Below are 111589 nucleotides of genomic sequence, written 5' to 3'. Positions count from 1 at the left end.
TATAATGTATAATGTATAATGTATAATGTATAATGTATAATGTATAATGTATAATGTATAATGTATAATGTATAATGTATAATGTATAATGTATAATGTGGTTGTTACATATCAATAGGGGGGGCTTTGGTCAGTTTTCTAAAATGATACTACCATTTAGCCAAACTTAATAAGTAAAGAAGAATAGAAATTGACACAATGTGGATTATTTAAATTCATTTTTCCGGCAAAAAAAATCCATCACGAGGATGGATTTTAAATTCTAGTGAGAATCGTTATTAGGAAGGTTTTTATTTCTTTTCTTGTAAAAATAATATCCAATACCGCCGATCAGGAACAGAGGCCACAACGGAAGGATAAACAGGAAAATAGAGGTGATCACATCCCAACCTGAAGAAATGGCTGCCAGTGATTTTTCTCCGAAATTTTTAGGCGCTTTTTCAGCTTCTGTTTTGTCTGTAAGACTTACTGAAATACTGCAAATAGCATTATCCATATAATTATTTCCTGAAACCTGAATGTTTTTGCTCTCAATATCACCAATATTATTGTTTAAAGCATCCATTAAACCATCAAAATTCTGAATAGGAACTTTGATGTCCATGGTGTATACTTTTTGGTCCTCACGTCTGCGGTCCGCAGATTCTATATAAGAAAGATCTTCACTTTTGATATAACCGTTATTTTTAAGGGCTTCCTCCTTGATGATTTCTTTCACTGTTTCCGCATTGTCTGCTTTGATAGAGATCTGGCCGGATTTTACCATTCTGTTTTTAGGTATGTTCAGTTCGTAACTGTCATTTTTAGGGTTGTCTTTATAAATGACTTTGGTTTCTTTGATCACCTTGGGAGCAGAAACATTCACGATTATTTTTTCAGATTTCTTCGCTGCAGAATCCTTTTTCTCCACCTTAGACTCCAGTTTTGTAGAGGCAATTTTATCAGATAAAGAATCCACAACCTTTGATGTGTTTTCTATTTTCTGCTGGATCTCGTTTTTGGTGTTTTCAAAATCTTTTATTTTGATATTGGCAGAATCAAGAGTTTTGCTGATGGTATGGCTGGCATTGTCTACAGCTTCTGCAGCAACACTGGAAGCACTGTCTGCCGTCTGTATTGTTTTTTCAAGTTGAGATTGTGCAGCTTCTCCTTTTTTACACATAATGAAGGTGCTTGATACAGCCACTAGTAAGATGAACTTTTTCATAACATTAATTTTTGATGAAGTAAAATTAGGAGGAGAGCACCCGAAACACTTGTAAATAGAATGTATTATACTGGTAAAATGATAACTGTTATAGTATCAGTGTTTTGTATTTGTTTTACAAGAGATTTACAAAGCCGTTTTGCAGATCCCATATTGCTTTTGATGGGATTTTACCAGGATATATTTGAATATGTCAGGCTTTATAGCTTAGTATATCTTTATTCACCTGAAGACTGAAGAGATCATGCAGACTTTTTATGAAAATAAATAAGGGAAATAACCTTGTCTTAAAGTAAGACCTTTTTTGGGTTCTTCTTAAATCTTAAGGGAAAAGTATGAATAAAAAAATCCGCAGAGAAAACCTCTGCGGATGTATGTTTTAGCAATTTTGCTTATTAATGATCTTTAAACTCACTGATGAAGTGCAGTTTCACATTCGGGAATTTTTCCTGTGTCATATGAATCGTAAATGAGGAGTCTGCTAAAAATACAAGCTGGTTGTATTTATCTCTGGCAAGGAATCTTTGTTTTAATCTTGCAAATTCTTTAAACTCTTCTGATTTTTCATCAGCTTCTACCCAACATGCTTTGTGCATAGATAGGGGTTCGTAGGTACATTTAGCACCATATTCGTGCTCCAGACGGTACTGGATTACTTCATATTGAAGCGCTCCCACTGTTCCGATAATTTTTCTATTGTTCATTTCCAGGGTGAATAGCTGTGCAACACCTTCATCCATCAACTGATCAATACCTTTTGCCAACTGCTTGGCTTTAAGCGGATCATTATTATTGATATAACGGAAATGTTCCGGAGAGAAACTAGGAACTCCTTTGAAGCTAAGTTTTTCCCCACCGGTCAGGGTATCACCAATTCTGAAATTACCTGTATCGTGAAGGCCTACAATATCACCAGGGAAACTTTCCTCCACGACTTCTTTTTTATCAGCAAAGAAAGCGTTGGGAGAAGAGAACTTCATCTTTTTACCTTCTCTTACCAGTAAATAATTTTCATTCCTTTTAAATGTTCCTGAAACAATCTTGACGAATGCCAGTCTGTCTCTGTGTTTAGGATCCATATTAGCGTGGATCTTGAAAACAAATCCTGTAAAATTGCTTTCCTCAGGTTTCACTATACGAAGGTCGCTTTCCTTAGGCTGTGGCATTGGAGCAATTTCAATAAATGCATTCAGAAGCTCACGTACCCCAAAGTTATTTAAAGCAGAACCGAAGAATACCGGCTGAAGTTCACCGTTCATATATTCTTCACGGCTGAATTCAGGATATACAGATTGGATAAGTTCTAATTCTTCTCTTAATGACTGGGCAGCTTTTGGACCAATTGCCTCATCAATAGAAGGATCGTTGATATTATCGAAAGTGATGGATTCTCCTACTTTTTGTTTTTTCTCTTCCAGGAATAGCTGAATATTGTTTTCCCAGATATTATAAATACCCTGGAAGTCACTTCCCATACCAATGGGAAGAGAAAGAGGAACTACTCTTAATCCAAGTTTTTGTTCCACTTCATCCAGCAGATCAAAAGCATCTTTACCTTCACGGTCAAGTTTATTGATGAAAACAAGCATCGGAATGTTTCTCATTCTACAAACTTTCACCAGCTTTTCTGTCTGTTCCTCAACCCCTTTTGCAACGTCAATGACAACGATTACAGAATCTACAGCAGTTAACGTTCTGTAGGTATCTTCAGCAAAGTCTTTGTGACCCGGAGTATCGAGAATGTTGATTTTATGATCTTTATATTCAAAAGCCAATACGGAAGTCGCTACAGAGATCCCTCTCTGTCTTTCAATTTCCATAAAGTCGGAGGTAGCTCCTTTTTTTATTTTATTGGATTTTACCGCACCCGCTTCCTGGATGGCTCCCCCGAAAAGAAGTAATTTCTCCGTAAGAGTCGTTTTTCCGGCATCCGGGTGGGATATGATCCCAAAAGTCTTTCTTTTTTGTATTTCTTTGATTAAGTCTGACATATTGTATTTTGAAGTTGCAAAAATCGTGATTTTTTACGAGGTTTTCAAATAAAATACAAGAATGTTGGTTGGGAGGTTCAGGTTCCAGCTTTTGAGTGTTTCACGATGGGGGAGATGCGGGATTTCATGTTTTATATTAAATGGAAAATAAATACAGAGAAATAGAGATTCAACCCTCATTTTTGTATCAGGATAACTACCGCGGTGAAAATAAGAATTTCCTTTTTTAGTTGCCTGTGGCATTCAAAAAAATTATCTTTGTTTCCATAAAATTTTACAGAGAAAAGAATGGAAAATAGCAAATATCCAAAGTTTACTTTCACGTGGCTAGGAGGGCTGACTTTGGTCGTTGGACTGTTTGTAGGAACAATGGCTGTTTCTTTATTCAGTACTTTTTGGAAAGTGACTTTCAAAGAAAATCTTGAACTAAAAGACTGGTTTTTAATGGTGGCTAATTCTGTGGGATTTTTAACGGCCATTGCCTTTTTTGATTTTTTCATTGTAAGGCGTACCACCAATAAGAAACTCAACTTCAACCTTTCTTCAGTTAATTTCTATACCTACCTTCTGATTTTTCCAATGATGGCCGGGATGATGTTTATTGCAGAGTTTATTACCTCTTTAATCCCAACCACAGGTCCTGTTTTTGGAGACTTTTATGAATATTTTATTCAACTTATGAGCCAGTTGACAGACGACCCGGTAGTGATGATTATTATGACTGTGATTTTGGCTCCTATTTTTGAGGAAATTATATTCAGAGGAATTATTCAGAAAGGACTGGTCAATAAAGGAATTAAACCGTGGAAAGCTATTGTATATGCTTCCATTATCTTTGGAGTTGTTCATGGAAATCCATGGCAGTTTATCAGTGCAGTGATACTGGGATGTATATTGGGATTGGTGTATCATAAAACGAAAACTTTACTGCTGCCTATACTCTTGCATGCATTCAATAACCTGAGCCTTTCATTGCTGGTTCTTTATGGTAAAGATGAAAGCTTTGCAAAAGTTTTTAATGTTTCAGAGTGGCTTATCCTGGCCGCCGGACTTGTCCTTTTTTCATTATTCTACTATCTGTTTATGAAAAAATATAAAGTCCATTACTCTGAAATTTAATATATACAGCTAAAAATAAAATTGGAAAATGAATAAAGAAATGGAATTATTAGTCGCAACACACAATGAACATAAAAAAGAAGAAATTCAGCAGATCTTAGGAAGTGATTGTATAGTGAAAAGCCTTACGGACTACAATATTCATGAGGAAATTGTGGAAGACGGAGATTCTTTTCATGCCAATGCTTTGATTAAAGCAAAATACTGCTTTGAAAAAACAGGAATTCCAAGCTTGGGTGACGACAGCGGTTTGGCTGTAGAATCTTTAGACGGGAGACCGGGAATATTCTCTGCTCGGTATGCAGGAGATCATGATTTTGCCAAAAATATTGAAAAAGTTTTAGCTGAAATGACAGGGATCGAGAATAGGAAAGCTTATTTTGTTACTGTTTTATGCTATTATGATGAGAATGGAGCTCAGTATTTTGAAGGAAGAGTTCATGGAAATCTACTGACAGAAAATAAAGGATTCAAAGGATTTGGGTATGATCCTATTTTTGTTCCGCAAGGGCACGACAGGACTTTTGCAGAAATGACTCCTGAGGATAAAAATAAAATCAGCCACCGCAGACAGGCATTAGACCTGTTTATGGATTTTTTAAAAGTGACAGATTAGGATATCCAGGCCAGCCTTATGATCCGGGTTTACCTTCTCTTATGGAAGAGAAAAGTCCGGGGTCTTATGCTTTTCCTATTTAAATTGTAAGGTAAAATTTACGTTTTAGATTTTCTGTTGTACATTTGTTATAATAAATTATTGATTTGAGTACTTATTTAACGATATTAGGCTTTAATTCAGCAATACCGACTATCAATACTTCACCCACTGCTCAGCTGCTGGACATGGAAGAAAGACTTTTTCTGATTGATTGTGGTGAAGGGACACAGGTACAGCTGAGAAAGGCCAAAGCAAGATTTTCAAAAATCAACCATATTTTTATTTCTCATCTTCATGGGGATCACTGTTTCGGGCTTCCGGGACTTATTGCGTCCTTCCGCCTTTTAGGAAGAGATAATCCGCTCCATGTATATGGGCCGAAGGGGATCAAGAAGATGCTGGATACTATTTTTGATATTACAGAAACGCACCGTGGTTTTGAAGTGGTGTACCATGAATTGGATAAAAACTATTCAGAAAAAATTTATGAAGATAATAGGGTAGAGGTGTATACTATTCCCTTAGATCACAGGATTTATTGTAATGGTTATCTTTTTAAGGAAAAACCAAAGGACAGGCATCTTAATATGAAAGAAATTGCCAAGTACAGTGAAATTGAAACCTGTGATTATCATCATATTAAAGCAGGAAAAGATTTCGTGTTAAGTGATGGTTACGTCCTTAAAAATGAGATCTTAACTCTTGAACCGGCATCAGCAGTATCTTATGCTTTTTGCAGCGATACCCGTTACCTGGAAAGCGTGCTTCCGATTATTAAAAACGTTACTGTCTTATATCATGAATCCACTTTCCTGCATGATTTGAAGGAAATGGCAGATTATACAGGACACTCCACGGCTTTAGAGGCGGCAACTATTGCCCAGAAAGCTCAGGTCGGGAAACTGATATTGGGACACTTTTCCAATAGATATGGAGATCTAACGGTATTTACTGATGAGGCAAGAAATATTTTCCCCAATACGTTTTTACCTAAAGCGTTGGAGAGTGTAAAAATTTAAATTGAATATGTTGAAGTTTGAAGAATTAAAAAGTTTCCTGGACGAAAAGGCTGACCGGTATAATACTCCAGACTTTATTGAAAATGACCCGATACAGATTCCGCACCGTTTTTCTTTGCAACAGGATATTGAGATTGCAGGGTTTTTGGCGGCAACAATTTCCTGGGGAAACAGAAAGTCAATTATCAGTTCAGCTGAGAAAATGCTCAGCATTATGGGGAATTCTCCTTATGATTTTGTGATGAATTATTCACAGAAGGATTTGGAAGATATTCAGGATAAAAGCATTCACAGGACATTTAATGGTCAGGATTTTGCTTACTTTATCAGGCAGTTCAACAGGATTTATAAAGGAAATGAAAGCCTGGAAAGCTTGTTTGAAGTACGGGAATCAGAAACGAATTTTCTGCATGCTATTGAAAGGTTTAGAAATAACTTTCTGGAAACAGAAAAACACAGAAGTCATAAGCATATCAGCTCTCCCGGTAAAAATTCATCTGCAAAAAGGATCATAATGTTCTTACGATGGATGGTCCGCAAGGATAAACGGGGAGTAGATTTTGGAATTTGGGAAAAGATAGATCATAAATATCTGTCAATCCCACTGGATGTTCATACCGGTAATATTTCGAGAAAGTTAGGTTTGATTTCAAGAACCCAAAACGACTGGAAAACCGTAGAAGAACTCGATATAGCCATTAGAAAGTTTGATGAAAATGATCCCGCAAAATATGATTTTGCACTGTTTGGACTTGGAGTAACTAAAGAACTCTTGTAAAAAAAAATGGATGAAAAAATATAATGAAAAAGCAGAAGTTCTTGAAAAAATAGCAGATAATATCACATCGTGGATAGGCTCTATCCCATCTTTGATAGTACACACCCTGCTTTTTATTACTTCGTTTCTGCTTCCTATTCTGAATATTGTGGAATTTGATAAAATGCTTCTTATTCTTACCACAGTACTTTCTTTAGAGGCAATTTATCTGGCTATATTTATTCAGATGTCTGTCAATAAAAATCACGAGAAAATTGAAGACATTCAGGAAGATATTGAAGATATCCAGGAAGATATTGAAGAGATCAGTGAGGATATTGAGGAGATCAATGAAGATATTGAAGATATTCAGGAGGATCTGGAAGAGATCAGTGAAGATATTGAGGAGATCGCTGAGGATGAAGAAGATGAAGATCATAATGAAAGAGCAAAAAATGTCATATTGAAAAGCAATGTGAATTCCAATAAAAATGAAATAAAAGCTTTAAAGGATATTATTAGCCAATTGCAGGGCGAAATTGATCAGTTGAAAAAGAACTGATTTTCTGATACCTCAGGTGTCTTAAAATAAGGCATAATATTTTATATTGTCATAATACATAAAAACAGATCAGTAAACATTGATCTGTTTTTTTTGATGAATAGCTATTTTTCCTGATTAAAATTATCGCTGGGGATTTATGAAAAATTTAAAAATAAAAAGCATTTGTTGTAAATTCTAATATTGAAATTAGAAGAAAGCTTTGAAAGAGTGAATTTGGTATCTATTTTTTTTATTACATTTGGGCAAATAAAATTAAAATGTTACATTATAGATCTAAAAACTATTTTTTTCTTTTAGTATTTTTATTGACTTCTATTTCTGTTTTCTCTCAGACATCACCTAGAAGAAAACCTTTAAAAGTGAAGCCTTCTGCAGAAAGCTTACGGGCGGGAACATTTGTAGATATAAATGTACCTCCTTATGCAGCCTCCAATTATACTCCCGAATTATTGGTGAAGAATATCCTGATCAACGGGGGGACCAACTGTACTACAGCTAATGTATCCAACGTTACTGTTTCACCCAATCAGGGGTTGGATAATGTAAACAGATTCTGGGGGTATTTCAATAAAGGGACTGCAAATTTTCCTTTTACTGATGGTATTGTACTGACTACAGGTTATGCAAAAGAAGGAGGGAATACTTTCAATAGCCACCTTGGATCATCCCCAGGCTCAGGAAGTGATCCTGATCTTGTAGCAGCTATTAATCCACCTTATAACTTACAGGATGCTGTGGCACTTGAATTTGATTTTGTTCCAAACTCTACTCAGGTAAAGTTTAATTATATATTTGCTTCTGAAGAATATGCTTCCAATTATCCGTGTACTGACTATACAGATGCCTTTGCCCTTTTATTGAAAAAAGTGGGTGATCCTACCTATACAAATCTTGCGGTATTACCCGGTGGAGCAGGACCTGTAAGCGTAACAAATATTGTTCCTGCTGGAAATGGGTTCTCTTGCGGTCCTATCAATGCCACATACTTTGGAGCCATGAATACTCCGCATGTGGGCATTAACTATAACGGTAGAACCACTCCTTTAACAGCTGTTGCGGATGTAATTCCAGGACAGACCTATCATTTTAAAATGGTACTGGCAGATGCCAGGGATCCGGGGTATGATTCGGCAGTTTTTTTAGAAGGAGGGTCTTTTGATATTGGAATTAAAATTGTAGATGGTACAGGAACTGCCTTACCTGGTACCATTAATATGTGTGATAATACGCCACAACAGCTTAAAGCACAGGTGGCTACCATTCCTGGAATGACTTTCCAATGGTATAAAGATGGGGTTTTAATTCCCGGAGCAACCAATGCGATTTATACTGCAACCCAGCCGGGTGTTTATCTTGTAAAAGTAATGATTCCTGGAAATCAGTGTCCGGGAGAAGCTACTATTACTATTATAGGAGGAACCAGCCCAACGGTACAGAATGCAGAAATGAAACTCTGTTCAACACCTACGCTGAGTACTTTCAATTTGGAAAATGCCAAACCTATGATCAGTACTACACCGGGAGCTGTATTCCGTTTTTATACCACTCAGGCTGATGCTCAGGCTCAGAATAATAGCTTCATTACAAATCTTACAAATTATAATGGAACGGATGGCCAGATTTTATATGTGAATGTTTCCAACGGAGCATTCTGTAGTAAAATAGCCACCCTTACTTTAAGAAAAGAAGAGACTCCTGTTGCTTCGCTTAAAGCTTCAAGGTTGAAAATCTGTGTAGGAGAATCTTTACTGCTTACAGCGGAAGGAGGTGTAACCTATCAATGGAATGATAATTCCGGAGCAGGAGCGATCAGAACAGTAAGCCCTACTCAGACCACCACTTATACAGTGTATGCGATAGGAGCTCAGGGATGTAAATCTCTGCAAGCGGCTACGGTGACCGTAGAAGTGGTACCTGCTATTGTTTCATCACTGAAAGGAGGACATATCTGTCAGGGAGATCGGATCCTTTTAGATGCGGGTTCCGGACCTTCTTATACCTACGAATGGAGTACAGGAGAAACAACTCAGGCTATTACCGTGGATACACCGGGTGAATATACAGTGACAATCAGTAATGGAGTATGTTCTAAAGTATTTAAGGCTCAGGTGATCCGTGCAGTAATTCCAGCAATAACAAAAGTGGATTTTAATGAGAACGGTACTTTAATCCTTACTGCAAGCAATCCGAGTAATGGAACTCTGGAATATTCAATAGATAACGGAGTAAGCTGGCAGTCTTCCAATGTATTTGGAAATGTACCAAAGAATAAGCTGATTTCTATTCGGGTGAGAGTTAAATATACAAGTTGTGTAGGATTCCTGGAGTACTTCACCTTTGTTATGAAAAATGTAATTACTCCCAATGGAGATAATATCAATGATGTGATCGACTTCAGAGGAGTGAGCAGCTATAATGGATTTAGTGGTTTTGTTTTTGACCGCTATGGAAGAGAAGTCTATAAAGCTGAAAAAATAAGACCTTACTGGGATGGTTATTTCCAGGGTAAAAAATTATCTACAGGTACTTATTGGTATCAGATAACCTACGAAGATCCCGCCAGTAAACAGCCTACTGTAAAAACAGGCTGGATATTGCTTAAAAATATAGAGTAATTTTGAATTATCATTGAAAGACTGACTATTTTGTCAGTCTTTTTTTTATTATTTTGAAATAAATAAAGTTGATATCCTATAATAAATAAACTTGCGTTAGTAATAATGTAAATTGCATTAAACTGAATTTTAATCAAAAAAAATAGTATTTTTGTTTAAAATAATATAAAATGTTAAATAGGAGGAAAGGAAGTTTATTTTTTGCGTTATTTTTTATTTTTATGGGAATCTTTGTATCTTCTCAAAACAGAGATAGAACAGAGATGGCCGTAAAACGAAGCTCTGCTTCAATGAGAGCCGGAGCTTTTATTAACGTAAATACACCAAACTATCCTGAATCAGGCTATAATATTACACAGCTGGTGAAGGATGTTTTGATATCCGGAGGCGGATGTACTACCTCTACCGTAAATAATGTAACGGTATCTCCTAATCTGGCTCCGGGGAATTCGGAACGAAGCTGGGGATATTTTAATAAAGCAACTACCAATTTTCCTTTTAGTAAAGGGATTATTCTTTCAACAGGGTATGCAAACAAGGCAGGAAATGATTTTCAGTCAACACTGAGTGATGCACTGCCTTCCGGTGGAGATAATGATCTGGCTACTGTATTGAATATTCCTAATAATCAATTGTTTGATGCTACCTCTATAGAATTTGATTTTGTGGCTTCCTCCACCGAAATTTCATTCAGGTATTTATTTGCATCCAAAGAATATCAACAAAATTTTCCCTGTACCATTACCGATGGATTTGCGCTTTTATTAAAAAAAGTGGGTGATCCTACTTATACCAATCTGGCTGTGCTTCCAGCTGGTGCAGGACCGGTAAGTGTAAAAAATATTCACCCTGCTTATCCCAATTGCGGGCCTATCAACGAAGCTTATTATGGTGGAACGAATACTGCTCAAATCGAGACTAATTTTAACGGACGTACCATTCCTTTAACAGCAAAAGCAACTGTTGTTCCGGGACAGACTTATCATTTTAAAATGGTGCTTGCCGATTTCCAGGACCGTAACTTTGATACTGCTGTTTTTCTGGAAGCAGGATCATTTGATATTGGAGTAAAGATTCTGGATCCTGCAGGAGTACAGCTTCCTGCCTCTGTGAATATGTGTGATAATTCTCCACAGACTTTTACGGCCTCTGTTCAGGGAGCTAATGTTACGTATCAATGGTTTCTAGGTCCTAATGCTATTGCAGGAGCTACCGGAGCCAGTTATACAGCTACCCAACCTGGAGTATATTCTGTGAAGGTTTATATCCAGGGAAATACATGTCCGGGAGAAGCCAGTATTACTGTAGTAGGAGGGACATCTCCTACAGTGCAGAATGCCAGTTTAACAGCTTGTTACACTGCTGGAAATGCTATTTTTAATTTACCGTCTGCACAAACATCAATAAGTACGACTCCGGGCGCTACTTTCCAATATTATACTACTCTGGCTGATGCCAATGCAGGAAATGCAAATACAATTCCTAATCCTACAACCTATCCAAGTGCTGGAGGTCAAACAGTTTATGTTCTGGTTAAAAACGGTTTCTGTTCCAAAGTGGCTCAGCTGCAGTTGATAAAAGCACCGCAGATGACAGGGACTATCGCTCCTCCGGTGGTATTAACCTGTGTTAACTCACAGACCACACTGGATGCTTCTGCATCTGTTTATCCTGCAGGAGCAACATTTAACTGGACTACAACGGGAGGTAATATTGTTTCCGGAGGTAATACACTGACTCCTGTTGTCAATGCAGCAGGTACTTATACTTTAACAATATCTAATACCTTTCAGCCTGGAAATGTTATTTGTACGGCTACGGCTACAGTTACCGTGACAGGAGACAGTGCTCCGCCGGCAACAGGGCTTACAGCAACTAAACTGAATATCTGTAACGGAGATTCTGTAGTATTGACTGCTTCCGGAGGTGCTACCTATAACTGGGTAGGTCTTCCCGGAACAGGAAATACACAAACAGTATCACCTACCACCACTACCACATATTCGGTAACGGCGGTAGGAGCGAATGGTTGTGTATCTCAGAATCCTGCAACCATAACCATAGTGGTCTCTCAGCCGTTTACAGCACAAAATGCAACACTCCATAAATGTTATGAACCCGGATTAACCTATGATCTTACACAAGCACAGACTCAGATTACCACGGCGGCAGGAGTTACGTTTGTTTATTATGTCAATCAGGCTGATGCCAATGCGGGAAATGCTAATTTTATTGCAACTCCAACGGCATATTCACCACCGGGAAATCAAACGATATACGTTTTGGTAAGTAACGGAGGATGTAGCTACGTAGTTTCCCTGCAATTATTAAGAACGGCAGTAACAACTCTTACTATAGCACAGCCACAAACGGTTACCTGTACAACTCCTCAGGTTACTTTAAATGCTTCGGCTTCAGTAGTACCTCCAGGCTCTACCATAGCATGGACAACAGCAGGAGGAACTATAGTATCGGGAGCTAATACTCTTACCCCTGTAGTAAGTGCAGGCGGTACCTATACATTGACTGTTACGAACGTATCTCAGCCTGGAAATTTAAGCTGTACGTACACTTCAAATGTGACAGTATCTCAGGACACCACATTGCCAACCGCAGGCCTTACTTCCTCTCAACCCCGTATATGTTTGGGAGAATCTGTAACACTGACGGCTACCGGTGGTGCTACGTATAACTGGACAGGTCTTCCCGGAAACGGAAGTACACAAGTAGTTTCTCCGGGAACAACAACCGTATACACGGTTTATGCAGTAGGGGCTAACGGATGTGTTTCTGCAACTCCTGCTACAGTTACCGTTGAGGTGGGTCCTCCTATTGCGGGAATATCAGCTTCAAAGTCAAAAATCTGTGAAGGCGAATCTGTTACATTAACAGCTACGGGAGGAATTACTTATAATTGGGTAGGTCTTCCCGGAAATGGAAATACTCAGGTAGTTACTCCTCCAGTAGGTACTACTGAGTATTCTGTTTATGCACTGGGAGGAAATGGATGTAGCTCAGTAAATCCTGCTACCGTAAAAATAGAAGTAGTACCTGCTATTAAGTCTACCTTAAAAGATGTGTATGTTTGTGCTGGAGATAGCGGTATTTTAGATGCCGGGGCAGGAACTAATTATACTTATCTGTGGAGTACAGGTGCAACTACTCAGACCATCTCTGTTAATCTTCCCGGAACGTATAGTGTTACCATAAGTAACGGGACATGTTCCAAAGTGTTTTCAGCTCAGCTGATTAATCCTGATTTACCTCAGTTTACGAATATAACTTATGAAAATCACGTTCTTACCCTTACGGCGAGTAATCCGACAGGAGGTATTTTAGAATACTCTATTGACGGAGGGGCAACGTGGCAGTCTTCTAACATTTTTTATGGTACTTTAAATAATACGAACTACCACTTAATGGTGCGCGTAGTAGGTGCAAAATGTGGTACCTCATTGGATTATTTTACACTGGTTATCAGTAATGCCATTACTCCTAACATGGATGGCTTCAATGATACAATAGACTTTACAGGAATCAGTGGTTATAAAGACTTTGCAGCCTCTATCTTTGACAGGTATGGAGCTGAGGTATTTAAAGCAACAAAAGATAATGCGGTGTGGGTAGGTTCTATGAAAGGGTTAAATCTTCCTACCGGTACGTATTGGTATAGGGTACAATGGGAAAATCCGGCCAGTAAAAAACTGGAGCAGCGTTCAGGTTGGATCTTACTGAAAAATAGAAATTAATACGATTATAAAATAGACAACATAACAAAATCTTCCGGAAATGGAAGATTTTGTTTGTTTTTACAACAGATATTGGAATCAAACTGAATGTTTCTGAAATCATTATCGGGATAATAGATCTACAAGAATTCATGAAAAAAATAATAAGGCAGAGTCTGGGGGCAATGTTATTTTTCAGGGAATTAATTTTTGATTTCATATACTTCATTTGTTAGTGTCTTTAAAGAGAGTTAATAGCTGTTAGGTTATTTTATTCTGAAATAATAGGTATTGTTTGAAATAGCTTGTGATAAGCTTTTATAGGTGTTTTTGTAGTTTTTTTATAAAAAAAAATAAATATGTATGTGGTATATTTAAAAAAAAATTAAATTTGTTGAAACAAAGTATTATGAGAAGAAGATATCTACCGTTTTATTTATTTTTTTTAATTGTTTCCAATTTTTTATACTCACAAATACACGAACCCAGAAAGATCATTAAAAGTGTAAGAACTGAACAATCCAGAAGGGCGGGTGTTTTTATTGATGTAAATGCTCCAAGTTATACTGAAACCAGCTATACCATAGAAAAACTGGTGAAAGATGTCCTGATTTCATCAGGAACCAATACTTGTGTAACTCCCAATGTGACCAACGTAAAGATTACCCCTAATCATGCTGTAGGAGATGCCAACAGATCATGGGGATATTTTAACAAAGCCACGACCAATTTCCCGTTTAAAGATGGTATTATTCTTTCTACAGGATATGCCAATAAAGCAGGGAATAACTTCCAGGATTATCTTAGTGATACCAATGGAGGAGGTACTGATTCCGACTTAGCTCAGGCTACGGGTGCAACAGGAACACTAACTGATGCTGTACTTTTGGAATTTGATTTCGTACCCACTACTTCTCAAATAAAGTTTAATTATATTCTGGCATCTCAGGAATATACTTCTACTTTTCCATGTAACTATGCGGATGCTTTTGCTATATTGCTTAGACCTACATCCGGAGGTCCTTACACCAATATGGCTGTACTTCCCAATGGAGCAGGTCCTGTAAGTATTACCAATATTCGTCCGGCAATTCCTGGAGGAGGAGGTTGTGCTGCTGTCAATGAACAGTATTTTGCAGGATATAACACAGCCCATATTGAAACAAACTTTAATGGAAGAACAATTCCCCTTACGGCTACCGCTACAGTAACCCCAGGGCAGGAATATCACTTTAAAATGGTAATTGCCGATTACGGGCCTTATGGAGCTGACCATTCATATGATTCTGCCGTATTCCTTGAAGGAGGTTCTTTTAATATTGGAGTAGAGCTGTTAGATCCAAGTGGAGCTACACTGCCTTCTGATATCAATGTCTGCGATAATGTACCACAGGTGATTACAGCTTCTGTAAGTGATCCTAATTTACTATATCAGTGGTATCTGAATGGAGTAGCAATTCCTAATGCGACCAGCAATACCATTACTGCCACACAACCGGGAAGTTATACTATTGAGGTAAGTGTTCCAGGAAATCCATGTCCCGGAAAGGCATCTATTCAAATTCACGGTGGAACTACCCCACAGGCACAGGATGCAACATTGCTTCTTTGTACTACCCCGGATATTACCACCTTTGATTTAAGTACCATCATGCCTTCAATCAGTCCAACACCGGGTGCTGTATTCAAATTTTATGTTGATCAGGCAGATGCTATTGCCCAAAACGGCAATAATATCCAGAATATATTGAATTATAATGGTACAGATGGTCAGATTTTATACGTAGTGGTTTCAAACGGAGGTTTCTGTAGTAAAATGATAGAATTGAAATTGCTAAAAGAAGTAACCCCTACGGCAAAATTAAAATCATCCAAGATAAAAATATGTCCGGGAGAATCTGTGACGCTTTCTGCTGAAGGAGGAACAACTTATTTCTGGGATAATTTCCCGGGTACCGGAAGTACACAGACGGTTACATTGCACCAGACTACTGTTTTTACAGTATATGCAATAGGACCAAAAGGATGTAGATCACTGAATCCTGCCACCATAAGAATAGAGGTTACTCCGGAAATTACGACTCCTTTACATGATGTTGAAATGTGTGTGGGTGACAAGGTGACCCTGGATGCAGGAGCAGGCCCTAATTATAAATACCTTTGGAGCACAGGTGCTACGACACGGAAGATTGAAGTAGACCAGTGGGGGATTTATACTGTAGAAATTGATAACGGAATCTGTAAAAAGGTATTCTCTGTTAAAGTGATGGGAGCTGCTACGCCTTATGTTACAGCAATCAACTATGATGGGGCCAAAAAAACCATGGTGGTAACAGCGGAAAATCCTCCAATGAACAATACACCAAGCAAGCTGGAATATTCTATAGATAACGGAATTACATGGCAGGAATCTAATACCTTTACCGGGCTTTTAGATAATACTACCTATACTATTCTGGTAAGAAGAGTAGGAACTCATTGTGTGGGTACTTTAGATTTCTTTACCTTAAAGATCAATAATATTATTACTCCGAATCAGGATGGGATCAATGATGTACTGGATCTTAAAGCGCTTGGAGAATTTAAAAACTTTACAGGTTCTATTTATGACAGATATGGTGTGGAAGTATTCAGGTTCTCAAAAGAAAACCCTGTATGGGATGGAACTGTTGTAGGAAAGAGACTTCCAACCGCTACCTATTGGTATAAGTTTAATTTTGAATACCCTAAGTCAAAAGCTCAGATGAATTCATCAGGATGGATTATGCTGAAAAACAGGGAATAAAAAATAAAAGATAAACAACAAAAAAGCCTTTCAGTACATCTGAAAGGCTTTTTTACTGTAATCAAAATAGATTTAGACAGACTTTGTTGTTTTATACCTGAACTAAAAAATTAATGGAATATAAAACAGTGAGTATACGCTATTGATTTTCTTTCCAAAGCTTGGTGAAGCTTATAAAGTCTGAGACACTAAGCTCTTCCGCTCTTTTGTCTAAGAATTCGTGGGTTTTCAATGCTTCAGGTATATTCAAAACTTTTAATGCATTCGAAAGCTTTTTCCTCCTCTGGTTGAATCCTGCTTTTACAATCTGTTTAAATAAGATCTCATTACCGCTTAAACCTTCCTTCGGATTTCTCGTAAGCCTGATTACTCCGGATTTTACTTTCGGTGGTGGGTTGAAAACATTTTCATGAACTGTAAACAGATACGTTACATCATAATAGGCCTGAATCAGAACGGAAAGAATACCGTAATCTTTAGTTCTGGGTACAGCCGCTGTTCTTTCGGCAACTTCTTTTTGGAACATCCCTACCATTTCAGGGACCAGTCCATAATAATCTACGATCTTGAATAATATCTGTGAAGAAATATTATAAGGGAAATTTCCAATGATAGCAATCTGCTCATCTTTGATAAAATTGAAGTCCTGTTTCAGAAAATCTCCTACAAAAGTATTTTCTGTAATACTGGAATAGTTCTTTTTCAGGTATTCAATAGATTCCGTGTCTATTTCTGCGAGATAAATATTCTGATCTTTTTCTAGAAGATACTTGGTAAGAACTCCCATTCCGGGACCTACTTCCATAATGTTGGTATAGTTCTCAAAACTAAGACCTTCTACTATTTTTCTTGCGATGTTTTCATCTGTCAGAAAGTGCTGACCAAGATGTTTTTTTGCTTTTACACTCAAAGTTTTTTATGATTTTATTAACAGTGATTTTCTCTTTTTCGTCCCAAATTTCGGAAGATTTTTTCTATTTTAGCCAAAAATTTTAATATTAATGGCTAAATCTGTAGATGATTTTAATAAGAAAAGGCTTCGGTCCAGCAATATTACAGTAGTGATAAGTATTGCCTTAGTGTTATTTTTGTTAGGCTTAATGGGGCTTATTCTGATTAATGCCCAGAAGTATTCTGACTATATCAAAGAACAATTGGTAGTGAATGCCTACTTTGATCAAAACTATGACGCTAAAGATTCTGTAAAGATTGCGAAACTGGAGGAAGAAACTTTAAAAAAGGTACAGACCTTAGCTCCTGTAAAAAAAGCTACCTATATCTCAAGAAGTATGGCTGCAAAAGAAGCCAAGAAAAGTATGGGTATCGATAGTGATGCGTTGTTTGAAGAAAACATTTTCCCTTCATCTATCGAAATTGCTTTAAAACCTGAATATGTAGATCCTGCAAAAATTGATGAAGCCATTAAGGCAATCAAATCTGTGCCTGGTATTGTAGATGTTAAAAATGATAGTACATTGATGGTGGATGTTTACAATAACCTGAGCAGAATCTTAAAGTGGATCTTAGGATTTTCAGTTCTGTTCCTGGTGTTAGCTGTTGTATTGATCAACAATTCGATCCGTCTGAAAATATTTTCTAAGAGATTTATCATTAAGACTATGCAGCTGGTGGGGGCCAAAAGAAGATTTATTCTTAAGCCATTCATTATTGAGGCTATTGTCTTAGGAGCTATTGGTGCTCTGATTGGTCTTTTAGCTTTATTTGGAGTTTGGTATTACTTTACCAACCAGATTGGATCAGCATTTGTACAGGATAATCAACAGTATGTATGGCTTGTGCTACTGGTATTCGGAGTAGGAATTTTTATTACTGTCCTAAGTACCATTATTGCAACCTGGAGATTCTTAAGATCAAACGTTGACGACTTATATTACTCTTAACAATGAGCAAAAAAACAAATAAATTTTCCGCTACGGAGTTCGGCCGAGAAGTGGAAGTACCACAGGAAAACTCCTTTTATTTCGGACAGCAGAACTTCAAATGGATGTTGATAGGTCTTGCATTTATCGTAGGTGGTTTTCTACTGATGATGGGCCCGGATGCTAATACAGTAGACGGTAAACTTGACCCCAACTCATGGAACGATGGCATTTTTTCTATTAGAAGGATCAGGATAGCACCTCTGTTTGTAGTCATTGGTTTTGCAATAGAAGTATATGCTATTTTAAAAAGAAAATAGAAATAATTTATATTTAGAGATTAAGAGATTTAGGAATTTAGAATCACGTATTCTAAGCTTCAGAATCTCTTAATCTTTTAATTTTTTGAAAGAATATGGATTTAATTAACGCAATTATTATTGCTATTGTAGAAGGGCTTACGGAATATCTTCCGATTTCTTCTACCGCACATATGGGATTCACTGCAAACCTGATGGGGCTTCCTGAAGATGAATTTTTGAAGATGTTTCAGGTATCTATTCAGTTTGGAGCTATTTTATCTGTAGTAGTGGCTTACTGGAAAAAGTTTTTTGATTTAAAAAATATTCAGTTTTACTTTAAGCTGGGTTTTGCCGTAGTACCTGCATTGGTTTTAGGGTATTTATTTGATGATAAAATTGAGGCCATTCTTGGAAATCAGATTGCTATCTCTTCAGTATTGGTACTGGGAGGTGTTATTTTACTGTTTGCGGATAAATGGTTTAAGAATCCTAAAATTGATGATGAAAAAGGAATTACCATAAGAAATGCAGTGACTATTGGATTCTGGCAATGTCTTGCGATGATGCCGGGAACAAGCCGTAGTGCAGCTTCTATTATTGGAGGAATGGCTCAGGGGCTTACAAGAAAAGCAGCGGCTGAATTCTCTTTCTTCCTTGCGGTTCCTACGATGCTGGCAGTAACAGTATATTCTGTGTTTGTGAAAACATGGGGGAAAGAAACCGGAAATCCACAGAAAGGATACGAAATGATTATGGCTTCACAGGATCACATCATGATCTTTATTGTAGGGAATGTAGTGGCATTTATTGTAGCTCTTATTGCAATTAAGGCATTCATTGGAGTGCTGAATAAATATGGTTTCAAACCTTGGGGTTGGTACCGTATTTTTGTAGGTGTAGCCTTGTTGATTTATTTTTATTTCTTTAAATAAACAAAACATTCATTCATTATTAATTGCTTAGTCGCTACCATTCATGACCGCTGAAGAACTGAAATCAGGATATACCTTTTTATTAGACAAACCCTTGGACTGGACGTCTTTCCAGGCTGTCAATAAAATGAAATATAAACTTAAACGTGAGTTTGACCTTCCCAAGAAATTTAAAATTGGGCATGCCGGAACATTAGATCCCAGAGCAACAGGACTTCTTATCGTATGCTGTGGGAAATTCACAAAGAATATTCCCGAAATCCAGGATGCCCCAAAAGAATACTGGGCAGAAATTAAAATTGGGGTACAGACAGAATCTTATGATACCGAAAAGCCGGAGATTCTTCAGCAGGATATTTCAGCTGTATCAGAAGAACTGGTAAAAGAAGCACTGGAAAAATTTGTAGGAGAAATTGAGCAGAAGCCACCCGTTTATTCTGCCATAAAGATTGATGGTCAAAGAGCTTATAATCTTGCCAGAGCAGGAGAGGAAGTTGAAATGAAATCCAGAAAAACAACCATTCATTACATCAAAGATATCAAGATTGAGTTTCCTTTGGTTAGTTTTATGGTAGGTTGTTCAAAAGGCACCTATATCAGAAGCCTGGCTCATGATATAGGACAGGAGCTTGGAGTAGGAGCCTACCTGACTCAGTTGAGACGTACTAAGATCGGTGATTATAAAATTGAAGATGCTACAGATCAGTTTTTGAACAATGATTTTCGATTTGAAGGAATGTAAAGAAAGAATGGATAAGGTATACTCATTTCAGTGGGCAATAAAAATGATAACGGTTACGGGATAGATTAATGGAAAAAACACGTATTAATAAATATTTATCAGAAGTTGGGTTCTGCTCAAGAAGAGCAGCGGATAAACTTTTGGAAGAAGGAAGAATAACCATTAATGGTAAAATTCCTGAACTGGGAACGAAGGTTTCAGATGAAGATGTAGTAGAAGTAGATGGAAAGCCTATCAGAGAACAGGAGGATAAGCCGGTATATATTGCTTTCAACAAGCCGGTAGGTATTGTCTGCACGACAGACACCAAACGTGAAAAAAATAATATTGTAGATTATATCAATTATCCTAAAAGGATTTTCCCTATCGGAAGATTGGATAAACCCAGTGAAGGGCTTATTCTTTTAACCAGCGATGGTGATATCGTCAATAAAATCCTCAGAGCGAGAAACAACCACGAAAAAGAATACATTGTTCGGGTAGATAAGCCTATCAACCCAAGGTTTCTGGAGAAAATGAGAAATGGGGTCCCTATTTTAGATACAGTGACCAAAAAATGTGAAGTGGAGAAAATTGATGATATGAACTTTAGGATTGTTCTTACACAGGGGCTGAACAGACAGATCCGAAGAATGTGTGAATATCTCGGTTATGAGGTGAAAAAGCTGAAAAGGATCCGTATCATGAACATTAAACTGGATCTCCCTATCGGAAAATGGAGAGATTTGACTGATGAAGAACTTAATACTCTAAACACTTTATTGATAGATTCTAATAAAACGATCGACTAAGATCTATACGTCTATCTTAGCAGTTCCAATTTCTTTTTTTTGATCTTTTTCCTACATTACTTACAAAGTTTTGTAGCATACATATATTTTATTGTATACAAAAACACCTGAGTTTATAGGTGAACTCTTGTTGTTTAATGATTTTCAAAGAGTAGCTTGGTTAAGTCTTATAGATTTCTAAAACCTATAAGGTTGTAAGTTATAAGATTATTTTTTATTCCGGAATCTCAGGTTATTTAATTGTTTTTCACTTAGTGGTGTAATATATTTTACTTTTCATTGAAAATGTGTTATATTTATAATAACAACAACTATAACCTGAAAATCATGAAATTACAATTTAATGTAGCTCTTTTATTTGTTATTTTGATAACACTTACTAATTGTCACAATGATAATCACAGCCCGGATCTTCCCCATGATTCTTTGTTTTATATTGACTACAGAAGTTTACAGGGATTGCCTGATGGGCTTGCTGTCATAGAGCTGGATCCTGAAGCGCCCAATTTTGGAAACATCAGTAGTAAGCTTGAATTGGGCGTGGGGGTACTGCCTCACCACATTTATTATAATCATACTGAACAAAAAATGTTTACCACTGCTTTGGGAGGCAGCTATCTTTATCAGATAAAAACCGAAAGAGATCAAAAGGGGCAGCCCCAATTAATTAATGCGACACCTATTGATACAGGTGAAAATACAGTAGGTGAAAATTTGTTTTTCACCAATGACGGAAGATATTTTATGACCTTTATGGGAGGGGCAGGAGGTCCAAAAGATGGTAGCATAGGCGTTTTTAACGCTGATAACAATAAGCTGATCAAAACTATTAAAGCACCCATTCAAGACAATCCGAATCAATTTATAATGTATCCCCATGGGATCTCCATTAATGAAGAAAAAGGATTAATGATGGTAACGTCAACCATTCACCCGGATCTTAGTACCGGAATGGGGAATACCTGTACGTTACTAGACCTTAATACCTATGAATTAAAGGAGACCTATCAGGTTGCAGACTCTCCAACAGATATGTCCAGTCCTGTTGAGGTTTTATTACTACGCGGAAAATTTCCACAATATGCTCTTGCGACCACCATGCTTGGAGGTGATATCTGGATCGCTCCATATAATACTGTAACCAAAAAATATGATGCTTTTACTAAAGTGTTTGAAGGAAGTACCCAAGGATTAGGCTGGGCGCTCGAAATGTATATTGATGATACAAACAAACTATATGTAAGTTTTGCAGATCCCGGAAAAGTCCTTGTCTTCGACTTAAGCAATCTTCCTCAGCTAAAACTGCTGAAAACTTTTACTGCGGATAAAGGAGCACATCATATGGCTTTCTTCAAAACCAAATCAGGAAAAGAAGTGGTAGCCGTACAGAATAATTTACTAAATATTCCCAACTTAAATTCCGGCACCATTAGTATAATTGATATCAATACCGGAAAAAACTTAGGGACTGTCAACTTACGTACCCGATACGGCATATTACCGGAATCCATTGAGGGAACCAATGGCCCCAGCAATTATATGCATCACTAAAATTGAGAATAGTGTTTTACAGTAAAAATTATCCCAAAATATAGATCTTTTTTGGGATAGTTTTATCGGAGATCAATTGATCTCCCAAAGCCATAAGTAGTTGAAATTCAATTTTCCAGACTTATGTTATTTTACGTATAATTTCATTCTTTCCTCATATTCAGGCTTTAATTTCAGAAACTTCCATATTTTTTTATCATCAGGATAGGTAATGCGGTAGAAGATGATTTTGTCTGCTGAATATTTAAAGTACGGGTGATTCTTAAGCCAGTCTTCGGGAGCTTCTGCTAAAGAATATTTGGGAACAGCAGAGGTATCCAACGGACATATGGAAATCAGCTTCTGAACCAATTCCTTATCAATATTGTAGGTATCCAGAATCTGTTGCTTATTCACGAAACCGCCCAGCTTTTTTCTAAATCCAATGATGGATCCTGCACTTCTTTCATCCAGTCCAAATTCCAAAAGCTGTTTAAAGGTTATCGCGTTGAGGTTCGTTTTTGTAAAATCCGTCTGTTCCTGTTGTTTTATCTTCTCTTTTATCTGGATATAAGGCTTTAATTCCTGAAATTTTTCGGCAGAAATTACAAAACACTTTTGCAGATCTTCCGCTGTTTTAAACCCTTCTTCCAGATTCCGTTTTCGATAATTAACAATAACATTGGCCTGTTTCTCAGAAAATCCCATTGCCATCCAACCTTCTGCATCCAAGGTGTTGGGATCAAAGGGATGATACGATATTTTAGATTTTAGAACGGTATTTCTATGTAGATTCTTAAGGTTTTCAGGAGTTTTTGCCGGTAATAAGAGATAGGGATCCAGTTGAGTATAGTTTTCGGCAGAAATGATAAAACATTCTTTAAACTTCTCTTTGCTGATAAAGCTGCCTCCCAGATAATTTTTATATTTTAAAATAGCTTCAGCCTGTTTTTCACTGAATCCTATTTTTACCCAATCATTGGCAGAAAGCTTATCAGGGTTCAATTTTCCGGAAATAACCATTGCTTTCTTTCCAAAACGATTACTATTTTGAGGGTTGCTTTTTTCGTTTGTTTCGGGAAGTAATATGAAGGATTTTAGTTCACTGAATTTCTCTTCAGAAATAGCATAGCATTTTTCCAACTGATCTTTCGAAACAAATTGGCCTCCCACTATATCTTTGTATTTAAGAATGGTGGATACCTGTTTTTCTGTGAATCCCAGCTGTTGCCACTGTTCTTTACTTAATGTATTGGGATCAAAATCAGATAAACTGACGGGAGCAGAAGACTCCATCATAAATTTCACTTCGGGAAAAGATTTCTTTTCCCTGCTGGTGTATTTCTGGTAGGCGAATAGGATGGTCAACAGCAAAACCATAAACGCCAGTTTCCGATAATAGCTTTTTCTCATCATAAGGTAAACCTATTGATAAAAATAAGACCAGGCAATGGCTGGCTATTAAATGAACTATTTTACCATACAAATTCCTTTTAATAGCTTTTAAAATGCATATAAAAGCCTTAAAATTAGAATTATTTAAAGGTTCATAAGAAGTATAACAACGAAAAAAATCTGTAGCTATACTTTTATGAGGATAAGGATTATTCAGAATCTCTTTCTCCCAAAGATTCTTTCAGCTTGATAAGTTCAGCTTTTACAAATTCAAGCCTGTCAATAAGCGTAATGGTTTCGGAAATTTTGCTGTTGGTAGTCAAAGCAACACGTGCGCCGTCAAGCGTATAGCCTTTTTCTTTTACCAAATGGTAGATCATCTGGAGGTTCTTGATATCTTCAGGAGTGAAATAGCGGTTACCTTTTCTATTCTTTTTAGGTTTGATAATTGGGAATTCCTGTTCCCAATAACGTATTAATGAAGTGTTTACATCGAATGCTTTTGCAACTTCTCCTATAGAATAATACAGTTTGTCAGGTAAATTTATTTTCATTTTACAACTCCTAAACCTCAAAGATAAAAATTTTTTAAAGTTGTAACCAAATATATCTTTAAAGTGTTGGAAGACTTTTACCTTATATAAGGCCATGTGAATAAAGCTGTAAAGGAAAAAATGGATTACTTTATTCATGTTGCTATGAGTTTGAATAGTAAAAAATACAGGTTTTAGCACTATTCATAAAAATATAGATAGTTGGATTGGAGCATTTGGGTTATTCGGATGGATCCGTTATGTATTATGGATGTGGTGTATGTTGTTGGTTGTTAGTTATTTGTGAATAGTGAAGTACCTGTGTAGTATCTGCTTTTTTTCTAATAATTAATATTCTTAATTAAATTTATAAAAAAATCTTAATTAAAAATTTTAAGGCAAACACGCTGTTATAATTTTTTGAATAAACACAAAAATAATGTTATGAAAATAAATTTTTTATTATTATGCCTATTAGCATATACTCATTTTTTTGGGCAAATTGGTAAAGTTGGTATTAATACAGTAACTCCTACCAGGAGTCTGGATGTGAACGGAAATCTTAGAATACGTTCACTTGCTGATAAAAAGGACAGTACAAATGTATATGACCGGGTTTTAGTGGGTAATAGCCAGGGAGATGTAGACTATGTTCCTATAGCAAAATTTGATGTTGAAACGCCAACAATTAAGACAATAAAATTTGTAGCAAAAAAAGTTGAAATTCCCGGCACCTTTAATTATCTTACAGAAGCGGTGGATATAGGAAATATATCAATCAGGTATAGAAATAATTCATCTTGTGGAATTATTTTTGGAATCAATTGCGAAAGGAGAGTCGGTGGAAAACTGGAATTCAAATTTTTTAATACGTCAGGTATAGGCAGTGTTTGGACAGGCAATTCTATGCTGGTAAGGAGATCTAATTTTTTGAGTAGTGATGATACCACACAGCCAGGAGATCAAAGTGGGGAGTTTAGAACGAGGTTTTATTCAGGAACAATAAAGGGAGTTCCTTTTGATGATACAACTTCTCCATATACTGTCCTTAATTTAGAGTATAACCCGGAAACAAGAGACTCCGGTAGTACTGTTTTATCACTGAATTCGGTAGGAGACGTATATAGAATATCTATCGTGTTTAATGGCAATTTACCGGCAGATGCGGGAAATAATATTGCTGCATTACCCCGACAGGCTACTATATTTGTTGAACGTTTGGTAGGAGAATAAAGAATCAATATGCGTCTATTATTCATTGATATTTAGCTGAATATTATGACTCTACCCAGGCATCTTTTGAAAATAGAAACCTTGAATACCATACTGTATCATTGTAAAGAGGATTGTTTCTAAAATAATTCTGTCACTAAATCCAGAAAAAATATTGTAAAAATCGATATTGATTAAAAATTATCCTCTTGATTACTTCAATTAAGACGCGATTTATTCATAATATCGTGAAAAAACTTCAATCAATTAATTTTTTATGTAATTTAGTGATACACAAAAAATTACAATTAAATGAAACATTATTTCTTTATTTTTATACTGTTGATCCCTTTTTCAGGATTTTCACAGTGGACAAGAACTGAGCTGAGAGCTCAGAAAGTAAAAAAATATCAGGAAAAACTGGAGTTTTCCGCTCTGTATCTGTTAGATACTGCTCAGCTTAGACAAACTTTACAAAAAGCACCTGACCGTTTTTCAAATGAAAAAGGAATTGTTATTTCACTTCCTACCGCTAATGGAAAATTAGAAAGATTTCAGGTTTGGGAATTTTCCAATATGGCTCCGGAATTACAGGCAAAGTTTCCGGATATTAAATCATATGTAGGAACAGGAATAGAAGACCCTTCCGTATATCTGAGATTCAGTCTTTCTCCGGTAGGATTCTCATCCATGATTACACGATCCGGAATATCAGAATTTATTGAACCTTATACGGAAGACAGAACAGTATATGCTGTATTTGATTCTAACGCAAGAAGAGGGCAGGATAAAGAACCTTTCGAATGTTCTACCGTAGATGATATGAAGAGGAATTCTGTTGAAAAAAAAAACGGTGTTGCGAATAAAAGAACTGCCGGTTTTAATATATTCAGAATGGCATTATCCTGTACCGGAGAATATGCTGAATATCACTTAACGGCAGCAGGAACTCCGGCGACAGCAACAGATGTCCAGAAAAAAGCTGTGATTATCGCTGCTATGAATGCTAGTTTAACCAGAATGAATGGCGTTTTTGAAAAAGATTTGTCATTACATTTTAATCTGATTGCTAGTAATGATGCTATTGTATTTCTGGATCCGGCAACAGATCCGTTTGACGAAACGGATGCAGATGATACCAATGACTATGATAATGCAGGTGCATATTATGCCATATCTGCTCGTATTCCTGCTGAAGACTATGATATGGGACATTTGGTTGACAAAAGAAATGCAAATGGTGTAGCCTCATTAGGTGTGATATGTGAAGATATAAAAGCCGCAGGCTATACTTCGTGCAATTTCCCAGAAGGTGATACTTTCGATATAGACTACGTTGCTCACGAAATGGGACATCAGTTAGGTGCCGGGCATACATATACTTCCCATACAGGCCAGGCGGACCAAAAAGTAGAACCGGCCAGTGGTACCACTATTATGGCTTATACAGGAATCATAGGAGGAAACTTGGATGTTCAATTTAATTCTAATGATTATTATCATATCAATAGTATTAATCAAATAAAAAGTGTTGTAAATGCAGCTATGTGTGGTACAAATACACCATTTACAAATCCGGCACCTTCAGTAACACTTGGTGGAAATTATACAATCCCGAAGTCAACTCCATTTGTTTTAAAAGGAACAACAACTGATGCTAATACAGCATCCTATACCTACACAGTAGAGCAAACGGATCAGGCAGCTACCGCAGAAATGTCAGCCAATTCCTATGCTTTTCCTACAAAGCCTTCGGGGCCTACTTTCAGATCAAAGACACCAATCACTACTCCAGCAAGATATTTTCCTGATTTTAATACTGTATTGTCCGGTGTGTTAACGACCCGATGGGAATCTGTTTCCAGTGTGGCAAGGCCTCTTAACTTTAATATGTCGGTAAGAGATAATAATCCTCTGCAGCCCCAGATAGGGCAAGCTGTATCTACGGTTACTGTATTTGGAGGTTCTGGTCCTTTTCAGGTGACTGCTCCAACATTTGGACAATCATTATCTTCAGGAGGAGCTTTTGCTGTAACCTGGGATGTTGCTGGTACAAACGCAGCGCCGGTTAATACAGCCAATGTAAATATTAAATTATCTACAGATGGAGGGCAGACCTTTATTACGATTGTTGCCAATACCCCTAATGATGGTAGTGAGGGAGTGACAATACCCGCAGGTTCTACCTCATCCAATGCTTATATTATGATAGAAGCAGTAGGTAATATATATTATGCAATGACTCCAAGTTTTGTCATCGATTATACTGTGACTGGTGAAAATTGTACAACTTATACTTATAGTGGTACTCCGGTAGCAATTACAGATGGACCTGGCGGGGCTAATATTTCATCACCTATTGTAAAAGCTCCTTTAATGGTTAGCAACAATGGAACAATTACCAAAATTAAAGTCACTCCAACTGTTACTCATCCAAACATAAGACATCTTTCTATTGGAATTGAAAGCCCGGTAGGAACTTCTGCTCTTATCTGGAACCGTAGCTGTGCGAATAACTCAGGGATTACTGCTACATTCAGTGATGCAGGGGCCAATGTTGTTTGTGCTTCACCAGTTCAGGGAGAGAATAAATCATATGAATCTTTAGCTATTTTTAAAGGACATAAAGCGCAGGGAACATGGAATTTGTTTGCTTCGGATAATAATCCGGGTAGTGCAGGCAGTGTCACAGGCTGGTCTCTTCAGGTATGTACTCAGGAAACCCAAAATTTAGGAACCAAAGAACTAACGACTTCTTTAGGTGATGATATTAAAATTTATCCTAATCCTAGTGATGGGCATTTCTTTGTGAAGTCCAGAAACTTAAAAGGAGAAGTGAAAGTAAATATGTTTGACTCAAGCGGAAGATTGATTTATTCTTCAGCTTATCAGAGTGGAGGAGATCAAACTAAAGAGTTTAATGTGAATGTGCCTAAAGGAGTGTATGTTATAAGCATCAATTCTTTAAAAGGGACATACAATAGCAAACTGGTCATAAAATAAAAGACTATTGAATGTAAAGAGAAGAAGGATCGGTTATACCGGTCCTTTTTTATTTGAAATTTGCGGCTTATCTTTATTTATACTACTTTTATCAATATTCAATCCGTTTTCTTTTATAAATAGCAGGTGATGAATTCGATTTCAGTTCTTCATATTGATCTTTTTCAAGCTGGCAGAAATGCTTCAGACTTTTATTTTAATACCATGAAAAATCATCTGGTTGTAGGGCATCGGCATATCGAAAAACCACACAGACATGATTTTTATGCAGCGGTTCTTTTTACCGGAGGAACAGGGTTTCATGAAATTGATTTTCAAAAATATGAAGTTTCTGAAGGCAGTCTCTTTTTTCTGTCTCCCGGGCAGATTCATAGCTGGGAGCTTTCTGCAGATATTGAAGGATATATTTTCTTTTGTTCTCAGGAGTTTTACGAAATGCACTATGTGAATCAGAAGCTGAGAAATTTTCCATTTTTCGGATCAGTCTCTTTTCCAAGAAAACTTCAGCTGGATACCCTGGAACTCAAACAAAATATACACTTATTCCAGGAGCTGGAGAAAGAATACCGGGAGAAGAATATTATGAAAGAAGGATTGATGCTTTCATTGATGTCTCAGATCTTTATCAATGCCACACGATTATTTTCAAAAGATTTTGACAGAGTGGATTCCTCGGCGGGGCTTTCTTATTTTAAGCATTATCAGGATTTCGAAAATTTAATTGAAGAACACTTTCCCGATGAAAAATCGATTGCTTATTACGCTTCTTTATTAGGTATTTCACCCAAGCACCTCAATAGAATTGCCCAGACTGTTGTTCAGAAAACAGCTACAGACGTCATCACAGAAAGAGTAGTATTGGAAGCCAAAAGAATGCTGATGTATCTTGATGAAAGCCTTGTTGAAGTTGCTTTCAGATTGGGATATGAAGAATATTCCTACTTTGTAAGAGTATTCCGGAAAAATTCCGGAATGACCCCTACTCAGTTTATTAAGGAATACAAGGTGTAAATTGTATCATATAAAGTTGCCGGTGACGCTCCATCTTCGTATTACTGTCTCTCATCAGTCACCTGCAACCTATAACACCAGCTTAAATGGTCCTTCAAAAGTAGTCTCAAATGAATCTACCATTTTTCCTTTTTCATCAAAAACTCCAATGACCATATTTTGTTTTGAAAACTTAATATCTTCTTCAGGGAAGGTGATATTGATGTTCCCCTTAAGGATTTGATCTCCTTTTAAAATGATTTTTTCAGATCCGAAATAAGTGATTTCTGCATGAGCAGGCGTTATGACTTTAATTGTCAATACTTTTTTATCATTAGACTTATTCAGAAGGGTATAAATAAAAGTATTGGTAATTTTACCGTCTTTAATAAAGAACGTAGATCCCGCCGGTTTGATGAACTTGGCCTCCATGGATCCTCTGTCGTACATTAAAAATCCAAGGAATCCAATGAGTAAAGCCAGAAAAACGGTGGTCGCTTTCATTCTTGAAGTGAATGTAAACTTTTCCCTGTTCTCAATCTCTGCTTCTGTAGCATAACGAACCAGTCCTCTAGGCATACCTACTTTGTCCATCACTTCATCACAGGCATCAATACATGCTGTACAGTTGACACATTCAAGTTGCTGGCCATTTCTGATGTCAATTCCAGTAGGGCAAACCACTACACATTGGTTACAATCAATACAGTCTCCTTTTCCGGCAGCTTTTCGGTCTTCATTATTTCTCCATTTTGAGCGGCCTTCTCCTCTTTTAAAATCATAATATACATTAATAGTCTGCTTATCAATTAAAACCCCCTGGAGTCTTCCGTACGGACAAACCAGTGTGCAAACCTGCTCACGAAGCCATGCAAAAACAAAGTAAAAGGTCATCGTGAAAAAGATCATAGCCGTAAATTTGAGTGAGTTTTCAGCCGGACCTTCACTCATAATACGGAAAACCTCTTCATACCCTACGATATACATGAACATAAAGTGAGAAATAGCCAGCGATATGAAAAGAAATACCGACCATTTTGTCAGCCTTTTTCTTATTTTTTCAGTGTCCCATTCCTGTCTGTCGAGCTTCATCTGCTTATTTCGGTCACCTTCAATCCAGTATTCAATTTTACGGAAAATCATTTCCATAAAAAGAGTTTGGGGACACAGCCAGCCACAGAATATTCTTCCGAAAACCACTGTGAAGAGCATGACAAAAATAACCGACGTTACAGCTCCTAAAGCAAGAATAAAAAAGTCCTGAAGATAAAAAGACTGTCCGAAAATGAAGAATCTCCCGTCAATAACATTAATAAGCAGAAAAGGATTGTTATTGATTTTTACAAAAGGCAACCCAAAAAACAAAGCAAGCAAAACGTAGCTGGTGTAATTCCGGTAATTGGTATATTTTCCTTTGGGCTTTCTCGGGAAGATCCATTTTCTTTTTCCCGTTTCATCCATTGTTCCTACTGAATTTCTAAAATCTTCATTTTCGATTTCTAAAGACTTGATATTGTTGGACTCTGCACTCATTATCGTATGCTATAAAAGTATTAAGGTAATATTGTATCGTAAAATCAATTTTGTTTTTAGGACATTTTTTTTATGAAAAAAGTTATTGATCCTACTACTGCAAAGCTCCGAATTATATCTTCCCACTACTAATATGATCTACTTCAAAAATAGGACAATTGGGACATTTTTATTTGAGTATTATATTAGATCAAAATGATAAAATAACTTTGAATCCTATTATTCAAATTGTAAATTGCAGTTTTAAAAATGAAGTATGAAGAATATCTGTAAAATAGGAATGATTGGTTTGGTTTTCGCATTGATAAATTGTCAATCAGTAAATTATAGTAAAATGTTTTATGAAGGAGTAAAACCTGAAAAGGTTTCAGATAAGTTTAGTTTTACGGAAGGACCGTCGGCAGATCATAAAGGAAATGTTTATTTTACAGATCAGCCTAATGATAAAATCTACTATTGGGACTGGAAAAGTAATCAGGTTATAGAGTTTCTGGATAAAACCGGAAGAGCAAACGGAACCCATTTTGATAAAGACGGTTATCTGATTACCTGTTCTGATGATCACGGAGAGATCTGGAAAATATCAAAAGATAAAAAGGTAGAGGTTATTCTGAAAGGATTTGAAGGAAAAAGACTGAACGGACCCAATGATGTATGGAATGATGCTTTAGGGGGAATGTATTTTACAGACCCTTTGTATGAAAGGGATTACTGGACTGATTTTAAGCAGGAAACAGCACATAAAAGTCTCTACTACAGAAATAAAGAAGGTAAAACAGCCAAGCTGGAAACCTTTACACAACCCAATGGTATTGTAGGAAGTGAGAAGTTAAAGAAATTATACCTCTCAGATATTGATGCCGGAAAAACCTATGTTTATGATATTCTTGGAGAAGGAAAGCTGTCAGAAAGAAAGCTTTTTTGTGAAATGGGTTCAGATGGAATGACTTTGGACAAACACGGAAATCTTTATTTAACAGGAGATGGAGTACATATTTTTAACCGGGACGGTAAGAAAATCTATCATATTTCCATTCCTGAAAAATGGACATCCAATGTAACATTTGGAGGAGAAAATAATGATGTTTTATTTATTACTGCTTCAACTGCTGTTTATACTTTCCCGATGAGAGTGAGAGGAATAAAGTAGTTTTACCCATACTGTTTTTACCACAAAAGTCACTGAAGTATTTATTTCTAAACACTTCAGTGACTTTTATAGTTTGAAAATTAATTAAAAAGATACGGTTCTTAATAACAGGATACCGAATCTTAATAAGCAACCTCCATTTTCACTTTTTTCCCTTTCAGTTTTTCATTCTGAAGTTTTTTCAGGGTAGCACCGACTTTATTTCTGGAAACAGCAACATAGGATGTGGTATCTTTTACCTCAATCAATCCGATGTCTTCTTTTTGGAGTTCCCCCTTTTTTATAAGATAACCCACTACATCTACTTTATTGACTTTATCTTTTTTTCCGGCACTGATATAAATGGTTTGAAATGGTGTTTTCGCCGGAACTTTAGTAAAGCCTGCTACACTTTCTTCAGGTGTGTTATTTTTGATGAATGGGAAATTCTCATCTTCAGTCATGATAAGGTAAGCAAAACCTTTGGCATTCATTCTGGCGGTACGTCCGTTTCTGTGAATAAATGCATCCTCTTTTGGAGGCAGCTGGTAATGTACAATAGATTCCACCTCAGGAACATCAAGTCCGCGGGAAGCCAGATCAGTCGTAATAAGAATTCTTGCAGAGTCATTTCTGAATTTCAGTAAAGCACGCTCTCTTTCATCCTGTTCCATGCCGCCGTGGAAGGTTTCCCTGTCGATACCTTTTTCTCTTAAAAGCTCAGAAATTCTGTCAACAGCTTCACGGTGATTACAGAAGATCAATGTTCTTTTATTGCCGATCTTGCAAATTAAATTGAATAAAGTATCTAACTTTTCCTCAGAAATAGTCATCACTTTTCGTAATTGGATATCCGGCTTTACTTCACTTAATTTTAAAAAATCAATGGTCTTTTCATTCTTTAAGCCTGTAAACTTGGGAATTTCATCCATTGCTGTAGCTGAAGTCAGAATTCTTTGTGAAAGACCTTTTAATGAACCGGAAATAAATTCCATATCCTCATGAAATCCTAATTCTAAGGCTTTATCAAATTCATCCAGTACTAAAGTCTGAATCGTTCTCGGATCGAAATTGTTATTTCTTATATGGTAAGCGACCCTTCCCGGAGTTCCGATTAAAACAGCAGGTGCTTCAATTAAATTATTGACCTCAATTTTTTTATCATGTCCACCATAACACACAGAAACTTTGAAATCTGTTCCCATTGCTTTGAAAACCTGTTCGATCTGTAATGCCAGTTCTCTGGCAGGAACTAATAGTAAAGCCTGAACACCCTGCACATCTTTTTTCAGATTTCTAAGAACCGGAAATAAAAAAGCAAGGGTTTTTCCTGAACCGGTAGGAGAGAGCAGGACGATATCGGTATTGTTTTCAGAGGCAGTGTATGTAGATTTCTGCATTTGATTCATTTCCTGAATCTGCAGTTTTTGATAAATTGATTCTAATTCCATGGTGCAAAGGTAAGAAATTTAGGTGGCAGATGTTAAAGTTCAGTATTCGGGATCAGAGCTATAAGTTTTAATGATAGATATTCTGTCTTTTATTCTAATATTTACAATCTTAAGTCTGTCATCTTAGCTATTGATTCTTGATTCTCTTAATAAATATCCATTGGAAATCAATTGTTTAAACGATGATCTTGTAAAAGAAAACCTCTTGTTTGTTTTAAAAAAAAATCTTATCTTTGCATCCACTTTTTGTGGGAGAGGTTTGATAGGGTAAAATATTAAAAATTAATTACTTCCGTATTTTTTAAATCCACATTTATTCAAACCATTAAAAAAGAAGGAATACAAATTTTATTAGAAAATGTCAAAAGAGACAAATTCAGCAGAGGTTATTTTAAACCAAAACGTAGCACCAGAACAATTTGATTGGGATTCATTCGAATCAGGTCTTGATGCAGATGCGAGAAAAGAAAAAAGCGACTTAGAAGAAATCTACAACGGATCTCTAAACAGCCTAAACGACAATGACGTTTTAGTAGGTAGAGTAGTAAGATTAACTGACAAAGAAGCTATCGTAGACATCAACTTCAAATCAGAAGGTGTTATTTCTCTTAACGAATTCCGTTACAACCAAGGCCTAAGTGTAGGTGATGAGGTAGAAGTAATGGTTGACAAGAGAGAAGACAAAACTGGTCAGTTACAGTTATCTCACAGAAAAGCTAGAACGCTTAAGGCTTGGGATAAAGTAAACGAACTTCACGAAACTGGAGAAATCGTTAACGGTTTTGTTAAGTCTAGAACTAAAGGAGGTATGATCGTTGACGTTCACGGAATCGAAGCATTCTTACCAGGTTCTCAAATTGACGTTAAGCCAATTAAAGATTACGATCAGTTCGTAGGTAAAACTATGGAGTTCAAAGTTGTGAAAATCAACCCTGAGTTCAAAAACGTAGTTGTATCTCACAAAGCATTGATCGAAGCAGATATCGAAGGTCAGAAAAAAGAAATCATCGCTCAGCTTGAAAAAGGACAAGTTCTTGAAGGTACTGTTAAGAACATTACTTCTTACGGTGTGTTTATCGACTTAGGAGGTGTAGACGGATTAATTCACATTACAGATCTTTCTTGGTCTAGAGTGAACCACCCATCTGAAATCCTAGAAGACGGACAAACTGTGAAAGTAGTAATCCTTGATTTCGATGACGAGAAAACAAGAATCCAATTAGGTATGAAGCAATTAGAAGCTCATCCTTGGGATGCTCTTTCTGCTGACATGAAAGTAGGAGACAAAGTAAAAGGAAAAGTAGTAGTTCTTGCTGACTATGGTGCATTCGTAGAGATCGCTCCAGGTGTAGAAGGATTAATCCACGTTTCTGAAATGTCTTGGTCTACTCACTTAAGATCTGCTGGTGACTTTGTGAAAGTAGGTGATGAAGTAGAAGCTGAAGTATTAACTTTAGATAGAGAAGAAAGAAAAATTTCCCTTGGTATCAAGCAATTATCTAAAGATCCATGGGAGAATATCGAGGTTAAGTACCCGGTAGGATCTCAGCATGTAGGAACTGTAAGAAACTTCACTAACTTTGGTGTATTCGTAGAGTTAGAAGAAGGTATCGACGGATTAATCTACATTTCTGATCTTTCTTGGACTAAGAAAATCAAGCACCCATCTGAGTTCTGTGCAGTAGGTGATAAATTAGATGTTGTAGTTCTTGAATTAGATATCCAAGCTAGAAGATTATCTCTAGGTCACAAGCAATTGACTGAAAACCCATGGGATAAATTCGAAACTAAGTATGCTGAAGGAACTATCCACGCTGGTAAAGCTGTAGAAGTTCACGATAAAGGAGCTTCTGTACAATTCGAAGATGCTGAAGTAGAAGCATTCTGCCCTTCAAGATTATTAGAGAAAGAAGATGGATCTAAAATCAAAAAAGGTGAAGATGCTCAATTCAAAGTAATCGAATTCAACAAAGAATTCAAGAGAGTAGTAGTTTCTCACACAGGAATCTTCAGAGATGAGGAAAAGAAAAATGTGAAAGACTCTTCTTCTAGAAATATCTCTTCTTCAAACAACGAAGAAAGATCAACTCTTGGAGATATCGATGCATTAGCAGAATTGAAAAGAAAAATGGAAGAAGGTAAATAATCTTTGAAACCATTTATAATATGGAGCCGCTCATTTGAGCGGCTTTTTTTATGCTTGGTAATGGATACAATCCAGATCACTTACTTTTATTAATTTATGATAACAGATAGGTGTTTTTTATTACTCTTTCATGGTCTAACGTTAATGAATGGTTAATGGTTAAATATTTTATGTTATGGATAATATTAATGTTATTTTTAATTCAACTTAATTTAAAATATTGATTTATGAAAAAAGCATTCTTATTTTTCTTTTTAGCCTGTCTGATGGTGGGAAGTTCTTTAAAGGCACAGACGGACTATATTATCTGTCTTGATAATGGTTCTACCATAAATAACGCACGCTTCCACGAGATGAAGCTTACAGCAGCTAAATTAATTGAACGTATTATGGCATGTCATCCTAAAAACAGATATGCGGTAGTTCATTATGGAACAGGCCTGAATAATGGTCCCAGCTTAGGGCTTACCCCAAGAATATATATAGAGTCAGATTTTACTACACTTACCTTTCCGGAACCTTATCTCAACAGAAGGCTTAGCTATGGTCAGCATTTTAATGAAGCGCTGGGGTTAATAGGGAATGCATTGGATGGCAGTTATAGCCCGGAGATTGTAAGTCCGCAGACTTCATTACATAAAAATGGAAGCTCCAAACTTGCAGTATTGGTGCTTACTGACGGCTCCAGAAATACAGGGGATTTACTTACAGGGTCATATCTTGCGAATTATTATGATACAGCATTAAATACTCCGGGAGTATTTAAAAATGTGACAGACTTTAAAGTAAACCGGGGTGCTAAATTTGTAATGATGCATATGAGTCCTAATGCGCAGTCTTCTGCTACGGGAGCCTCTATTGCGAGTGCCGGAGGATCATATTCTGGGGGAGTTGAAACTAATGTTAATGACCCGGATTACGGAGTTTTACCAAGACTGTATTATCCAAGACCTCAATCTTTTGTATTTGAATCTGTATCAGAGATGCCTAAAGTTGATGAAATAATTAATAGTACTTGTAATACCGGAGTGTGGGGAAGTTTGAAATTCTATTACGAATACAATAGTTGTGGGGTATCTCCAGACTTTAATATTTATGGTGATTATACATTGCCTCCCGGAGCTACAGTGACCCACAGTAAAATGGTGGTTCGGGATATCAGTACAGGAGTGGATTACGGTATTTCCACAACTCCTACCTTCATCAATGGTAATCAGGTGTATTTTCACTTTTATCCTTCGGATATTAATTTTCCTCCGGGATCTACAGCGAAATATAAATTTATCATGACCGTGCAGTATAGTTTTTCCAGTGGAACAATGGATGTAATGAGCTGGAATCATTATCCTATGTTCCCTTACGACCTGGATCTGGGAGTTTCCTGTACAAGAGGAGTTCCTGAAGCTGCAGACAGCTCCATTAAAATTACACCTAACCCTACTGATGGCAAATTCAAGGGAGTTTTGAACAGAGAAATTGGATCGGGAAAGCTTGAAGTATTGGATTTGAATGGGAATGTATTGCTTACCAAAACGGTAGAAGGAAAAACATTTGATGCAGATTTGAAAAATAGACAGCAGGGTGTGTATGTTGTAAAAGTGACATCAGATAAAGGGGAAATAAACGTAGGTAGAATTATAAAAAAATAATTATTAGTAACGAAACTGTCCGTAAGGGCAGTTTTTTTTAATGAGTATTTGGGGTACAAAATGTAAGTGAAGAAAAATAATATGGTAGCTGCATACTGTCTTATACTCATAAAACAGAGTGTGGATTCTCTTTGTTGAGAAATATTCAATAGTATATTTTGTTTTTAAATTTATGTATATTGATTTATTTTAATTAAAAAGCTAATAATTCAGCTTTTGTATTGTGAATTATTTGTAGATTAGCAGCTTTAATAATTGACATGAAAAATAAAACTTTACCTATTTTATTTGCTGTGTTTTCAGCATTTCCAGCTTTTTTGTTTGGACAAGATAATGAAAATTTGATTAAGGATTATATTTCTCAAAACAAAATGAGAGAATATAAAAAATCAGACCTTACTCATTTTACTATAGATAATGTAGATGACTCAAAGTCACTGAATGGGAATGTTGTAAAATTTGTACAGACCTATAATGGCCTACCAGTATACAGTTCTGTAGGAACAGCACTTATTAAGGATCATAAAGTTGTATATTATACAGACAATTTTATTAAAGATTATGTTTCAGCAACATCAAGTGTTGCCGTTATCAATAAAACTACGGCACTTCAAAAGATAGCAGAGGAGCTAAATAATGCAGACATTGCTCATTTTACGATTCTGGAATATCTTGAGAAAAACAAAAAGAAAGGAACAGGATCGGCCAATCAAAGATTAGTATATGCCAATGATGGAAACGGGAATTTACGTCTCGTGTACGAATACAGTTTGATGGAGCCTAAATCTCCAAATCATTGGAATATTTTGGTTGATGCTTATAATGGAAATATCCTTGAGAAAAGTAATTTAACGTTATCATGTAATTTCCTTCCTGACGCATATGGCTCTGAGGCTGGGCATGATCATCATACACATCTTGGAAATTTACTTATAGGCCCTGATAATAAAACAGCTCAAAACAGCGCTTTCGTATTACTTCCGGACAATGCTTCCTATAACGTTTTTCCTATGCCTATTGAATCCCCTACTTTTGGTTCAAGATCAATACTTACCAATCCATGGATTTCTGTTGCATCTCCTGAGGGATGGCACTCTGATGGTGTTAATCATTACACCGTAACGAGAGGAAACAACGTTTTTGCTTATGAAGATGTTGCCGGAACAGCTTTAACGGATCCTGATTATCTACCCGGAACACCGGTAGATGGAGGTGCGGCAAGAAGCTTTGATTTCCCTTTTAGTATCAATGGAACTCCTGTGGCTAACAGAAATGCATCAATTACTAATTTGTTTTACCTGAATAATAGAATTCATGATGTTTTTTATCAGTTTGGATTCACAGAATCTGCTAAAAATTTTCAGCAGAATAACTTTGGAAAAGGTGGGGAAGATGATGATTCTGTATATGCGGAAGCTCAAGATGGTGGTGGTTTAAATAATGCCAACTTTTCTTCTCCGGCAGACGGATTTAACCCTAGAATGCAAATGTATTTATGGAATAGAGTGAATCAGTTGTTTTATTATAATACCCCTGCGGGAGCTGTTATACGTAAACCTAGGGCAGGAACTTCAGAATTTGGTGCTCCTTTAAGCGCTACCGGAATTACGGGTAATGTACAGTTATCTCCAGTGCCGGAAGGATGTACAGCTTTACCTGCAGGATCGCTTACAGGAAAAATAGGCTTGGTAGAAAGAGGAACATGTTCTTTTGTTGTTAAAACAAAAAACCTGCAGGATGCCGGAGCTACAGCTGTAATTATTTATAACAATGCAGTAAATGGAGAATCGATAGGTAATATGTCAGGAACAGATCCTACAGTTACTATTCCTACTGTTCTAGTTGCCAAGTCTGAAGGAGATTATATTAATGGTCAGCTTACTGCTAATGTAACGGTAAATGTTACCCTTAAGGATGATCCGGCTACCAGCGTAACACCGGATGGAAGTTTTGATAATGGTATTGTAACCCATGAGTATGGACACGGTATATCTAATAGACTTACAGGAACGGGTTCTAATTGTTTAAATGCAAACGTCAGTAGAGAACAGATGGGTGAGGGATGGTCAGACTTCTTTGCGTTAATGCTTACCAATAAAGCGGGAGATAATGCATCGGTGCCAAGAGGAATGGGAACTTATGTGGGAGGTCAGCCGATAGATGGAGGAGGTATCAGACCTGCTAAGTATTCTCCGGACCTTACCATCAATAATTATACCTATGGACGTACTAATGGTATGGTATATACTAATGCGAGTGGAGGGCTATCTCTTGATGTCCATTCTATTGGATTTGTTTGGGCCACCATGCTGTGGGATCTTCACTGGAAATATGTTGAAAAATATGGCTATTCATCTGATGTATTGGCAAACTCTACTAACGGAAGCAGCAGGGTATTACAGATCGTGACTGATGCATTGAAACTTCAGGGCTGTAACCCTTCATTCATTGATGGAAGAGATGCTATATTAGCTGCAGACGCAGCATCAAATCTAGGTCAGGATAAATGTATGATCTGGAATGTTTTTGCAAGAAGAGGACTGGGAGTAGGGGCTTCAGCAGGACTTAAAAACAATATCAATGACCAGGTGGAAAATTTCTCGGTACCGGCAGAATGTACGTTGGCTACGAATGAGGTGAAATCTGTAAAAGACAGCAAGATTTCTATTTACCCGAACCCTGCTAAAGATGAGTTTTACATTAACTTCCCAAGCAATGCCCTTGGAAAAGTAAGTGTGGAATTGTATGATACAAGTGGTAAGTTGGTTTCTTCCGAAGATAAAATTTCACCGGATGCTAAAAAAGCCATTTCTACAACTCATTTAGTCAATGGAGTATATATGGTAAAAGTAAAAGGACTTGGTTTTGAATCTACTTCTAAAGTAATCATAAAAAAATAATTAATTTTTATATCATTAGTAATTTCAGAGATCACCACAAGCTTGCTTGTGGTGATCTTATTTTATCTATTAAGATTAAGCTTGCAGGGTAGTTTAATTTATATGTCGTAACTTTGCAGGCTGTAAAAAAAATTATGAAGAAGAAAAATATACTAAAAGGTGTTTTATTTGTAGGAATTGGAGCTAGTATATATGGTATGTTAGCCACTTTTGTGAAAATGGCTTATCATGATGGCTTTACAACCTCAGAAGTTACCACTTCTCAGTTTGTATTGGGACTGCTTGGTTTGCTGATCCTGAATTTTATCCAGACGATTACCTCCAAACAAAAATTATCATTACCGAATTCTAAGGAAGTAAGGATGTTGATCCTTGCGGGAACTTCCCTGGGAGGAACAAGTTTGTTTTATTATATTGCTGTGCAGTATATCAATGTTTCCATTGCTATTGTACTGCTGATGCAGTCGGTTTGGTTCAGTGTGGTAGTAGAAAGCATTCTGGCAAAAAAACTGCCTAATGCAAGAAAAGTAGTTTCTGTAGTGATCGTATTGCTGGGAACAGTGCTGGCTACTAATCTTATTAATATGGAAATAGAACTGGATTGGCATGGAGTGTTCTGGGGATTAATGGCCGCTGCTTCATATACCTTGACGATGTTTACGTCCAATACACTGGCTACCCATCTTCCGGTATTCAGAAAGAGTATTATTATGCTGGCGGGAGGTTCTATAGTGGTTTTCACATTTTTATTCTTTGCGCAGATAGGCCCAATGTATTTTGATGGCTTAAAATCACTGTATTTAAACTTTACGGAAAATACAGAGCATATACACTCCTTTAATTATTCAATATTCTGGACATATGGATTTGTTTTAGCACTGTTTGGTACTATTATTCCACCAATCTTATTTAATATTGGTTTCCCTAATGCAGGTCTGGGACTTGGAAGTATTGTTTCTTCTCTGGAGCTTCCGGTTTCAGTAACGATGGCCTTTGTTTTGCTGGGTGAAAAAGTGTTTTTAATACAATGGGTAGGCATCGTTTTGATTCTTTTTGCCATTGTTTTAATGAATCTGCCTTCCAAAAAAGAAAAGGAAATTTCCGTTGCAGAATTATCTTAAAAATAATATTTAAATAAAAATAACAGTTGAAAACCGCTTCTTTTGAAGCGGTTTTTTTAATTTTAATAACTAAAATAAAGTTCATGAGATATTTCAGAAATATAGTTGCGATGCTGGTGTTAACCGTTAGCCCGGGAGTAGCATTTTCCCAGGTAAAACCGTTAGATGCTGTACTTTCAGAATATAAATACCCTTACGATGTCCATTTTATCAGTTTACAATCTCAGAATAATGATATAAAAATGGCTTATATGGATGTAAAACCCAAAAATCCCAATGGAAAGGCAATTATGCTTCTTCATGGGAAGAATTTTAATGGGGCCTATTGGGAACATACGGCTAAAGATTTGTCTGCTAAGGGGTTCAGGGTAATTATTCCGGACCAGATAGGATTTGGTAAGTCGTCTAAACCTCAGAATTATCAGTTCTCCTTTTCACAGCTGGCAGAAAATACCAAAGCCATATTGGATGAATTGAAGCTTGATAAAGTTATTGTCCTGGGACATTCAATGGGAGGGATGGTAGCCACCAGGTTTACTCTGCTATATCCGGAAAAAGTTCAGAAACTGATCCTTGAAAACCCCATAGGGCTTGAAGATTATAAAACCTTTGCCGGATATCAGACCATAGATAAGGCCTACCAGGCAGAGCTAAAAAATACAGCCGAAACTTATAAAAATTATCAGTTGAAATTTTATTATGACAATAAATGGAAAGATGAATATCAGCCCTGGCTGGATCTGATTGCCGGATGGACGCTTCATAAAGACTATCCTCAGGTAGCATGGGATGCTGCCCTGACTACTGATATGATTTATAACCAGCCGGTTTGCTATGAATTTAAAAATATAAAGACTTCAACCTTGCTGATTATAGGAACCAGGGACAGAACGGCAATAGGAAAGGATAGGGCTCCTAAAGAACTTCAACCTAAAATGGGGCAATACCAGGAATTGGGAAAGAAAACTCAGCGGGAGATTGCCGGTTCAAAACTTGTGGAACTTGAGAATGTAGGACATTTGCCACATATAGAAGTCTATCCTAAATTTTTTAAAGCTTTATATGATTTTATACAATAGGATAGAAACGAAAAGGCTTAGTATTTCAAATATTTTACTGTTTGAAATACTAAGAGCCTGTTTAAATTTCTAAATTTGATTTTTTGTATAACATTCAAATCTTTGTCCCGGTCACATTCTTTAAGGATTTTTTGATTAAAAAGATCAGGTACTGATGATGTGTTTTCCTAATGCAAAGCTTTAGCTTCATTATCCGTATTTTCAGGGAGCAAAGGATAGAACCAACTTCGTTGATTCGTCGAAGCGTATGGATAAGCATACATCCCACTTAAAATAAAGCGGAATTATTCATAAGCCTTGCGTTCATCTTTTTAATCAAAAAATAATTTCAAACTGACCTATCGAGTCTTGTCAACAAAATATATAAGAATTCCCGAATAAAATTTAAACAGGCTCTAAGCTTTTAAGCTGTAAGCAGGTTGATAACAGGGATTTGTTATTTGTATATATTTCTGGTAATCATTATTTTATAATAATATTTCACATTAGATTAATTCTTTTTCTCACTAAATATAAATAGGGCAATGGCCCCGATTCCTGAAAAAATGAGAGAAGAAAGTCCTAAGTTCTGAATATACCCAACGCTTATCAGTCCTGTTCCTATCATACTATAATAGATAAGACCCAGCAGGGCTCCTGCACTTCCTGTTTCATTTTTATACTGTATCAGTGCTGTACTCAGGATATTGGGAATGGCAATACTGAATGCCATGACAATGAAAAAATAAGGGATTAGGAAGTATATTCCTTTACCTGCCAGTATCCATACAAAAGCAGAAGCGATACATGATCCCAGGGTGCTTATTTTAACTAAAGTTTTGGGTGATGTATTTTTTAATAACAGAAACCTGTTAAGTTTTGCCCCTATAAACGTTCCTCCAGCCAGGATAATACTGCTGTATCCAAAAGCATAGGAAGAATAATGATTCTGTTTAAAAATAAAAGGAGCCAGCGCATAGTAAGAAAATAAGAGTACATTAAAACTCATAATTAATAAGCAGCATTTGATTATTTCGCGGTCTTTAAGCATTCGTTTTAATAGATCAGTCAGAGTTCTCCTATTTATTTCTTTTCCCGGATAGTGGGTCTCAGATACCTTTCTTCTGGATAGGATATAAAATAAAACAGCCAGCAGATATAAGGTGATGAAAATACCCTGATGCCCTGTAGTAGAAGCCAATACAGAACCTGTAATCATACCGATAACCGGGCTGATGGATAAACCAATTCCAATCCAGGAAAATACTTTACTGATATTCTCTTTATCATAACTGTCACGCAGAATAGTTTGGGTAACAATGGATCCTACAGAAATTCCAAACGCGGAAATAATCCTGGCAATAAGTAAGATGGTGAAGTTGGGAGCGAAGACAGCAGCCAGCGTTCCTACTCCATAGGTGATAAGCCCATATTCCAATGATTTTTTCCTTCCGATCCTGTCGCACTGAACTCCCCAGAATGCCACTCCCAATGCAAACGCAATGAAATACAGACTGATAGTGAGTGCTGCTGATCCTTCTTTTACTCCAAAATGCTCCTGTACCAATGGTAAAGCAGGGCTATATATAGTCTCTGCAAACTGTGGAAGCATGACCAGCAGTATCATCAGCCAAAGGGGATTTGTCTTTTTCATTTTTTTCTGCAAAGTTTTGAAAAATTGAACGTATATTTATAATGATATAAAAACAAAAAATATCAAAAATAGGACATGGCTATACTGAAACAGGATCAGGAATTTGATGCGGATATCATCCCCGGAAAAGTCATAGGGATTGCTTCGGATATGGTTTTGCATGATTCCGGGTTTCATTTTCATCAAGCTAAAGCCCAGTTGCTGTATGCTCCTTCAGGCTGTATGACGGTTACGACTTCTGACAGACAGTTTGTTCTTCCGCCATTCAGAATGCTATGGATTCCTACCCATGAAATTCATAGGGTAAATTTTCGGAATATGGTGGCGTACAGATCGATCTATTTTGATGAAAGCTACGCTCAAAAATATATGAGCTCAGGACTTAAAGTTTTGCATGTCAATTCTTTATTAAAAGAAATTATTGAAAGGATCTGCTTTTGGGAATGGACAGCTCCTGATCTTAATAAAGAGAATATTCTAAGTGTATTCTGGAACGAAATCATTACTGCACCTGAAGAAAAGCTAACGCTTATCATGCCTCAGGACATGCGGCTAAAAAAAATAGTAGAACAATGGACTTTGCGACTTTCTATACCACCTATGTTGACTCATCTGGCCAAAGAAATTGGCGCTGTTGAAAAAACGATAAGCCGTATTTTTAAGAAAGAAACCGGATTGTCTTATCAGGAATGGAGACAGCAATGGCGTCTCCAGAGATCGATTGAACTTTTAGTGGAAGGAAATTCTATTGGAGAGGTAGCTTATATTCTAGATTTCTCATCAGATAGTGCATTCATAGAGTTTTTCAAAAAACACACAGGGTCTACGCCTTTACAGTATCTGATGAAAAATGAGTAAAACGTACAGCAAACATCTGTATAAGACATACTTGTTTCCGAGTGGCCAGTGGAAGATTTGATAAAGAGGTCAATTTCTTGCCTTATGCAAAGTCTGTTGAAAAATAATTTGCATAAAATTGTATGACAAAACCATATTAAATACTGATTTTATGGAAAGTTACAGTACTATCATTGCAGTGAAAACAACAGCAGATAAGGTGTATGAAGCTCTGACCCATCAGGTTTCTCTCTGGTGGTCTGAAATGTTTAGTGGCTCATCAGCAGGAGTCGGTGCAGTATTCACTATAAGATTCGGGGAAAATATTCACAAAACAATACGGGTGGAAGAGTTGGTTTCCAATTCAAAAATAATCTGGTATGTGGAAGATTCATTGATTGCCCTTCCTGAATTAAAGAATCAGACGGAATGGATAGGTACAACAATAATTTGGGAGATAGAGCAGAAGGAAACAGATGTATTGCTGCATCTTACCCACATGGGATTGCACCCGGCTATTGAATGCTACGACATATGCTCTGAAGGCTGGATACAATTTACCGGGAGCCTGAAACAATTCCTGGAAACCGGAAAAGGAAATCCATATACAGTGTGACGTTACCCATTATTTATCACTTATAAAAAAAGAGACTGTCTACGTATGTAAACAGCCTCTTTTTGTATGTATTGTTGTCTGAATTATTTCTTCTTGTAAGCAGCGTCTTTAATTCTTGCTTTTTTACCTCTAAGGTCTCTGAAGTAGTAAATTCTAGCTCTTCTAACTCTACCTCTTCTATCAACTTCAATTTTTTGAAGTGCAGGTAAGTTAATAGGGAATACTCTCTCTACACCTACATCACCACTCATTTTTCTGATGGTAAAAGTTTTTGTAGATCCAGCACCTCTTAATTGGATAACTGTTCCCTTGAAGAACTGAGTTCTTGTTTTTTGTCCTTCTTTAATTTCGTAATACACAGTGATTGTATCACCTGCTTTGAATTCAGGGAATTCTTTTTTTGTAATGTACTTGTCTTGTACGTACTTTAATAAATCCATTATTAATAAATAAAATGTTAAAGCTAAGCAACTTACACGCTTTTCGTCAGAGGTTGAATAACAGGTTGCAAATGTACAAAATAGTTTTTATATATACCAAACAAATAATGTAGTAAAAACTATAATTTTTTCATTGAGTTTTTGTTAAAAAATTAACATTTTCGTTAAGATTCCATCAGCCACAGTTTATATGGGAAGTCTACTTTTGCCCGAAATAAAAATCAGAATAAAGATTTTTAAACCACTGATTTACAATTTATAACTCTATATGCTATTTTAAAATTAAACTACTATGAAACATTATTTCTTCTTTTTTTGTTTCGCGGTCCAGATGGCATTCGGGCAGGCTTTGTTTCCCTATCTGCAAAACCCTACTCCGAATTCTATGATCATCAATTGGAAAACAGCTTCCAATAACGAAACAACCGTAATTTATGGAAACTCTCCAACGAATCTGAATGTAACTGTAACCGGGACAACCAATATCTTCTCGGATACAGGATATAATAACAATTACTATTATCACACGGCAAAAGTTACCAACTTACAGCCCAATACAAAATACTATTATAAGATAAAAACAGGAACCAGTGAGTCTGCAGTTTATAATTTCAGAACACTTCCTTTACCGGGGCAACCTGTAACGGCTGATGGGAAAATCCGTTTCCTTATCATGGGAGATAATCAGATCAAGGCAGAACCAAGATATGATACCCTTACTTTGAATGCTTTTAAAAAATTAAAGCAAAAGTTTGGTGCCACAGCCGACCCTTCGGATAATATTGCCCTTACTTTTATGGTAGGAGATCAGGTAGATGTAGGAACATTGGATCATTATGAAAATGTTCATTTTAAAAAGAATATCAAATTATCACCTTACCTGCCTATCCAGACAACAGTAGGAAATCATGAAACCTATGGAACTTTAGGAATGAATTCTTATTATGCTCATTTTTATATTGATGAGATTAAATATAAGAATATCACTTCCGGAAATGAGAATTACTATGCTCAACAGGCAGGAAATGTATTGTTTGTAAGTTTGAGCTCTGAGCATACCGGATCTGCACAACAGACCTGGCTGCAGCAGATTTTAAATGAAGCCAACAATGACCCTACGGTAGACTGGATTATCTCTTTAAGCCACAGACCCTATCAGGCAGAACAATATGTAGGAGATATTTCTACATGGGTAAGAAATAATGCGGTACCACTTTTAGTGACTTCTGATAAATACTTAATGCATGTAGGGGCTCACCATCACCTCTACCACAGAGGTCAGCTGAAAAATACACCGAATTATCAGATTATTTCAGGAGGAACTGCCTGGGATCAATATTGGGGAATGTCTAATGAACAGGATTTTGATGATGTTCAGAAAACGCTAACGGACTGGACGTACCAGATCGTAGAAATAGATGTACAAAGCGGAAAAGTAGACGTAGAATGTTACTCTATCGGAGGTGTATATACTAAGAAAAACAACGAATTGGTAGATTCTTTCCACAGGTATAAGAACCAGCCCAAACCAGCGAAACCATCTGTTACCAATACTTTTACCGGTCCAATTACCTTACCTTTGACATTGAATGGAAGTGCATTTTCATCTTCAAACGGGGAACTTTTAAATACCACTCAGTTCCTGATCAGTAAAGCAGCAGATTTTTCTGTCATTGAAAAAGAAGTCTACCGTGATTTTGAAAACTGGTTCGGAAAAGACGGTAACGGAAATCCGGATAAAGCCAAAAACCTTAATGATGGAGTAGATATTACAAAAGTAATGCTGGCAGCCAATTCTATCCCGAACGGTACTTATTATGTGAAAACAAGATACAGAGACAGAAATCTTGAATGGAGTGACTGGAGTGATGTAAAACAATTTGAAATTGTAGGAAGTGTGGTATCCAACCCTACATTTGCTTTAGACAAAACTGAATACACTCAAAGCGAACCTATTGTTGCCACTTTTACAGGAGGTCCCGGAAATCAGCAGGATTGGGTAGGACTTTATAAAAAAGGACAAACACCGGCCACTACAACTTCACAAGGATTTATCTATACCAACGGACAGACTGCAGGAACGGTTACTTTCAATAATGGTTTAGCTGCGAAAGGGCAGTACTTTGCAGGCTTTTTTGCCAACGGTGGATATACGGAAATTACCCCAAGAAAAAACTTCTATGTAGGCCCGAAAGTTCAGCTGCAAACTACTGCTGATGCCTATCCTGTAGGAGGTACTGTGGTGATTAATTTCAGCAACGGACCCAACCTGGTGAAAGACTGGATCGGGATCTATAAAATGGGACAGACTCCTGGAACCACAAATTCTTTAAAATGGAGTTATGTGACAACGGCATCAGGAACTCTTAATTTTACAGGTCTTCCCAAAGGATATTATTATGCTCAGTACCTATTGGAAGATGGCTATACCGGAATTGGGGAGAAAGTATTCTTTAAAGTCGGAGACATTGTTACTGAATTATGGACCAACAAACCTGTTTATACTCTTGGAGAGAGCATCACTGCATCATGGACAGATTCTCCCGGAATTATTAAAGACTGGTTAGGAATTTATCCGCAAAATATTCAGACTCCGGATGATAATTTTGTTTCCTATACTTACTTTGACGGGATTACACAGGGAACAAAAACAATTCAGGGAACGGCAGTACCTGCCACACCGGGCAATTATTATATGGTGATGTTTACCAATGATTCTTATACCGAGGTTTCAAACAGAGTACAGTTTCAGGTGACTTCACCTACTTTAGGAACAGAGGAGACAAGAAGTACCGAGAAAAATGTAGTGTTATATCCAAACCCTACTAAACCGGGAGAACCTACTTTCATTAAGAGTGATTATCCGATTGAGAAAATTGAATTGGTATCCGCATCAGGCGAATTGCTGTATGTATCAAAAAATATCAATAATCAACGTTTCTCTTTAGTGAATGAAAACCTTCCGAAAGGAGTATACTTTGTGAAAGTACATGGTAGAAAATTATTCACTTTAAAACTGATTATTCAGTAAAAAGGAAAATTAACATAAGGGATAAACAGGCTGCCAGAAATGGCAGCCTGTTTTTTTGCAGTAAATAAAAAGGTTTTGCATATCATACCTGACCTTTGTAGGATGCTGACCTTTTATTTTATAAAAAAGCAGCCTCAAAAACTGAAGCTGCTTTTCGTATCATAAAGTGATTGAGATGTTATTCAAAATCTGGGTGTAAATACTCTTCGAGAATAAACGTTTGATTATCCGTAGCAAAAGAATTCTCCCCGGTATCTGCCAGAATCTTAGTATCCTGAAGAAGTTTTCCTTCCGAACTGTAAATTTTTAATAAGATCCATTTTCCATTGCGCTCAAGCTCCCTTGCTCCGCTGGCTAATTTGAATTTGATTTTTCCACTCTGAAGAATGCCGGCTTTTACAGAAGATTTGTTGGCAGGTTTTCCTTTTACATACTGTACAACCTGTGCTGTAAAGCTGTAATCATCGTCTCCATCTTCGCTTAATGGTTGGTTATAGGTATATAAAATTACTCCTTTATCATCATAAACCGTCGCATCATAAGCATCCTGTTTAGAGTTTAATTTCTTTTCGGATTTCAGTTTTTTCTCCTCATAATATACTTTGCTGCTGACTAAAACGGCATCCTTATACTGTTTTTCGGTAAGTCCATCATAGGAAGTCCCGCTAAAAGGCAAATCATCTTTATACGTCAATGTGGACCTTAATTTACCTTCCGGCGAATAGTATTTAATTTCCTGGGTAGAACCGTCCTTTAGCAACGTTTCCGTAGAAAGCTTCCCGTTTTCGTCAAATACTTTATTAAGTGTGACGAGTCCGTTTTTATAAACATCAACGGTTGAAATATAGCTGTAATCATAGCTAAACTGATAGTCATCACCGTCCATAGGGGTATAGGTATCACTTTCTTTATCGTATTGATAAATTAAATGGGCTATTTTTTTTCCGGATTCATCATATGTGGTTTTATAGCCGTCTTTTTTATTTCTTTTCTGTTCCTGCAGAATTTTTCCATTCTTTCCATAGATAACACCTTCTTTTATGCTGCCATCGCTTTTATATTTTTCAATTTTGGAAACCCTCATCGGGTTATAGTAATATTCTACTTGTGTGCTTTCACTACCGGATTCAGAGGTTGCACTGCCAATATACTTACCCTTTTCACCATAATATTTATTTTCATAGCCCCCATTCTTATTGATAATGGATTCAGATCTGATCCCTTTGATATCCTCGTCATAAATAATCGTTTGGGTTGGTGTAGAGTTTTCATATAGAGTGAGAGAGTTGTAGTAATACTCACTTTCCGGGTCTTTATAGCTAAAGGATTTTCCACTGAACGTACCGTCAGCTTTATATACTAAATCTTCTATCAGTTTTCCGCTGGCATCATAGGATTGAGAAGGACCTACCTGTTTTCCGTTGGAGTAGGTGACGAAGTTCATAATCTTGCCTTCAGGAGTATACCAGGTTACTTTGCCTTCGAAAACTTCACTGTTTGGAGTGGTATCAGAAGCAAGACCTTCCATTTGCAGCGTTCCGTTTTTATAGAAATCTTTGATGAGGGTAAGTTTACCTTTGGGAGTAGTCTCGCGGTAATATTCCATATTGGCCTGGGTTGTTTTTTCCCAGTTTTCATCAAAATAAGTTTTTTCCTGTGCATATACGTTGATGCTGAGTACTAGAGCCAGTAACGCTGATGTAAATAATTTTTTCATGCTTTTTTATTAAGTTTATGGTTTATGTGCTGATTAGTGTGTTTTCGTATTGAAAATAGATAAGCCTATAAGGTCGAAAAGGATAGTAGGGCAGAGACAGGGCTGCCGGGAAATAATTTTACATTGAAATTGTGTTTACATAAATTACATCGGAAGTATAGTGTATAATATTTCTGAATTTACAGCTTCAAATATAAATCAATTTGTTGAGAAATACTAAAAAAATGAACAGACTTGTTCGTTTTTAGCAGTAATAATTTGATTTTTATGGCTTTAAATAGTAAAAAAGAACCATTTGGTAAAATGGGGAATTCAGTATCATTTCCCATCATCATATATATGGGAAAATTTATTAAATTTAGCCAACAGAAAAATCTAATATTTCATGATAGATAAAAGAGTAAAAAATGCAAAGGAAGCCATCGACGGAATTAAAGATGGGATGACATTGATGCTTGGAGGGTTTGGGCTTTGCGGTATCCCTGAAAATTCAATCAATGCTTTGGTAGAAAGTGATGTGAAAGAGCTGACTTGTATTTCAAACAATGCAGGAGTAGATGATTTCGGGTTAGGATTATTGCTTCACAAAAGACAGATTAAAAAAATGATCTCTTCTTATGTAGGCGAAAATGCTGAATTTGAAAGACAGATGCTTTCAGGTGAATTGGATGTTGAGCTTACTCCACAGGGAACTTTAGCAGAAAAATGCAGAGCAGCTCAGGCCGGAATTCCAGCTTTTTATACGCCGGCAGGCTATGGTACTGAAGTTGCAGAAGGGAAGGAGGTAAAAGAATTTAACGGAAAACCGCACATCCTGGAACATGCTTACGATGCAGACTTTTCTATTGTGAAAGCATGGAAAGGGGATCATGCCGGAAACCTTATTTTTAAAGGATCTGCCAGAAACTTTAACCACCCTATGGCTGGAGCCGCTAAAATAACCATTGCCGAAGTGGAAGAATTGGTGGAACCGGGAGAACTGGATCCTAATCAGATTCATATTCCGGGAATCATGATCCAGAGGATTTTCCAGGGAGAAAAATTTGAAAAGAGAATAGAGCAGAGAACAGTGAGAACTAAAGAGTAACTCCTGATTACCATAAAAAAATAAAGCGCTGAAAATACATTCAGCGCTTTATTTTTTTTATGCTTGTGAAATAAGCGTTTTCCTTTCTCCGATTTGTTGTCGCCACATGGCATAGTACAACCCTTTTTCGGAAATTAAGTTTTCGTGAGATCCTGTTTCCACGATTTGCCCACGTTCAAGAACATAAATTCTGTCTGCATGCATGATCGTACTTAAACGGTGAGCAATGAGAACGGTAATTTGTTCTTTTTCTTTTGAAATATCTTTTATTGTAGAAGTTATTTCTTCCTCAGTAATACTGTCCAATGCTGAAGTTGCTTCATCAAATATTAATAGATGGGGTTTTCTTAAAAGTGCTCTGGCAATGGCAATTCTTTGCTTTTCACCACCACTCAGTTTCAGTCCTCCTTCTCCAATCACTGTTTCTATACCCTTTTCTGCTCTTTCCAGTAATGCGGTACAGCTGGACTTCTGCAAAGCTGCCGCCAGTTCAGATTCTGTAGCTTTCGGATTGACAAAAAGAAGATTTTCTTTAATGGTTCCTGCAAATAGCTGAGTGTCCTGAGTTACAAAACCAATCTGATTTCTCAGTTCGTCAAAATCAAATTCTTTTCCATTAATGGTATTATAAAAGATATTTCCTTCCTGAGGCCTGTAAAGTCCCACCAGTAATTTGACCAATGTACTTTTTCCAGAACCGCTGGGTCCCACAAAAGCAATGGTTTCTCCATTTTTAACGTCAAAAGAAATATTATTCAGCGCCTTATACTGAGCCGTTTGATGTTTGAAAGAAACATGCTTAAACTCCAATTCCTCAATAGCACCAATCTGCTTGGGATGAAGAGGTTTTTCTTCCACATTTTTTTTCATTAAACTGTCAAAATTGAAGAGAGAAGCCTCGGCTTCACGGTAAGAAATGATGATATTCCCAATTTCCTGCATCGGTCCGAAAATGAAAAAACCATAAAACATCAGAGACAGGTATTGTCCGGGAGTCACAACATTTTTAAAAATTAAAAATAATAAGGTCAGCGTGATCAGCTGTTGAAGAAAATTGACCATCGTTCCCTGAATAAAACTTAAAGAACGGATGCTTTTAACTTTTCTAAGCTCAAGACCCAAAATTTTGTAGGTATTATTGTTCAATCGGATAACTTCCTGATTGGTGAGTCCTAAACTCTTTACAATTTCTATATTTCTTAAACTTTCCGTTGTACTTCCCGCTAAAGCCGTAGTTTCAGAAACAATATTTTTCTGAATGCTTTTTATCCTTTTACTCAGTAAATTGGTGATAAATGCGATCAGAAATATTCCGCAGATATATACCGGCATAATCGACCAATGTAACCGGATAGCATACACAGAAACGAAAATGATACTGACTAAGATTCCAAAGAAAATATTGATGAAATTGGTGATGAATTTTACAGAATCCTCTCTTACTTTCGTTAAAATAGATAATGTTTCACCACTCCTTTGATCTTCAAATTCCTGATAAGGCAGTGCCATGGAGTGCTTTAAGCCGTCTGTGAAGATTTTTGCCCCAAACTTCTGGGTGATAACACTTACCACATAATCCTGAAAAGCTTTGGCAATTCTGCTTACCATTGCTGTTCCGATAAGCAATCCTAAAAAGTAAAAGGCACCATGGTATATTTTGTTTCCGTATAAATAGTCATCCAGATTTCTCGGTAAGAGTTTTTCTTTATCAAAAAAATTAGGATGGGTGACCAACTGGTCCAGGATATTCCCTGTAATTGCCGGAGCAAATAATGAGAAAACCTGATTAATAGTTGCCAATAGCAAAGATATAATGATCAACCATTGGTAAGGTTTAAGGTATCTTAAAAGTATTTTCATTCTAGTAAATAATGTTGCAAAATTACAGATATTATTTTAACTAACACTGTTAATTGTCAAGCGCAACAAAGACCTTTTGTATTCAGTTGAAAATAATTAAATTGCAGTCTAAGTTTTTATTATGCTTACAAAAGAACAAATTGCCAAAAGAATTTCAAAAGAACTGAAAGATCGCTATTATGTAAACCTGGGAATAGGAATTCCTACATTGGTTGCCAACTATGTTCCGGATGGTATTTCCGTAGAATTCCAAAGTGAAAACGGAGTTTTGGGGATGGGACCTTTCCCTTTCGAAGGTGAAGAAGATGCAGATATCATCAATGCCGGAAAACAAACAATCACTATTTTAGAAGGAGGTTCATTCTTTGATTCTGCATTCAGTTTCGGAATGATCCGTGGCCAGAAAGTAGATCTTACCATTCTTGGGGCTATGGAGGTTTCAGAGAACGGAGATATTGCCAACTGGAAAATTCCTGGAAAAATGGTGAAAGGAATGGGAGGTGCTATGGATTTAGTAGCTTCTGCTGAGAATATTATCGTAGCCATGATGCACGTCAACAAAGCAGGAGAAAGTAAAATCCTGAAAAAGTGTACACTTCCACTGACAGGAGTCAACTGTGTAAAAAGAGTGGTTACTGAATTAGCCGTACTGGACGTTACCCCCGAAGGTTTCAAACTAGTGGAAAGAGCTCCCGGTATTTCAGTAGAACATATCATCAATGCTACAGAAGCGGATCTGATCATCGAAGGAGAAATTCCTGAAATGCAATTCTAAATAAAATAAAAAGCCTTGTCACTGACAAGGCTTTTTTATGTGATATAAATTCTTCTAATAGGTTGTAAACACATACCGATCGGCACGAGTTTAGAATTTTCAGAGAACAGAATGTATGGTTAGCAAAGAAATCCGGATCCTGAATTTTTGTTTCAAGACAAATGAAATTTATTTCCCATCCTGCGCCCCAAAAACTTTCTGCAAAATGCTTGTCGTTCTCATTGCCGGAGTGTTTCTGATTCCACTTTCCTTCTGAGCCACCATTTTGAAAACTCCATTGATGGTTTCTGTAGTAACATATTCGTTAAGGTCAGTAGTTACGGCTTGTCCTGTGAAGGTATTGTATTTTGAGATAAGGTTCTTCCATACTGTGTCTGCACCTACTTTCCCAAGAGAAGCTTTTACTTTAGGCTGAAAAGCAGTAAATAGCTGACTTTGGGTTTTGCCCTGAAGATAATTGGTCGCAGCATTATCAGTACTCAACAGAATGTTTTTAGCATCTGTAATCGTCATAGAGGTAATGGCATTGGTAAAGATAGGGGCAGCTTCCGTTACCGCATCTTCTGCAGCTCTGTTTAGTAATTTTACCCCTTCATCAGCAAGACTTCCCATTCCCAGAGAACGTAAGGTCGTATCAATTTTTCTTAATTTTTCAGGCATTAAAATTTTTACAGCTTCATTCTTGAAAAATCCATCGGTTAAAGCCAGTTTCTTCACTCCATCAGTGACTCCAATGTTTAAAGCTTCTTTTAATCCTGATGAGATCTGTGAAGACGTAAGATTACCAAGATTGGCAGTTGAAGTAGCAGATGTCTTCGTAGAAGTAGAAGGAGTGGTCGCTGTTGTTGTGGCTGAACCTTTTGTTTTTACAGGAGCATTAAGATCAACACCTGTTTTATCTTTCACTGTAGATTTTAAAATATCTAAAAGCTGAGCCTGTGTAGAAATTGAAAATAATAATCCGGCTGCTATAAAAATGTTTTTTTTCATCGTATTTTTTTTACAAATTTAAATGTTTATTCTTTGTAGTTGCTTACACTTAGCAAAAAATAAACCACAATTTTTTTTACCCCTGGGATTACTTCAATCTTCTTAAAAAGTTATTCTTAAATGTTTATCGATTTTTCATTATCTGTGAGGCCGGTTGTAGCTTTTACCAGAAATAGTTTTTAATTATCTAAAATGAGTCAATAAGTTTTAGAAAATAATTATCTTAGCTAAAACCTTAATCATACTTAAATGCAACGTTTTCTTTTTTTATTTTCTATTCTTTTCTCAACTGTTTTGGGGGCTCAAAAGAAGCTTAATCTGATTCCTTATCCACAAAATATAACCTTGGAAGATGGAGTGTTTATCATTCCGGAAACATTGATACTGAGTGATCAGCTTCCAAAAGAAGAAACTGACTATTTCAAAAAGCGTCTCGGCTCACGGGTTAAATTTAAGTACAGCAGTAAAAGAGAAGAGGCTCAACTTACCCAAGCGTTGGTTCCACAGCCCAAAATTCCTGTGACTACTGAAGAGGTGAAAGAAAAATATACACTTTCCATTTCATCAAAAGGAATTTTTATCACGTCCCATACAAAACAGGGATATTTTCTGGCACTTCAGACCTTGCTTCAGCTTTTTGAAGAACATAGAGAAGATAGAAAAATTCCAGCATTAAGAATTGAAGATCAGCCCAAATTTGCATGGCGTGGTATGCACCTTGACGTTTGTCGCCACTTTTTTACAGTGGATGAGGTGAAACAGTATATCGATTATTTGGCGATGTATAAATTAAATACTTTTCACTGGCATTTAACCGATGATCAGGGATGGAGAATTGAAATTAAAAAATATCCGAAACTTACGCAGATAGGTTCCAAACGTAAGGAATCTATGATTGGAGCTTATGTTGATAACACTTTTGATGGAAAACCTTATGGGCCTTATTTTTATACCCAGGCACAGATCAAAGATGTGGTGAAATATGCACAGGAAAGACATATAACCGTTGTTCCGGAAATAGAAATGCCGGGACACGCTTTGGCAGCTTTATCAGCATATCCTGAATTGGCATGTACCAAAGGACCTTTTGAAGCCGCTACAAAATGGGGTGTTTTTGATGATGTTTTCTGCCCTAAAGATGAAACTTTTACCTTTTTGGAAAATGTTTTAGATGAGGTGATTAAGCTGTTTCCTTCCCAATATATCCATATTGGTGGTGATGAATGTCCGAAAACAAGATGGAAAGAATGTGCCCACTGCCAGGAATTGATTAAGAAAAATAATTTAAAGGATGAACATGGCCTGCAAAGCTATTTTATTCATAGAATAGAAAAATATGTAAACAGTAAAGGCCGAAAAATCATCGGTTGGGATGAGATTTTGGAAGGAGGATTAGCTCCAAATGCTGCTGTAATGAGCTGGACTGGAGTAAATGGTGGTATTGAAGCCGCAAAATCAAAACATTTTGCAGTAATGACACCGGGTGCATACTGTTATTTTGACCATTATCAGGGAGATCCGCAATCAGAGCCCAATGCTTTTGGGGGCTTTACACCACTTGATAAAGTGTATTCTTATAACCCTATCCCTGCTGAATTGAATGCAGAACAGGCAAAATACATTATGGGAGTTCAGGCGAATTTATGGACGGAATATATTCTGGACTTTAAACAGGTACAGTATATGATATTCCCAAGGTTACTGGCACTTTCTGAAGTAGGATGGGGAACCTCAGATCCTAAAAATTATAAAGAATTTGAAAACAGAGTGATCAGCCAGTTCAGAGTTTTGGATAAAATGAAGGTGAATTATGCCAAGAGTATTTACAATATCTCAGGAAAGGTAATTCCGGCCAATAATGGTATTGCTTACGAACTATCCACTTCACAAAATTCAGATGGGATCAGATATACAGTAGACGGAACAGCTCCCACCATCAATTCTAATACCTATCAAAAACCTGTTTCAATCCCAGGTTCTTTAACAATTCAATCCGCATATTTTGAGAATGGTCAGCTGAAAAGTGCTGTTTCATCTCAGGAATTTAGCATTTCGAAAACGACAGGGAAAAAAATCACTCTTGAGCAACAACCGAGCGAAAACTATTCCTTTGGAGGTGCTTTTACTTTAGTAGACGGTATTATAGGTAATGTAAAACAGCTTGGTAAAACGTGGCTGGGATTTCAGGGAAAAGATGTGGTGGCAACCATAGATTTTGGGCAGAAAACAGGTTTCTCAGAAGTTTACTTTAATACCCTGGAAAATAAAGGAAGCTGGATTCATCTTGCTAAGTCGGCCAAAATTTTTGTTTCTGACGATAATAAGAATTTTAAACTTATAAAAGAGATCGGAAAAGAAGAGATTCAAAATACCAAAGGGAAAATAAAATTGAATGCAGGTTCTCAAAATGCAAAATACCTGAAGGTGATCATAGAAAATGCAGGAATTATTCCGGCAGGAAATCCTGGAGCTGATTCAAAAGCGTGGTTGTTTGTTGATGAAATTGGTGTACTTTAGCCAAAATTGAAATAAAATGCAGGACAGCGTACTTTATTCAGAATTCTCATCATCACCGGATCTTGTAGAAAAACTGTACCGGGTGGGAGTAACGAAAAATTACAGTGAAGGAGATATTATTTTAGACGAAAATGCTTCTATACGTTCTATTCCTATTGTAATGAAGGGAATGATCAAGGTGATCAGAACGGAAGAAGATGGCCGGGAAATCCTGTTGTATTATATTAAATCCGGGGAAAGCTGTATCATGTCCTTCCTTGGTGGAATGCACAATGAGAAAAGTATCGTTAAAGCTGAGGTAGAAGAAGATGCGGAGATTCTTTTTCTTCCGGTAGATCAGGTTTCCCTTTTTATCAAAGAACATCCGGAATGGCTGGATTATATTTTCAGGCTTTACCATAAACGTTTTGAGGATTTACTGGATATCATCAATGCTATTGCTTTTAAAAAAGTAGATGAAAGATTATTGAAGCTGCTCTATAAAAAATCTGAAATTACCGACTCTGAAACGATCAGTACCACCCATGAACAGCTTGCCAATGAACTGGGAACAGCCAGGGTAGTGGTATCAAGGCTTCTTAAACAACTGGAAGAGGAAGGAAGACTAAAACTGGGCAGAAACAAAATCGTTCTCCTGAAAAAAGACAATGGGTAGCAAAACCCCAGGTTAATAATAAGCCTCATATTTCCCTCCATCGGAGAGGGGGCAAATCAAAGATTTGACGGGGTGGTTATATTATATCCTTTAATCTCTTCACAATATTCTTAGGTTGCAAAATCTTCCACTATGATAATAATGGTGTAATTTGTGTTTAGCTTCTTCGCTATGTAACAAAAGTAGCTGTGGCTGTTCTTAAACATTTCCATTTTTGCATTATAATTATTTGAACAAATGGAAATCATAGGTTATACAGCCGCAATTTTAATAGGAATTTCTCTTGGGTTGATTGGTGGCGGCGGAAGTATTCTGACAGTTCCTGTATTGGTTTATCTTTTTAGGCTAGACACTTTTCTGGCAACAGAATATTCTCTTTTTATAGTAGGAATAAGCAGTGCGGTAGGCTCTTTGTCATATTTCAAAAAAGGATTGATCAATAGTAAAATGGCGTTGATCTTTGGATTACCTTCCATTATTTCAATTTTTCTCACCAGAAGCTACCTGCTGCCTTTAATTCCTGAAGAAGTTGCCAGAATAGATACTTTTATAGTCACCAAAAATATTTTTCTCCTCCTGATTTTCGCAGGCTTAATGATTCTGGCCTCCTATAAAATGATAGGAAATAATTCTCCTCTGAACACTTTAGAGACCCGATCAGAAAGCCGTAAAACTTTGTTGGCCGCCGGACAGGGCGTAATGGTGGGCATATTGACCGGATTTGTTGGAGCAGGAGGTGGTTTTATGATCATTCCGGCATTGGTAAATCTGTTGAGAATTCCTATGAAAACAGCAATAGGGACTTCTTTGGTTATTATTTCTCTAAACTCTCTGATCGGTTTCTTCTCTTCCGTGCACAATACAAAAATAGACTGGAATTTACTGGTATCTGTTACAGCTATTGCTGTCATAGGAATTATAATAGGCTCGCAATTGTCAAAAAAAATAGATGGCAAAAAGTTGAAGCCGATATTTGGATGGTTTATTCTGGTGATGGGTATTTACATTATTACCAGGGAAATATTTCTATAAGTATTTATGTAGTGGAAAGAGTACTTAATTTTTATGAAAACCATAGATTTTCATCTTCTGTGAACTTGTTATGCAACAGTTTCTAAACTTTCTTAAGTGAACTAAAGTGTTAAAGAAATCTTTTGTGCCTTTTGTGGTTAGAAAAGGTAGATATCTGTTTCAAAATTCTGCTATGTAACAAAAGTAACTGTAGGAGAAAACAGAAAAAGGGAACTTTGTATAAGAAAACAAAATCAAAAATAAATAAAATGAAAATAGAACAAATTTATACAGGATGTTTGGCCCAGGGAGCATATTATATTACTTCAGCCGGAGAGGCGGCAATTATTGATCCACTTAGGGAAGTGCATCCTTATCTGGAAAGATTGGAAAAAGATAAAGTTCAATTGAAATTCATCTTTGAGACTCATTTTCATGCCGATTTTGTCAGCGGACATGTTGATTTAAGTAATAAGACAAAAGCCCGGATTGTATACGGGCCCACTGCTCAGACTGAGTTTCAGGCTATAATAGCTGAAGACAATCAGATATTTGAAGTGGGAAATATTAAGATTAAAGTTCTTCATACACCCGGGCACACAATGGAAAGCTCTTGTTACCTGCTGATTGATGAAAATGGAGAGGAAAAAGCCCTGTTTAGTGGTGATACTTTATTTTTGGGAGATGTAGGACGTCCGGATCTCGCTCAGAAAGTAGCAGAGATGACCAAAGAAGAGTTGGCAGGGCTGCTGTACGATAGCTTATATAAGAAAATTTTACCCCTGAAGGATGATATAACGGTATATCCGGCCCATGGAGCAGGCTCTGCCTGTGGAAAAAATATGCAGAAAGAAACCATTGATACATTGGGAAATCAGAAAGAAACCAATTATGCACTCAATCAAAAAGACAAAGAAAGTTTTATTCATGCCGTTACAGATGGGCTTCTGCCTCCACCAGCTTACTTTGGAATGAATGTGCTGATGAATAAAAAAGGATATCATAGCTTTGATGAAGTGCTGTCACAAGGGCTACATGCTCTTGTTCCGGAGCAGTTTGAAGAATTGGCAGAAGCTTCAGGTGCATTAATTTTGGATGTAAGAAGTAACGGTATATTTGCCAAAAGTTTTATCCCTCAATCTGTGAACATAGGATTAGATGGTGATTTTGCTCCGTGGGTAGGAACACTGATTGGAAACGTTAATCAACCTGTTCTGCTGGTAACAGACATCGGAAAGGAAGAAGAAGCTGTAACAAGGTTGAGCAGAGTAGGTTTCGATCATATTTTAGGCTATTTAGAAGGAGGTTTTGAAGCATGGAAGCAAAGCGGAAAAGAAACAGACTCGGTAAAGCGAATTACTGCAGACCGGTTTGAGAAAGAAATAAAAGATAAAGAGGTTCAGATTATTGATGTAAGAAAAGAAAGCGAATACAGTGCTGAACATGTAGATAATGCCTATAACAAGCCGTTAGCCTACATTAACGAATGGATCAACAGGATCAACGCTGAAGAACATTTTTATCTGCATTGTGCCGGGGGGTACAGAAGCATGATGGCTGCCAGTATTCTTCAGGCAAGAGGCTACAGGAATTTTACAGAAATTGAAGGAGGTTTTAAAGCCATAGCTTCTACCGATGTTCCTAAAAGTGATTTTATGTGTCAGAATAAAATTTTAAATAAATTAGATTAAAAAAATAAAGATGTTGGAGATTATAAAAGAACCATGGCCCTGGTATATCGCAGGTCCGCTGATCGGGCTTACCGTTCCCGCTTTACTGATTATGGGAAATAAATCCTTTGGGATAAGCTCCTCGCTGAGGCATATATGTGCTGCTTGTATACCGTCCAATGTGAGCTTTTTCAAGTACGACTGGAGGAAAGAAGCCTGGAATCTATTTTTTGTGCTGGGGATTTTCTTCGGAGGATTTGTCGCAGCTCATTTTATGATTAATCCAGCAGAAATCACTGTTAATCCTCATCTGAAAACAGAATTAGCAGGCTATGGAATTACAGATTACAGCAACCTTGTTCCTGTACAGCTGATGAATTTCCAAAATGTGCTTACCCTGAGAGGGTTTATCATAATGGTGGTAGGTGGATTTTTGGTAGGATTCGGAACCCGATATGCAGGAGGATGTACCAGTGGACATGCTATTATGGGGCTTTCCAATTTACAGTGGCCATCTTTAGTCGCTACCATCTGCTTTATGGCAGGAGGATTTTTAATGGCCAACCTTATTCTGCCGGTCATCCTTTCCTTATAAGTCTAATTTTAAAAACTGAATAAAAAGTAATGATAAAAAAAATAGATCAAAATAATGATACAGTTGATACGGAATATATCGGTATGAACAATAATAAATGGTATCATCACCTGAAGTATCTTATTGCAGGAGTGGTATTCGGAATTATTTTTGTGAAGGCCGAAGTGATCAGTTGGTTCAGGATACAGGAAATGTTTCGCCTGCAATCTTTCCATATGTACGGAATTATCGGAAGTGCTGTTTTAGTGGGAATAATTTCGGTATGGCTGATCAAAAAAATGAATATAAAAACAATTGACGGAGAGCCTATTACACTGGTTCCTAAAAAATTTAATAAAGGCCAGATTTACGGAGGTTTGATTTTTGGTTTTGGATGGGCGCTTACAGGAGCATGCCCCGGGCCGCTCTTTGCTCAGATAGGTACAGGAGCTGTAGCCGTATCCATTACTCTTATAAGTGCTGTTGCAGGAACATGGGTGTACGGATATTTCAGAGATAGACTCCCACATTGATGTCGAATATAGACAACAGCGAACTTTATACATCACCGTTGAAGACGTGATAATGCCTAAAGATTTAATGGGTATTGAATAAAAAAGACTGCTGATTCTATCAGCAGTCTTTTGGTATAAAATTATGAAAATATGAAGTTTCCTGCTCCTAAAGCCATATAGAGGTTGATCCGTTCTATCCTGTACTGAAGTTCCAGATTGATGAGATTCATTTCATTTTTAAGAAGATCCCTCTGTTTTCGAACCAGGATGAAACTATTACTCGAACCCACTTTTATCTGCTTTTGGGTGAGTTCAATATTGTTTTTAAGTTCATCGATGGCACTTTGGTTATAAGAGTGTTGTTTTTCTATAGAACGCAGGTTTGCTAAAGATGATTCTACTTCACTCAAACCATTCAGAACTGTTTTTGAATATTCCTCTACAGCTTGCTTTTGTTGGGAATTTTTTATTTCTACATTTTTTTTCAGCTTTCCATGGTTGAATAACGGGGAAACCAGTCCACTGCCCACTTTTACCAATGGATTGGAAAACAAAGAATTGATAGACTCTGCATTGCTGCTGGCTGTTCCTAAAGAAGTATTAATGCTCAGTGAAGGTAGTCTTGCTGCATTGGCCTGCTGTACTTCATAAAAAGCTTTTTCTATTTGGAAATGACGAGCCTGTATATCCGATCTGTTTTCTAAAAGCTGCAACGGGAAAGAGGATGGGATATCACTTTCTAAAGCAGCAAAAGAATTTTGTGTAGTGAGTTTTCCTTCCGGATATTTCCCCGTCAGTAATTCCAGGGATCTTCTGGATTGGATATTTGCATTTTTAACCTTTTCAAGATATCCCTGTAGCGAAATAATTTCTGCAGATATATTGGATATGTCTAATGCATTAGCTGTCCCCACCTTTTTCTGGATCATATACAGCTTTTCCAGCTCTTTTGATTTTTGAATATAACTTTCAATTTTATACTCCTGGATATTTCCTGCAATATTTAAAAAATAAGCTTTGGCTATCATCGTAGCTATAGATTGATGCAGGAGGATATTTTGATACTTTGCTGAAAAATAATCACTTGTAACCGCCATTTGTGAAGCTTTATTTTTACCCCACAGATCTATTTCCCAGCTGGCTTTGACCGCAAGACGCTGGATTTGCCTTTCACTCACCAAATTATTGGATGTGTTGGCTACGGCACTGATACTTGGATAAAGATCACTTCCTGCAATTTCCATAGCCAATTCAATCTGATTAAGCTTTTCTTTAGCAATGATAATATCTGCATTATACAGCATCCCTTCATGGATCAGTGTATCCAGCTGAGGAGTCTTTATCTCTGTAATCCATTCATAGGAAAGGGATCTTGCATTTGCTTTTCTGTCAAAAATCCAATGATCCGGAATTTGAATGTGAGTGGCAATTTCACTGTTCTCCTTGAGCTGATGCATATTTTCTTCAGTGGGCTCTTTATAGCCGATACAGGAACTTAAGCTTATAGAAAGTACCCCCAGCAAGATTATTTTTTTATACATTTTAATGAAGTTTGGGAATCAGGAAGTTAATTTTACTACTTACACGGACCATTACTTTTCGGATAAGATGCAAAGGTTTGATGTGATCAGAATAGATGACAGCCGTTCCTCTTGCCCCTACAGTGAGCTGTTTCTGGTTTTCTTCCAGTACAAATTTGGCGATAAGCTTTCCGTCGGTTTCCGGTAATTGTCTGGCCGTATCAGGAAGTCCGGCAGTAGAACCGTTTCCTCCCAGCATTCCTCCCGCATTATTCATGATCCCTTGGCTGGTTGCATCGATTACATATTCAAGTCTGGCTTTCACCACCTTTCCCGGTTCTGTTTTAAGAGCCAGCTCCACTTCATCTCCTTTTTTCACCGTTTCCAATTCATTCTGAGCAAAAAAACCGATAATAGACTGCTGCTTTTGAATTAAAACAAAAGCTGATTTAAAAGGTGCCATAATTGCCCCTTCATTAAGCTGAACATTAGGAATGATCCCATCTGTAGGAGCCAAAACAACGGTTTGAGATAAATTCCATTTTGCCTGATCCAGTTTAGCCTGAATTTCAGATACAGAAGAGTTTTCTCCATTGTAGGAAGCGTTGGATTTGGTTTCCAAAGATTGTTGCTGGGATTGGGCGGCACTGATACGGGATTGTAAATCACGTGCATTGGCGACAGCTTGTTCAAGATCAAATCTATTGGCTGCCCCGGCTTCCACCAATTCCTGATACTGGCTCACTCTTTTATTAGCAAGATCCAGCTGTGACTGTAAACCGGAAATATTTTTTTTGGATGCGTAGATATCAGTATCGTAAGAGCTTACAGTAGCTTTCATATTACTGAGTTTGGCTTCCAAAGATTTAATTTCCTGTATGTAAGGTTCTCTGTCAAGTACAAATAAGGTATCTCCTTTCTTCACTTCCTGATTGGTCGTTACATAGACTTTTTTTACCTTTCCCAGAACCTGGGTGGTTATATCTACACTTCTGTTTCCAACTTTAACATCAGAGGTAATAGGACAATAATAGTTAAGGCTTAATATTAAAGCGATACTACCAAAAATAGGAAGTGAATAAACAACCACCTGTGTGGTAAATGTCCAGGGAATAAGTTTAAATTTTTTAATAAGCAGCCAGCAGATTCCGGCATATATGGCAATGAGTAATTCCAGCATACGTGTTAGTTTTCTATCGTTGTAAGTTCTTTTTCAGGAGTGTCTGTTTCTTTTTTTTGATCATCATAATCATAGTTGGCCCAGATTAAAGCAACCGGCCATAATAAGCCTCCAAAAACAAGGGAAAGGAGGCACATACTTTTTATGGCTTTCAATTGAGGGTGATTCTTTTTTTCTGCTACTTTTTCCGGATAAATATGAACTTTCCAGAAAAGGTAAATTCCCGCAATGGGTAGAATAAATAAAATCAACCATGAAGCGGCATTCGCTATATTGTCTTCCATATTGCCCGTTGATGCCTGAACCAAATTGCATGATAACAACAGGCAAAGAAGTAAGGATATTCTTTGCATAAAATAATTGAATAAGGTAATAATGAAAATTAAGTGTAAAACAAGGGTGTAACCTTACCATCAATGCATATCCGGCCGGCCACTTTGAATCTTAGGGAAGATTAAAGATTGTTCAATAGTATACTGTTTTTATGGGTGATATTTTTCTCATACGGCTTACTTGTTTGTGTACTAGTACTTTGAGTAAGCAAAAGTAGGAGGAATAAAATGAGAAAAAATATTCCTAAGTTATTTTTTTCTTTCGTTCCTTTTTTTATGAATCCTTGCGGTCATCCGTGAAAGAGAGTTGGGAGTAATTCCCAGAAAGTTTGCAATATACTTTCTATTGGCATTTTGAGAGGTAAAAGGCCGGTTTTCCAGAAAATCTTCATAACGCGAATGCGGAGAAGTAGAACAGAATTGTTCCGTGCGCACTTTTAATATACTTATAATCTGTTTTAAAGATCTAAGGTACATCGTATAGATGCCTTTGTGCTGAAATGCTATTTCTTCAAATTCATTTTTATTAAACAGAAAAATCTGAGTGTCAATGACCGCTTCAATTGTATATCTTCTGGTACTTCCCTGTGAATAAGATTCTGGACTTTCCATAATGGCAGCTTCTTTTTCTGAAGGTAAAAAAAGATTAGTTTCAACCCCGTTTTCATCATCAAAGAAAAATCTTAATAACCCATGAGAAAGTATAAATAAATGGGTGAAAGTTTGATCAGGCTCTACCAGCTTTTCTTTTTTGTGAAGGAATTTTGGAGTACTGATATTGACCAAAATGGTAATTTCCTCATCAGATAATTCCTGAAAGAATACAATATTCCTGAAAGTTTTGAATAAGTCCATTACGAGGGTAAAGATAAATAAAAATAATAGATGATGCTCCAGTTGCATCATCTCGGGGATTTCATTGAAGTTTTTTTTAGATATTTGCGTTGTATTATATAATTTTGAATACAATGAACAATAACCGAAGAAGTTTTATCAAAAAACTGGGGATCGCAACAGCAGCACTTGCGGTAAATCCTTTAGACTTAATGGCTAGTGAATTACCGGAAAATACCAAAGTGGTAAACAAACCTATAGTCCTTTCTACATGGAATTTCGGGCTAAAAGCCAATGAAGAAGCCTGGACTGTTCTTGGGAAAGGCGGAAAAGCTTTAGATGCGGTTGAAAAGGGAGTTCGTCTTGTAGAGCTTGATCCAAAAGAAAGAAGTGTAGGATATGGTGGACGCCCGGACAGAGATGGAAGGGTAACGCTTGATGCCTGTATTATGGACGAAAATTATAATATAGGTTCAGTAGCCTGCCTGGAACATGTTAAAAACCCTATTTCTGTGGCCAGAGCAGTAATGGAAAAGACTCCCCATGTTATGCTCGTAGGAGATGGAGCCCTTCAGTTTGCCCTTTCACAAGGGTTTAAAAAAGAAAATCTTCTTACTCCCGAATCAGAAAAAGAATGGAAAGAATGGCTTAAAACCAGTCAGTATAAACCTATTGCCAATATTGAAAACCATGATACCATAGGAATGATAGCCCTGGATGCACAAGGAAATCTCTCCGGAGCCTGTACTACCAGCGGAATGGCTTTCAAGATGCATGGAAGAGTAGGGGATTCTCCCATTATCGGAGCAGGGTTATTTGTAGATAATGAAGTAGGGGCAGCAACGGCAACCGGCCATGGAGAAGAGGTGATCAGAACAGTAGGAACACACCTTGTGGTTGAGCTGATGAGGCAGGGAAGAAATCCACAGGAAGCCTGTAAAGAAGCTGTAGAGAGAATTGTAAAGATCAATCAGAGAAGAAATAAAAACTTAAAAGATATTCAGGTAGGATTTATTGCCCTTAATAAAAAAGGAGAATACGGATCTTACTGCATTCAGGATGGATTTAATTTTGCGGTATATGACCAGAAAGGAAACCGCCTTGAAACCCCTGAATTTGCTTTAAAATAAATGAATTTGGAATATGCAAAGACACAAAAATTTTAAAATAGTAAGCTGCATTTAAGTAGTAAGAGAAAGTCGAATATTTTCAGCAAGAGGTATATTTTCTCTACTAAACACTCATCAATTTTATCGGAGATAAAATCCTTGCGCCTTATAAACATACAAATGAACAAGCTTTTGCGTCTTTTTGTATTCCAACAAATAAGTCATAGGTATATTGGCTTTAGCCAAGACAAAATATAGATCAAACAAAATATGAAAAGAACGATTATCGCTTTCTTATTTTTAATTATAGGCTGTAAGGAAGAAAAAAAGGAGATCACAGCACAAACCGAACCTAAGGTGAAAGAAGAGGTCGTCCAGGAAGCAAAACCTCAGGTTAATGAATCCGGAGAAGCTCAAAAATGGTTGGAAAAAAGTATCGAAGATTATTTTAAAGCTGATATTGGGAATGAAGAAAAGGCGATGCGGAAAATAACCACTAAAGACTATTTCGACTACAAAACAGATGCAATGAATGTTGATATGGATGTTGATGGCAGTCTTACCGAAAAAGAGTTTGAAGATAAATGGAAAACTAAGTTTAATACAAAACAGGCCGGAATTGGAGTTGGATTCTTAATATCTGGGCAGGACTGGACTGGAATAAAAGTAGCAAAATGTCAGCTGATTTCTGAAAATGGGAATAGTTTTATGTTTGACGTGATCCTTTCAGATAAAGAAACTAAGGCTGAATATCCAATTAAGGTTAAAGTGAGTAAAGAGAATGTTTCCTTTTTGATTGCAGATGTACTGCAGGAAATTCCAAAGTTTAATTAGTATATAAAAAGTAAAAATGTCAAAAATAGAAATAGCATGTTTCAATCCGGAATCCGCAGTAATTGCCTTTGAAAATGGAGCGGATAGAATAGAATTATGCGACGGATTAAGTGAAGGAGGGACTACACCGGGGGTTGAAGTAACCCAGGAACTCAGAGAAAAAATAAACATTCCGATTTTTGTGATGATCCGCCCAAGAGGAGGTGATTTTACCTATTCAGAAGCAGAATTTGAACAAATGAAAAATGATTTGATTCAGCTGAAATCTTTAAAGGTTGACGGTTTTGTTTTTGGAATTCTGAATGAAAATGATGAGGTGAATACTGAGCAGAACAAAGCGTTGGTAAAACTGGCAACACCACTTCCATGTACTTTTCACCGCGCTTTTGATAGAGCGAAAGGCCTGGAAGAATCTTTGGAAAAAGTAATAGAATGCGGATTTACAACCATTCTTACGTCAGGTCAGAAACCTAATGTGTCAGAAGGAAAAGAAAACCTTAAAAAATTGGTTGAACTTTCCAATGGAAGAATAGAAATCCTTGTAGGTGGTGGACTTCGTTCCACAAATATTGAAGAAATACGTGCGCTGACCCATGCCGGCTATTTTCATTCTTCTGCAATTACAGATGGCGGTGCTTTTGCTAATGCCGGTGAGGTTGTTGCCTTGAAGACTAAGTAATTATGGTAATATAAAGTTCGTTTTGTCATTCTGAAGGTACAGGGAAATCCCAACCTACATTATTGAGATTCCTTCGTTCCTCGGAATGACAAAACTACTATACACCTCTTAATGTAAATAAACTTATTAATGAATAAAACGATCTTTTTTGCTCTCTTTTTCATTCAGAATATTCTTTTTGCACAATCTTCAGCAAGAGATTTGTCCTCTGAAAACTGGCAATTTAAAAACTCAAAAGATAAAAACTGGCTTCCTGCCAAGATACCGGGAACGGTTCATCTGGATTTAATGAGTAACAAAATCATTCAGGATCCTTTCAAAGATGAGAATGAAAAAAAAGCACAGTGGATCGAGAACGAAGATTGGGATTATCAAACCACTTTTACAGTTTCCTCGAAAGAGCTGGACTATCATAATATCGACTTGGTTTTTAATGGACTGGATACATTTTCTGAAATTTATCTTAATGGGAAACTGTTGAAAAAAACAGATAATATGTTCAGGAAATGGGAAATTCCGGTGAAACAGGATTTGAAAAGTGGTGAGAATATATTGCAAGTCAAATTTAAATCAGCAGTTGCAACAGGAAAAGTTTTGGCTCAAAAAGTTCCTTTTACAATGCCGGAATCACCAAGAAGTTTTGTGAGAAAAGCACAGTATCAGTTTGGATGGGATTGGGGACCAAGGCTTGTCACGGCAGGAATTTGGAAAGATGTAAAGCTTAGATTCTGGAATACAGCCAGATTGGAAAATGTAAAGGTTGAGCAGAAAAATATATCAGATAAAAATGCAGATCTCAGTATTCATACTTTAGTATTTGCTGATAAAGAGGGACAATATACGGTAAACATTAATCAGGAAGCTAACAGTATACATTTAAAAAAAGGACAGAATAAGATCAGTATTCCTTACCATATTCAAAATCCCAGACTTTGGCAGCCTAATGGATGGGGAGAACCTTACTTATACAACATAAAGATTGTGTTGCAGAAAGACTCAAAACTCTTGTCTGATGAAACACTGAAGATTGGTCTGAAAACAGTAGAACTGGTACAGGAAAAGGATGGAAAAGGGAAGTCTTTCTATTTTAAAGTTAATGGAAATCCACTCTATATCAAAGGGACAAACTGGATTCCTGCAGACAGTTTCTCTCCAAGGATTACCAAAGAAAAATATCAAAAACTCATCAGAGATTCCAAAGAAGCTCATATGAATATGATCCGTATCTGGGGAGGTGGAATTTATGAGGATGATGAATTTTACAAAGCTTGTGATGAGAACGGAATTTTAGTGTGGCAGGACTTTATGTTTGCGGGAAGTTTTTATCCGGCAGATGCCGCATTTTTAAATAATGTAAAAGAAGAAGTAAAAGATCAGGTCAACAGGCTTCAGAACCATCCGTCTATAGCTTTATGGTGTGGAAATAATGAAATTGATGAAGCGATTGTCAACTGGAGATATCAGAAGCAGTTTAAATATTCCAAAAACGATTCCGTACAGGTTTGGAAAGACTATAAAAAACTTTTCCATGACCTTATTCCGAATACATTAAAAGAAAACCTTACAGCAGATAAGAATATCTATTGGCCAAGTTCTCCGTCAATCGGATGGGGGCATAAGGAAAGCCTTACAGAAGGAGATTCCCATTATTGGGGCGTTTGGTGGGGCGAACAGCCTTTTGAAATTTATAATGAAAAAGTAGGACGTTTTATGTCTGAATATGGATTTCAGGGAATGCCTACTTTAGAAACTACAAAATCTATATTTAGTGGAACTCCGGATTTGAATCTGCAGAACCCAGCAATTAAAGCTCATGAAAAACATGGCCGGGGTTGGGAGATTATCAATGCATATATGCAACGCGATTATAAAATTCCGACTGATTTTGTACAGTATAATTATGTTTCTCAATTGCTGCAGGCCAGAGGAATGCAGATTGCTATTGAAGCCCATCGCCGGGCCAGACCTTATAATATGGGAACTTTATACTGGCAGCTTAACGACTGTTGGCCGGTAGTTTCATGGTCTTCCATTGATTATCTTGGGAACTGGAAAGCATTTCATTATCAGGCAAAAAGAAGTTTTGAACCTATATTAATATCTGCTTCTGAAACAAAGGAAGCATTTGATATGTATTTTGTTAATGATCTGCTTAATGATTTAGAAATCAGTTCAGGAGCTGAACTGATTGATTTTGAAGGTAAGGTTCTTTGGTCAATGGAAGCTAAGGATAAGCTACTGGCCAATTCAAGTGCAAAGCATATGGAAGTAAAAAAAGATAACTTCTCAAAATTTGATTTATCAAAATCTGTATTAAGAGTGTATGTTGCAAACGGTTCAGTACAACAGGAGAGGCTGTTCTTTTTTAATAAACCTAAAGACCTAAAGCTTCTGAAACCCACTATTAGTATTAAGAAAATTTCACCTACAGAAATTGAATTGTCTACTGATGTTTTGGCAAAAGATGTTTATTTAATTGGAGATGCTTATTTTAGCGATAACTTTTTTGATCTGTTACCTAAGACCTCAAAGAGAATTATCCTTTCAAAACCTTTGGATAACATTGAAGTATTGAGCCTTTGGGAGACGATGAAAAATTAAAAGATATAGGACGTGAAAGGTAAGTAAAAAGGATTGGCAAATGGCCGGTCCTTTTTTTGTTGCCTCCTATCCGGTGATGAGTGGTTACGGGAACCCGTAAAAATTCCCTGAGGCTTTTTTATAACATTGTAAAAAATTACTAATACCTATAGTATGTATAACGAAAAATTGGAGAGACTCATTGAATTGGCATTGACTGATGGAGAATTAACAGAGAAAGAAAAACAGGTGCTTTTTAAAAATGCAGAAGCTGAAGGAATCGATCTGGATGAATTTGAAATCGTGCTGGAAGCCAGGCTTTTTGAAAAAACAAATGATAAAAATTCGCAATCAGCAGCCCCTCACTCTGACAAATTGGGAGATGTAAGAAAATGCCCAGCCTGTGGAGCGATTGCAGAATCATTCTCAACATGTTGCAGTGATTGTGGATTTAATTTTAATAATGTGGAGGCCAATGTATCTATTCAAAAGTTGTTTCATATGATCAATGAATTAGAATCTAGGAGAAATGAGGAAAGCAACAATCCTTTAAGGCTCTTGGGAAATGCGATCATATCAAAATCTTTTAGAATAGGGATTGGAGACCGTATTAATCACCAAAAAAAAGAGTTAATCTCTAATTTCCCTATAGCTAATACCAAGAATGATATATTAGAGTTCCTTTCTCTGGCTTTACCGAAGGCTAAAAAGGCTGGAAATTTTTTTACCTCAGGATCATTTAATACTGCAGCCAATGAACGAAATAGAATTCACAATGAATTTGTTCCGGTTTGGAGAGCAAAATGCGAACAGATTATTATGAAAGCAAGATTTTCTATGAAAGAAGATAGAAGAACTTTAGAGGAAGTTGAAAATTATGCAAGCCAATTAAAAATAAAGTAGAATAACGATATGAAACTATTTGGAAATAAAAGAGAAGGTGGGTTAATGGATGTGATCCGTTGTGACGAACAGGAATATCTGGTTTGGAAATGGAGACCCTCCGGTTCTGCCAATTCTACAAATAAAGAAAACAGTATCCGCTATGGAAGCAGTTTACGCGTGAAGGAGGGAGAGCTTGCCGTGTTTTTTTACAAACAAAATGACGGAAGCATGCAGGATTTTATCCAGGGACCTCACGATCAGACCATTCATTCGGCAAACTTCCCGGTTCTCACCAATATGGTGGGTGCGGCATTCGGAGGCGGTTCTCCGTTTCAGGCAGAGATTTACTTTATTAACCTTTCCGGAAATATACAGATCAGATTTGGAATTCCTTATTTTGATATGTATGATCCGAGGTTTATGGATCTTGGGGTACCCTGTGCCGTTCGTGGAACACTCACTTTTAACCTTACCGATTATAAAAATTTCATTAAACTAAACCGGTTAATCAATTTTAACCTTGATGATTTTAAGGCGCAGATCAAAGATTTTTTTCAAAGGAAAATCAAATCTGTCCTTATCAGCGCACCCCAGGACTATACTATTCCTGTGATGCAGATTGAAAGAAAAATAGATGAGGTAAGTGATATCATACAAAGCAGATTAAAAGGAGAATTGGAAGACTGTTTCGGGGTCAATTTAAAACGTCTGGATATCGGAAGCATTGAGCTAGACAAGCAACATCCTCATTACATACAGCTTAAAAGGGCAACTGCAGATCAGCAGACGAAATTTACTGAAGCGAAAACAACTATTGAAATTGAAAACCTTTCCGAAATGACCAGAATTCAGCGGAAAGACCTGGAGTTGGGAGTAGAAGGGAAGCACTTTGCCGTTCATCAGTTGAATCAGCATGCGGATGTCCTGAAGACAGCTGCCGCCAGCCTGGGAGGAATGAGCCATGTAGATCTGGGTGGTGGAGATGGTTTAAATGCTGCCGGACTTATGGTAGGAATGGGAGTAGGGGCTTCAATGAGAAATCAGCTTGGAGGTATGATGGATACTATGACCCATACGCCACCGCCCAATATTGCTTCTGATCCAATGTTTCATATTGCTTTGAACGGTCACCAATCCGGCCCTTACAATCTTGAAACCCTTCGACAGCTTGCACGATCCGGGCAGTTTTCCATGAATCATCATGTCTGGAAAGAAGGAATGCAAAATTGGGAACTAGCAGGGAATACCCCTGAAACTGCCAGACTATTTAGTATAACACCACCACCTCCGCCACCAACTATTTAAGACCATGAAATTAGATTTTATTAAAACCATAATTGCCGTTGCTGTAAGCTGCTTGATCGCTTATGGATTCTATACTTTGAACACCGGAGACTATAAAGAATTACTGACTGTCGGAAGTCTGATTTTCCTGATACCGACCTTAGCTTTAACGGTTGGTGTTACATTCCATCTACCCCGTACAACTTCACTGATAAAAACAGTTTCAGCGCTGTTTTTTGGACTGGCGATCATAAGCAATCTTACCTTCTCACTGATAGGTTTCAAGGAACCTGCATTATATATTATTGTATGTGGGATCTTATTTTTAATCTATTCCCTGATCACTTATTCTGTGAGTAAGGCGCAGCAATAGAATTCTTTTTTAACAATCAACCTTATAGGTTTTCTAAGCCTGTAAGGTTGTAAAAAAAATGAGAAATAATACTCTAAAAAATATAAATTTTACCTTTCCAACTCAAAAATCAACCGTAAATTTGTACCATATTTCACTATAGTTATGGTAAATTTTGTTCTGATTGCAGTGTGCATTATTGCAGGAATGGTATTCAAAGCAACAAAATCTATCCACCCTGATGCCCATAAAGGTATCAATACCTGGATTCTTTATCTTGCTCTGCCGGCAGTTTCATTTAAATATCTTCCAAAAGTAAAATGGACGACAGAAATGCTGTTCCCGATTGTAGCGACCTTTTTAATCTCTGTTTTCTGTTTCTTCTTTATGATGTTCTACAGTAAGAGCAGAGGATATTCTAGGCGATCGAGAAGTACTTTAGAACTGGCAAGCGGATACAGCAATACTTCATTTATCGGTTTTCCTTTGATTAGTGCCTTTTATGGAGAAGGGCTGCTTAGTATTGCTATTATCTGTGATCAGACCATGTTTTTTGCCCTTTCAACACTGGGAATTATTGCAGCCGTGAAAGGAGGCAGCAGATCAGGAAAGGTGAGTGCTCAGTTTATTTTAAAACGTTTGGTGACATTTCCACCATTAATAGGCTGTATTTCGGCTTTGGTATTGTCTCAGTTTATAGATTTTACAGCGGCAGAACCCTTCTTTGATAAACTGGCTGCTACAGTAAGTCCTTTAGCTTTGTTTTCAGTAGGATTACAGTTAAAGTTTAACGGATGGAAAAAATTGATCCCTCAGATGTCCATGTCCATGCTTTATAAGCTTATTTTGGCACCGGCAATGGTTTTAGGACTGGCTTTACTGTTGGGAATAAAAGGAGATATTGCCAAAATAACCATATTTGAAGCTGCCATGCCTACATTGGTTACTTCAAGCATTATTGCAGAACAGTTCAGGCTGAATACGAAGTTAACCAATCTGATTATCGGAGTCAGCATTATTGTGGGCTTTTTTACTTCTGCCTTTTGGTATGAGATGACAGAATTGTTTTTTTAGATAGAAGGTGTCAAAATATAGGTTTTGATAAAGAAAACAGTAGTAATGACAAAATTAAAAATTACAATTCCGGTTCTTAACTTCACCGGATCAATTTTTTTAGTGAAATGTGCCCCAAAATAGCCTCCTAAAATGGTTGCGGCCATCATGGTACAGGTTTCCGGCCAATATACTTTTCCGGCCGAAATAAATAAAATAACAGCTGCAGCATTCGCTATTCCTGTAAAAAGAGTTTTATTAGCATTAATCACTTTAATATCTGATAATCCAAATAATGACCATACTGCCATCATCATAATTCCTACAGCTCCTCCAAAATAACCACCGTATATTCCTAAAATAAATTGAGCTCCTAATACCAGCCCAGAGCCAATATGTATTTTCTTTCTAAGCCAATGCCCTATTTGTTTTCCAAAAGCAAAAGCAAGGGACCCCAATAAAAGAAGCCATGGAACAAGTAAGTTAAAACCTGCTGATGGAGTATATAAAAGCAGTAACCCACCTGCACACCCACCTAATAAAGTAAGGATAAGCATTGCCTTTATTGAGATATTAGGAAAAGGTTGAATGTATTCTCTGAATTTCCATGCACTGGCCAGACTGCCGGGAAACAACGCTACTGTGCTTGAAGCATTGGCCTGAATGGGAGGAACTCCCGCATAAATAAAAGCTGGAAAAGTAATGAAAGACCCACCACCTGCCGCTGCATTAAGGGCTCCAGCTATAAGTCCGATTAAAAATAATACAATATAGTTTTCCATGAAAAAGAATAGTAAATAAAGGTAGGACAAAAAAAAGGGAATCATCAATAAAAGATTGCAGTTCTCTGAAGAAAAATTTAATTTTACACTTTAAATATTTCCCTTGCAATACGTCCAAATTGTTTTACCCCTGAATTTAAAAGGATCTTTCACATACAAAGTTCCGGAAGACCTGATGCCGGAAATCCAAATAGGGATGCGTGTTTTGGTTCCTTTTGGAGGTAAGAAAATTTATACGGGAATTGTTTTTGAGCTTCATGATCATGCACCGGAAAACTTCGTAGCAAAAGAAGTGATCAGCCTGCTGGATGATAAACCAATACTTCCGGAAGAACAGATCAGATTCTGGAATTGGCTCTCAGGTTATTATTTATGCAGTTTGGGAGAAATCTACAGGTTAGCATTTCCTTCTTCTTTAAAGCTGGAAAGCGAAACGTATTTAAAATTGAAACCGGGGGCTATAGTAAACTTTGAGAATCTCGATGTTAATGAGATGTATCTTATCCAGGCATTGGAAGTACGTCAGCTTATTAATTTAACAGATATTGAAGCATTTATCCCCAAAAAGGATATTATTAAAACCATCAATTCGCTGATTGATCTGCAGTATATTGAGATTGATGAGAAAATTGCTGAAAAATATAAAGCTAAGGAAGTTGCCTATGTAAGAATCAATCATGATGTTTTAGGCAACCAAAATCTTACAGAAATCCTTTTAAAGCTCAATAAAGCTCCTAAACAGAAAGATCTGTTCCTTCTTATTCTGGAGAAACAGACTGAGCACCCCGACCTTCCTGTTAAGAAGGCTGAGCTGTTTGAAGACGGCTATTTTGGAAGTTCTCATTTCAAAGCCCTGGCAGATAAGGGTCTTGTAGAGGAATATTATATGCAGAAAGACAGGATTGAAAGCTATGAAGGAGAAATAGAAGAGCTGGAAGAACTTTCCGAACAGCAGAAACTGGCAAAATCTGAGATAGATGAAGCTTTTGAAGAAGGGAAAAATGTTTTACTGCATGGGGTTACTTCATCCGGAAAGACCCATATTTATTTAGAGAAAATAGAGGAATGCATCAAAGAGGGACGGAATGTATTATTTCTGCTTCCTGAAATTTCTCTGACTAAACAGATCACTCAAAGATTAGAAAAAAAATACGGTAGACAACTTGGGTTCTACCATCAAAAACTGACTGATTTTGAAAGAGTAGAGGTTTGGAGACGAATCAGGCAAAATGATATCCGGATTCTTATAGGTACCCGGAACGCTTTGTTTTTACCCTACCAGAATTTAGGCTTAATTGTGGTAGATGAAGAGCATGATTCTGCGTACAGACCCAGAGAAGTTACGCCGTATTTCAATGCTAAAGATGCAGCACTGGTGCTTGGTGGTTTCTATGAAGCAGGGGTGATATTAGGCTCTGCTACTCCTTCTGTGGAAAGCTATTACCGAGCCAGAAAAGATAAAATGAAATACATTTTCCTGACTGAAAGGTTTGGAAATGTAGACCTTCCTGAATATGAACTGATCAATTTTAAAGAAGCCCAGGATTCAAAAAAAGTTTCCGGAAATTTTTCTACAAGGCTTATTGATGAGATCAAAAAGACTGTGGATGAAAACAAACAGGCTATTGTTCTTCACAACCGCCGTGGTTATGCTAATGTTGTGGAATGTGAAAGCTGTGGTTATGTGAACTATTGCTCCAACTGTGATGTGGTAATGACTTATCATAAAGCAGCCAATGAAATGAAATGCCATTATTGTGGGCAAAGAGCTTCAAAACCTAAAACCTGTCCGAAATGTAATTCTGAAAATATGAATGAAAGAGGAATAGGGGTAGAGCAGATTCATGAAGAGGTTTCCAAATTATTCCCGGAGAATGAAGTGGACAGGATGGATGTAGATTCCATGCGTAAGAAGTTTGCCTATGAAAAGCTCTATGAAAAAATTGAAGAAGGTGAAACTGATATTGTGGTGGGAACGCAGATGATTTCCAAAGGTCTTGATTTTGATCATATAGAATTGGTGGCGATTCCAAAAGCTGATTCCTTATTATATGTTCAGGATTTCAGAGCCGAAGAAAGAGCTTACCAACTGATCACTCAGGTTTCCGGAAGAGCAGGAAGGGTTTCCGGAAAAGGAAAGATATTGATCCAGACTTACAATCCGGAGCATTCTGTATTTCAGCTGATCAAGATGAACAATCCTGCCAAGATCTATAAATACATCCTCACAGAACGTCAGAAATTCCATTATCCGCCTTTTACCAAGCTGATTATGATAGAGCTGAAACACCGAAGAGATGATAAAGTGGACCGTGCTTCACAGTTTCTGGGATCTATCTTAAGAAAATACCTCCCTGAAGATTGTGTTTTAGGACCGGAAAGAGCACAAATTGCAAGGTTGAATAATTTATATCAATTCCAGATTTTACTGAAACTTCCCCGTGGGAAAAACTATGAAAAGTTCAAGAGTATGGTTTTGATAAGTTTGAAGGAATTTGATGAAATCACTGCATATCAAAGTATTAAAAAAGGTGTTTTTGTTGATTTTTAACAATTTTTAACAAACTTTAGCCTCTTTTATAACGGGGTGATGACCTGTTTTCTGACAATAATTTCTACTTTTGGACGTTGATTAAGTGTTTGGCCGTTTTATTGAATGATATAACTTATCATTTTTTATAGCGTCGAAACTATAGAACAAAAAGAAGATAGATGGTAAATTTCAGAAAATATATTTCAAGCGCAGCGGTATTGGCTTCTGGTTTTTTCCTAGCTCAATCTACCGTTTCTACTGTTCTTTACTCACAAGCCTATGACAATCAGAAAAACAGCTTAAATCTACCCTCACCCGTTAGCTCGGTGGTGGAGAAGACTGTTTTGTCGGCTAAAGAATTAGTAGATATTAATGTAAACACAATGATGGCGGATCCTGTGCTGAAAAATGCAACCTGGGGATTCGTAGTGTATGATCCGAAAACGAAGAAAGTAATCTCTTCGTACAACGAGAATACTCCGTTAGTTCCGGCTTCTACCACGAAGCTGCTGACTACAGAAACAGCTTTAAGCTTACTTGGAGAAAACTATCGCTGGATGACCCAGCTTGAGTATTCAGGAGCTGTAGATGAAAATGGAGTGTTGAATGGTAATCTTTATATCGTAGGAAGTGGTGACCCTTCTTTAGGAACCAATAAGGCAGGAGCCTGGTCTTACAGGGATATTATTTCAGATTTCATTGGCGGTCTTTCACGAGAAGGGATTAGAAAGGTAAATGGTGATATTATTATTCAGACAGCGCTTTTCAAAGGCAATATTTCAATGCTTCCGGAAAATGTTGTATGGCTAGAGAACAATAATTATTATTTGCCTGTAGGAACGACCCGTGGAATAAATCCTGCTAACGAAAAGCTGATCGTCAAAAAAGCTAATTTCTCTCCGGAGAAGAAGTTTTTCTACGTTTCGCCTTACGCCAACCAGATGGTTTATGCCGAAAAATATGATGGAGAAGGGGTTTTGACAACAAAACTTCCTGATGCACCGGCGTATTTGGCCAATTCTTTCAGAACAACTTTAACGAAAAGCGGAATTCCCGTTACCGGAAAAGTGACTCCTAAAATGACGGATGCAGCTCCGGAAAGCAGAAAGATGATTTCAGCGTATAAATCTCCAACTTTAGGGGATATCATTTATTATACCAACCAACATAGTGATAATTCATTAGCTGAAGCCCTGCTGAGAACCGTAGGATTTCAGAAAATGGGGGATCAGACTTCAGATTCAGGAAGAATTGTCGTAACAGGTCATTTAAGAGATGCCGGTTTTGATATGAATGGTCTGAACTATATGGATGGTAGCGGACTTTCAAGAAGTAATAATGTAACTCCTATTTCTCAGGTGAAGTTTTTAACTTCTTTAATGGACGAGAAATACTATAAGTCTTATCTTACTTCACTGCCGGTAGGCGGACAATCCGGAACATTAAAAAGAATGTTTATCGGGGGAGGAAACGGACAGGTATTTGCAAAAACAGGAACTTTAAATAAGGTGAAAACGTTAGCCGGTTATTTGAAGACAAATTCAGGAAAGACTTTAGTTTTTTCTTTAATGGTGAACAATTATGCAGGATCTGTTGATATGGTGAAGAAAAGAATGGAAAAAATTCTGGAACCTGCTCTGGATCTTTAGAAAAATATTTGAATATTATAAAAGCCTTTTAATCAATGATTAAAAGGTTTTTTTTATATTTGAATCTTACAATATTTGTACCTATGAGAAAATTTCACCTCCTGATGTTGGGATTCTTAGTATCTCAACCGTCTTATGGACAAAAGCATCATCAAAGCATTGAGATGAAAGGGCTCATTGAAAAGGAAATGAAATCCTATACCAATAAGATGGCTGCAGGAAATGTCAATCCTAATACCTTGAACTATGACCTCCAGTATCAAAGAATGGATGTTGTTTTAGATCCCGGTATTAACAGTATTGCAGGTTCGGTGACTTCTCATTTTAAACCTAATCAGAGTATGGGAAGCATTTATTTTGATCTATCAAATGTTTTGACAGTTTCTCAGGTACAATATCACGGAACAAACCTTAGCTTCCAGCAACTTCCTACAAAGGAAATAAAGATAAATTTTCCTTCCGCTCTGCCGGCTAATACCCTTGATTCCCTTACCATTCATTATTCCGGAGCTCCGGATCCTGTGTACAGTACTGTTATGTTTGGAACCCATGGGGGAGCGAATACACCCGCTATGTCTACTCTTAATGAGCCTTATGGTGCCCAGGATTGGTTTCCTACAAAGCAGAGTCTGAATGATAAGATTGAACGTTTTGACTTTAAGATCAATACACCCTTACAATATAGTGTAGCTGCCAATGGGAAGCTAATGTCTGAAACTCCTATTTTAAACGGAAGAAAACTTACATTTTGGCGAACCATGTACCCTACACCTGCCTATCTGATAGCATTGGGGATTACCAATTATGTGAAACTGAATGATACTATTGGAAACCCGCCATTCCCTTTCGTGAATTATATATATCCTTCTACCAATGCAGATCCTAACAGTATGTCCGGTATTGAATGGACCAAACAGATTATGAATACCTTTGAAACGTATTTTGGTACCTATCCTTTCCGTAATGAGAAATATGGACATATGGAATATCTCAATGGAGGAGGAATGGAGCATCAGACGATGTCATCCATGAGTGGATGGAGCAAAACTCTGATTGCTCACGAGCTTGCCCATCAGTGGTTTGGTGATAAAGTAACTTGCGGTGCATGGAATGATATCTGGCTGAATGAAGGATTTGCTACTTTTGGAGAACATGTAGCATACGAAAAACTGTTGATGTCGAATCCTGAATTTCTTAATTATTTATCCGGCCAGGTTAATTTCATAACAGGTAATACAGGAGGTAGCGTCAATGTTCCTGATGCGAGCCTTTCCAGTGTAGGAAGAATATTTGACGGAAGACTTAGCTATGCAAAAGGAGGCTATGTATTGAGAATGTTGAAATGGATTTTGGGTGATGCCAATTTTTATCAAGCAATTAAAGACTATCATTCCAGGCCCAATTTAGCTTATAATTATGTAAGAACATCAGATTTTAATGCCTCACTGCTTCAGTCTACAGGAAAAGATTTTACTGAATTTTTTAACGATTGGATCTATGGGGAAGGATATCCTACTTATGCCATTAAATGGAGACAGCTGGGAAATGAGCTTGTGTTTAATATTGGCCAGACTCAAAGCCATTCTTCGGTAAGCTTTTTTGAGATGCCTTTACCTATAAAAGTAACAGGAACGGGAGGGCAGATCGCTTATCTTGTCCTGAACAATACTACTAATAATCAATACCTATCTGAAGCCGTAACCTTTCCGGTAGCAAGTGTGAAGTTTAATTATGAATACCAGATCCTGGAAAGAAACTCTACTGTTACCCAGGATAATACCCTGAGTGTTGCTTCTGTAGACAAAGAAAACTTTGGCTTGTATCCTAATCCTGCAAAAAATGAACTTTATCTGAAAGGGATCACAAAAACAACAGATTTCTCTATTCATGCAATAGATGGGAAATTACTAAGAAAAGGGACTTATCAGCCTGGTAAAGCAATAGGGATTTCAGAATTGGTTCCGGGAGCCTATATCTTTACTGTTCAGGAGAAAAATATTAAATTTATCAAACATTAAAAAGATACAGAACAGGTTATCCTATCGAATAACTTTATGGATACTAAAAACAAAGAAGCTTTCATATTTGAAAGCTTCTTTGTTTTCTGGCAGCTTTTGCTCCTCTTGCCTTAGCAACTTTTACTTTGTAGGTAAACCATTTTTCTTTGAAGAGACTACGCATCATATTATCAAAATTCCTTGTCACAACTAGGTTCTTAAAGCCTCGCCATTTTTCAAGAAGACTGGAAGGTAGTGCCCTTATTGAAACGGAATAGCCTTCGGTATCATATTGTATATAGTGCCACCATCCGGAGGGAATATACAATGTTTCTCCCGGATGTAATACAGCTTCATAACCATTTAAGTAGAGGAGTGCAGGGTATTTTCTGTAATCAGGTTCTTTAATATTGGCCAGGCTGTGAAAATTATAGGGCAGTTTATACATAAAGTCCGACTGCTCCCAGGGGAAAAGCCAAATTCTCTTGATACCCTGGAATTGGGTGATGAAAACGTGAGACATATCTATATCAATATGATTTCTGGTCACAGAGCCTTCACCTCCAAAAAACATAAAAGGCAGCCATTTTAATATCTTGCCTCCGGTGACATCATTGTAAATAATGTCTTCTTTAAGCTCAGGTTTAACGGTCAGTAAATTAAATAGAAAAAGACGGTGTTCCGTTGGCTGGGATTTTATAAGATTCAGGTAGTCTGAAAAGGTAGTCTGTGCAATAGGGCTGCTCGCCACTCTGTCCATAGAATCAAACTCACTTCCATAGATATTAACTTTATTGCTGCCTGCTATTTCCTTAAAATAATCATAGTTCCATTTTTTAAAAGCCGGGCTATCGGGATCTGCGAAATCTTCAAGAATAATGGGAATCCGCGGTTTCATATGCTTGTTGATAAAGATTCTTGAACTTATTTTCTTTGTTTTTTCTACCGGGATCAATCTCATATTCTCTAAATTTTAAACAAATATAAATATTATCCTAGTAAATTAGTAGACTAATACTGTTAAAACTGTTTTTTACCTTATATTTTTAGAATAAAATTTATAAAAGGTTTTATTTTACGGCCTTTTTAGTAAATTAGCACATCTAAAAAATTACTAAAAATGATCTCTGAAAAATACCTTCAACATTTACAGAATGAGCTTCAGAATATTGAAAATGACGGACTTTACAAAAGAGAAAGAATTATCACTTCTCAGCAGAGTGCGGAAATAGAAGCTAATGGGAAAAAGCTTTTAAACTTCTGTGCGAATAATTATTTGGGATTATCCAATGATCCGCAAGTGATGAAAGCTTCACAGGATATGATTGAATCTCATGGCTATGGAATGTCATCTGTACGTTTTATCTGTGGAACTCAGGATATTCACAAAGAATTGGAGAAAAAAATTGCAGATTTCTTAGGTCTTGAAGATACTATCCTTTATGCTGCCGCTTTTGATGCCAATGGAGGTGTTTTTGAACCCTTGTTTACCGATGAGGATGCTATTATTTCTGACGAACTGAACCATGCTTCTATTATCGATGGAGTTCGTCTTTGTAAAGCAGCGAGATACCGTTACAAAAATAACGATATGGCGGATCTTGAAGCTCAGCTGATTGCTGCTTCTGAGAAAAATCACCGTTTCAAAATTATCGTAACAGACGGAGTTTTCTCAATGGACGGTATTGTGGCAGACTTAAAAGGAGTTTGTGACCTTGCTGATAAGTATAATGCTTTGGTAATGGTTGATGATTCTCACGCTACAGGATTTATCGGAAAAACAGGCCGTGGAACTCATGAAGCTAATGAAGTAATGGGTAGAGTAGATATCATTACTTCTACATTAGGAAAAGCCCTTGGAGGTGCTTTAGGTGGATTTACTTCCGGTAAAAAAGAAATCATTGATATGCTGAGACAGCGTTCACGTCCCTATTTATTCTCGAACTCATTAGCGCCAGGAATTGTGGGAGCAGCTTTGAAAGTATTGGATATGATTTCTGATGATACTTCACTTCGTGATAAAGTAATGGAGAATGCAGACTATTTCAGAACGGAAATGAAAGCCAAAGGTTTTGATATTCCTGATGGGGATGCTGCTATTGTTCCGGTAATGCTTTATGATGCTCCGCTTGCTCAAAAAATGGCGGAAAAACTAATGGATGAGGGAATTTATGTTATTGGGTTCTTCTATCCGGTAGTGCCGAAAGGAAAAGCAAGAATAAGAGTTCAGCTATCTGCAGCACATACAAGAGAGCACCTTGATAAAGCAATTGTTGCTTTTGAAAAAGTAGGAAAAGAACTGGGAGTGATCTCTTAATACTGAATTTGACCAGAGTACAGAAAATATAATGTTCGGCTCGGGCAGCTTTGCTGCCCCGAGCCGAACTATTTTTTATATAAATCCATTTTTGGTTATATTTTCCTGATCAAAAGAAAATTATTTTTACCAATTATATAATAAGCTTATCTTTGCTTTTAATTTTTTCTGAATGCTTTATACAATAATCAAAGCGCTGCATATTATTTTTATGGTAAGCTATTTTGCGGGAATTTTTTATCTCGTGAGAATTTTTGTTTACTATAAAGATACTGATGAATTTCCGGAAGAAAAAAAGAAAATTCTCAGAGAGCAGTATACCTTCATGGCCAGAAGGCTGTGGAATATCATTACCGTTCCTGCCGGTATTATTATGGCAGTATGCGGACTGGTAATGATCTTTTTGAATCCCGGGCTTATGAAAATGCCGTGGTTTCATTTAAAACTGACTTTCCTTATCGGTCTTGCGGCTTATCATTTCTGGTGCTGGAAGAAAGTGCTTCAGCTGAAGACGCTGAGTGGAAATACCTTAGAAATCCCGAATATTAAACTGAGACAAGCGAATGAGATTGCTACATTTATTCTGTTTCTGGTTGTATTTACTGTTATTTTAAAATCTATGGTAATTGACTATTGGTGGCAATTAATTACAGGATTTTTCGTTCTTGTATTTCTGATCATGATGACCGTTAAACTCGTTAATAAAAATAAAAAAAACAAATAATTGTGGAGTAGGATGTATGCGTTAATCCATTACTACTTTTTACATTTTACAAAAAAACTATGATTGCAATTTTAAAGAAAGAACTTTGGAGTTACTTTGGAAACTGGAGCGCATGGGTTATTATTGCTGCATTCAGTCTGATAGCGACTCTTTTTCTGTTCTTTTTCGACAACGATTCTAATATTTTTGAGATCGGGATGGCATCCTTACAAAGCTATTTTGTTTTAGTCCCATGGCTGCTGATGTTTATTATTCCGGCACTTTCTATGAGGACTTTTGCAGAAGAGCAGCAAACAGGAACACTGAACTGGCTTTTTTCGCAACCTTTAAAAGTTTCCGACCTGGTAGCCGGGAAATTCCTTTCTGTATGGATTGTTGGGATTTTATGTCTTATCCCATCACTGATCTACCTTTATACGGTCTATGTCTTAGGAGTTCCGGAAGGAAATATTGACCTTGGAATGACTTTCGGAAGTTATATCGGATTGATTATTCTGATTGCCGCATTTTCAGGAGTTGGTATTTTAGCTTCTTCGCTATCACAGAACCAGATTATGGCCTACCTGTTAGGGGTATTTATGTGCTTTATTATGTATTTTGGAATCGAGCAGCTGGCGAGTTATAAATTATTGGGTGGAGCAGATTTTATCCTTCAGAATATAGGCTTTTACCAGCATTTCTTAGGTTTTACCAGAGGTCTTATTGACGGTAAAGATATTGCCTATTTTGTACTGGTTATTGGTGCTTCCTTAGTATTGTCCAATCATTTTATTAACAAGAAGAAGTAAAATTATGAAGAAGTTCAATGCTAAATCTCCACTGGGAATTTTCCTGATCATTATTGTTCCTTTGGTTGTAATCCTGGCGTATTCAGGAATCAGATTAGACTTAACAAAAGAAAAAAGATATACCCTTTCCGATAATACCATTAAAGTACTGGAATCTGTGAAGAAACCTTTAACGGTTGAGGTGTATCTGCAAGGTGATTTTCCGGCAAGCTTTAAACAGCTTCAGGGAGAAACGAAATTTATGCTGGAAGAATTCAGAAAGATCAATCCAAAGATTGACTTTAAGTTTATAGATCCCATCAAAACAAAAATGTCTCAGGATACCCTGATGGCAATGGGAATGCAGCCTTCCATTCTTCCCGATGTTAAAGACGGAAAAATTTCACAGATCACGCTTTTCCCATATGCGGTGATAAAATATGACAAAAATGGGGTGTCTATTCCTTTGGTCGTGCAGCAGGCAGGTATTGATGCAGATCAACAGCTTACAAGATCGATTGAAGGGTTGGAATACAGTCTTGTTTCCAATATTAAAAACATTGCAGCTGCGAAGAGAAAGAAAGTAGGTATTCTGGTCAACCATGACGAGCTGAATCCTGATGAATTTCAGGGATTTGTTCAGTTGGCGATGGAAAACTATGATGCAGGACCTATTATTCCTAAAAATCAGACAGAGCTTACATTGGAAGATGTTCCTTTGCTGAAGCAGATGAGTGCCCTGGTGATTGCAAAACCGCGTAAAGCTTTTACAGATAATGAAAAGGTAATCCTTGACCAATACATCATGAATGGTGGGAAAACACTTTGGATGATCGATGCGGTAAATGCTGAAATGGATACTTTGACAAGATCTAAAAAGGTAATGCCTTTCCCGGTTGATATCAATATGACAGATTTCTTTTTCAACTATGGATTAAGAATTAATCCAGCCCTGGTAAAAGATGTGAAGAAGTTTGCGCTATTAAGATTAGTCACAGGAGAGGTGAGTGGAAATCCTCAGTATACAAGCTTACCGTGGCCATATTATCCGCTGGGAATTGCTGAGAACAACAATCCGATCACTAAAAATATCAATCCTGTAAAATTTGAATTCCCTACTTCCATAGATACGTTGGGAGGCAGAAAGAATATCAAGACAAAGGTTCTTTTTGAATCCAGTGAAAGAACATTGCTGAAGCAGGTTCCGAATTATGTGGATCTGAAGGAGATTGCCAGTGTAGACAGTCTTGGCCAAATGGAAAAGCCAAGCACACCAAAGATTTTTGCGGTAGCACTGGAAGGGAAGTTTAACTCTGCTTATGCTTCAAGAATTGAAAGAAAAGGCTATCCTGGCTTCAAAGCAGGCAGTCCTGAAAATAAAATGATCGTTATTGCTGACGGAGACGTTGGAAGAAATAAAGTGATCAAAGGAAAACCGCTTCCGTTAGGCGTAGATCTATTGACCAATGAACAGTTCGGAAACGAGCAGTTCCTGAGAAATGCTTTAGATTATCTGTTAGATGACAGCAACCTGATGGAACTGAGAAACAGAAATATTGAAGAAAGACTGCTGGACAGACAGAGAATTACTGATGAAAAAACCAATTGGCAGTGGCTGAATTTATTGCTTCCACTGATTATCATCGGCCTTATGGGAGGATTATTCTTCTGGCTGAGGAAGAAGAAATTCGGATAGAAAATAAAAAAGAGAAGCTCATCAGCTTCTCTTTTTTTATGTGAAATTTTTTCTATTTAGACTTTAGCTTTGTATTCTCTTCTTTCAAAGTTTTTACCTGTTCTTCTAATGTCTTAATATAATTTTGTAAATTTTCTACAATAGAATCTGGTATACTATGGAAATGATTAAAATAACTGCCAGCATTGTCATTAAAAGTAGTGTTGTCATGATTGTTATGGACAATAGCTGTTTTTCTTTCCTCTTTTATTTCTTCTACAGGTACATCAAGTGCTTTTGCCAGTTTTTCCCATTCATCATCAAATATTCTTACTTCATCATTCTCTTTTCGGGAATAATTGGATACGTCTGTTGAGATAATTTTAGACATATATTCTTGCGTGTAGCCTCTTTGCTTTCTTAGATTTCGTAGTTTTTCCATAATGACCTATTATCTGTGTCTTTGTACAAATATAGAAAAAATGAGTCAGAATTTTAATGCCTATCTCAGGAATAAAAAAAGAAGCCCTGAAGCTTCTTTTGTTTTTTTACGATTAATCATTTTTCTATTTTGGCTGTTTCCGTTTTGCCAAAAAAATAGTTAGTAGTTATTTTCCAAATGGATAGGGTTGATCTTTGATAATGGAGAAATATACTACTATTTTTGAAATGCTTCCTGAGGAAGTAACTCAGCCGTTTTGTAATAGCTGATATCCATATCAAATTTTGCCTGCAGATCCTGGAAAGTATCATAATCAAAATGTTCCCAGTTCTGCTCATTTTCAGGGTCAGAAGTTTTATCTACTGCAAGCTCCAGTTTTCCGTCTTCCTGGTAGCTGCATTCAATAGCTGCATACTTTTCCCCGTTTTCATCAGTAGTATACCAGCATTTTACAGTTTTTTCAAGTTCCGGTTTCTGGGTTTCATTATTGATGACCTGAGAACAAATAAAATTTTCAGGATCATCATTATTGAAAACAGTTCTTGAAATTAAAGGCTGATCATCTACAGATAATGAATAAAGTTTGTTGGTAGAAATAATGAAACCATCCACAGTGTCCTTTTTTTCAACATCAAAAAAATCGGACTTTTCCTTCAGGTAGTTTAATACCTGGTTTTCATTCTCGTCTTCACTTATGAAATAATTGATGTTATAGATACTGTCTTCACTAATAAACTCAATTTCTTTCAAGACGTCTGAATCCTTCTCGTAATAATAGAGATGATATTCATCTTGCTTCACAGCATTATTTTTGGAAATAACTTCTCCAAAAATGTTTTTGTACACTTTTCTCATTTTTTAGCACGTTAATTAGTTTCATTATTAGTTTAAGCGGGTGTGAAGCAAAGATAAGTTTCTTTTTTTATTTTAATGGTAAGCTTAAAATAGTATTTATTTCGTAAGTATTTCAAATATCCTTTATAAAATCCTCATATTCAAAGTAAAATCTTTCAAATCCGTCCATTTTATCAACGAAAAATTCAAAAATTTCCTGCCATTTATTTTTATTAAAAATTGAAACTCCCTGTATATCAACCCATATGCGGCTTATTACCTTGCCATTTTCCAGTGAAAAATATTCCTCTTTTTGAAAATCACCGATAAAATCTTTAAGAATATCTTCCAAAGACCATATTTTTTCATAATATGCATTTCTGAAGATCTCATCCTTCATTTCGATGTCTAAGGAAACCTCTGCTTTTTTGTTATCTGCAGAAAATTTGAAGGAGAGATCTTTTACTTTAGTATCATATAAGACCCATTTCCTGGGAAAAGATTTCCCGAAAGCAGTCCAAAATTCCTTCTTTAATTGCTGTGCTTCTTGTTTACTGAACATAAAGACAAACTTAATGATTTAATGGCAAAAAGGCAAAATAGGGCAATAGAATACCCCAAATTTGTACACACATTTGTACATACGATAGGCCTTTTTACTTTAGATGATCCATATTAAACAAATTTCGTATTTTTGCTGTAATGCTTTCAAAAAAATCTCAATATGCGTTTAAAGCACTTTCATTTCTTGTAGAAAAAAGAAATGAAGGTCCTATTCTTATTTCCGAAATTGCGGAACATAAAAGGATACCCTTAAAGTTTTTAGAAAATATTCTGCTTGAATTGAAAAAAGCAGATATCCTCGACAGCAAAAAAGGCAAAGGAGGAGGTTACTTTTTGAAAGAAAACCCGGAAAATGTAAAATTGGCCAAGATTATCCGTCTGGTTAATGGTCCTATTGCCATGCTTCCTTGTGTAAGCCTGAACTTCTATGAAAAATGTGAAGACTGTAATGAAGATCACTGCGGTCTCCATGACGTACTGATTGAGGTTCGGGATGCCTCACTGAATATTCTTGAGAAAAAAACTTTAATGGATCTGGTTGATTAACCCGGTCCTTTTTTTTGAATTATTAGTCTACTTGTTTGGTAGGATAATATTTTTATTGGATATTTGCATAACTTCAAATGAATAAACTATGATTTCAAAAGAAGAAGCAGATCTACTGGAGCAGCTTACACCATTAGTTTTTAAAAATTTTGAAACCCCTGGAAACAAGATAAATGCTGTTGAAGTTATAAAGATTTTATAATATGGTGATTTCAAGAAAAATTCAGATCAGACTCAATGTACTTTTTGTAACACTTGCAGTATTATTTACTGCTGGTTTTTTAATGTATGAATGGGGATATCTCGATGAGCTTTTAGCCATTTTGGCTAAAGACCATTACATTTTTTATTGGATGCTTCTGGTAGGTGTTTTTGCTGAAGTTGTGGCTGGCTCTATGGGAATGGGGTATGGTGTCATCTGTACAACCACTCTTATGTTTCTGGGGATACCACCCCATATTGTAAGCGCCAGTATACATTCTGCAGAAAGCTTTACGACAGCTGCCGGAAGTATAAGTCATATTAAACTCAAAAATGTAAGTAAGACTTTGGTGAAAAAATTAGCAATCCCTGCTGTTATCGGAGCGGTCATTGGGGCTGTAAGTTTAACCTATCTTGGAGAATATTATGCTAAGATTACTAAAACACTTATTGCCTTTTATACCCTTTACCTGGGACTGCAGATCCTATCCAATGCCTTTAAAGGAAAACAGAATAAAGCACTTAAAAAGAAGACTAATCTGACAAGACTTGGAGTGATCGGAGGTTTCATAGACTCCTTCGCAGGAGGGGGGTGGGGCCCGCTGGTAACAGGAACATTAATTAAAAATGCTTTCACTCCAAGATTTGCCGTAGGAAGTTCTACGGTTGCAAAATTTATACTGACGATAACAGCTGCAGTTACTTTTTTCTTTACCCTCGGCATCCAGCACTGGAACATTATTTTAGGACTTTTAATAGGCGGGATTATTACAGCTCCTTTTTCTGCCATGCTTACGGCAAAGCTTCCTGTAAAGAAAATGTTTGTGTTCATAGGCTTGCTGGTGATTGTGATGAGTTCTATAACTATTTATAAATCAGTATTCAGTTAAAATTTATGGCCCGGTATTGAAAAATAAAAGGCTCAAAAGTGTATTTGATTTTGAAAATATTTTACTTTTACATCACTAAATAATTAAAAATGAATTTACATATCATTGCACTTTTTAAGTTTAATGAAAATTACCTGATGGATGCTGTAGAGCTGTTTCAGAAGCTTGTAAAAGAAACAAGAAAAGAAGAAGGCTGCCTGCAGTATGATCTTGTGGAAGACAAAGATAACAAAGGAACTTTCTTCCTGATAGAGCTTTGGGAAAGTGTTGATCATCACAACAGGCATATAGGGCAGGACCACCTGTTAGACTTTCGCAGAGACACTTCCAGAATGATGGAAAGTTCAGCAGAAGTATACAAAGGATTTAAAATCTATTAATAATATAAAAGGCGGTTTCAACATTCTGAAACCGCCCTTTTATTAGAAAAAATAGAAAGTATTAAAATAAATTATTTCACGATAAGTTTTTTCGTTTCAGTAGTACCACCATAAGTTATTTTTACGAGGTAATTTCCTGAAGTAAGGTGAGATAAGTTAATGTCTTGTTTATAGAAACCTGTCTGATTGGTCAATTCTGATGAGTAAACCTGTTTTCCGGTAAGATCGTAAACCTCTACGCTTCCTTTGTTGCCGGCTCTTTCTTTGACATCAAAAAGAACAGTAACTTTTTTGTCAGCTGAAGTAGGGTTCGGATAAATTCCAAAAGAAGCCTTTTTTCCTACCTCTGTTATTCCTAAGGTAGCCGTCACTTTTTTGTATTTGAAATACATATCTCCGGTGGTTGCTCCTCCATTGGTTACAAAGTACATTCTGTAATAGTCACTCCCTTTTTTAATGTAATATACCACATCACTCTTCACGGTACTGATCCCTTTCCATGAGTGGCCAATAGTTGTAATATTGGAAGAGAAGCTCGTCGTGGCGGGGATTGTATAGGCAGAAGTCGCCTGACTCTCAGGTTGTACCATTGCCACTTTGATGTTGGGGCTTTGGATAGGTCCGGAAAGAGGATACATCTGAACCCCCATATAGAATGTATAATATTTGGTAAACATCAGATCCCAAGCACTTCTGGATGGTTCCATATTGGGAACTTTAGCCCCTGTGTTAAATGAAAAATAGTTAAAGAAAGCGTCATCTGTTCCATTAGCAAGGGTTCTTGTTTCCGTAGGGCCCCATGCACTTCCGTCCCATTTTGAATATTTAAAAGTATATCCGCCGTAAGCATCTACAATAGCAAATTTGACGTAAGCTCCTGTAGGATATTTTAAAACAAAAATTGCTTTTCCATCGATATGGTGAGTGATACCGTTGTACAGACCCCAGCCTGTTGATATCTGGTTTGGAGTTGTTGGGGTCACAGGCCCCTGTTCAAAAGCTCCCTGGCTTATATCAGTGGTCTGATCCGGGTTATAGAGAGGTTCACCCCACGAAGATTCATTATTCAGGTTAATATTATCCCAGTCGGCTAAATTGGTTGAAACTGCATATACTTGGATGTCAAGAGCATCATTAATTCTTGAACCAAATGCATAGGATGAATTTCTATAAAATGCAATATCCCAAGTATTGGCTGGTTGAGAAATCACGTTTGCATCTGCAAAATCAAAAAATACACGGTTTTGATATTGATTTCCCATCGTCATATTTACCTGAGAGTATCCCAATGCATCAGTTTGTGCCAAAACAGTCTGCTGAACAGAAAGAGCCAATACTGAAGCCAATAATAGTTTTGTTTTCATAACTTATTTTTTATAACGTTATTTAGAATGATTCTACAAAAGTATATAATTATTTTTAATCAGTCTAAATAAAAACATGATTTATATCGTGTTTCCCTATTAATCTTCGGTTGAAACTGATACAATGGAATAAAAAAAGCCGGTGAGAATTATTTCTCACCGGCTTTATAAAGGTAATAGTCTAATAAACCTTATTTTTTTATGAATTTTGATTTGATGGTTTTTCCATCAGCTGTTTCAATGATGGTATAATATACCCCGGTATGAAGCGTACTGATATCAAAACTTTGTCTGTCTAATTTTCCTTCAGCTGCTTTTTGACCTGAAGCAGAGTAGATCTGTATGTTTTTAGGGTCTTTTTTTGCCACAAATTCCAATGCTGTATTATTGGTATTGACAGCGAATCTGATTTCGTCATTGGATTTTGTATTTTCCGTCACAGCAAGCGTTGCATTGTTGTAGATCACATCATCCATCTGAATAGCCGTGTGCATGGCACTTCCGATAATTTTAAAAGCGATATACTGATTGGAAGAAGCCGGTACCGGTAAAGAATACTGCGTATTCGTTGGGTTTAAGCTGATGACAGGCGCTATCGGAGTAAATGATGACATATCAGAAGTACTGTTAACTAGCCCAACTTCTATAGTTCCTGTAGCACCGGATGCTGATCCTGAAGTAAGTGCTGCAATAAAGGTAACTGTTTTTGTTCCATCCGGAGCCACAATCTGTGGAGAGATCAGATAACCCGCCGTATTGGCTGAACTGAAGCTATAATATTGAACTGTCTTATTGGTTGTTCCGGCTGCATATACCCATGGACCATCCGTCGCATTTTGAACTCTATTCCAGTTTTTTTGTGGCCATGCCGCAGCAGGACCTGCAGGACCCGCAACGAAAGTATCGAAGTTTTCATTAATAGTGGCTAACTGAGCATTCGCTGTAGCTGCTGTTAACACTAAAGTTCCTAAAAGTAATTGTAACTTCATAACATTATTTTTATTTAGAATTATTCCACAAAAATATATAATTATTTTTAACTATTCTAAATAAAGCCTTATATTTGTCGAAAATTTTTTGCCTTTATGAAGAAGAAAGTGCTTTCAATACTATCTCTGTCAGCCATTTTTTTGGTGAGTGCACAGCAGCAGGATTCTCTTAAACAGAAAAAAATAGAAGAAGTTGTCGTTACGGGACAATATACACAACAGTCTATTAATAAATCTATATATAAAGTTGAAGTTATTAATGCGGAACAGATTAAGAATATGGCAGCTACCAATGTGGCAGATGTTCTTAACCAAAGTTTGAATGTACTGATTATTTCTGATCGTCAATCAGGAAACTCTACAGCCAATTTAATGGGACTTGGAGGAGAGTACACTAAAGTGCTGATAGACAATATTCCTGTTGTAGGAGACATAGGTCTTGGGAATAATATAGACCTTACCAAGCTTAATGTCAATAATGTTGAAAGAATAGAGGTTGTAAGAGGCTCAATGGGTGTTGATTATGGAAGCAATGCTGTTGCCGGAGTTATTAATATCATCACCAAGAAAAACAGTCAGAAACCCTTAACCCTGAATGCTTCTGTACAGGAAGAAACAGTGGGAAAAGAGTATGACTTCAAGAAAAAAGGAGAAGGAAGACATATCCAGACTTTGAATGTAGGATACAATATCAATGATCACTGGTATGTAGGAGCCAATATCAATCATAATGATTTTCAGGGGTTCAGAGGAACTCAGGAAGGATATAAATATTTTGAACAGGACGGGAAAAGAGGATACCTATGGCAGCCTAAGGACGTTCTGAATGTAGACGGAATTGTTAGATACAGTAAAAATAAAACCTCTATTTTTTACAAATTTGGTTTTGTCAATGAAAAACTAAACTATTATAATCCAACGGTAGGAGAACATTTTTACAGTGTCACCGACAGAACGTACTTCTCTAATGACAGAGATTATCTGACCACCCGATATCTGCACCAACTTAACGTGCAAACCAAACTGGGCGCGGTAAACTATACCGGAGATTTTTCTTACCAAACTCAGGACAGAAAATACAGAGATTTCAAATACGATATTCCTAACAGAAAGGTAATTGGCGACAAAGTGGCCTACCAGTCGTATAATAAAGCAGATGTTTTCTATTCAAGAGGGGTATTCAGTAACTTTTTAGACAGTAAAAAGATTGATTTCCAGTTAGGATATGAGTTGGATCACACTTCCGGATATGCAGGAAATATTGCAGGAACCTTTCAGGGAACGGATAATATAAAAAGAAAGATATTTAACTATGCCAATTTTATGTCCATCGAATGGAATGCAACAGATTGGTTATCATTACGTCCGGGATATCGCCTTGCACTGAGTGACAAGTTTGATGCCCAACATAATTATTCATTGACTGCCAGAGTGAAAGCAACTGAAAATGATAATTTCAGATTGGTCGTAGGAAGTGCCAACCGATTCCCGAATTTTGATGAGCTCTATACCTATATGGTAGACAGTAATCATGATATCAGAGGGAACGAAAACCTTACACCGGAACAGGGAATGACCGTTTCCGTAAACGGAGAAAAAAAGATTGCTACAGATTCAGGCTGGAACTTAGGGGTAGGAGCGAGTGCTACTTATCTTCATGTGAAGGATAGGATAGAGTCTGTAACAGTAAGCAGACAGCCTTTGAAATACCAGTACCTTAACCTGAATAAATATGAATCCTATTTATTTGAAGCCAATTTCAGAGCACAGAAAAATCAGCTTGCTTTAGCTGCCAATGTAGCATACTATGGCATTGCTAAGCAGTTAAAAGACGGAGATGCAGTTTCACCCAACGATTTCTTCTATACACTGGAAGCTAATGCAGTAGTGAATTATACTGTTCCGAATATCAATACTACACTTTCACTATTCTATAAATACACCGGAAAAACTCAGGAGTTTGTATTATCATCTGACCTGAAGAATCCTGAATACAGAATTGGAGAAAGAGATGATTTCCATATGATGAATTTCATTGTTACGCAGCCTTTTTTCAAGAACCAACTGGAACTAAGCCTGGGAGTAAAGAATATTTTTGATGTATCTGCCATAAGGGATACAACACTTCCGGGAAATACACATGAGGCTGCAGATCCGAATATTAATCTTTTCTATGGCAGAAGTTATCTGGCCAGATTAAGCTACAATTTTTAAAATTCTAAAAATGAAAAAAATACTATTTTATCTTATGCTGGGAGTGTCATTTGTATCACAGTCCTGCATCAATGATAACGAAGATCCGGTACCTGTAGTTCCTTCAGAGGGAGTATCTGTAAAACCGGATGTAAGAGGCTCTGCACAGCCGAATCAGGTATGGATAGATTTTAGTGATGTAGATCAGGAAGGACAGCCAAGACAGACGGTAAACAGCCGGACAGACTGGGATCTTGCATTTTATTCAGGGACTGAATTTAAAGTGGTTTTAAATACATCCATCATGATGGCTGCGGCTAAAATTCCCAATGTTGCAGACATCGCATCTGTGAAAGAATCTGACGTAAGCAGTCTAAAAGAGGTAGTACAGGTTGCCAACTTTGATACTGAAAATACCATTTATATTGACGATGTGAAAGGGAACTATCCTTCCAGTCAAACTGCGATAGCAGAAATCGATGCTGATCCTGCTAAAAATGCAGTTTATCTTGTGAATTTGGGGAAAGAAATCTATAAAGGAAGCATTGCTGTGGGATCTACCATTGCAGGAGGAGATGAAAGAGGCTGGATGAAAATACAGGTGACAAGACAGGCTAATGATTACAAAGTACGATACGGAGATATCAATGCTGTTGGCAGCGCAATAAAAGAGGTGATCATCAAGAAAAATAACGCCTATAACTTTACTTTCTTCAATTCAAAAACAGGGAAGGAAGTAGCTGTTCAGCCTGAGAAAAATAAATGGGACATCAGTTTCTCTGTGTTTACCAATATTGTTCAGGGGGCAGGAAGCTATGTGAATTCAGATTTTGTAACCATCAATAATGTTGCTAAGGTAGGAGCTTATGAAGTGAAAATAGCTTCCGGGTCTGCTGTAGACGCTTATAATAAATTTAAAAAAGCTGATGTGGATGATTCAAAGCTGGTGTATAACGAACAAAGAGTAATTGGAGGAAACTGGAGAGAAGTAGGACCTTCCGGATCTAAGGTAAAAGGAGATGTATTTTATATCATTAAAGATGCATCGGGATCTTATTTTAAGCTAAGATTCGTACAGCTTACCGATGACAAAGGAGAAAGAGGACATCCCATGTTCCAGTATAAAGCATTATAAAAAATCAAATAATCATATATCATGAAATTGCCATTAACGAAACTCTCCGGTAAACAAAGGCAGATGAGGATGGTAATTGCATAGACCTAGAAAAAATAAATCTGTACTTATGAAAAAATTCATCCTTGCAGCTTCTGTTCTTGTAGCAGTATATTCTTGCAAAAAAGAAGAAGGAGCTAAAAAAGAAAATACTACGGAAGCTTCATCTGAAGCTCCCAAAAGCAATAATAAAATTGTAACATTAAGCGGTGGAATCACCGAGATCGTAAGTGCTTTAGGGCATGAAAAAGAAATCGTGGGAACTGATGTTACCAGTACTTATCCTGAAAGTTTAAAAGCTACAGCTAAAGACCTGGGGCATGTAAGATCAATGACTATTGAACCGATCATGGCGGTAAATCCCACCTTAATTCTGGCTTCTGATAAAGATATCAATCCGGAATTATTGGGGAAAATCAATTCTTCAGGAATCAAAGCAGAAGTATTCAAGCAGGAGTACACGGTAGACGGTACTAAAAAACTGATCGAAGAAGTGGCAAAAGCAATTGGAAATACAGATTACCAAAAGCTGAATGATAAAATAGATGCAGATCTGAAACAGGTACAGCCTATCGCTAAAAAACCTAAAGTATTATTTATCTACGCAAGAGGAAACATGCTGATGGTGGCCGGTAAAAACACACCAATGGCTTCCCTGATCAACCTTGCAGGAGCTGAAAATGCAGTTACTGAATTTGAAGATTTCAAACCATTAACTCCGGAAGCTGTGGTAAAAGCCAATCCTGATGTATTATTTTTCTTTACAACAGGTTTACAGGGAGCAGGAGGAAACGAAGGTGCACTTAAGATGCCGGGAGTATCCCAAACCAATGCAGGGAAAAATAAAAAGATCATTGCAATGGACGGAGGTTTAGTTTCAGGTTTTGGACCGAGACTAGGAGAAGCAGCAGTTGGATTAAATAAACTTTTAATTGAGAACACAAAGTAAACTATACTTTTATCTTACTATAAGTGCAGTACTGCTTGTTATTATAGCAGTACTGTCACTTAATACAGGAGTCTATGACTTTGGCGGAAATTCCGCATTCAAAGTACTGTGGCAGTTTATAAAAGGAGACCCCAATTTATCTTTAAGTGATAAATATGTGGTCTGGGATGTACGGGCGGCCAGAATTATTATGGCTATTTTAATAGGAAGCATGTTGTCGGTTTCAGGAACAAGCCTGCAGGGGCTGTTTAAGAATCCTCTGGCGACGGGAGATTTAATAGGACTTACATCGGGAGCGACACTATTGGCAGCAATTGCAATTGTTTTAGGAGGGCATTTCAAAGAATATCTTCCTGAGGCTGTACAATTCTCACTGGTAGGAATCTCGGCTTTTATAGGATCTTTTTTATCAATGATGTTGGTGTACAGGATTTCAACAAGCGGAGGAAAAACCAACGTGGTGATGATGCTGTTGACAGGAGTTGCCATTACGGCAATTGGATTCTCCATTACCGGATTCCTGATCTATATTTCAAAAGATGAACAGCTGAGGGATTTGACATTCTGGAACTTAGGAAGTCTGGCGGCAGCTACCTGGACGAAGAATATTATTTTGGGAGTTGTCTTAATCATAGCTTACATTATTCTGCTTCCAAAAGGAAAGGCTTTCAATGCAATGATGCTGGGAGAAAAAGATGCACAGCATTTGGGTATCAATGTAGAAAGGCTGAAAAAGCAGATTATTATTATTGTCGCTTTAATGGTGGGAACATGCGTTGCATTTTCAGGAACCATTGGATTTGTGGGGCTTATTGTCCCTTATATTTTGAGACTTTTATTCAAATCCAATTACGCATTTATTCTGCCATTATCAGCCCTATGTGGAAGTATCCTGCTTTTAACGGCAGATACCTTTAGCAGAAGTATTGTAGCACCTTCAGAACTGCCGATAGGAATCCTTACCGCTTTAATGGGAGGCCCTATTTTTATCGCTATTTTAGTTAAATTTAAAAAAGCACTCTAATGATCAAGGCCCATCAGATTAATTATAAGCATAAAGATTTTCATATCCTGGATGGAGTAGATGTCTCTCTGGAATACGGAGAATTTCTGGCAATTGTAGGTCCAAATGGAGCCGGAAAGTCCAGTTTGCTAAGTGTTTTGGCAGATGAGGTGAGAACCGGAAAACAAAAAGTCTTATTTAAAGACAAACCCATCAGCGAATGGAATGTAAAAGAACTTTCTAAACATAAAGCCAAATTTTCCCAACACAACAGCAATGATATTCCCCTGGAAGTAAAAGATGTTGTGATGATGGGAAGATATCCCTATTTTGATTCCCAACCCGGGAAGGAAGACCTTGAAGCGATGAATAATATGATGTACGAAACAGATGTTTTTCACCTTAAAGACAGGGAATACAATACGCTTTCCGGAGGAGAAAAACAACGGGTGCATCTTTCCCGTGTGATGGCTCAGCTTCAAAATGAAATTGCCCATACACTGATGTTTCTGGATGAACCACTGAATAATTTGGATATAAAACACCAGTATAAAGCGTTGGATATTATCAAAAAATTCACACAAAAAGCCAATAGTGCGATTGTTGTTTTACATGACCTGAACCTTGCTGCACAATTTGCAGATAAGATTTTACTGATGAAATCAGGAAGAGTTTCTGCGTATGGAACACCTCAGGAAGTTTTTACGGCTGAAAATATAAGTGATGCCTATAATTTCCCATGTACCATCTGCGAACATCCCATTACTAATAACCCAATGATCATTTTTGGATAACCATGGAAAAAGAAGAATTAAAAATCCTCGCCCATAACCTTGCCAATCCTCAAGGTGAAAAAGGCATTGAAATCGGTGAAATGATGAATGCTACCAATATAGGGATGACCCTGGAAAGCACTAAAGCACTTGTGATAGAAGATGATGAACATATTCTTGAAATAGGACACGGAAATGCAGCACACCTGAAGACTATTATAAGCTTAGCTCAAAATGTAAGATATACAGGAATAGATATTTCTGAAACAATGCATCAGGAAGCCCGAAGACTCAATGAAGCGTTTGGAAATCAGGCAGATTTTGTTTTGTATGAAGGCAGTATACTTCCTTTTAAAGATGAAACTTTTAATAAAATATTTACAGTCAATACCGTATACTTTTGGGAGAATCCTGTCGCATTTTTAAATGAGATCTACAGAGTTTTAAAAGACGACGGAACCTTTGTTCTTACGTTTGCACAAAAAGATTTCATGGAAAAGTTACCGTTTACGGCTTATGATTTCACGCTCTACAATAATGCAGAGATGGAAGAATTGATATCCCAAAGCCATTTTAAAAGAATGAAAACTTCTGAAAGAGAAGAAGAGATAAAAAGCAAAACAGGAGAAGAAACAATACAGAGAATTTATACAGTTTTAACCATAAAAAAATAAATAAATGAGCACAATAGTTAATGACTTAAAGGAAAAATGGGAGGCTCTGAAAGCAGAAAATCCACATGTAAGAATAAGAAATGCAGCCGCTCAATTGGGAGTAAGTGAGGCAGAATTATTAGCAACCGGTGTAGGTGAAGGAGTAACTGTTTTGAAACCTGAATTTCCAGGTATTCTGACAGAAGCTGGCCAGCTGGGGAAAGTAATGGCTCTTACCCGTAATGATGAATGTGTTCATGAAAGAAAAGGAACTTATCTGAATGGTGATTTCAGCAGCCCGCACGCACAGCTTTTTGTAGGTGAAGATATTGATCTTAGAATTTTCCTGAACCACTGGAAATTTGCTTTTGCAGTAGTGGAAGGAGATAAAAAAAGCCTTCAGTTCTTTGGTAAAGATGGATTGGCATTGCACAAAATCTATTTGACTAAAGACAGTAATGACTCAGCTTTTGAGGCTATTGTTGAAAAATTCAAAGCTGAAGATCAGAATCAGGCTTTTGTATTTGAAGCAGTAGCACCGAAACAGGCAGAAAAAGCTGACGCAGAAATTGATGTGGACGGATTTAAAAAAGCATGGACAGAATTAAAAGATACTCACGATTTCTTTATGATGACAAGAAAATTCGGGGTAAGCAGAACACAGGCTTTACGATTGGCTCCGGAAGGATTTACCAAAAAAATTGATAACGCTAAAGTGGTAAATGTTCTTGAAGATGCTTCTGAAAAAAACACTCCTATCATGGCATTTGTAGGAAACAGAGGAATTATCCAGATCCACACCGGAAATGTGAAGAAAACCCTTTGGCATCAGCAATGGTTCAATGTAATGGACCCTGATTTCAACCTGCACCTTGATGTAACGAAGATTGCAGAAGCATGGATCGTGAAAAAACCAACTGAAGACGGTGAGGTAACAGCAATTGAAGTATTCAATGCAGACGGAGATTTTATCGTTCAGTTCTTTGGAAAAAGAAAACCGGGGATTCCAGAATTACAAGAATGGAAAGACCTTGTTGCAGAATTAGAAAAGTAATAATTAGATGATTTGAATGGGCCGTTTTGTTTTGTAAGATTCAAAGCGGTCTTTTCATTTTGAGTTTTGGCAGCACGAGGAGAATGCAAAATAAGTGGGTTTTCAAATTTACTTTTTTACGATTCTTTCTGCCAAAATATTTGTGTAATTTGTGGTTAAATATATAAAATGAAGAATATTCTTATGGCGATTTTGCTTTCAGGGTTCTGTACACTTAGTGCACAGGATTTTAAAGCATATCAGTTTTATGATAAAAAAGGAAAGGAGGTAAAGACCGATAAAATAGTCAAAGAACTGGCAGATTATGATGTGGTCTTCTTTGGTGAGAACCATAACAGTTCTATCAATCACTGGCTTCAGCTGAAAATTACAGAAGCTCTGTTTGAAAAGAAAAAGGGACAGCTTATTTTAGGTGCTGAAATGTTTGAAAGAGACAACCAATCTCAGCTCAACCAATATTTAAATGGAAAATTTGATGCTAAAACATTCAAAGATTCAGCCCGTTTATGGAATAACTACGCAACAGACTACAAACCTCTGGTTGATTTTGCTAAGAACAAAAAACTGAATTTTGTGGCGACGAATATTCCAAGAAGATATGCTTCCCAGACCGCAAAAGAAGGACTAGAGTCTTTGAATAAACTCAGTGAAAAAGAGAAAACGTATATTGCTCAGTTACCTATCAAAGTAACACTGGATACTCCGGGATATCAGGAGATGAAAGCGATGATGGGCGATCATGCTGAAGGAACCAAAGTGATGAATTTTATTTCGGCACAGGCTACAAAAGATGCTACAATGGCGGAATCTATTCTGAAAAACTTTCAGGCCGGAAAAACCTTTATCCATTATAACGGAAACTATCACAGCAAAGAGTTTGGCGGAATTTATTGGTATATCAAGCAGAAGAACCCGAATCTGAAAATGGCGGTGATTTCAGTATTTGAATCTGAAAATCCGGAGCTTAAAGTTCCCGAAAAAGAGTATGTCCCGACAGATTTTAATCTGATCATTCCAAGTGATATGACGAAGACTTTTTAATTTCTGGTAAATCGTAAGGATTTAATCAGAGTCTTTGTGAATCCAGCTTGAAAAATTAAAACGGGATTTAGATTCCTACGGAATGACACACGTCATGTAAAGTTTTTTAATTTGTAAAACTTATAAAATAGATCAATATAAACGGGCTTTAGCCCGTTTTTTTATATACAGATTCCAATGGCTTTAGCCAAAACTTAAGATTACATTATTTACCTTTGTATCACATTCAATCCATATGAAAAAACTGACCATTTTAGTTGTATTTTGTGTAGGGCTGCTACAGGCACAAACATTATCTCCCAATGAAGTTTCCCTTATCAATCAGGGTGATATCAATGCAGCACTTCCGATCTACCAAACTACAGATGCCCATCAGCATAAAACATTGTTGAGCTTTTCTGCAGAAATCAATCCTACAGATCCTAATACGGCGGTTTTGGTAAAAAGGATGAAAGAATCTCTCCTGTCTACGGATGGCGGAGTAGGAATTGCTGCACCGCAGGTTGGAATTAATAGAAGGATAATCTGGGTACAACGTTTTGATAAAGAAGGAACACCTCTGGAATATTTTATCAATCCGGTGATTGTATGGAGATCTGACCTTCAAAATCTTGGACCTGAAGGAGATTTATCGATTCCTGATTTCAGAGACCAGTTTTACCGAAGCAAGGTTATTCAATTGGAATATGTGGATTTAAAAGGACAGAAATATTCTGAAATAGTAGAAGGATTTACCGCAGTCATTTTCCAGCATGAGATCGACCATCTTTTCGGAATCCTGATTTCAGATAAAAAAGAAAAAGAGAAGAATGATTCTTATAAAAAGGTAGAGGCGTATCAGAAAAGTGATTTGAACAGAAGGTAAGTGATGAGTGCAGCTGCGAGGAAGCTCGTTTAGTCAAATCGAGGAATCGATTCATTTTTGCTCAATTTCTTATCCATTGTATTATTTTTCTTTGCGTTTAAGGAAACACAAATTGCACTAATGAGTACCCTAAGATCACAAATATGGTCTGTTTCAATATTATCTGATTATCTGGCTGCGTTTTAAAAATGTAGAATGATCGATTAGGTTTGATAAAAAATAAAAAGGAGCTGTTTTAGAAATAAAACAGCTCCTTTCGCTATAACTATGCTTAAAAAAAATTGGATTAGTCGTTATTGGTCACTGAAAGCTTAACCTCAATATTGTTTCTGGTAGCATTAGAGTAGGGGCAAATCTGGTGTGCCTTATCCGTTAATGATTGTGCTTCTTCTATAGAAACTCCCGGAATATTAACATCCAGCTCCACAGCAAGTCCAAAACCTCCGTTTTCAATCTGTCCTATGCTTACCTGAGCAGTAACAGTGGTTTCACCGGTTTTTATTTTTGCCAAACTGATCACTCTGTTGAGTGCGCTGTCAAAACATGCAGAGTATCCGGCAGCAAACAGCATTTCAGGATTGGTAAAGTCGTCATTGGCTCCTCCTAAAGCTTTAGGCATTCTTACTTCAAGATCTAAAACTCCATTTTCACTTTGTACGTGGCCATTTCTTCCGCCTTGGGCAGTGACTTTTGTTGTATATAATGTTTTCATTTATTTTTCTATTTTCTTTAATATTTTTAAGACTGTGTCTTTAAGTTCTAACAGCTCTTCAGGCTGTATCCCAATTTTTTCCTGGATTTTCCCCGGAATTGCACAGGCTTTTTGCTGTAATTGTTTGCCAGCTTCAGCTAAAAATACTTCAACTACTCTTTCGTCCTCCTTTTTTCTTTTTCTTGTAATGAACCCCTTAGTCTCAAGTCTTTTGAGAAGAGGAGTTAAAGTACCACTGTCCAGAAATAGCTTTTCTCCGATATGCGTTACGGTAAGTCCGTCACTATCCCACAATACCATCATAACAAGATATTGAGAGTACGTTATGTCCAGCTCATCAAGAAAAGGACGGTAAAGACCGGTAATCTCTTTGGCAATGACATATAGCGGAAAGCAGATCTGGTTTTCTAGTTTAGGTGTTTTTAAATTTTCCATGATTTTCGGGTACGAAAGATTCGATGAAGGTATTACTTTTTTATGATAAACTCATCCATTGGAACACGGACTTTTTTCATAGAAGACAGCCAGTCGTTTGCTTCGTCACGGTATCCAAGGTATAAAAGACTTACACTTTTCAATCCTAATTCTTGTAATCCCAATACTTCATCTACTACCTCATTGCTGAATCCCTCTGCAGGAGTACTGTCGATTTTAAGTTCTGCTGCCTGTGCAAGAGCTATTCCCAAAGCAATATAAGTCTGACGGGCAGTATGTGCAAAATGTTCTTCAGAAGTCTGAGCTCCATACATTTCTTTAATTTTATCTGTATAACTTCCAAAACGTCCTCTTGGAAGATCTCTTACATCCGTATGATGATCATATACTTTATCTATTTTCTCATTAGAATAGCTATCCCATGCTGCAAAAACCAAAACATGAGAAGAATCTCTCATTACCTCAGGGTTTAAAGCTCCGGCTACCATTTTCTCTTTCAATTCCTGGCTTTCCACTACAATAATTCGGAAAGGCTGTAACCCTGACGAAGTAGGAGCCAGTCTTGCTGATTCTAAAATTGTGTTTAAGTCTTGTTCCGATACTTTTTTGGTTGGGTCATATGCTTTTACAGCATGTCTCCAGTTTAAATTTTCTATTAATGACATTTCTTATGTTTTTAAATTAAATACTTACCTGCTATCTGTTCGTTAAATTTTAAATTGAACAAATTAACACTGCAAATATACAACAATTTAAATTGTGTGCAATTTAATTTTGGAAAATTTTATTGTCGTCAATTTTAAATTGAAGGAAACTATGGGATTAATTTGATTTTAAGCAAGATTCGGATTTTTTCAAAGCGGTGATATTCCAATCTTTGTCTTATCATTTTAAACAAAAAACAATGCAGAGATTTAAAAACAAAACAGCTTTAGTTACAGGAGGTACCAATGGAATGGGATTGGCTACAGCCGAAAAATTTATAGAAGAAGGTGGGACGGTAATTATTACCGGGCGAACAGATGAAACTGTAAAGAGTGCCTTGGCTAAGCTAGGAGAGAATGCTTTTGGAATTGTATCCAATGCCGGGAATATGAAGGATCTGATGAATGTACAGCAAGAGGTCCGAAAATATACAGACCATATTGATGTCATTTTTGCCAATGCTGGCTATGGAAAATTTGCTCCTGTTGAATATGTAGATGAAAACCAGTTTGATGAGCTTTTCAATGTATTGGTGAAAGGTCCTTTCTTTACCGTTCAGCAGATATTGCCGTTGATGAAAAGGGGAGGTTCAGTTATTTTTAATACCTCAGTAGCTACAGATATTGCTATGCCCAATTTCTCAGTGTATTCTGCAGCAAAATCTGCAACTCAGTCTTTTATTAAAACATTTGCTGTAGAACTTACAGAACGTGGTATTAGGGTCAACGGAGTAAGCCCGGGACATATCAAAACCAATATTTTTAATAATACAGGATTAACTGCCGGGCAAATAGAAGGAGCCGTCCGGGATATTATTCCTACCATCCCTTTTAAAAGGCAGGGAGAGCCGGCAGAGATTGCCAATGTGGTTTTATTCCTTGCTTCGGAAGAAGCTTCCTATATCCATGGAGCAGAGATCAAGGTAGATGCCGGGATTTCTGTCATAAGATAACCCGTAGATTATTTGACCTCTTTGACCTGTTTGATGATATTCGTATTATTTTCAATACCGATATCAAATGCTTTCCCATTTTTATAGCTCTGATTCAGTTTTTCCATCAGAACTTTGTAATCCGGTGATTTTTTTGAGAGATAAAATACCTGAGCACTTATTCCGATGGCTACACGTACAAGATCGTTCGGCTTGTCCGGATCTTCGGTAATACTTGAAATCGTTGAGTTATTATACCAGGTTAGGTTCTGTGAACTGGCATTACCGGAACAGGATGTAATCATAATAAAAAGTAATAATATATAGGTCCAGGCTTTCATAGCAAAATGTATTAAGTAAAAGCTCCTGCAATGTATGTAAAATAAGTGCAGGAGCTATATAAAAGTTAGTTAGAATCCACAACCTCCTACGTTAGGTGCAGGAGAAGGAGAACATCCTGATAAAGATGAGAATATGTTCAGTACGCAATTGGTATTCACATAATTATTGTCATACAGTAAAGAACCGGATGGGCTTCTGTAATAAACATTTCCTGCAGTATTGGCAAAAGATGAAACAGAAGCAGATCCACAAGACGTATTCGTGCAGGCAGCTCTCCATGCCGTATCAGTTACTGGTCCGCTGGAGAATAAAGAAGGATCTATAATTCTTTTTTCTACCACTCCGGAAGCATTTTTAAAGCTTACAAGGATAGCAACATGGTATACCCATGATACACAGCAGGTACCTGTAGAAGCTCTCAGGTTACCATAGACGAATTGTTTTTCACAATCATAACCTGCATTGATCAGTATTTGTCTCATTTTGTGAGCTCTTGCATAGCAACCGTCTACAGGATATCTGAAAGTGATACAAGGGGAAGAAGCAGTAGAAGTTCCGCATGCCTGATTTTTAATTTGGGCAAATAAACTGTTTAAAGTAGCCAAATTAGGGATGACACTGGTTAATCTCCTTGCTTCTACCTGGACATCTTTCGTTAAAACAGATTTGAAATAACGGACATCTTCTTCTGTTGCTTTATCTACTTTTGCAATTTCATGACTATTAGGCTTTAAAAAGACATGAATTGGAGTTTCATCAGCTACAGCTTTTCTGATCATGGAAATATAGTTTTCATTTTCCTTGCTGTCCTGAATTTCAAAAGGCTGAGCAGTAATGATAAATGATACTTTAAATTTCCCGTTTTCTTTTTGTATCCCTACCGGGACAGTTCTTCCGAAGTCTTTCAGAGCAATTTCTTTAGCCTCTTTCGAACTCATGTTTTCCTGATTTGCGTTCGCATCCGAACAGGAATTGAATGACAGTACTGATACAAATACCATCATTGATAGCAAAAATTTTTTCATAATTCTCATAAATTTGGTGGTTAAAAATTTGTTCTTTATCGTGAAATTAGTTCACTTTAAAGTGATATTAAAAGTAAAAAAAAATAAAACGTCACCAAATTATTTTTGTAAAAATTTCAAAAAAATATAAAATATTTATTTTTAAACCCAAGCATTAAGTTTAAATAGGCGTATATTAATAATCATATAGTTTAAAATATAGATTTTCATGAATTTTAAAATGTGCTATTCTTTTGTTTATTTTCAGAAAAAATCCAGTCTCAATATTTTGAAACTGGATTAGGTTTTCTCCCGTTGCAATGGATAGGGAGTTTATGTTTTTTTAATCGTTATTTATAGATCAATTCAGCTTGAAAAACATCAGCAAAATGTTTTCTAATCTTTGCTTTCAGTTCCTCCACCTCTTCCGGTGTCAGTTCTCTTTCAAGTTCTCTTTTTAGAGAAGTTACCTGCTTATCTTTAATTCCACATGGAATAATGTATTCAAAATACCGCATATCCGTATTGACATTCAAAGCAAAACCATGCAGAGTTACCCATCGGGAAGCTTTCACTCCCATAGCACACATTTTTCTTGCATAAGGTTTTCCTACATCCAGCCATACTCCGGTTTCACCCTGAGAACGTTCTCCTTTAAGGCCATATTCTGCAATAGTTCTGATAATAACCTCTTCCAGGTTTCTCATATATAAGTGAATATCCGTAAAGAAATTTTCAAGATCCAGAACCGGATAACCAACGACCTGCCCGTATCCATGATAGGTAATATCTCCTCCACGGTTTGTTTTCACGTAAGTTGCTTCTATTTCTTTCAGTTTATCAATACCGGCAAGCATGTTTTCCTCATGGCCGCTTTTTCCTAAAGTATACACATGGGGATGTTCTACAAAAAGAAGGTGGTTGGGCGTAGTAATATGCTGCTCTGCAGGAAGATCACGGTTTTTTATCTTGGTATCAATAATACTCTTCATCAGTGTTTCCTGATAATCCCAGGCGGGTTGGTATTCTTTGACCCCTAAATCTTCAAACTCTACTGCTTTATTTTGATTTGTATTCATTTCAATTTTTAGACATACAAATTTAGTGAATTTTAGTCTTTTATGGAATGGATAAAATCTATAGCTTTTTTCGTCCAGTCTTTATGCTGTAATAATATATTCACAAAGGCTGTTCCAATGATCCCGCCATCTGCTTTTTCAGTCACATTTTTAAAATCTTCCTTTGACTTGATTCCGAAGCCGATCATAACAGGATTTGTAAGAGGAAGGGAAGCTAATCTTGCCAGATAATTATCATTCTTTACAACAGCATTTTCATTTCCGGTCGTAGAGGAAGAACTTACCGCATACAGGAATCCTGAACTTAAAGAATCTAAATAGAGAATTCTCTCATCAGACGTTTCCGGGGTAACCAGAAAGGTGAAATTGAGATGGTATTTTTCTAAAATATGCTGATAGTTTTTTTCAAATTCAATAGGAGGAAGATCTGGCAGAATAAGTCCTGAGACCCCACTTTCTGAACACTCTTTACAGAATTTTTCAAATCCAAAGCTTAAGACAGGATTAATGTATCCCATCAAAATAATGGGAATCTTTAGGTCTTCTTTTATGGTTTTTAACTGGGAAAAAAGCTTTTCAATGGTCATTCCGTTTTGCAAAGCAAGCTCATGGGCCTGCTGAATTACGGGCCCATCTGCTACCGGATCAGAATAAGGCATTCCGATTTCAATCATATCCGCTCCGGAATTCTGAATTAATTTTATAATTTCAGGAGTATCTTCCAGTTGTGGAATTCCTGCTGTGAAGTATATATTTAATTTTTTCATTTCTTATTGTATTAAAGTAGAATAAGTACATTCTACACCAGACATTTTACAGATTTTTCAAATACGTTTCCATATCCTTGTCTCCACGGCCACTCAGACAAATAACAACAATGTCATTTTCATTAAATCTTTTCTTGTCCAAAACAGCTAAAGCATGGGAGCTTTCCAAAGCAGGAATAATACCTTCCAACTTGGTAAGGGCAAAAGCAGATTGTAAAGCTTCATCATCATTGATGCTAAAAAACTCTGCTCTTTTTTCCTGAAACAAATGAGCATGGAAAGGTCCGATTCCCGGGTAATCAAGTCCGGCAGAGATAGAATGGGGTTCTATGACCTGCCCGTCTGCAGTTTGCATTACCAGACTTTTGCTTCCATGAAGAACTCCCAAAGTTCCTAAAAAGGTGGTGGCAGCAGATTTTCCTGAATCCACTCCTAAACCTCCGGCTTCGGCAGCAATGATTTTTACGTCTTTTTCTTCTACAAAATGATAAAAAGTTCCGGCAGCATTACTGCCTCCTCCCACGCAGGCAATTACATAATCGGGATTCTCCCTTCCGATCTTCTCCTTAAGCTGCTCCTTAATTTCTTTTGAAATAATACTCTGAAACCTTGCCACAAGATCCGGAAAAGGATGAGGTCCCACTACACTTCCGATTACATAATGTGTCGTTACAGGATTATTGATCCAGTCTCTTAAGGCTTCATTCACGGCATCTTTCAGTGTCTTTGAGCCTGATGTAGCTGCAATAACCTCTGCACCAAGCATCTTCATCCTGGCAACATTGGGAGCCTGTCTCTGAATATCTATTTCTCCCATATAAACAATACACTCAAGACCAAGAAGTGCACAGGCGGTAGCTGTAGCAACGCCATGCTGTCCCGCTCCGGTTTCAGCAATAATCCTTGTTTTTCCCAAACGTTTGGCAAGTAAAACCTGTCCTAAAGCATTATTGATTTTATGAGCTCCGGTATGGTTCAGATCTTCTCTTTTTAAATAAATCTGAGTATTGTATTTTTTACTTAAATTTTTTGCAAAATAAAGTGGGGTAGCCCTTCCTACATAATGGGTAAGCAAATCCTGATATTCACTCTGAAAATCTTCAGACTCAATAATTTCAAGATAGTGTTTTTGCAGTTCATCTACATTCGGATAGAGCATTTCAGGGATAAAAGCTCCTCCAAATTCTCCATAATATCCGTTTTCATCGGGGTTTTTATAATTCATATCTTTATTCTTTAGTAATTAAATAAGCAGTATTCTCTGCACTCAGCTGGCTGAGCTGTTCCTTTCTTTCTTTTGAAATATTAAAAATTAAAATGTCATCGTCTTCAGAATTAACCCATTCCGAATTCTCATTCTCTTTGATTGATTTTGCTTTATCATATAGAATTTCAATATCGCATTTCTGGTAAAAAGGACGGAGTTCCTCGTGACAGAATCCAATGGTCTCCATATTTCTTTGATTGGCATTATCTTTAAAATACTGAACAAGCCTGGCTCCATAACCTTTTTTCTTATGAGCTGAAACAAGCCCTACAGCCTCTGTGAAGGTAATTTGTTCTCCGGATATTTCCAATGTAAAATCAAAATTATTACGGATAACAGCCAGTATAGATTCATCCGTATCCAATAGAAGATGAAATTCTGAGTCTTTAAAGAAAGTTCGGAAATAGGAAGGTTTCATACTGCTCCACACAGGAACATCCCAAAGCTGAAGAATATGTTCTATTTCAGTTTCCGTCAATTCTTCTGCCTGTTTTATCTGATACTTCATAATTGTAATATTGTTTTCATCCCAATTCTATAGCAATTCGTCCCGTTGGGATTCTTTCTTGTGTAATATTGATTGGAATCGTTTAATTCTGTCGATATCTTTATTGCCGGGTTCAATTTCAAACTTTGAATTGATGTCTAAGGCAAAA

95 protein-coding genes (1 of these 95 only partly in view) are annotated in these 111589 nt (G+C 36.9%); 62 read left to right on the top strand and 33 right to left on the bottom strand.

Annotated elements, in window-relative coordinates; translation table 11 throughout:
* Positions 1-262: 262 nt before the first annotated feature.
* The gene (locus DRF57_RS05560) at positions 263-1207 is read right to left on the bottom strand and encodes a DUF4349 domain-containing protein (RefSeq protein WP_115917309.1); all 945 of its coding nucleotides are present in this window, start codon (positions 1205-1207) and stop codon (positions 263-265) included.
* Between the two features lie 395 nt (positions 1208-1602).
* Entirely contained in the window at positions 1603-3198 is a 1596-nt protein-coding gene (locus tag DRF57_RS05555) for a peptide chain release factor 3 (RefSeq protein WP_115917307.1), read from the bottom strand.
* 288 nt (positions 3199-3486) lie between these two features.
* On the opposite strand from DRF57_RS05555, the gene DRF57_RS05545 reads away from it, so the two are divergent.
* From DRF57_RS05545 to DRF57_RS05510, 8 genes are all read left to right on the top strand, one after another.
* Positions 3487-4317, top strand: a complete 831-nt coding sequence (locus DRF57_RS05545) for a CPBP family intramembrane glutamic endopeptidase (RefSeq protein ID WP_115917303.1) — start codon at positions 3487-3489, stop codon at positions 4315-4317.
* A 40-nt stretch (positions 4318-4357) separates the two neighbouring features.
* Complete coding sequence (gene rdgB / locus DRF57_RS05540) at positions 4358-4933, top strand: RdgB/HAM1 family non-canonical purine NTP pyrophosphatase (protein ID WP_228450204.1); 576 nt, start codon at positions 4358-4360, stop codon at positions 4931-4933.
* Between the two features lie 146 nt (positions 4934-5079).
* Positions 5080-5994, top strand: a complete 915-nt coding sequence (locus DRF57_RS05535; protein ID WP_115917299.1) for a ribonuclease Z — start codon at positions 5080-5082, stop codon at positions 5992-5994.
* A gap of 7 nt (positions 5995-6001) precedes the next feature.
* The gene (locus DRF57_RS05530; protein WP_373866348.1) at positions 6002-6772 is read left to right on the top strand and encodes a TIGR02757 family protein; all 771 of its coding nucleotides are present in this window, start codon (positions 6002-6004) and stop codon (positions 6770-6772) included.
* A gap of 10 nt (positions 6773-6782) precedes the next feature.
* Positions 6783-7313 (top strand): DUF1003 domain-containing protein, encoded by a 531-nt coding sequence (locus DRF57_RS05525; RefSeq protein WP_047485674.1) that lies wholly within the window; start codon positions 6783-6785, stop codon positions 7311-7313.
* Between the two features lie 260 nt (positions 7314-7573).
* A complete protein-coding gene (locus DRF57_RS05520) occupies positions 7574-9931 on the top strand; it encodes a choice-of-anchor L domain-containing protein (protein WP_115917297.1) in 2358 nt (785 codons plus the stop codon).
* Between the two features lie 170 nt (positions 9932-10101).
* Positions 10102-13680 (top strand): choice-of-anchor L domain-containing protein, encoded by a 3579-nt coding sequence (locus DRF57_RS05515; RefSeq protein ID WP_115917295.1) that lies wholly within the window; start codon positions 10102-10104, stop codon positions 13678-13680.
* A gap of 388 nt (positions 13681-14068) precedes the next feature.
* The gene (locus DRF57_RS05510) at positions 14069-16444 is read left to right on the top strand and encodes a T9SS C-terminal target domain-containing protein (RefSeq protein WP_047485669.1); all 2376 of its coding nucleotides are present in this window, start codon (positions 14069-14071) and stop codon (positions 16442-16444) included.
* 139 nt (positions 16445-16583) lie between these two features.
* On the opposite strand, the gene rsmA is transcribed toward DRF57_RS05510, so the two are convergent.
* Positions 16584-17354 carry a 16S rRNA (adenine(1518)-N(6)/adenine(1519)-N(6))-dimethyltransferase RsmA gene (gene rsmA / locus DRF57_RS05505; RefSeq protein ID WP_047485667.1) on the bottom strand — a complete coding sequence of 257 codons (771 nt, stop codon included), beginning with the start codon at positions 17352-17354 and terminating at the stop codon, positions 16584-16586.
* Positions 17355-17445: 91 nt separating this feature from the next.
* On the opposite strand from rsmA, the gene DRF57_RS05500 reads away from it, so the two are divergent.
* The 6 genes from DRF57_RS05500 to DRF57_RS05475 all read left to right on the top strand — a co-directional run bounded on the left by DRF57_RS05500 (position 17446) and on the right by DRF57_RS05475 (position 22642).
* Positions 17446-18345: a cell division protein FtsX gene (locus DRF57_RS05500; protein ID WP_115917293.1), complete on the top strand. Its 900-nt coding sequence runs from the start codon at positions 17446-17448 to the stop codon at positions 18343-18345.
* 2 nt (positions 18346-18347) lie between these two features.
* Positions 18348-18644, top strand: a complete 297-nt coding sequence (locus DRF57_RS05495; RefSeq protein ID WP_174772348.1) for a DUF3098 domain-containing protein — start codon at positions 18348-18350, stop codon at positions 18642-18644.
* A gap of 95 nt (positions 18645-18739) precedes the next feature.
* Entirely contained in the window at positions 18740-19558 is an 819-nt protein-coding gene (locus DRF57_RS05490) for an undecaprenyl-diphosphate phosphatase (RefSeq protein WP_047485661.1), read from the top strand.
* 43 nt (positions 19559-19601) lie between these two features.
* Positions 19602-20300, top strand: a complete 699-nt coding sequence (truB, locus tag DRF57_RS05485; RefSeq protein WP_115917291.1) for a tRNA pseudouridine(55) synthase TruB — start codon at positions 19602-19604, stop codon at positions 20298-20300.
* Positions 20301-20368: 68 nt separating this feature from the next.
* The gene (rluF, locus tag DRF57_RS05480) at positions 20369-21091 is read left to right on the top strand and encodes a 23S rRNA pseudouridine(2604) synthase RluF (RefSeq protein WP_084086101.1); all 723 of its coding nucleotides are present in this window, start codon (positions 20369-20371) and stop codon (positions 21089-21091) included.
* Positions 21092-21418: 327 nt separating this feature from the next.
* Positions 21419-22642, top strand: a complete 1224-nt coding sequence (locus tag DRF57_RS05475; RefSeq protein ID WP_123863285.1) for a YncE family protein — start codon at positions 21419-21421, stop codon at positions 22640-22642.
* 126 nt (positions 22643-22768) lie between these two features.
* On the opposite strand, the gene DRF57_RS05470 is transcribed toward DRF57_RS05475, so the two are convergent.
* Both DRF57_RS05470 and DRF57_RS05465 read right to left on the bottom strand, forming a co-directional pair.
* Positions 22769-24037 carry a helix-hairpin-helix domain-containing protein gene (locus DRF57_RS05470; RefSeq protein ID WP_115917290.1) on the bottom strand — a complete coding sequence of 423 codons (1269 nt, stop codon included), beginning with the start codon at positions 24035-24037 and terminating at the stop codon, positions 22769-22771.
* 188 nt (positions 24038-24225) lie between these two features.
* The gene (locus DRF57_RS05465) at positions 24226-24570 is read right to left on the bottom strand and encodes a MerR family transcriptional regulator (RefSeq protein WP_047485652.1); all 345 of its coding nucleotides are present in this window, start codon (positions 24568-24570) and stop codon (positions 24226-24228) included.
* 423 nt (positions 24571-24993) lie between these two features.
* Here DRF57_RS05465 and DRF57_RS05460 point away from each other — a divergent pair, with 423 nt between their 5' ends.
* The 3 genes from DRF57_RS05460 (at position 24994) to DRF57_RS05450 (ending at position 29775) form a co-directional block, all read left to right on the top strand.
* Positions 24994-25782, top strand: coding sequence for a hypothetical protein (locus DRF57_RS05460; RefSeq protein WP_084086099.1), 789 nt, complete (start codon positions 24994-24996; stop codon positions 25780-25782).
* Positions 25783-26073: 291 nt separating this feature from the next.
* Complete coding sequence (locus tag DRF57_RS05455) at positions 26074-28764, top strand: reprolysin-like metallopeptidase (RefSeq protein WP_115917288.1); 2691 nt, start codon at positions 26074-26076, stop codon at positions 28762-28764.
* A 129-nt stretch (positions 28765-28893) separates the two neighbouring features.
* Positions 28894-29775, top strand: a complete 882-nt coding sequence (locus DRF57_RS05450) for an AraC family transcriptional regulator (protein WP_115917286.1) — start codon at positions 28894-28896, stop codon at positions 29773-29775.
* Positions 29776-29844: 69 nt separating this feature from the next.
* On the opposite strand, the gene ccoG is transcribed toward DRF57_RS05450, so the two are convergent.
* Positions 29845-31287, bottom strand: a complete 1443-nt coding sequence (gene ccoG, locus DRF57_RS05445) for a cytochrome c oxidase accessory protein CcoG (protein ID WP_052188495.1) — start codon at positions 31285-31287, stop codon at positions 29845-29847.
* Positions 31288-31543: 256 nt separating this feature from the next.
* Here ccoG and DRF57_RS05440 point away from each other — a divergent pair, with 256 nt between their 5' ends.
* Complete coding sequence (locus tag DRF57_RS05440) at positions 31544-32437, top strand: SMP-30/gluconolactonase/LRE family protein (RefSeq protein ID WP_047485643.1); 894 nt, start codon at positions 31544-31546, stop codon at positions 32435-32437.
* Positions 32438-32559: 122 nt separating this feature from the next.
* Here the strand turns inward: DRF57_RS05440 and DRF57_RS05435 are convergent, their stop codons facing one another.
* Positions 32560-33867, bottom strand: coding sequence for a DEAD/DEAH box helicase (locus DRF57_RS05435; protein WP_047485641.1), 1308 nt, complete (start codon positions 33865-33867; stop codon positions 32560-32562).
* Between the two features lie 358 nt (positions 33868-34225).
* On the opposite strand from DRF57_RS05435, the gene rpsA reads away from it, so the two are divergent.
* The 5 genes from rpsA (at position 34226) to DRF57_RS05410 (ending at position 42762) form a co-directional block, all read left to right on the top strand.
* On the top strand, positions 34226-36013 hold the full coding sequence (gene rpsA / locus DRF57_RS05430; RefSeq protein WP_047485638.1) for a 30S ribosomal protein S1: 1788 nt from the start codon (positions 34226-34228) through the stop codon (positions 36011-36013).
* A 227-nt stretch (positions 36014-36240) separates the two neighbouring features.
* Positions 36241-37662: a T9SS type A sorting domain-containing protein gene (locus DRF57_RS05425; protein ID WP_115917284.1), complete on the top strand. Its 1422-nt coding sequence runs from the start codon at positions 36241-36243 to the stop codon at positions 37660-37662.
* Between the two features lie 260 nt (positions 37663-37922).
* The gene (locus tag DRF57_RS05420) at positions 37923-40562 is read left to right on the top strand and encodes a T9SS-dependent M36 family metallopeptidase (protein ID WP_228450206.1); all 2640 of its coding nucleotides are present in this window, start codon (positions 37923-37925) and stop codon (positions 40560-40562) included.
* A 134-nt stretch (positions 40563-40696) separates the two neighbouring features.
* Positions 40697-41683, top strand: a complete 987-nt coding sequence (locus DRF57_RS05415) for an EamA family transporter (protein WP_084086092.1) — start codon at positions 40697-40699, stop codon at positions 41681-41683.
* A gap of 83 nt (positions 41684-41766) precedes the next feature.
* Positions 41767-42762, top strand: a complete 996-nt coding sequence (locus DRF57_RS05410; protein WP_115917280.1) for an alpha/beta fold hydrolase — start codon at positions 41767-41769, stop codon at positions 42760-42762.
* Positions 42763-43252: 490 nt separating this feature from the next.
* On the opposite strand, the gene DRF57_RS05405 is transcribed toward DRF57_RS05410, so the two are convergent.
* Positions 43253-44395: a multidrug effflux MFS transporter gene (locus DRF57_RS05405; RefSeq protein WP_115917278.1), complete on the bottom strand. Its 1143-nt coding sequence runs from the start codon at positions 44393-44395 to the stop codon at positions 43253-43255.
* 75 nt (positions 44396-44470) lie between these two features.
* Between DRF57_RS05405 and DRF57_RS05400 the strand changes: the two genes are divergently transcribed.
* Positions 44471-45253 (top strand): AraC family transcriptional regulator, encoded by a 783-nt coding sequence (locus DRF57_RS05400; protein WP_115917275.1) that lies wholly within the window; start codon positions 44471-44473, stop codon positions 45251-45253.
* Positions 45254-45404: 151 nt separating this feature from the next.
* A complete protein-coding gene (locus DRF57_RS05395; RefSeq protein ID WP_123863284.1) occupies positions 45405-45848 on the top strand; it encodes an SRPBCC family protein in 444 nt (147 codons plus the stop codon).
* A gap of 83 nt (positions 45849-45931) precedes the next feature.
* Here DRF57_RS05395 and rplS read toward each other — a convergent pair whose 3' ends face one another.
* A complete protein-coding gene (gene rplS, locus DRF57_RS05390) occupies positions 45932-46288 on the bottom strand; it encodes a 50S ribosomal protein L19 (RefSeq protein WP_047485623.1) in 357 nt (118 codons plus the stop codon).
* A gap of 292 nt (positions 46289-46580) precedes the next feature.
* Between rplS and DRF57_RS05385 the strand changes: the two genes are divergently transcribed.
* Entirely contained in the window at positions 46581-49319 is a 2739-nt protein-coding gene (locus tag DRF57_RS05385) for a fibronectin type III domain-containing protein (RefSeq protein ID WP_115917271.1), read from the top strand.
* Between the two features lie 178 nt (positions 49320-49497).
* On the opposite strand, the gene DRF57_RS05380 is transcribed toward DRF57_RS05385, so the two are convergent.
* Complete coding sequence (locus DRF57_RS05380; protein ID WP_115917269.1) at positions 49498-51036, bottom strand: toxin-antitoxin system YwqK family antitoxin; 1539 nt, start codon at positions 51034-51036, stop codon at positions 49498-49500.
* A 385-nt stretch (positions 51037-51421) separates the two neighbouring features.
* Here DRF57_RS05380 and DRF57_RS05375 point away from each other — a divergent pair, with 385 nt between their 5' ends.
* A complete protein-coding gene (locus tag DRF57_RS05375; protein WP_047485619.1) occupies positions 51422-52123 on the top strand; it encodes a CoA transferase subunit A in 702 nt (233 codons plus the stop codon).
* Between the two features lie 57 nt (positions 52124-52180).
* Here the strand turns inward: DRF57_RS05375 and DRF57_RS05370 are convergent, their stop codons facing one another.
* Complete coding sequence (locus tag DRF57_RS05370; RefSeq protein WP_047485617.1) at positions 52181-53983, bottom strand: ABC transporter ATP-binding protein; 1803 nt, start codon at positions 53981-53983, stop codon at positions 52181-52183.
* Between the two features lie 121 nt (positions 53984-54104).
* Between DRF57_RS05370 and DRF57_RS05365 the strand changes: the two genes are divergently transcribed.
* The gene (locus DRF57_RS05365) at positions 54105-54758 is read left to right on the top strand and encodes a CoA transferase subunit B (RefSeq protein ID WP_047485615.1); all 654 of its coding nucleotides are present in this window, start codon (positions 54105-54107) and stop codon (positions 54756-54758) included.
* A gap of 168 nt (positions 54759-54926) precedes the next feature.
* On the opposite strand, the gene DRF57_RS05360 is transcribed toward DRF57_RS05365, so the two are convergent.
* Entirely contained in the window at positions 54927-55748 is an 822-nt protein-coding gene (locus tag DRF57_RS05360) for a DUF4197 domain-containing protein (protein WP_084086085.1), read from the bottom strand.
* Between the two features lie 249 nt (positions 55749-55997).
* On the opposite strand from DRF57_RS05360, the gene DRF57_RS05355 reads away from it, so the two are divergent.
* The 6 genes from DRF57_RS05355 to DRF57_RS05330 all read left to right on the top strand — a co-directional run bounded on the left by DRF57_RS05355 (position 55998) and on the right by DRF57_RS05330 (position 62708).
* Entirely contained in the window at positions 55998-58265 is a 2268-nt protein-coding gene (locus DRF57_RS05355; protein ID WP_115917267.1) for a glycoside hydrolase family 20 protein, read from the top strand.
* A gap of 16 nt (positions 58266-58281) precedes the next feature.
* Complete coding sequence (locus DRF57_RS05350) at positions 58282-58920, top strand: Crp/Fnr family transcriptional regulator (protein ID WP_115917265.1); 639 nt, start codon at positions 58282-58284, stop codon at positions 58918-58920.
* A 237-nt stretch (positions 58921-59157) separates the two neighbouring features.
* Positions 59158-59952 (top strand): sulfite exporter TauE/SafE family protein, encoded by a 795-nt coding sequence (locus DRF57_RS05345; RefSeq protein WP_115917262.1) that lies wholly within the window; start codon positions 59158-59160, stop codon positions 59950-59952.
* Between the two features lie 248 nt (positions 59953-60200).
* Complete coding sequence (locus DRF57_RS05340; RefSeq protein ID WP_115917260.1) at positions 60201-61622, top strand: MBL fold metallo-hydrolase; 1422 nt, start codon at positions 60201-60203, stop codon at positions 61620-61622.
* A 10-nt stretch (positions 61623-61632) separates the two neighbouring features.
* Positions 61633-62196 (top strand): YeeE/YedE family protein, encoded by a 564-nt coding sequence (locus DRF57_RS05335; RefSeq protein WP_115917258.1) that lies wholly within the window; start codon positions 61633-61635, stop codon positions 62194-62196.
* A gap of 83 nt (positions 62197-62279) precedes the next feature.
* Positions 62280-62708, top strand: a complete 429-nt coding sequence (locus DRF57_RS05330; protein ID WP_115917325.1) for a DUF6691 family protein — start codon at positions 62280-62282, stop codon at positions 62706-62708.
* A gap of 122 nt (positions 62709-62830) precedes the next feature.
* On the opposite strand, the gene DRF57_RS05325 is transcribed toward DRF57_RS05330, so the two are convergent.
* The 4 genes from DRF57_RS05325 to DRF57_RS05310 all read right to left on the bottom strand — a co-directional run bounded on the left by DRF57_RS05325 (position 62831) and on the right by DRF57_RS05310 (position 66577).
* Positions 62831-64231, bottom strand: a complete 1401-nt coding sequence (locus DRF57_RS05325; protein WP_115917256.1) for a TolC family protein — start codon at positions 64229-64231, stop codon at positions 62831-62833.
* A 1-nt stretch (position 64232) separates the two neighbouring features.
* Positions 64233-65390, bottom strand: a complete 1158-nt coding sequence (locus DRF57_RS05320) for an HlyD family secretion protein (RefSeq protein ID WP_084086077.1) — start codon at positions 65388-65390, stop codon at positions 64233-64235.
* A gap of 5 nt (positions 65391-65395) precedes the next feature.
* A complete protein-coding gene (locus tag DRF57_RS05315) occupies positions 65396-65674 on the bottom strand; it encodes a DUF3302 domain-containing protein (protein WP_228406120.1) in 279 nt (92 codons plus the stop codon).
* 297 nt (positions 65675-65971) lie between these two features.
* Positions 65972-66577 (bottom strand): Crp/Fnr family transcriptional regulator, encoded by a 606-nt coding sequence (locus tag DRF57_RS05310; protein WP_047485594.1) that lies wholly within the window; start codon positions 66575-66577, stop codon positions 65972-65974.
* Between the two features lie 113 nt (positions 66578-66690).
* Between DRF57_RS05310 and DRF57_RS05305 the strand changes: the two genes are divergently transcribed.
* The 8 genes from DRF57_RS05305 (at position 66691) to DRF57_RS05270 (ending at position 75353) form a co-directional block, all read left to right on the top strand.
* A complete protein-coding gene (locus DRF57_RS05305; RefSeq protein WP_047485592.1) occupies positions 66691-67686 on the top strand; it encodes an isoaspartyl peptidase/L-asparaginase family protein in 996 nt (331 codons plus the stop codon).
* A 249-nt stretch (positions 67687-67935) separates the two neighbouring features.
* Positions 67936-68499 carry a hypothetical protein gene (locus tag DRF57_RS05300; RefSeq protein WP_115917254.1) on the top strand — a complete coding sequence of 188 codons (564 nt, stop codon included), beginning with the start codon at positions 67936-67938 and terminating at the stop codon, positions 68497-68499.
* A 16-nt stretch (positions 68500-68515) separates the two neighbouring features.
* Positions 68516-69178, top strand: a complete 663-nt coding sequence (locus DRF57_RS05295) for a copper homeostasis protein CutC (protein ID WP_047485588.1) — start codon at positions 68516-68518, stop codon at positions 69176-69178.
* A gap of 129 nt (positions 69179-69307) precedes the next feature.
* Positions 69308-71779: a beta-mannosidase gene (locus DRF57_RS05290; RefSeq protein ID WP_115917253.1), complete on the top strand. Its 2472-nt coding sequence runs from the start codon at positions 69308-69310 to the stop codon at positions 71777-71779.
* 153 nt (positions 71780-71932) lie between these two features.
* Complete coding sequence (locus DRF57_RS05285) at positions 71933-72661, top strand: hypothetical protein (protein WP_115917252.1); 729 nt, start codon at positions 71933-71935, stop codon at positions 72659-72661.
* A gap of 9 nt (positions 72662-72670) precedes the next feature.
* Complete coding sequence (locus DRF57_RS05280; RefSeq protein WP_115917251.1) at positions 72671-73948, top strand: SPFH domain-containing protein; 1278 nt, start codon at positions 72671-72673, stop codon at positions 73946-73948.
* Positions 73949-73952: 4 nt separating this feature from the next.
* Entirely contained in the window at positions 73953-74300 is a 348-nt protein-coding gene (locus DRF57_RS05275; protein ID WP_084086071.1) for a threonine/serine exporter family protein, read from the top strand.
* A 144-nt stretch (positions 74301-74444) separates the two neighbouring features.
* Positions 74445-75353 carry an AEC family transporter gene (locus DRF57_RS05270; protein ID WP_047485579.1) on the top strand — a complete coding sequence of 303 codons (909 nt, stop codon included), beginning with the start codon at positions 74445-74447 and terminating at the stop codon, positions 75351-75353.
* On the opposite strand, the gene DRF57_RS05265 is transcribed toward DRF57_RS05270, so the two are convergent.
* Positions 75350-76114 carry a sulfite exporter TauE/SafE family protein gene (locus DRF57_RS05265; protein WP_115917250.1) on the bottom strand — a complete coding sequence of 255 codons (765 nt, stop codon included), beginning with the start codon at positions 76112-76114 and terminating at the stop codon, positions 75350-75352. The genes DRF57_RS05270 and DRF57_RS05265 overlap by 4 nt on opposite strands.
* 103 nt (positions 76115-76217) lie before the next feature.
* Here DRF57_RS05265 and priA point away from each other — a divergent pair, with 103 nt between their 5' ends.
* From priA to DRF57_RS05250, 3 genes are all read left to right on the top strand, one after another.
* Positions 76218-78665: a replication restart helicase PriA gene (priA, locus tag DRF57_RS05260; RefSeq protein WP_115917249.1), complete on the top strand. Its 2448-nt coding sequence runs from the start codon at positions 76218-76220 to the stop codon at positions 78663-78665.
* 161 nt (positions 78666-78826) lie between these two features.
* Entirely contained in the window at positions 78827-80296 is a 1470-nt protein-coding gene (gene dacB / locus DRF57_RS05255) for a D-alanyl-D-alanine carboxypeptidase/D-alanyl-D-alanine endopeptidase (RefSeq protein ID WP_084086068.1), read from the top strand.
* 83 nt (positions 80297-80379) lie between these two features.
* The gene (locus DRF57_RS05250) at positions 80380-82314 is read left to right on the top strand and encodes a M1 family aminopeptidase (protein ID WP_115917248.1); all 1935 of its coding nucleotides are present in this window, start codon (positions 80380-80382) and stop codon (positions 82312-82314) included.
* A gap of 61 nt (positions 82315-82375) precedes the next feature.
* On the opposite strand, the gene DRF57_RS05245 is transcribed toward DRF57_RS05250, so the two are convergent.
* Positions 82376-83254: a cupin-like domain-containing protein gene (locus DRF57_RS05245; protein WP_115917247.1), complete on the bottom strand. Its 879-nt coding sequence runs from the start codon at positions 83252-83254 to the stop codon at positions 82376-82378.
* Between the two features lie 159 nt (positions 83255-83413).
* On the opposite strand from DRF57_RS05245, the gene kbl reads away from it, so the two are divergent.
* The 4 genes from kbl (at position 83414) to gldG (ending at position 87797) form a co-directional block, all read left to right on the top strand.
* On the top strand, positions 83414-84610 hold the full coding sequence (gene kbl, locus DRF57_RS05240; RefSeq protein WP_115917246.1) for a glycine C-acetyltransferase: 1197 nt from the start codon (positions 83414-83416) through the stop codon (positions 84608-84610).
* A gap of 172 nt (positions 84611-84782) precedes the next feature.
* Entirely contained in the window at positions 84783-85334 is a 552-nt protein-coding gene (locus tag DRF57_RS05235; RefSeq protein ID WP_084086064.1) for a CopD family protein, read from the top strand.
* 59 nt (positions 85335-85393) lie between these two features.
* Positions 85394-86122, top strand: coding sequence for an ABC transporter permease (locus DRF57_RS05230; RefSeq protein ID WP_047485567.1), 729 nt, complete (start codon positions 85394-85396; stop codon positions 86120-86122).
* Between the two features lie 4 nt (positions 86123-86126).
* Positions 86127-87797 (top strand): gliding motility-associated ABC transporter substrate-binding protein GldG, encoded by a 1671-nt coding sequence (gene gldG / locus DRF57_RS05225; RefSeq protein WP_115917245.1) that lies wholly within the window; start codon positions 86127-86129, stop codon positions 87795-87797.
* A 52-nt stretch (positions 87798-87849) separates the two neighbouring features.
* Here the strand turns inward: gldG and DRF57_RS05220 are convergent, their stop codons facing one another.
* The 3 genes from DRF57_RS05220 to DRF57_RS05210 form a co-directional block, all read right to left on the bottom strand.
* The gene (locus tag DRF57_RS05220; protein WP_115917243.1) at positions 87850-88218 is read right to left on the bottom strand and encodes a helix-turn-helix domain-containing protein; all 369 of its coding nucleotides are present in this window, start codon (positions 88216-88218) and stop codon (positions 87850-87852) included.
* Positions 88219-88434: 216 nt separating this feature from the next.
* On the bottom strand, positions 88435-89064 hold the full coding sequence (locus tag DRF57_RS05215) for a hypothetical protein (RefSeq protein WP_206607181.1): 630 nt from the start codon (positions 89062-89064) through the stop codon (positions 88435-88437).
* Between the two features lie 121 nt (positions 89065-89185).
* Positions 89186-89614: a DUF4268 domain-containing protein gene (locus DRF57_RS05210; protein WP_047485559.1), complete on the bottom strand. Its 429-nt coding sequence runs from the start codon at positions 89612-89614 to the stop codon at positions 89186-89188.
* Between the two features lie 140 nt (positions 89615-89754).
* Between DRF57_RS05210 and DRF57_RS05205 the strand changes: the two genes are divergently transcribed.
* From DRF57_RS05205 to DRF57_RS05195, 3 genes are all read left to right on the top strand, one after another.
* Positions 89755-90162: an RrF2 family transcriptional regulator gene (locus tag DRF57_RS05205; RefSeq protein ID WP_047485555.1), complete on the top strand. Its 408-nt coding sequence runs from the start codon at positions 89755-89757 to the stop codon at positions 90160-90162.
* Positions 90163-90365: 203 nt separating this feature from the next.
* Positions 90366-91253, top strand: coding sequence for a sulfite exporter TauE/SafE family protein (locus DRF57_RS05200; protein WP_084086061.1), 888 nt, complete (start codon positions 90366-90368; stop codon positions 91251-91253).
* Positions 91254-91342: 89 nt separating this feature from the next.
* Complete coding sequence (locus DRF57_RS05195) at positions 91343-91633, top strand: putative quinol monooxygenase (protein WP_047485551.1); 291 nt, start codon at positions 91343-91345, stop codon at positions 91631-91633.
* 71 nt (positions 91634-91704) lie between these two features.
* On the opposite strand, the gene DRF57_RS05190 is transcribed toward DRF57_RS05195, so the two are convergent.
* Both DRF57_RS05190 and DRF57_RS05185 read right to left on the bottom strand, forming a co-directional pair.
* Positions 91705-92997 (bottom strand): T9SS type A sorting domain-containing protein, encoded by a 1293-nt coding sequence (locus DRF57_RS05190; protein ID WP_115917241.1) that lies wholly within the window; start codon positions 92995-92997, stop codon positions 91705-91707.
* A 191-nt stretch (positions 92998-93188) separates the two neighbouring features.
* Positions 93189-93986 carry a T9SS type A sorting domain-containing protein gene (locus tag DRF57_RS05185; RefSeq protein ID WP_115917239.1) on the bottom strand — a complete coding sequence of 266 codons (798 nt, stop codon included), beginning with the start codon at positions 93984-93986 and terminating at the stop codon, positions 93189-93191.
* Between the two features lie 96 nt (positions 93987-94082).
* Here DRF57_RS05185 and DRF57_RS05180 point away from each other — a divergent pair, with 96 nt between their 5' ends.
* The 9 genes from DRF57_RS05180 (at position 94083) to DRF57_RS05140 (ending at position 103691) form a co-directional block, all read left to right on the top strand.
* Complete coding sequence (locus tag DRF57_RS05180; RefSeq protein WP_115917237.1) at positions 94083-96200, top strand: TonB-dependent receptor plug domain-containing protein; 2118 nt, start codon at positions 94083-94085, stop codon at positions 96198-96200.
* A 10-nt stretch (positions 96201-96210) separates the two neighbouring features.
* Positions 96211-97314, top strand: a complete 1104-nt coding sequence (locus DRF57_RS05175; protein ID WP_115917235.1) for an HmuY family protein — start codon at positions 96211-96213, stop codon at positions 97312-97314.
* A gap of 109 nt (positions 97315-97423) precedes the next feature.
* Entirely contained in the window at positions 97424-98302 is an 879-nt protein-coding gene (locus tag DRF57_RS05170) for a heme/hemin ABC transporter substrate-binding protein (RefSeq protein ID WP_047485540.1), read from the top strand.
* Complete coding sequence (locus tag DRF57_RS05165; protein WP_084086056.1) at positions 98286-99326, top strand: FecCD family ABC transporter permease; 1041 nt, start codon at positions 98286-98288, stop codon at positions 99324-99326. The genes DRF57_RS05170 and DRF57_RS05165 overlap by 17 nt, the downstream gene beginning before the upstream one ends.
* Positions 99326-100099: a heme ABC transporter ATP-binding protein gene (locus DRF57_RS05160; protein WP_047485535.1), complete on the top strand. Its 774-nt coding sequence runs from the start codon at positions 99326-99328 to the stop codon at positions 100097-100099. Before DRF57_RS05165 ends, DRF57_RS05160 begins: the two co-directional genes overlap by 1 nt.
* Positions 100100-100101: 2 nt before the next feature.
* The gene (locus DRF57_RS05155) at positions 100102-100752 is read left to right on the top strand and encodes a class I SAM-dependent methyltransferase (RefSeq protein WP_115917233.1); all 651 of its coding nucleotides are present in this window, start codon (positions 100102-100104) and stop codon (positions 100750-100752) included.
* A gap of 4 nt (positions 100753-100756) precedes the next feature.
* On the top strand, positions 100757-101785 hold the full coding sequence (locus DRF57_RS05150) for a hemin-degrading factor (RefSeq protein WP_047485531.1): 1029 nt from the start codon (positions 100757-100759) through the stop codon (positions 101783-101785).
* A 168-nt stretch (positions 101786-101953) separates the two neighbouring features.
* The gene (locus DRF57_RS05145) at positions 101954-102826 is read left to right on the top strand and encodes a ChaN family lipoprotein (RefSeq protein WP_047485528.1); all 873 of its coding nucleotides are present in this window, start codon (positions 101954-101956) and stop codon (positions 102824-102826) included.
* Positions 102827-103061: 235 nt separating this feature from the next.
* Complete coding sequence (locus DRF57_RS05140) at positions 103062-103691, top strand: peptide deformylase (protein ID WP_084086053.1); 630 nt, start codon at positions 103062-103064, stop codon at positions 103689-103691.
* A 286-nt stretch (positions 103692-103977) separates the two neighbouring features.
* Here the strand turns inward: DRF57_RS05140 and DRF57_RS05135 are convergent, their stop codons facing one another.
* From DRF57_RS05135 to DRF57_RS05125, 3 genes are read right to left on the bottom strand one after another with little or no spacing between them, the layout of a single operon-like run.
* Complete coding sequence (locus DRF57_RS05135; protein ID WP_115917231.1) at positions 103978-104403, bottom strand: organic hydroperoxide resistance protein; 426 nt, start codon at positions 104401-104403, stop codon at positions 103978-103980.
* Positions 104404-104838 (bottom strand): MarR family winged helix-turn-helix transcriptional regulator, encoded by a 435-nt coding sequence (locus DRF57_RS05130; protein WP_047485522.1) that lies wholly within the window; start codon positions 104836-104838, stop codon positions 104404-104406.
* Between the two features lie 32 nt (positions 104839-104870).
* Entirely contained in the window at positions 104871-105503 is a 633-nt protein-coding gene (locus DRF57_RS05125; RefSeq protein ID WP_115917229.1) for an NAD(P)H-dependent oxidoreductase, read from the bottom strand.
* Between the two features lie 239 nt (positions 105504-105742).
* On the opposite strand from DRF57_RS05125, the gene DRF57_RS05120 reads away from it, so the two are divergent.
* Positions 105743-106495, top strand: coding sequence for an SDR family oxidoreductase (locus DRF57_RS05120; RefSeq protein WP_047485518.1), 753 nt, complete (start codon positions 105743-105745; stop codon positions 106493-106495).
* A gap of 8 nt (positions 106496-106503) precedes the next feature.
* On the opposite strand, the gene DRF57_RS05115 is transcribed toward DRF57_RS05120, so the two are convergent.
* From DRF57_RS05115 to DRF57_RS05085, 7 genes are all read right to left on the bottom strand, one after another.
* Positions 106504-106815 carry a hypothetical protein gene (locus DRF57_RS05115; RefSeq protein WP_047485515.1) on the bottom strand — a complete coding sequence of 104 codons (312 nt, stop codon included), beginning with the start codon at positions 106813-106815 and terminating at the stop codon, positions 106504-106506.
* A 69-nt stretch (positions 106816-106884) separates the two neighbouring features.
* On the bottom strand, positions 106885-107841 hold the full coding sequence (locus DRF57_RS05110; RefSeq protein ID WP_123863283.1) for a protein-glutamine glutaminase: 957 nt from the start codon (positions 107839-107841) through the stop codon (positions 106885-106887).
* Between the two features lie 329 nt (positions 107842-108170).
* The gene (gene lipB, locus DRF57_RS05105) at positions 108171-108899 is read right to left on the bottom strand and encodes a lipoyl(octanoyl) transferase LipB (protein ID WP_084086048.1); all 729 of its coding nucleotides are present in this window, start codon (positions 108897-108899) and stop codon (positions 108171-108173) included.
* A 32-nt stretch (positions 108900-108931) separates the two neighbouring features.
* On the bottom strand, positions 108932-109666 hold the full coding sequence (trpA, locus tag DRF57_RS05100) for a tryptophan synthase subunit alpha (protein ID WP_115917225.1): 735 nt from the start codon (positions 109664-109666) through the stop codon (positions 108932-108934).
* Positions 109667-109712: 46 nt separating this feature from the next.
* Positions 109713-110891, bottom strand: coding sequence for a tryptophan synthase subunit beta (gene trpB / locus DRF57_RS05095; protein ID WP_115917223.1), 1179 nt, complete (start codon positions 110889-110891; stop codon positions 109713-109715).
* A 4-nt stretch (positions 110892-110895) separates the two neighbouring features.
* Positions 110896-111441 carry a GNAT family N-acetyltransferase gene (locus tag DRF57_RS05090; RefSeq protein WP_084086045.1) on the bottom strand — a complete coding sequence of 182 codons (546 nt, stop codon included), beginning with the start codon at positions 111439-111441 and terminating at the stop codon, positions 110896-110898.
* A 27-nt stretch (positions 111442-111468) separates the two neighbouring features.
* On the bottom strand, positions 111469-111589 hold the 3' end of the coding sequence (locus DRF57_RS05085; protein ID WP_115917221.1) for a phosphoribosylanthranilate isomerase. Its footprint extends 563 nt past the window's final position; only the last 121 of its 684 coding nucleotides appear in the window; its start codon lies off the right edge, out of view — the gene reads right to left on this strand; it ends in the stop codon at positions 111469-111471.

This window comes from Chryseobacterium rhizosphaerae (assembly GCF_003385455.1).
GTDB classification, from domain to species: Bacteria; Bacteroidota; Bacteroidia; order Flavobacteriales; family Weeksellaceae; genus Chryseobacterium; species Chryseobacterium rhizosphaerae.
This window is presented reverse-complemented; position numbering and strand designations above follow the sequence as displayed.

What these genes read in the sequence shown, in the direction of transcription:
- DRF57_RS05560 (WP_115917309.1), bottom strand. Translation starts at nt 1,207, where the DNA reads ATGAAAAAGTTCATCTTACTAGTGGCTGTATCAAGCACCTTCATTATG.
- DRF57_RS05555 (WP_115917307.1), bottom strand. Translation starts at nt 3,198, where the DNA reads ATGTCAGACTTAATCAAAGAAATACAAAAAAGAAAGACTTTTGGGATC.
- DRF57_RS05545 (WP_115917303.1), top strand. Translation starts at nt 3,487, where the DNA reads ATGGAAAATAGCAAATATCCAAAGTTTACTTTCACGTGGCTAGGAGGG.
- rdgB (WP_228450204.1), top strand. Translation starts at nt 4,358, where the DNA reads ATGGAATTATTAGTCGCAACACACAATGAACATAAAAAAGAAGAAATT.
- DRF57_RS05530 (WP_373866348.1), top strand. Translation starts at nt 6,002, where the DNA reads ATGTTGAAGTTTGAAGAATTAAAAAGTTTCCTGGACGAAAAGGCTGAC.
- DRF57_RS05525 (WP_047485674.1), top strand. Translation starts at nt 6,783, where the DNA reads ATGAAAAAATATAATGAAAAAGCAGAAGTTCTTGAAAAAATAGCAGAT.
- DRF57_RS05520 (WP_115917297.1), top strand. Translation starts at nt 7,574, where the DNA reads ATGTTACATTATAGATCTAAAAACTATTTTTTTCTTTTAGTATTTTTA.
- DRF57_RS05515 (WP_115917295.1), top strand. Translation starts at nt 10,102, where the DNA reads ATGTTAAATAGGAGGAAAGGAAGTTTATTTTTTGCGTTATTTTTTATT.
- DRF57_RS05510 (WP_047485669.1), top strand. Translation starts at nt 14,069, where the DNA reads ATGAGAAGAAGATATCTACCGTTTTATTTATTTTTTTTAATTGTTTCC.
- DRF57_RS05500 (WP_115917293.1), top strand. Translation starts at nt 17,446, where the DNA reads ATGGCTAAATCTGTAGATGATTTTAATAAGAAAAGGCTTCGGTCCAGC.
- DRF57_RS05495 (WP_174772348.1), top strand. Translation starts at nt 18,348, where the DNA reads ATGAGCAAAAAAACAAATAAATTTTCCGCTACGGAGTTCGGCCGAGAA.
- DRF57_RS05490 (WP_047485661.1), top strand. Translation starts at nt 18,740, where the DNA reads ATGGATTTAATTAACGCAATTATTATTGCTATTGTAGAAGGGCTTACG.
- truB (WP_115917291.1), top strand. Translation starts at nt 19,602, where the DNA reads ATGACCGCTGAAGAACTGAAATCAGGATATACCTTTTTATTAGACAAA.
- rluF (WP_084086101.1), top strand. Translation starts at nt 20,369, where the DNA reads ATGGAAAAAACACGTATTAATAAATATTTATCAGAAGTTGGGTTCTGC.
- DRF57_RS05475 (WP_123863285.1), top strand. Translation starts at nt 21,419, where the DNA reads ATGAAATTACAATTTAATGTAGCTCTTTTATTTGTTATTTTGATAACA.
- DRF57_RS05470 (WP_115917290.1), bottom strand. Translation starts at nt 24,037, where the DNA reads ATGATGAGAAAAAGCTATTATCGGAAACTGGCGTTTATGGTTTTGCTG.
- DRF57_RS05465 (WP_047485652.1), bottom strand. Translation starts at nt 24,570, where the DNA reads ATGAAAATAAATTTACCTGACAAACTGTATTATTCTATAGGAGAAGTT.
- DRF57_RS05460 (WP_084086099.1), top strand. Translation starts at nt 24,994, where the DNA reads ATGAAAATAAATTTTTTATTATTATGCCTATTAGCATATACTCATTTT.
- DRF57_RS05455 (WP_115917288.1), top strand. Translation starts at nt 26,074, where the DNA reads ATGAAACATTATTTCTTTATTTTTATACTGTTGATCCCTTTTTCAGGA.
- DRF57_RS05450 (WP_115917286.1), top strand. Translation starts at nt 28,894, where the DNA reads ATGAATTCGATTTCAGTTCTTCATATTGATCTTTTTCAAGCTGGCAGA.
- ccoG (WP_052188495.1), bottom strand. Translation starts at nt 31,287, where the DNA reads ATGAGTGCAGAGTCCAACAATATCAAGTCTTTAGAAATCGAAAATGAA.
- DRF57_RS05440 (WP_047485643.1), top strand. Translation starts at nt 31,544, where the DNA reads ATGAAGAATATCTGTAAAATAGGAATGATTGGTTTGGTTTTCGCATTG.
- DRF57_RS05435 (WP_047485641.1), bottom strand. Translation starts at nt 33,867, where the DNA reads ATGGAATTAGAATCAATTTATCAAAAACTGCAGATTCAGGAAATGAAT.
- rpsA (WP_047485638.1), top strand. Translation starts at nt 34,226, where the DNA reads ATGTCAAAAGAGACAAATTCAGCAGAGGTTATTTTAAACCAAAACGTA.
- DRF57_RS05425 (WP_115917284.1), top strand. Translation starts at nt 36,241, where the DNA reads ATGAAAAAAGCATTCTTATTTTTCTTTTTAGCCTGTCTGATGGTGGGA.
- DRF57_RS05420 (WP_228450206.1), top strand. Translation starts at nt 37,923, where the DNA reads ATGAAAAATAAAACTTTACCTATTTTATTTGCTGTGTTTTCAGCATTT.
- DRF57_RS05415 (WP_084086092.1), top strand. Translation starts at nt 40,697, where the DNA reads ATGAAGAAGAAAAATATACTAAAAGGTGTTTTATTTGTAGGAATTGGA.
- DRF57_RS05410 (WP_115917280.1), top strand. Translation starts at nt 41,767, where the DNA reads ATGAGATATTTCAGAAATATAGTTGCGATGCTGGTGTTAACCGTTAGC.
- DRF57_RS05405 (WP_115917278.1), bottom strand. Translation starts at nt 44,395, where the DNA reads ATGAAAAAGACAAATCCCCTTTGGCTGATGATACTGCTGGTCATGCTT.
- DRF57_RS05400 (WP_115917275.1), top strand. Translation starts at nt 44,471, where the DNA reads ATGGCTATACTGAAACAGGATCAGGAATTTGATGCGGATATCATCCCC.
- DRF57_RS05395 (WP_123863284.1), top strand. Translation starts at nt 45,405, where the DNA reads ATGGAAAGTTACAGTACTATCATTGCAGTGAAAACAACAGCAGATAAG.
- rplS (WP_047485623.1), bottom strand. Translation starts at nt 46,288, where the DNA reads ATGGATTTATTAAAGTACGTACAAGACAAGTACATTACAAAAAAAGAA.
- DRF57_RS05385 (WP_115917271.1), top strand. Translation starts at nt 46,581, where the DNA reads ATGAAACATTATTTCTTCTTTTTTTGTTTCGCGGTCCAGATGGCATTC.
- DRF57_RS05380 (WP_115917269.1), bottom strand. Translation starts at nt 51,036, where the DNA reads ATGAAAAAATTATTTACATCAGCGTTACTGGCTCTAGTACTCAGCATC.
- DRF57_RS05375 (WP_047485619.1), top strand. Translation starts at nt 51,422, where the DNA reads ATGATAGATAAAAGAGTAAAAAATGCAAAGGAAGCCATCGACGGAATT.
- DRF57_RS05370 (WP_047485617.1), bottom strand. Translation starts at nt 53,983, where the DNA reads ATGAAAATACTTTTAAGATACCTTAAACCTTACCAATGGTTGATCATT.
- DRF57_RS05365 (WP_047485615.1), top strand. Translation starts at nt 54,105, where the DNA reads ATGCTTACAAAAGAACAAATTGCCAAAAGAATTTCAAAAGAACTGAAA.
- DRF57_RS05360 (WP_084086085.1), bottom strand. Translation starts at nt 55,748, where the DNA reads ATGAAAAAAAACATTTTTATAGCAGCCGGATTATTATTTTCAATTTCT.
- DRF57_RS05355 (WP_115917267.1), top strand. Translation starts at nt 55,998, where the DNA reads ATGCAACGTTTTCTTTTTTTATTTTCTATTCTTTTCTCAACTGTTTTG.
- DRF57_RS05350 (WP_115917265.1), top strand. Translation starts at nt 58,282, where the DNA reads ATGCAGGACAGCGTACTTTATTCAGAATTCTCATCATCACCGGATCTT.
- DRF57_RS05345 (WP_115917262.1), top strand. Translation starts at nt 59,158, where the DNA reads ATGGAAATCATAGGTTATACAGCCGCAATTTTAATAGGAATTTCTCTT.
- DRF57_RS05340 (WP_115917260.1), top strand. Translation starts at nt 60,201, where the DNA reads ATGAAAATAGAACAAATTTATACAGGATGTTTGGCCCAGGGAGCATAT.
- DRF57_RS05335 (WP_115917258.1), top strand. Translation starts at nt 61,633, where the DNA reads ATGTTGGAGATTATAAAAGAACCATGGCCCTGGTATATCGCAGGTCCG.
- DRF57_RS05330 (WP_115917325.1), top strand. Translation starts at nt 62,280, where the DNA reads ATGAACAATAATAAATGGTATCATCACCTGAAGTATCTTATTGCAGGA.
- DRF57_RS05325 (WP_115917256.1), bottom strand. Translation starts at nt 64,231, where the DNA reads ATGTATAAAAAAATAATCTTGCTGGGGGTACTTTCTATAAGCTTAAGT.
- DRF57_RS05320 (WP_084086077.1), bottom strand. Translation starts at nt 65,390, where the DNA reads ATGCTGGAATTACTCATTGCCATATATGCCGGAATCTGCTGGCTGCTT.
- DRF57_RS05315 (WP_228406120.1), bottom strand. Translation starts at nt 65,674, where the DNA reads ATGGAAGACAATATAGCGAATGCCGCTTCATGGTTGATTTTATTTATT.
- DRF57_RS05310 (WP_047485594.1), bottom strand. Translation starts at nt 66,577, where the DNA reads ATGGACTTATTCAAAACTTTCAGGAATATTGTATTCTTTCAGGAATTA.
- DRF57_RS05305 (WP_047485592.1), top strand. Translation starts at nt 66,691, where the DNA reads ATGAACAATAACCGAAGAAGTTTTATCAAAAAACTGGGGATCGCAACA.
- DRF57_RS05300 (WP_115917254.1), top strand. Translation starts at nt 67,936, where the DNA reads ATGAAAAGAACGATTATCGCTTTCTTATTTTTAATTATAGGCTGTAAG.
- DRF57_RS05295 (WP_047485588.1), top strand. Translation starts at nt 68,516, where the DNA reads ATGTCAAAAATAGAAATAGCATGTTTCAATCCGGAATCCGCAGTAATT.
- DRF57_RS05290 (WP_115917253.1), top strand. Translation starts at nt 69,308, where the DNA reads ATGAATAAAACGATCTTTTTTGCTCTCTTTTTCATTCAGAATATTCTT.
- DRF57_RS05285 (WP_115917252.1), top strand. Translation starts at nt 71,933, where the DNA reads ATGTATAACGAAAAATTGGAGAGACTCATTGAATTGGCATTGACTGAT.
- DRF57_RS05280 (WP_115917251.1), top strand. Translation starts at nt 72,671, where the DNA reads ATGAAACTATTTGGAAATAAAAGAGAAGGTGGGTTAATGGATGTGATC.
- DRF57_RS05275 (WP_084086071.1), top strand. Translation starts at nt 73,953, where the DNA reads ATGAAATTAGATTTTATTAAAACCATAATTGCCGTTGCTGTAAGCTGC.
- DRF57_RS05270 (WP_047485579.1), top strand. Translation starts at nt 74,445, where the DNA reads ATGGTAAATTTTGTTCTGATTGCAGTGTGCATTATTGCAGGAATGGTA.
- DRF57_RS05265 (WP_115917250.1), bottom strand. Translation starts at nt 76,114, where the DNA reads ATGGAAAACTATATTGTATTATTTTTAATCGGACTTATAGCTGGAGCC.
- dacB (WP_084086068.1), top strand. Translation starts at nt 78,827, where the DNA reads ATGGTAAATTTCAGAAAATATATTTCAAGCGCAGCGGTATTGGCTTCT.
- DRF57_RS05250 (WP_115917248.1), top strand. Translation starts at nt 80,380, where the DNA reads ATGAGAAAATTTCACCTCCTGATGTTGGGATTCTTAGTATCTCAACCG.
- DRF57_RS05245 (WP_115917247.1), bottom strand. Translation starts at nt 83,254, where the DNA reads ATGAGATTGATCCCGGTAGAAAAAACAAAGAAAATAAGTTCAAGAATC.
- kbl (WP_115917246.1), top strand. Translation starts at nt 83,414, where the DNA reads ATGATCTCTGAAAAATACCTTCAACATTTACAGAATGAGCTTCAGAAT.
- DRF57_RS05235 (WP_084086064.1), top strand. Translation starts at nt 84,783, where the DNA reads ATGCTTTATACAATAATCAAAGCGCTGCATATTATTTTTATGGTAAGC.
- DRF57_RS05230 (WP_047485567.1), top strand. Translation starts at nt 85,394, where the DNA reads ATGATTGCAATTTTAAAGAAAGAACTTTGGAGTTACTTTGGAAACTGG.
- gldG (WP_115917245.1), top strand. Translation starts at nt 86,127, where the DNA reads ATGAAGAAGTTCAATGCTAAATCTCCACTGGGAATTTTCCTGATCATT.
- DRF57_RS05220 (WP_115917243.1), bottom strand. Translation starts at nt 88,218, where the DNA reads ATGGAAAAACTACGAAATCTAAGAAAGCAAAGAGGCTACACGCAAGAA.
- DRF57_RS05210 (WP_047485559.1), bottom strand. Translation starts at nt 89,614, where the DNA reads ATGTTCAGTAAACAAGAAGCACAGCAATTAAAGAAGGAATTTTGGACT.
- DRF57_RS05205 (WP_047485555.1), top strand. Translation starts at nt 89,755, where the DNA reads ATGCTTTCAAAAAAATCTCAATATGCGTTTAAAGCACTTTCATTTCTT.
- DRF57_RS05200 (WP_084086061.1), top strand. Translation starts at nt 90,366, where the DNA reads ATGGTGATTTCAAGAAAAATTCAGATCAGACTCAATGTACTTTTTGTA.
- DRF57_RS05195 (WP_047485551.1), top strand. Translation starts at nt 91,343, where the DNA reads ATGAATTTACATATCATTGCACTTTTTAAGTTTAATGAAAATTACCTG.
- DRF57_RS05190 (WP_115917241.1), bottom strand. Translation starts at nt 92,997, where the DNA reads ATGAAAACAAAACTATTATTGGCTTCAGTATTGGCTCTTTCTGTTCAG.
- DRF57_RS05185 (WP_115917239.1), bottom strand. Translation starts at nt 93,986, where the DNA reads ATGAAGTTACAATTACTTTTAGGAACTTTAGTGTTAACAGCAGCTACA.
- DRF57_RS05180 (WP_115917237.1), top strand. Translation starts at nt 94,083, where the DNA reads ATGAAGAAGAAAGTGCTTTCAATACTATCTCTGTCAGCCATTTTTTTG.
- DRF57_RS05175 (WP_115917235.1), top strand. Translation starts at nt 96,211, where the DNA reads ATGAAAAAAATACTATTTTATCTTATGCTGGGAGTGTCATTTGTATCA.
- DRF57_RS05170 (WP_047485540.1), top strand. Translation starts at nt 97,424, where the DNA reads ATGAAAAAATTCATCCTTGCAGCTTCTGTTCTTGTAGCAGTATATTCT.
- DRF57_RS05160 (WP_047485535.1), top strand. Translation starts at nt 99,326, where the DNA reads ATGATCAAGGCCCATCAGATTAATTATAAGCATAAAGATTTTCATATC.
- DRF57_RS05155 (WP_115917233.1), top strand. Translation starts at nt 100,102, where the DNA reads ATGGAAAAAGAAGAATTAAAAATCCTCGCCCATAACCTTGCCAATCCT.
- DRF57_RS05150 (WP_047485531.1), top strand. Translation starts at nt 100,757, where the DNA reads ATGAGCACAATAGTTAATGACTTAAAGGAAAAATGGGAGGCTCTGAAA.
- DRF57_RS05145 (WP_047485528.1), top strand. Translation starts at nt 101,954, where the DNA reads ATGAAGAATATTCTTATGGCGATTTTGCTTTCAGGGTTCTGTACACTT.
- DRF57_RS05140 (WP_084086053.1), top strand. Translation starts at nt 103,062, where the DNA reads ATGAAAAAACTGACCATTTTAGTTGTATTTTGTGTAGGGCTGCTACAG.
- DRF57_RS05135 (WP_115917231.1), bottom strand. Translation starts at nt 104,403, where the DNA reads ATGAAAACATTATATACAACAAAAGTCACTGCCCAAGGCGGAAGAAAT.
- DRF57_RS05130 (WP_047485522.1), bottom strand. Translation starts at nt 104,838, where the DNA reads ATGGAAAATTTAAAAACACCTAAACTAGAAAACCAGATCTGCTTTCCG.
- DRF57_RS05125 (WP_115917229.1), bottom strand. Translation starts at nt 105,503, where the DNA reads ATGTCATTAATAGAAAATTTAAACTGGAGACATGCTGTAAAAGCATAT.
- DRF57_RS05120 (WP_047485518.1), top strand. Translation starts at nt 105,743, where the DNA reads ATGCAGAGATTTAAAAACAAAACAGCTTTAGTTACAGGAGGTACCAAT.
- DRF57_RS05115 (WP_047485515.1), bottom strand. Translation starts at nt 106,815, where the DNA reads ATGAAAGCCTGGACCTATATATTATTACTTTTTATTATGATTACATCC.
- DRF57_RS05110 (WP_123863283.1), bottom strand. Translation starts at nt 107,841, where the DNA reads ATGAAAAAATTTTTGCTATCAATGATGGTATTTGTATCAGTACTGTCA.
- lipB (WP_084086048.1), bottom strand. Translation starts at nt 108,899, where the DNA reads ATGAATACAAATCAAAATAAAGCAGTAGAGTTTGAAGATTTAGGGGTC.
- trpA (WP_115917225.1), bottom strand. Translation starts at nt 109,666, where the DNA reads ATGAAAAAATTAAATATATACTTCACAGCAGGAATTCCACAACTGGAA.
- trpB (WP_115917223.1), bottom strand. Translation starts at nt 110,891, where the DNA reads ATGAATTATAAAAACCCCGATGAAAACGGATATTATGGAGAATTTGGA.
- DRF57_RS05090 (WP_084086045.1), bottom strand. Translation starts at nt 111,441, where the DNA reads ATGAAGTATCAGATAAAACAGGCAGAAGAATTGACGGAAACTGAAATA.